Below are 111,333 nucleotides of genomic sequence, written 5' to 3'. Positions count from 1 at the left end.
TGGACCGACGCGCTCCGTACGCTCCATCCCGACGAGGCCATCTACACCTTCTGGGATTATTTTCGAAATGCGTTTGCACGAAATGCCGGGCTGCGCATCGATCATCTGCTGCTCAGCCCGCCGCTTGCCGAACGCCTCGTCGACGCTCAGGTCGACGTTGCGGTACGCGGATGGGAAAAGAGCAGCGATCACGCCCCCGTCTGGATCGAGCTTGCGGATGCGACGACATCCGCGAGGCGCGCAGCGCCCCGTCGGCGCGTGACGCCCGTCCGCGCTTGAGGCGTCGTCAACCAACCTGTGCGACAGACAATGTCCCCGCAGGCAGCGGCTTGATCAGCGACTTCGCCGAGATCGCGGGATTGAGCCAGTCAGCCCACGCGGAGCGTTCAAGAATGACGATCTGCCGATCGTGGTAGGGCTTGATATCGGGCCCCGGCTCCATCGTCAGCATCGTGTAGGCCTCTCCGACATCCTTGGTGTCACGCCAGATTCCAGCGATGCAGAAGATCGCCTCGTCGCGCTTCGTGAAAAGCCATTTGTCCTTCTTCTTCTTTCCCTTTTCCGCCGGATCAGTAAACTCGTAGAACCCATCCGCAACAATGAGACAGCGGTTGCTGGTGAACTCGCGACCATCCGAGCGGAAATTATAGACCGGCCGCTTGTTCTGGCCGGGCCAGCTCCACCGGCGCTGCACCAGGTCGGCTTCGTCGCTCGCGCCTTCGACCGGGCGGATGATCGGACCCATGTCGGTGATTTTAATATCTTCGCGAGCCTCGATGTTCGGCGAGCCTTCGCTGAACCGGATTTTGATCTTGAGATCGGCGAAGTCCTCGACGATCGAGGCGACATCCACCATCAGCCGATAGTCATTGCACATCGCTCCCCCTTTCCTGGCATTGCACTGGCGTGGTGTTCCTATTATGTTCTAAAATGCCATGACCGTGAAGGCCTTCAATTCTGATGCACCACTCGACGAACGCCGCGTCATCGTTCGACGCTCCGGCGACGAGGTCGAGATGGTCGAACTGCCGTGGGGCCTGAAGCCGGGCGAGACCGGCGCACGCCCCTGCACCGTCGTACGCGGCGAGGGGCGAACCTTTCCCAATCATCGTTGCCTCGTCCCGGCCACCGAGTTTCGCCATCGTAGCAATGGTAAAGACTACAGCTTCAGGCTTGCGAATGGTGACTGGTTTTATTTTGCCGGAATTTGGCGGCCGGCGACGCGCGACTGGCCCGAGGCCTATGCGATCATCACCATCGAATCGAACGGCGATATCGCGCCCTATCACGACCGCCAGATGGCGGTGCTACGTCGAAATGAGCGTATGGGCTGGCTCGATGCCATGCGCCCCGAGGCGGACATCTTGTGTCCCCTGCCGGCCGGAAGCTTTCGTGTCTCTCGTTTTCACTACGCCCGCGACCAATCCATGCTCGCGCTTTGACGACGTTGTGCCGTGGCAACGGAGTCGGACATCATCCAGCGCAAGATTATCCATGTGGACATGGACGCCTTTTATGCGTCGGTCGAACAGCGTGACGATCCGCACTTGCGCGGACGACCCGTTGCCGTCGGCGGGTCGGAGGCGCGTGGCGTCGTCGCGGCAGCGAGCTACGAAGCGCGTGCTTTCGGTGTTCGCTCGGCGATGGCATCGATCACGGCCAAGCGCCGGTGTCCCGACCTCATCTTCGTGCCACCAAGATTCGATGTGTACCGTGCGGTGTCGGCGCAGATCCGCGAGATCTTCGCCGAACATACCGATCTGATCGAGCCGCTCTCACTCGACGAAGCCTATCTGGACGTGTCGGAGAACAAGCACGGCATTCCGATCGCGAGCGAAATCGCGACCATCGTCCGCGCGCGCATCAAGGAGGTCACGGGCCTCAATGCCTCCGCCGGCATTTCATATTGCAAATTCCTTGCGAAGATGGCGAGCGACCTCAACAAGCCGAACGGCCAGGCCGTTATCACACCCAGCAAAGGCCCATCTTTCGTCGAGGCGCTCGCGGTGAAGAAATTCCACGGCGTCGGGCCTGCGACGGCGGAGAAGATGGGCCGGCTTGGCATTCACACCGGCGCTGATCTCAAGGCGAAACCGCTGGCCTTCCTGCAGCAACACTTCGGAAAAGCGGGAGGCTGGTACTATCGAATTGCCCGTGGAATCGACAATCGGCCCGTCGAGCCCGATCGGCCGCGCAAATCGATCGGCGCGGAAGACACTTTTCACACCGACCTGTTCGACAGCGCGAGCGTGTATTCTGAAATCAGCGCTCTTGTCGCGAAGGTTTGGCGTCTCTGCGAAGCGAAGCAACTGCGGGCGCGCACGGTGACGCTGAAGGTGAAGTACGCCGACTTCCAGCGGATAACGCGAAGCCGCACCGTCTCGCAGCCGTTTCAAAGCGCGGCGCAAGTCGACGAGCTATCGCGGGCGCTGCTCGATCCCTTGTTCCCGGTCGAGAAGGGAATCCGGCTCGTCGGCGTCACGGTCTCCTCGCTCGAAGACGCGGCCGAAATCTCTGAAGGGCAACTCGCGCTGCTCTAAAGTGCGAAGGCGCGAAAGCGCCGGCTGAAACGCTTCCGGAGGGAGAGCGTGGCCGTTGGCCGCGCGGTCCCGGTTGGGATCGGCAGCCCGCCTGCCGGCCGGGGACGATCTGGATCGGCGATTGCTGCGGAGTGTGACGGCGGCCCATCGCGGGAAGCCGCGGCGTTCCCAGCAGCTTCCGGCGAGGGAAAAGGACGTAGCACACAGGTCGTCTTGCCCGCCGCGAACCAATCCCGCTCTTCAGCGATGGCGTCCTGGCCCTCCTCCGGATCTTCCACGATCAACCCACAAGGGGTCGGCTAGCAAGCTGCCGCCACTGCGGCTGCGCCTTCGCGGTGATCGCGACCGGAGGCGGTCCATCGAGGAGCCATCGAGCGGGAATTGGCCCGCTCCGGATGGAGCCTTCGAGATGTCGCACGATCTTTCACTTGCCCAGAATCACGCGTTCCAGCTTGCCCGCACCCTCATGGTCCCGGTGACGCTCTTCAAATCCGGCGATGCCTATGGTGCCCTCCCCTCCGACGAGCTCGACGACGCCGACGATCTCGAACTGATCCACGAATTCGACCCCTACGAGCGCGGCCCGGCTCACTGAGCCGGTTGCGCTGGCGCCGAGCAGCGCGGTGCCTCGACTATCGGCAGAGCCGATCCCGCAGCGCGCTGCAGAACCAAGAAAGAATGGGCCAGCCATAACGTCGAGCCACGGCCATCTCTCTCTCATTGATGGCCGATCATACCGGCAGTCGGGCCGCGTCAAGGACGCGCGGTTGCCCCCAATTTTCCGCCGCTGCCCGTTGGGCGCCGTCAGAAAATCGGCACCCCCGCGCGCCGGCTCTGCCGGTCGCCTCGCGATCCCTGACCCGTCCCTCCAACACCTGGTGCGTGCCTCCGTCATCGAGACGAAGGAGGTTCATATGGAAGACATTCGTGACATCTACGCCGAAATCGCAGAACTCCGCGCTGAGCTTGCGCATTGCATCCTGACGCGCAGGGAGCGCCGCGAAACGCAGCTGCGGCTTGTTCAGGCGCTCACCGAAGCCGACCATCGGCAGCGCGAAGCGGAGGTGACTTAGGCTCCTTATTGTGTCGGCGCTGGCACCGGGTGTTGCCGCATCCGGAAGGAAGCGCTTCCGTCTCTCGGGTGAAGGCCCCGCCTCTCGGCGGACCCGTCGTCGATTAAGTGTAGAGGTGGCGGGTCAGAGCGACACGCAGGAGCCAGCCTTCGCCATCCGGCCAGCATGTCAGGTGTTGTGGGTGTGGAGTCTGGATTGTCGAGTGGGACGGCCGAGAAATCGTGCGAACCGGACATCGCGCGCCGGGCGGCCGCGGTGCCGCGATATTCGCGCGAAGGCGGGTGGTCGCGGAGCCCTTGCCGGAGACGGTTGCGGTCGGCGCGATCGACGCCGGCCTGAAGGGGCAAGTGCACCGTGATGTTGCCGTCGAATGCGATAACGGTGTCGATATGTGAGCCTGTCATCATTCCCGAGGTGTTTGCGAAAGCCACCCCCAACACGAGCCCGATTGGCCTGGTCTGACCGAAGGACGAGCACGCAAGCGTCCTCTCGATCTTGTCCCCGCAACGTCCTGCGACGACTTTTTTCCGCCGCCTTCGGCTTTGCATCGCGAGACAAAAAAGCCGTCTCCGGCCGCCTTCCACTGCGTTGCAGCCCTTCGGGTGCGGGTCGATCGCCTCCGGCCTCACGACCGCCATCGGGTCGCGATGGGCGCGGCCCTGAAACAAGGGAACGAGACAATGGCTAACATCGGCACCTTCACCTCGAACGGCAACGGCTTCACGGGCACCATCCGCACCCTGACCTTGAACGTCAAAGCTCGGCTGGTCCGCATCGAAAACCCCTCCGACAAGGGCCCGCACTTCCGCATCTTCGCCGCAGCGAATGCCGAGCTCGGCGCCGCTTGGCAGAAGCACTCCGACCAGACGGACCGCGACTACCTCTCGGTCAAGCTCGACGATCCGAGCTTCCCCGCCCCGATCTACGCGACCCTGGTCGAGGTCGAAGGCGAGGAAGGCCTGCAGCTGATCTGGTCTCGGCCGAACCGTGACTGACCCGGGCGACGAGCGGGCCCCGCCGTGAGGCGGGGCCTTCGCCATGCTCGCGTCGCGCCTGGCAGCCGCTAGTTGCGATCTGCAGCGCCAACATCGTGATAGCCACGCCGCCTTTTTGCACGCTCAAGCTGGCCTAGAGCGACGGAGGCTTCCTCGGGCTGGTCGAAGGTCTCCATCATCGACTGGCCGGTGGTTCCGATGCGCCCCCAGTTCCGGATGACCGACGCGCCGCCGAACAGCGTCGGTTGAAGCGCGAGCGCGTAGAAGCGCCGCATGTTTCGGGCCGGCTCGACGCGATGCAGATGGAGCTGTTCAGGAACCTCGTTGGCCATGACGTGAGTCTCGCTTCCTTTAGAAGCGGCGTCCAACGCCTTTCATGAATCAATCTGCGCTGACCGATTCATCAGCCTGATCAGTCAGTCGCACCAGTTTCGACGCGGGCCGCCCCAAGGGCGAGCGAGCCCTTCGGCGATCAATGGCGCGCCAAGCGAGTGGCCAGCCCGCCTTACCACGCGCAGCTTGCAGCCTAAACGGTCTTCGTCCCGGTCCGCGGCGACGAGAGAGAACGGACCGGCATTGAGTAAATCGAGGAGTCTGCGCTTGGCCGCCTCTCCCTTCATCCGCTCTGTCTCGCAGTGCGGCGGGCTCAGTTCGGGAGCATCGATATCCGCTATGCGGATCTTGACCCGCAGATGCCAGAAGGTGTCGCCGTCGACGACGCAGGTCGCGCGCCGCGCTTCGCCGCATATCGAGAACGTCGCCGCAAGGCTGTCCGGATAGGAGGCGGGCAGCGGCCGTTGTGTCGGACTGGCCCGAAAGGGTGGATCCGAGGCGAGCGTCGTCGCCGCAACAAGCAGCATTCCCGCGGCCAGCATCATCTCGGTCTTTATGAAACTTCTCCCTTGATCGATCGAAGCCGGCGATCTCCTCTAGTCTCGGGTCCTTGCTGGAATGTCGATCATGCAGGTCAGACCCTGGAGGCATTCGCCCTTGCGCTTGGCTTGGGCGATCAAGATTTTGGCGAGCCGCCTGCGGCGGACGGCTCTATTCGCTTCGCTCACGGAGCCCGCAGGCGGTCTCCGCCGGGTCCGGTGACGATCCTCTCGCGAGACCATTTAAGCCGAGGTCAAGCCGATGCCCCTTTTCGGCGGCCTTACGGCGCGATCGCCTCCGATCAAGTACGCACCCATCGGGGTCGCGATGCCCGCCGCCCGAGAAGGGCTACGTTTATCGAGGTCGAATGCCGGACAGCCCTTCGGTCATCTGCTCTCGTCCGAACCGCGACTGAGACGCCACGTAGAAGGTCCCGCCGTGAGGCGGGGCCTTCCCAGACAAGTCAGCGACGATGGCCAGCGTTGGATCGGCAAGACACCGACGGATGCGGCCCGTGCCTTAGGCGGCCGGTAGGTTGGTCAAAATCGCCACTGCGCTGGCTTATGCCTGCGCAGGTTCGGGATGAACAAAAGCTCCACCCCCGCCGATTCTTGGCGGTATGGTGGCCAGAGCGGGACAAGGCGGCGGATCGTCGTCGTCATCGCGCCGGCGGCGGGATACGATGCGAGACCATTTTCTCAGCGCGGAGCGGCGACGCCGCTCCGGCGGCATATGCCCCAGCCCAAAGGCTGGGTTCGTCGAAAGCGTGAGGCTGTCGAATGTGTCCAGCGCCTTCAGAGCGCGCAGAATCTCGTCCACCTCGACAATAGAGCCATCCTCTAGCTGACGCAGCGATGGAGAGCCCGGAACTGCGCGGGCGTCAGACGCCCAGGAGGCTAACAGGGCCCGCTTCTCAGCACGGCTCATCTCCGGATCATTTATAACGTCATCAGGCTGCTGGAATATCGGATGTCCAGCGCCGCGGCGTGCTTTATGGCGATCAATGTTTGAAAAGCTGCTATATTCAGTCATCTCCGTTTCTCCGCAATTCGTGACACCCGGATAGATCGGGAGGCAAATCGCAGGGTTTAGGTTTGGTCGACGGGCTCAGGCAGCTTTGCGCTGCGGCTCCGTATCCTGGCTGATCTGCTTCGTCTTGCCGTTGTCTTCCGCCGATGGGGCGCTGCGCGTCGAGCCGATGGCGATCCGGCGAGGCTTCAACTCCTCGGGAATCTCCCGCACCAGATCGACCGACAGCAGGCCATTCTCCAACGTAGCATTGGCGACCTTGACGTGGTCGGCAAGCTTGAACGCTTGTTTGAAATCGCCGATCGCCAACCCTTGGTGAAGAATCTGCCTATTCTCCTGGCTCGGCCTTTTCTGTCCCGTCACGATGAGCTCAGGACCGTCCTGGGTGAGCTCCACCTCATCCGGGCTGAAGCCGGCGATTGCCATGGTGATGCGGTAGTCGTTGTCGCTCTTCTTCTCGATGTTGTAAGGCGGCCAGTCTGAGCGCACGCTGGTATCGAGCATGTCGAGAAGGCGATCGAAGCCCACCGTCGAGCGGTAAAGGGGCCTATAATCGAAGCTTCTCATAGCCATATCCTCCGTAAAGCAACATGGATTACAAGCAGCGTCACAGCGTCTCTGCGACGCCTATTGGTCGGGCCGAAGCCCCGACGCAGAAGGATTTGGGAGAACCAAAAACTCAGTTCAAGAGAGCAAACCGAGATTTTTTGAACGATGTTTACGTTCAAGCAGCCGGATCGATGACGTCGGAGCGGATGCCGTAAACTACACCCTCCGACGGCGAGCCGCCGTCCGAATGGGCTCGACAAACGACACACTCAGCCCCGCCGGGAGCCCGGACGGCCTTGCCGCTTCGCTCATCAAAGCGCCCACCATCTCGAATCAGGCGCCGTCCCAAGGCGCGGCTTTGGGATTGACGTCATTTTACCGCCAGGACGATCTTGCCTTGAATGTGCCCCTTGGCAGCTCGCTCGTGCGCAAGCCGCGCGTCGGCAAGGGCATAGGTGCTATCGAGGACGACCCGGATCGTGCCTGCAGCAAGCAAGCTTCCAATCTCCGCCAGCTGCGCGCCACTCGACCGGACCTGAGTCGCCGAGACCGTGACGCCCAGCTTTTTCGCATCCTCCGCGCCGGTGAAGCCAAGAGGAAAGACAGGAAACAGTGCGCCGCCCGGCTTCAGCGTGCGCAAAAACCGTCCGGTGCCGGGTCCGCCCACGGCGTCGACCACAAGATCGACGTCATGCGCCACGTCCTCGGGAGGCGTCTTGGTGTAGTCGATGAACGCGTCGGCGCCGAGATCGCGCAGAAGCGCCTCGTGCTTGCCCGACGCCACGGCGATGACATGGGCGCCTTTCAGCTTGGCGATCTGCACCGCGAAATGGCCCCTGAACATTAAAGGGGCACAGATATACGGCAGGCGGATCATGGGTTGAACGGGATGGCTCGGAACCCGTTTTTGTCGAGAGCCGGCTTTTCTTCCCAGAGGTAATCGCCGGTCAGGTTCACATGCTCCCATGTGAGAGGCGACAGGCTGGACAGCAGATGATCCGGGATAGCCTGTCCTGCACTGCGCAGGGCATCGATGACGCGGCCGATATAGATTGTGTTCCAGTGAATGATGGCGGTGACAACCAGATTGAGAGCGGATGCCCGGATCGACAGGTTTTCCTGACTGCGATCGCGGAAACGGCCGAGACGATGAAGATTGACTGCCCGAACAAGGCTGTTCCGGCTTTCGCCCTTGTTCAATTCAGCGGTAGTTGTCTTTCGCAATTGCTCGTCGTTGATCCAGTCGAGGGTGAAGAGGGTTCGTTCAATCCGTCCCATCTGGCGCAACGCCTGGGCAAGACCGCTTTGCCTCGTTGTCGCCGACAATCGCTTCAGCATGAGCGAGGCGCTGACGGTGCGCGTGCGTAGCGAGGTCATCAGGCGCAAGATATCATCCCAATGCGTCCGGATCAGATCGGCGTCAATCCGGTCACCCATGACATTCTGAAGAATTCCGTATTGTTTGGCCAGTCCGAAGGCGTAGAGGCATCGCCCGTCGAGATCGGGGATGCGCGGCACGAATGCGAAGCCGAGCGCATGACAGAGGGCGAATACAAGATCGCTGACGCCGCCGCCATCGACGTGGTGTCGGACAATATTAAGGCCAGCGTCGGTTTCCAGCAATGCGTCAAGCACGTGAACGGCTTCACTTGCCGTTGCGGCGATGATTTTGGTATGAAAGGGCGCGTAGCGACCAGAGATTGCGGTGTAGAGCTTGATAATCGGGTTGTTTCCATACCTGCCATTGACGCCGCCTGCGACTTCGCCGCCGTCGCCAAGATGGATATGTTGTCCGTCCGACGAGGAAACAGCGTGCGAGCCGAACACTGTTGAGAACGGGGCAGAGTGTTGAGCCTCAACCAGTTTGGCGAGCGCCAGAGCGAATGTCTCCTCGCGAAAATGCCAGATTGCCATCTGCTGTAGCTGGCGGCGCGTGATGCCGGGACAGGCATGCGCCATCTTCGAGAAGCCGAGATTTGTGGCTTCGGCGATCAGCGCCGCATAGAACACCCGCAGATCGGAAGGTGACCGACCGGTCTGGAGGTGCTCGAATAACGAACTGAAGCCGGTCATCCGGTCGATATCGGCCACAAGGTCCGTCAACCGGATTGGCGGCATGGCTGTCGCCACCCGCCTTGCGAACGCGATTGCGGCTTCGGTTTCCGTGCTTCTGACCGCTGGGACCCGCAATCCTTTTGCGCCGATGCGGGTATCGCCTCGACTAGTTTCCAGGCGACGTGTCGCCTCACGCAGCTTTTGATCCAGAGCGTCGGCCTTCTGGGCGAGATAGGTCTCGACATCGATCGGAATCGCGACCGGAATGCGGGCCTCGGCTTTGATGACGGCAAACGTCTGGTGCGAGATCATGTACTCGTCGAGTGCGCGGTAGGCGCGGGAACCCCTGATCCATATGTCGCCGGCGGCAATCCTGTTTTTCAGCTCGACGATGAGAAAGAGTTCCAGCATCTTCCGGTCGATCACGTCATCAGCGCCGACGATTTCCTTGCGCCATCGCGCATTCGCCAGCAGCAACGCCTTGCGGATCCAGGGCCGATCGTTTGATCTGGCCCCTTTCCTCCAGGCAGTTTCCATCTGCACAATAGCTTCAATGATATGTACGTTTCGGCGGTTTCCTTCAAAGGTGAACGAGGCCAGAAATGCAGCCGCGAACCGCCGGATGCGAGCATATTGAGCCGGCAGGTAGGTGATCAAATCATCCTCGCTGCGAGGCCTTCTCACTGCCTTCGCCGAAGCTGTTGCCTGAATGAGCTCTTCCCAGCTCGCGACAGTGGTCACCGCCTCATCAAGAGAAAGCCCAGCTTCGCGTTGGGCGGTTATGGCTTCGCCAAAATTGACGAAGAAATCGAGTGCGGATGTCGCCGACGATGCGGTTTCGAGGAGTTGCTTGTCACGGGCTGCCTCTGCCTGCCGAAAACTCTTGCCAATCAACGTCTCGAACATGCTGATCGCCGCGTCGGTGAGTGCTATTTCCATTTCCAGAAAAAACGCGGCCAATGTCGCGTGACGGCGGCCTGGCCGCATCTGCTCAAAATTCTGGGCAGTCAGACGACGACCTTCCTGTGCCATCCGACGAACACGGTGAGCCGGGATCGCTTGAAGCACATCATTGGGGACACCGACATGACGCACGGCCTCCAGTCGATCTATCAATCCCCGCATGGCCGTTGCCCCGGCTTTACCGGGAGGTTCTCGCAACCAGGATATGCCGCTCTGTTTTGCGCGTCGTCCCGCGCCGAGCAATGTTTCCATCCGAAGAACAAGGTCCGGCGTCAATCTTCCGGCGACATCGGTATACAGCGCCTCCTCGGCTTCAGTGCAAGCCTGCCCCGCCAACCGTTCGAGCACGGTAATGCCGGGAATAATGATGCGCCTCCGCCGCATCTCGTCAGCCAGTGTTGCAACGACAAATTTGTCTTTCGTCGAAGCGATCGCAATGCCGCGTGCAAATGCAAGCAGATCGGCGCGCAACGGGTGTGACAGTTCAGTGAAGCCATAGTGCTGGCGCAGGATGGCGAGCTGCTCATAGCGGGTTGGTGCTCTCCGTGCAAAAGTGGAAAGTGCCTCTGGCTCGTTCCCGAGTTGTTCGGCCAGAAACGACAGCGCCACAGAAGGGATGACTTCCCCCCGCTGAATCAGGCGGCCGGGATAACGAAGAGCAGAGAGCTGAAGCGCTAATCCCAACCGAGTGTCATCATGGCGTCGAGTTTCGATAAGATGGCGATCATCGTCATCGAGGCACCAATGCCGGATCAGAGTGTCGTCATCAATGGGAAGAGCAAGGAAATTCTGCCGTTCGGCATCCGTCAAAATCATCCGGCGGGGCATGGGTACTCCGTTCGTCACAAAAAGATCGGAGATAACCGTTCATGGAGCTTACATTGCAAGACGGGTTATGTGACAATCTACAGACTTTGGCGCGACCAAATGAAGAATGTCACACAAACGGACGTATAAATGACATTGTTGATCGGATACGCACGGGTCTCGAAAGCTGATGGCAGTCAAGCCCACGACCTGCAGCGCGACGCCCTGATCAGGGCCGGCGTTCTGCCTGACCATATCTATGAGGATGCAGCCTCGGGCCGCCGCGACGACCGACCCGGTCTTGAGGCATGCCTGAAGGCGCTGCGTGTTGGCGACACACTCGTGGTTTGGAAACTGGATCGGCTCGGCCGTGATCTACGTCATCTGGTCAACCTGGTCGGCGATCTAACCAAACGCGCCATTGGTCTGAAGATATTGGCTGGCGAAGGCGCATCGATCGACACCACCACTACCAACGGCCGACTGGTATTCGCCATCTTCGCCGGGCTGGCTGAGTTCGAACGTGAGTTGATCGTCGAACGGACTAAGGCAGGCCTGGCGTCAGCCCGCGCCCGAGGGCGCAACGGCGGCCGCCCCTTCAAGATGACGCCAGCCAAGCTGCGGCTTGCCGCCGCATCCATGGGACAACCGGCAACCAAGGTGCGCGATCTCTGTGCCGAACTCGGAATTACCCGGCAGACGCTCTACCGGTTTGTCGGGCCAGAAGGCGAGTTGAGAGCCGATGGTGAAAAGCTGCTCAGTCGTCGCAAGCGCGAAACCTGAAGTATGCGAGGGGGACAGCTTCGTGCCTTCTCCGGCCGCTCCCGGACCCCTTTCGGACCTTGGTTCGAGAAAGTTGTACGGCAAGCCATGAGCCACTGCGGCCTTTTCCGGCAGAGGGCAGGAACGTCGCGGTGGAGTGGAATTCTGCGCTTTCGATTGGTTGCCGAGGGCGGCTTGGTTGCCACTTTGCGGACATTCGCCACAGGAGAAGCTAGCCAGATCGACTAAGAAACACGAACCCATGACATGGGTTGATGGAGCTGGGCCGCCTTCAGCTGACCGCAGAGCGCATGCGAAAACAGATCGCCTGTACCCACGCTCTTTGACGTCGCATTTAAGCTCCTCACTCAATCATCGAACCGGTTGAGCGACCGCTTAGACCGTGCGAAATACGCGTTCATGACCAACAAAACGCGCATGTAGCCGATTCGAGAGGCGCTGACGTCAGCGAGCGGATACCGTCTCATTGCAGTGAGCGTTCAATAGATGCTGGGCGAAGGCCGGTATAGGCATGCCCGAAATGCCGGTGCGCCAAGCGACAAACAGGTCCTTTCGTAGCGGCGGGTCAGGGAAGGGTAAGGCACGCAGGCTTCCGGCCCGCACCTCGTCCGATACGGCTGACGCCAGAACTAGAGAGATGCCAACTCCAGCCTTTACCGCCTGCTTGACAGCCTCGGTGCTACCCAACTGTAGGGAAACCCGCGGCATTTGAGCGTGATCGCCGAAATATTTCGCAAGCATCCGCCCGGTCCCGGTGCCAGGTTCGCCGCCGAGAAGCTCAAATGCGGATAACTGAACCGGATCAATGTGGTCTTGAGACGCCAATGGATGATCGGGCGGAACGATGACGACGACGGGCTCGCTTCTCCAGCGCTCGACTTGGCAGCCGTCGCGGTTGTCCCACCATTCCAACACGGCCACATCTATTTCGACATTCTCCAGTTTCTCGACGATGGACGGATTGCGGTCAATCACCATATCAAAAGCCGCTGGATCGCGGCCTTCCAGATATGACCGGACATAGGGCTGCAGCAGATAGATTCCGATATTGGAACTGGCACCGATCCGCGTGCGCTCCCCAGAGACCGCGGCGAGTGCACGCTCGTTAACCCTAAGGATGCTCTGGGCATAAGGCAGAAAGTTCATCGCTTCCCGCGTCGGCTCGCACCCCGTTCGGGAGCGATGGAATAGCAGGACACCCAGCTGCTCCTCAAGCTTCTGGATATGTGATGAGGCCGTCGGCTGAGCGATCCGAAGATATTCTGCGGACGCTTGAAAGCTCTTATGCTTCGCCAGGGCCAGAAATGTCCGCACCCATACTAGATTCAGCATTGCCGATCTAAGCCACTTGTCTCGGATTGTTGACGGCATCCATTGGCGGCTTACCCGAAAGGGCCTGCAGGATATTTTCTGCAGCGCGCAGTTCGATTGCCAAGCGAACTTTCTTAACAGCAGAGCCAATATGCGGGCTGAACATCGTGTTTGGGTGACCCAGCAAGCCCGGAGCGATCTCCCGCGGTCTGTCTTCGCGAGCCCAATCCTCCAGCTCGAACACGTCGGCGGCATACCCGCCGAGCTGACCGCTGGTGAGCGCAGTTAGAACAGCAGCTTCGCTCACGACAGAGCCGCGGCATGGATTCACGAGGTATGCGCCTGGTTTCATCAGGGCGAGCGTCCTGTCGTTGATCAGATGGATGGTGTCTGGGGCCAGCGCCAGGGCCAGGATGACGATATCGGATTCGGATAATACCTCCTCCAGGCTGCGCCGAGCAACACTAGGTCGAGCTTCGCCGCCGGGTGCTGGGATCGGCACCCGGTCGTTGTATAGCAGCGTTGCGCCCCAGCCATTCAGCCGTTCGGCGATGGCTTGCCCAATCGCCCCCATTCCGAGAATACCAATGGCGGACCCCGCGATGCCCAGGCCGAAAAACTCCGGCCGCCAACCGGCGAATTTGCCGCAGCGGACCCTGGCATCGGCCTGGATCATCTTGCGGGTGAGGCCGATGGTAAGGCCGATGGCCAACTCAGCCGTCGGCACGGTCAGGAGGTCAGGCACGATGCTCAGCCAGATGCCCCGGGCCGTACAGGCCGCGACATCGAAGTTATCGTAGCCCTTCAAGGCCGCGCCGATGACCTTCATCTGCGGGCAAGCTGCCAGGAAATCGGCGTCGACCCAGTCCGGCATGAAGGCCATCATTGCATCCGCCGTGCCGACACGGCGGCGAATCTCTTCGCGGGGCAGGGTTTCCATAGTTTGATTGGGAGTGACTTCACAATGGTCACAGAGGAGATCCAAGGTTTCCTGATGCACTTTGTGGGTGATGACGACGCGCGGTTTCACGATGGCCGGTCCTTACTTGAATTTCTTCCGCAAATAGCCGCTCAGGCCATCGACGATTGTCACCATTATCAGGATGACGAGTAAAATGGCGCTGACTTCTTGATACAACATGATTCGAAGCGATCCCATCAGCTCAAACCCAATACCGCCTGCGCCAACCATTCCCATTATCGTGGATGCGCGGAAGTTATATTCCCAGCGATAGACGGATACGTCTGCGAACTGCGATGACACTTGTGGCAGGACGGCGTGGAACAACACTTGAACCGGAGTTGCACCTGCGGCGCGCGCAGCCTCTATGGGGGCCTCATCGACATGCTCAATTGCTTCCGCAAAAAACTTGCCGACCATACCGACCGAATGCAGGCCTAATGCCAGAACGCCGGGTAAAGCACCAAAGCCTACGGCAGCAACGAAAATGATGCCCATAATCAGCTCCGGGACCGAGCGAAGAGCGTTTAGCAGGGTACGGGCGACATGAAATACGATCGTGTGCGGCGACGTGTTCCGGGCAGCAAGAAAAGCCAGCGGAAATGACAGAAGCACCGCTATTGCCGTTCCGGCAATACTCATTGCCAAGGTGTCCACCAGCGGCTTGAGCCACGCGCGCGCATTGGTGAAATCCGGCGGCATCGCCTCGCGGGCCAGCGTTAAGATGGCCGGAACCCCGTTTGCCAGGGTCCCGAAATCCAGAAGACCAACATACCAGAATGCAACCAGCACAATAGCGAGTACCGCAGCAACCTGGGCAGACTGCCGGATCCACGCCCGACTGTACTGATCGAGATAATGGTTTGTTGTGTTGATTGTGGTTGCGCCGAGCGTCGTCATCACGTCCTCACATCGCTCCGAAGTCGATTCCAAGCAACTTTCCCATATCGCGGATCACGTCGTAATCATTGTCCGTGATCGGGGCGAAACCGTCCGCCTTGAAGTTCTTCAGAACTGCGGGGTCCTTCAGGTTCACGAAAGTGGTGCGGATCTTGTCCTTCAGCTCCGGCTTCAGGTCGGAGCGCATCGTCCACGGGTATTGGGGATATTCCTTGCTGTAGGCGATGACCTTGACCTTGCCTGCGTCGACGAGCTTTCTCTCAAGAAGAGTTTTCCAGATCACCTCGGAAAGGCCCCCGACTTCCGCATTGCCGTTGGCGACATTCACCGCAACCGCATCGTGGCTGCCGACGAAGTGCTGCTGGTAATCGCGATCATTCACGACACCGGCTTCCGCCATCAACGTCTTCGGAATCAGATGGCTGGAGGTGGAAGCGCGATCGCCGAAAGCGACCTTCTTGCCCTTGATGTCGCTGAGCGAATTCACATTGGCATTCGCGTTGGCAATGACGACAGAGCGGTAAGTCGGCTTGCCGTCGCTGACCATTGCCGCAAACGGCTCGATATCGGCTTTGCCCTTGGCAAGCACGTACGAGAGCGGACCGAAATAGGCTATGTCGATCCGGCCGAAACGCATTGCCTCGATCATCGACGAGTAGTCTGTTGTCACAACCAGATCGACCTTCTTGCCCAGTTCCTTCTCGAGGTAGTCCTTGAGCGGTTGATTGCGCTTGATCAACTCGGACGCATTCTCATCCGGTAACAGTGCGACCTTTAAAGTCTCTGGATTCGGATTGGCGGCGTGGGCTGGCGCTGCCAGCCCCATGGCAAGGGCGGCAGCAATGGCAAATTTCAGCAGGCGGTTCATAGGGACATCTCCATCTCAGGCGTAAACGGTGGCTGGGCGTAGGCGGGGTTACTCGTCCGGCTGGGTGCGATTGGCTCACGGCGGTGCCCGGCGTATATCGCGGCGAAATTGTCGTCATTGAGCTCATCAGGAGCGCCGTCAAACACAACATGTGCACCGGCAAGGCCAATGATCCGGTCTGCAAAGCGCTGCGCGTATTCCAGCTGGTGCAGCGACACGATGGCGGTGATGCCGTCTTCTTTGCACACCTGGCGAAGCAGTTCGAGGATCTTCTCCGAGGTGGCGGGATCGAGGCTGGCGACAGGCTCGTCGGCCAGAATGATGTTGGGCTGCTGCGCCAGCGCGCGGGCAATCCCGACACGCTGCTTCTGGCCGCCAGAGAGCTGATCGACACGCGTCATGGATTTGTCGGCCAGACCGACGCGCTCGAGGCAGTGGAGAGCCAGTTCCAGGTCCGCGCGGGGCAGCGGGAAGAAACTGCGCAAGGTATTGTGATAGCCGAGTCGGCCGGTGAGGACGTTGGCGAGGGCCGTATGTCGCTCGATCAGCTGATGGTGCTGGAAAATGAGTGCCGTTCGGCGCCGGTGCTGGCGGAGTGCGCCGGTCGGGCCAAGGACACCGAAATCCGATGAGACAATCTCGCCGGAGGTAGGTTTAACAAGGAGGTTCAGGGAGCGCAAAAGTGTCGATTTCCCCGCACCCGACAGGCCGAGTAAAACGGAGAACTCGCGCTGGAAGAAATCGAGGGTGGTCGATCTGAGCGCCACCACTCCGCCTGAATAGGTCACACCGACATTTCTGAGCCGCAACACGTATTTGCGGTCGGTCTCGGCATCGCTGGGCTTCATGGATCACCATCTGTAATGTGAATGACGCAGAGATTGCGTTTCGCAATACAGTAGGGCTCGTGGATGACACTTCGATGTCAAGGTCGCGAAGGTTTTGTGACTCTATCCGTCAGTGAAGTGACCCTTCGCCGCGTGCAAGGCGGACGATGCTGCATTGCGGCAAGGTTGTTACATCCGCAAATGTCTCATTTCCGCGTTCAAACCTAGGTGCTTGTGTTGTGAATGGCGTCTCGTTCCGATGGGCGAGACGAACGGCAAAGTTCCACCCTTCTACGACCTTCGACTGTGGCGCGGAAGCCCGTCGCTGTTCGTGATCTGAACTTTCTACCGTATATCTGTGCCCCTTTAATGTTCAGGGGCCGAAATGTCCGACGCCGCCAGCCGCTCCATTGACGAGAACGGTCTTGCCTTCCAACGGTACCGGCACATGCGGATACGGTTGTAGCGGGTTGGGCGCGTCGTGCCCCAGATCGACCAGAAACTGCCACGCGGTGAGCAGCGACATTGGCGCCCCCGCAGCGTGCGCATGGTCGATCCCGGCCGGCTTGATCGCGACTTCGGAAGCCGGCACGCTGACATACTGGGCGTAAGCCCTGCTGTCGCCAGCGAGGCCCGAGGGAAATCGGACCATCGAATAGACCTCGTCACCCACGGAGAAACCTTCGACATCGCCGGCCACGGCCTCGACGACGCCGGAGATGTCGGTCCCGAGGATGAGCGGGAACGACACCCGCGGCTGCCATTCGGGCGGAAGCATCTTGTAGCCCTCACGCAGATACCAGTCGGGTGGATTGAGGCCGACGGCGTGAACCCGGACCAGCACTTCGCCTGGCTTCAACTCAGGCTTCGGGGCATCCTCATAGACCAGCACCTCGGGACTGCCGAACGCGTGCTGCCGGATCGCCTTCATTGTATCGGTCATCATAATCTCCTTTCGCCGTTCGGTGCTCAGACAGCGATATAATTCCAGTCCCGGCATTGATAATCTGCTCCAATGGCGCTTCAATAGTGCCATGAAGGAACAAATGCTTTTGGAGCGGTTGACCGGCCTGATCGCGTTTGCGCGTGCTGGCTCGATGGGTAGCTTCACCGCCGCTGCGCGCTCCCTGTCGATCTCGCCCTCGGCCGTCAGCAAGAGCATCCAACGTCTTGAGCGGCATCTGGGGGTTGCGCTCTTCACCCGCACGACCCGGTCGCTGGCGCTCACGGCGGAGGGTCGCGATCTGCATGAGCGAGCGCTGCGGCTGCTGGGCGAGGCGGAAGCGATCGAGCAGGCGGCGATGAGCGCGCGCTCGGAGCCGTCTGGCACCTTGCGGGTGGCGGCGTCGCTGCCGATCGGACTGCATGTGATCGCGCCCGCTCTGCCTGCGTTCCGAAAGCGTCATCCCAAAGTGACGGTCGATCTCAGACTGACTGACCGGATTGTGGACATCATCGAGGAAGGCATCGACGTCGCAATACGCATCGGCGATCTTGCGGATTCGCGCCTGTTGTCGCGGAGCCTTGCCCCGTATCGACTCTGCTGCTTTGCGTCACCCGCTTACCTTGCGGCGCGCGGCGCGCCACAGCACCCCGACGATCTGGCGGGGCACGACCTCGTCAACCTCCGCTATCAGAACACGGGTCAGAGCTTTTGGTGGCCCTTCCAGATTGGCGGCGAGGAGATCGAATTGGCGCCCACCGCCGGCATCGTCATCGACGTGAGCGATGCGGTCGCCGTCACGCTCGCGGCCGGCGGCGGCATCGGCATCAGCGCGACCTTCATCGCAGCGCCTTATGTCGAGCGCGGCGCGCTTGTCCCTGTGCTTGCCGCCTTTGCGGTCGAGCGACACAACATCACGGCCGTGTGGCCCGAAAGCCGCCGCGCAAATCCTGCCGTGCGTGCTTTCCTGGACCTGTTGCAGGACGTTTTCCAAGAGCGGCTGACGGCCACGGCGAGCCTGTCGGAAGAAGGGCGCCACGCTGCCGGCCCACAGGCGACAGCGAACGGTTCTTAGGGACGAACATCGCGATAGACGCTAACCCCTACTGCGGCCCACATGGGTATACTGCTGGACGGGTAGCCCAGCACTACCGGCTTGGTTATCCACGACTGCGAGGAGCAGGCCGAGCGCCTCGATGGATCCCGGCGCTCGCTTTTTTGCGGCCTGCTCGGGAGCGGTGTTTTGTTCGCAAAGCTGTCAGGCGACCTCCCGTCTCACCTCGGCCTCGTCAAGGCGATGTAACCGAGCCGTCGGGCACACGCGTTGAACGATTTCGCAAAGGTGCTGGTGATGCGTGAGGTAAATCACCTGGCCGACCTGGGCCATTTCCGCGAACAAGCGAAATGCCTCCTCCGCGCGGAAATCATCGAACGTCTCCATGATATCGTCGGCGACGAACGGCACCGAACTGCGAGCGCGGGCAAACTCGTGATAGCCGGCGACGCGTAGCGCGAGGTAAAGCTGGAAGCGCGTGCCTTTCGAAAGCTTATCGGCGGCCTTCGAACCGCCCTCTGCTGAAATCGCAATCAGCGTATCGCCGTCCTTGCCGGGCTGGGCGATGAGGCCGGTATAGGCGCCGCGGCTGATGGTTCGGAACGCCTCCGACGCACGCGCCATCATCGAACTGCGATGGCGCTCGCGATAGCTGGCGAGCGCCTGCTGCGTGGCTGAGATGCCGGCACGTAGTTGCAGATATCGCGTGGCGCCATCCTCAATCTCGAGCAGGGTCGTCCGTCGGCGCTCCTCGATGATGGCGACCCTGGCGTCTCCACCGATCGCCTCGACCCGATCCTCGGCGGCGGACTTCGCCGCGAACAGTTCATGACAACGCTTGTCCTGGTCTTCCGCTCGGGTCGTCAATTCCGTGAGCTCGGCCTCGAGTGCCGGCCTGTCCGCTTGATCGAGCGCCGCCTCCGCACGCTGGATATCCGATGCACGAAGAGCCTCGATGATATCCTTTTCCGCCTCACGAGCTTGGTTCATGAGGTCGGTTCGTCGCTCGATATCGGACAGCTTCCGGGACACCTCCTCCAGAGAGCCAACCGCGAAAAACGCCGTCATCCGCTGCTTCTGTTCGTCATGAACGGCTTGCGATTCTGCAAGCTCACGCTGGCGCGCTTGTGCCTCCCCGGTCCGCTGCGTCAGGCTGGAGCGCTGGTCGCGGGCCGCCGTGGCACTCCGGACCGTTTCGACGACACGCTGGGCCAGCTCCAGGACGGCGTCGGGACCCGGTTCAATCCCGAGAAGCCCCGTGAGTGCCGCAACCTCCTCGCTGAACGCGAGCTGGTCCCGTTCCATCTTGTGGATGCGGTCGAGAAGGGCAGCACGCTTCTCAATGGTCGGGGAAAGCTCAGTGATCGCGGCGAGCACCTCGCGCACTGCGCCGACCGCCGGGGTCTCGGGTCCCTCGCCGAGCCAGCATCCACGGCATTCCGCCGCCCACGCCTCTGCCCAGCCCTTCTCGTCCGATGTGGCACGCTCCGCGGCGCGTTCCCGCGCAACAACATCTCGGCGACGCTCGTCGAGCTCGACTTGGAGACGGCGCAGTTCGGCTTCCCGATCGAGCGAGGTTTGGGCCATCCCGAGCACGGCATCAAAGCTCGCGTCAGGAGCCGGCGCGAGATCCGCACCCGCCATCGCGGTCGTAAGCCGTTCGGAGGCGGCCGCCGCATCACGCTCAGCAGCAGCAATGTCCCGTTCGGCGCTCTGTAATGCGGCACGCGCCTCAAGCGTCTTTTCCCGCCGGCTGATCCACGCCTCAAGCTCCGCAAGCGACAGTGCCTTGGGGAAGCAGGCGGCTATCACGCCGGCCTCTGCGATGACCTCGGCGTCAATTGCCCCTAAGGCCGCATCGGCTTGTTGGGCGAGTTCAACGGCGCGCGTCAGATCCGTCTCCGCGACGGCAAGCGCCTGTTCGGTCTGATGCAGCTTCGCGAGCTCGCCCATGTGCGAGAACCGCCCTGCAGTCACAATGTCGTCGTGGCGCAAGACGGCTTCGAACGTATCTGCAGAAGCTGTGTCGAGCGCCCGACGGTGCGCGGCCCAAGCCTGCTCACGTTGCGAACGTACTTCCGCGGCTTCGTGATCTGAAACAACGCCGGTCGTCGATGCGAAACTGGCCTTCTCGGCTTCGAGACGCCTGACGATCGTGGTCAGGCGTTGCACCTCTGCATCGCAGCGGGACTTTGCCGACACTGCCTCCCCGCGGGTAACCTTCCAATTCTGCAGCGTATCCGGGCTCGGGCAATTCATGGCGACTAATTCATCGCCGGTGCCCTGCCAGGGACGAAGTGCGACGAGTCGGTCATTGAGCGCATCAAGGGCAGCCGCACGATCGCGCTCCGCCAGCCGGCGACGAACATGATGGTCCGCTGAGCGAAGTGCTTCGATCACGACGGCCAGCTCTGCAAAAGCGCGCTTTCGCTCCGCCTGGACCGTAGGGTCAGCACCGCCCTCGGGCAGCTTCGCCGCAACGTCATCCAGCCGGCGCCGCGCCTCGGCAAGCTCGTCGGATGCGTTCCGGCTGGCGGCCTTGATCCCCGAATAAGCTTCGACCAGATCGCGCAGTCTGCCGATGGTCGCGGAGCTCAACACAAGCCGCTTGGGCTCGGTCTCTTCGGGCCGCTCGATGCGCTGAAGAATTCCGGCGATAGCCAAGTCGAGCTCGCGCAACTGCAGGCGTCGCTCAGGAAGATCCTTTTCAGCGGTGACGTACCGTGCGCGCAGGTCGACAAGCCGCTCTACGCGGTCGGCAGTCCGCAAGGCTGTCTCGTCCACGATGACGGCCCGACCCTCGTCGGCAAGTTGGCCTATCTCGTCGGCAACCGCGCTGATTTTGACACCAAGCTCGATCTCCTGCTTTTGGAGCCGCGGCACTTCGGCTACCCACCCCTGCGGTGCCTCCGGAATATCCGCCAAGGGTGCGACCCGTGCTCGAATGCCCCGTAGAGCCGTGAGACGCGGTAATGCGGTGAGATAGCCCCGGATCTCATCGACGCGCCGCTGGACCTCGGCTCGTTCCTTGACCGCTTCATCGTATTGAACGGTTGCCCGGTCCCGGGTGTCCACCAGCCGAGCGTGATCCGTGGCTAGTGTGTCAAACTGCTCGCGCTCAGCTTTGAGTTCGGCGAGGCGCGACTTCAAATCCGCGAGTGCTCCGGACCTAGCCCGGTATTTGTAGAAGCTGTCAGCATCTGCCGTCAGGTCGACCAATCTGTCGCTGAGGTGCGAGAGGCCTGCACTGGCCGAGAACAACAATTGGCCGAGATCCCCCTTGCTTGCAAGGATGCTCTCGCCGCCTTTTTCGAGCGTTTCATCATCGAGCGAGAACATGGTCCGATAGGCATCCCGCTCGATGCCGCCGAGTTCGCCGCGGATCGCGGCTTCTGGAACGCTGCGATCATGGCCGTCGACCAGGCTGTTCTGCGAGCGTTTGAGACGTGCGAACTCCCTTGTCTCCGCTCCGATATCCAGAGCGGCGCCGATGCGCATGGTCGGATAGGGGTGAAGGAAGTTGAATGGGCTCTGCGAACCGATCCCGAACAACAGGTCCAGGAAGGCAGCAAACGCGGTTGATTTTCCCGCTTCGTTTGGTCCGTAGATGATATGCAGGTCCGGCTGTCCATTCACCCGCTCGCCGAAGTCGATTCTGCGATCGGTGAATTTGCCATATCGGGTCAGGTCAAGGCGGCGAAGTCGCATGCATCACGCTCCTTCGCCCGGAGCTTCAAGACGTGCCATGACGCCCTCTGCGCCGTCGCGCGCCAGCTGGGCGACCGCCTCCCGGAAAGACGCCTCGTCCTTGCCGAAAATGTCGCGACATTCCTGCGGCAACTGAGCCCTGATCTCTTCGGCGATGCCTGCAAGTTCATTCTGAAAGGCCGCGGAATCGAGGACGTCGTCTTCGATCAAGCGATGCAGCTCCCTGAGCGGGTCGCCCGATGTCTCGCTCCGCTGTTCTCCGGGACGGCATGCGATTTCGAGCTGCTCGACCCAGCAGCTGCCGATCACCGAAGCCCGGTCATCGGCCTCGGTTTTCAGCAAGTCGCCGTCGCGTCGAATGCGCCATGCCAGCGGCGTCGCACCAGTCACTCGCACGCGAGCGACAAGGTGCTCTGCCCGGGCAGCAGCCCGTTGGTTCTCGAGCGCGCGCGTCACTGCGGACACCAGCTCGCGCCAATCGTCCATTCCCGTGGCATCGACGGACACGCGTTCGAACTGCGCGACACTTGTGACGCGCTCCTCAAGATGGATCGAGCGATCGTCCGAGATGGTGACGAGCGTCACGGATTTCGGCCCGGCTTCGTTGATGTCACGCCCCTGCGGCATGCCGGGCATCACGATCGCGCAGGTGCCTTCGGTCGCCGAGCGCTTGTGAACGTGGCCGAGCGCCCAATAATGAAATCCTGACGCCTGTAGATCGGCCGGGCTGCACGGGGCGTAGAGGTCATGGCCGGGAGCGCCGCCGAGGCTCGTGTGCATGATGCCAATATTGACCGCCCCATCCACGACCGGCCGATAGCGCCCCAGGAGGCTTTCCGGGGCATGAGGTTGAGCAAAGCTCAGGCCATGGACGACGACGGGGACGCGTCCGGGCGCGCGATCGATCGCGATAGCCTCCCCTCGCCCGCCGAAGATCTTCACGGAATCCGGCAGCACCAATTCCTTGGTGATCTTCGACAGCGCGTCGTGGTTGCCGCGGATGATGAAGACACGAATGCCAGCCTGGTCCAGGCGCCGGAGCTGCTCGGCCAGGAAGCGGGCCGTTTTCATCGAGGTCTGATCGCCATCGTAGAGATCGCCGGCGATCAGCAGCGCGTCGACCTGCTCGTCCAGGCACAGATCGATCACCCGGACGAAGGCGCGCCGGGTGGCGTTACCGATCAGCTCAGCCAACTCGGAATGCCGCAGCGCAAGCGAGCGCAGCGGTGAATCGAGATGAATGTCTGCGGCATGGACAAATCGATACGTCACCCTCGCCTACCCCTGCATTTATGGCTTGCTCGCATTGGGTGGACCTTACGCGCCGGTCAATCGGCGTGATATTGAAATCGCCGAGGAACGCCGGGATAACCGCGAAATTCACAGAAACAGGGGGAGAATGATAACTTTGTCTACGCGATAGGCCTCTAAATTTGAACCCGTAGCCAGGCGGGAAGTCTTTGAGATCGCGTTAGATTTCGGGGCAATTGCCGCAATCCTTCTGTACCTATACTCGTGTGACGTCGTATTGACATCCAGAACAAATCGAGAGCTTGGCATGGCGCGCGACAGATGGTACCGCAATATCAAGCTTACAGGCAGATTTGTTATCGTGTTTCGCGATATATGATCCGATGTCTCGGACGCTGCTCCCTACACGCTGCTCGATTGCAGCATGATGTGACGGCCTATGCGACGCGTAGGAGTGCCTGTAAGCCTTCTTTCTTCGGTGCTTCACGTTGAGCCTCACGGATCTTCGCGCCACGCGAACCAGACACGAAGTGGCAGCGCTGCTGCGCTATCGCCCAAGCGCCGTGTCGTTCATCGTCCACGCAACGCCGCCGGCGGCCCGCTACATCACCTTCGATATTGCGAAGCGAAGCGGCGGTGTCCGCACCATCGATGCGCCGAACGACCGTCTGAAAGGGCTGCAACGCAGCCTTTCGAAACTGCTTTATGAATGCCTGCGCGAGATCGAAGCAAAAGATCCTCGCCGCAACAAACTCTCCCATGCGTTTCGTCCCGGCGCTTCGATCATCAGCAACGCTAAGACGCATCACCGGCGTCGCTACGTGCTGAACCTTGACCTGAAGGACTTTTTTCCGGCTTTCAACTTCGGCCGCGTTCGCGGCTTCTTTCTGAAGAGCGAACACTTTCGTCTTGCGGAGCCGGTAGCAACGCTTTTGGCTCAGATCGCATGCAAGGACGGAAAGCTGCCGCAGGGCAGCCCGTGCTCGCCGGTCATCACTGAGTTGATGACGCACTTTCTCGATATCCGGCTGGTGAAGCTGGCGGCGAGGCATAAATGCACTTACACGCGCTACGCGGATGACATCACAATCTCCACGAACCAGCGCGAGTTCCCATCGGCGCTAGCCGAATTGGACGGGGCCGAGTGGAAGCTCGGCGAGGAGCTTGTGTCGCGCATCAATGACGCCGGCTTTGAGGTGAATGACGCCAAGACGCGCATGCAGCTTCGCGGAAGTCGGCAGATGGTGACAGGGCTTACCGTCAACGAGAAGGCCAATGTAGCGCAGACATACTACAAGCGGGTTCGCGCGACAGCGCATCGCTTCCTGACAACGGGGGCATATGAACTCAACGGGGTGGCTTGCAACTCCGTGCCGCGCCTGGAAGGCATGATCAATCACATCTATCATGTGCGCGAGCGGCAGATCGACATTGCGATCGCGAACGAAGGCAACAAAGAGAAGCAGCATAAGCTGCACGCCGAGCGCACGAAGATGAAGAATGAGTGGCCCTCGGCGATCCGCGTCGTCTACTACGAACTCATTTTCTTCAAAAGCTTCATCAACCCGCCGCGGCCGTTGATCATCTGCGAAGGGCCAACCGATCCTGTGTACCTGAAGAGCGCCATCCGGCGGCTTGCTGCCGCGCACCCACTTCTTGCGTCAGTCGTGGGAGGCAAGCCTGAGCTGAGGGTGAATTTTTTCAAGTATTCTGATCAGGCGCGTGACTTCCTTCAGCTGCGAGGGGGCTCCGGCGATTTGCTGCGCTTTCTGATTTCCTGGAAGGACGCCTTTAACCGCTACGAGTTTCGCCCGGCCGAGCATCCGGTCATCGTTCTCATCGACAACGATGATGGGGCGAAAGAGATTTTCAGCTACCTCAACAACAAAAAGAACTATGGCCTAGATATCGCGTGGGACAAGCATGACCTGTTTTTCCATCTCCACGGACCCCTCTATCTGGTGAAGACGCCGGCGCTCGGCGCGAACCTCATGTCTTGCCCCGAGGATTTCTTTGAACCTGCCGTTCTGGCGGAAAAGCTCGACGGCAAATCCTTCAACAAGGAAAACAAGATCAATCCCGCGACCGAGTATGGAAAAGCTGTGTTCGCAACGCGGGTCGTGAGGCCAAGGGCCGGGTCGATCAATTTCGCCGGTTTCACCCCATTGCTCGAACGGATCGAGGCCGTGATCCGGGACTATGCGGCACGAAAGGCCGCGGCGGCGGCTCCAGTGCCAGCGATCGCAGCCGCCGCTCCCACGCCGTGACGTTGCGATGGTGGGCTTTCGCTGGGTGTAGAAGCGATGGGACGATTTCGGAGTCGCGTTAGCTGCATAGCTAGGTTCTCGCGACCGATGAGATCCCAGAATCAGATTGCTGGCACTTGGTAGAGTGAAAAGCCCGCGGGCAGCGAGGCCGATCTCCAATCCATCGCAATAGCTACGCTGTAACGCGCGCGGGTGAGCGCAACATAAAACTTTGCTCGGCTTTGTGCCGCCAGCTTGCTGTCCGGATCGGCAAGCCATTGCTTCATCGGATCCGTTGGCAGGATCACGACGTGGTCGAATCCACGTCCCTTGGATTCTCCAAAGTTCACCGCCTGCGACGACGGGTCGACGCCCCTGCTGGTGACCTTGTCGCGCAGCTGCACGGGTCTGACGGTCGCCAGATAATGATCATAGTCTGCGATCCTCAAGATGAATACGCCAGCGCTGGCCGGCAGAGGGCGATGGCACGAGGCACACTCGCAAGCCTGAGTGGCAGCAAACCCGGGGAATAGCCGTGACGACACCGCACAGATGGCCTCGCTGTTACGGTGCGATCGGTTCAGGCTTACCTCGTCAATCTCGATCTTCAGCTTTTTGGGCAGCGACCGTAAAAAGTCTGCGATGCCGCCGTCGGCATATTTTGCGAAGCGGCGCTCGTTATGGGTCAGGTAGGTCACCTGCCGAGGATCGCCAACCATCAGCAGGCGGACCGGGCTTCGCGCCAGCGCTTCGATGATGTCGAGATCATAGCCAGCGAGGTCCTGGACTTCGTCGATGAAAACGTGAGGGAACACCCGGCTCAGCCTGTCGACGACCGCGCCGCCGCTCTGCTCGTTGCATCGGATCACCAACTTGGACAGCTTGTCCGAGAAGACCTGTCCACGCCGATCAAAAAAGTGGTTTGCGATGTCTCCTTCGGGCCAGGTCACCGCGATGCCCCGGCTGTTGGTGTAGCGAATGGCCGACTGGGCTTGGACCAATGCCATGCCTTTGACCAGAAATTCAAACACAGCACCCTGAAACGGCTTCACGCCATGGGTAATCAAGAGACTGAACCAGGTCATGATCACCACGTTCGACGGAACATGGCCAACGACGTCGAAAAATTTCTGGCGGATCTCCGCCTCGTTGGATTCGGTGTAGGTGGTGATCAGGACCCGCTGGTCCCTAATCTTAAGTGCCTCTTCGACGAGGTAGGTGGTCTTGCCGGAGCCGGCTGCCGCGATGACCAGCCTATTCTGGCCAATCACGGCGCGATCGCCCGGGTAATGTAGTCAGGATAGGTAATCGCCGTTTTCGAACTGAAGATGGCCAGTGCACAATCGGTTTTGTTGGCGCGCATATGAAGGTGGAGTTCATCGTCTGTCTTGGCAGCGGTCCCGAGCATCTTGTTTAAGGCTTCTCGACCGTTCGCCTTCAAGATTTTTGGCTCAAGCGTGTTGTAATTGAAGGGCTTTTCTTTGACCGTCAGCCCACCCGTGTCGACGTCGGGGTCGAAGCAAATCCTGATCGACGGTTGGCCATCGAACGCGGCGTACTTCTTCTGCACTGCAGCGGTGTCGCCGTCGTTGTCGGTCACCACGGCCGCCGGGATTTTCAACGCCAGCGCTAGCTCGAGGAAGCGCAGGAAGGCCGTACCGACCGAGATGACGTCAATCCCGTCCTGAATAGGCAAGCGCCCGCCATTGGCGTCCATGTAGGCCCGCTGGACCACCAGTTCGTCGGAGTCGCCTTCCACCAGGATCGCCTTCTTGGCCAAAGCCAGGCGCAAGGTGTCGTACCCTGCAAGTTTCTTGAAGAAGTCGCTGGCCTGCAGCTCCGAAATCCGGACTACCTTGCCCTCGCGCAGCACGATCAGATGGTCGAGGCCGAGCTTGTTGGCCACGAAGCTGCTGTGGGTCGAGATGATGATCTGCTTCTCGCCGTGCTGGGCAGTTAGGTCAGCGATCAATTCGTTGAGCCGAGCGTGCGACAGATGGTTTTCCGGCTCCTCCAGCAGGATGGCCGTGGCCTCGGCGTTTTTCTTGGTGCTGAGGGCGAGCTTAGTTTTGATCACGCACTGCTCACCCTTGCCGATGTACTGGAAAGGGATGAAGTCGATGTAGGTCATCAGACTGCTTTCCCAGGCGGTCTGGGACGACAGATCGACAGAGATGGAGACGGACTTCTGACTAATTTTCGCGGCCTTAGTAATCCGATCGTTGATCAGCTTCAGGTTCTTGTCCTCGACGAAAGCCTCCTTCAGCTTTCGGTGCGCCTGCGAGATCGAAGCGCGCTCGGTCTCCTCCAGCACGTCACGGATGATCCGCGAGACATAGACGTCGGACCCGTTTTGAAGCCGGGCGCTGGATGAATCAATCAGCGCGGACTTGATCGGAATGTTGCGCGAGGTGATCCCCTTGCGCGCGAACGACCGCATGGTCGCAGCATAGTATTCTACGGGAATGGAGGTCAGCTCCCCGGCCGCCACGATCGCTTCGTAGGGACCCTTGTAATTCTCCTCGTCGAACTCGACGCGATATATCACGCCGCTTGCCTTAATCTTCTCGGAATTCCCGTCGCCCTCGAGCTCGGCCAACTCGCTCGAGTCTCCCGAGAAGAACAGCTCAATGGTGATCGCCGGCGGCGGTAAGGGTGACCCGGTCTTCAGGCTGGCGACGTACTTCTGCTGCGCGGCCAAATTAAAGAGGTAGCTGGTCAGATCGTTTTTGAGCGGGCGGCCGTTTAGCATCCCGGTCAAGCCCAAGTGGATCGCCTCCAGGATCGTGGTCTTTCCGGACTCGTTGCCGCCGACGATGACGTTCAGGGCATCGTTGAGCGCGAGAGAAAACGTCTCCTCATAGCACTTGAAGTTGGTGATCTTTACCTTGGCGATCTTCATGCGCCCTCGATGCTGAGTTCGTGAAACGCCGCACCCGCGAATCGCGACATAGGCGATATTATCACCACTGGCCAATCCGACGGGTCGTTCAATCTAGGCGATCATCCTCATCAACGAGTCCGCCGGGAGCGATGGGAATATCCCCCGCCAACAACTTTTCCTTGCTGAGCAGGCCGGCGTCCTCAAGCGCTTCCATGTCCGGCAGGTCGCGTAGCGTGTTGAAGCCGAAGTGCGACAGGAAGCCGTTGGTCGTCACATAGGTGTAGGGCGCGCCCGGCTGCGGGCTGCGAGGTCCGGCCGCGATGAAGCCGAGGCCGCGCAGGTGGCCGATGGTGTCGCGACTGACCTCCTTGCCGAAGAACTGCGACAGCTCGCTGCGGGTGATCGGCTGGTAGTAGGCGATGCAGGCGAGGATCAGGTTCTCGGCCTGCGACAGGGACTTGTCGGCGCCGCCGCCGATTGCCGTCCGGATGGTATCGCCGAAATTCTTTCGGGTGCGGTATTGCCAGCCGCCGGCGACGGAAACGAGCTCGTAGGGCCGGCCGCGCAGCTCGTCTTGGATGTCGTCAATGATTAGGTCGAGATTGCAATCGCGGCCGACGACGCGCGACAGCACCTCGCGCGTCACCGGCGCCGGCGAGGCGAAGATCACCGCCTCGACGCGGCCCATCCATTCGCGCCAACGCAGTTCAGGCGGCAGGTCCGCGAGGTCGAGGTCGAGATCCGTCTTTGCGCGCGCCCGCCGTCCCATGTCAGAGCCCGTACAATCGGAAGGTCGGCCGGCCGGTCAGCTCGCGGACGGCGCCGAGCGCCACCAGGCGCTCGAACAGGCGGCGCATGCTGCGGTCGCTCGCGGTCTTGCCGGCGCCCGCGGGCTGCGCATCCTCCATTATCAGGATCGCCACCATGGTGTCGGCGTCCTTGCCGCGCAGCTTCGGCGCCGCCGCCAGCAGGCGATCGGCGCGCCGCGCCAGCTCGACATAGAGATCCGCCGCGCTTGCAGCCGCACGCGCATAGGCCTGGGCGCAGGCCCTCGGCCAGGCTTCATCCGCCACGTTGGATTTCACAGCCACGCGCAGATCGCCGCGGCGGATCTGGCTCGCGATCAGCGGCACCGCCATCGGCCATTTCAGGCGCTGGGCGAGCATCATGTCGGCGAGCCACAGGGCAAGCGGCTCGCTTTGCGGCACGAAGCGCAGGCTGGCCGCCGCAATCTCTGCGGCGGCCGCGACGGCATTCCCCTGCCCGGTCATCAGCTTGTCGGCCTGGGCGACGACATCCTCGAGCGCGTCGCTGAAGCGCACCTCGAACAGCGCCGACAACCGCAGGGTCCAGTCTTTCGACGCCATGGCGCTGCGCTCGCCGAGATGCCGCCAGGCTTTCAGGATGCGCCCGCCCGGGCCCGGATCGTCACCGTCGCGGCGCAGATACCAGGCGTCGCGCAGCGCCGCCTCGTCCTCGGTGCGTCCGCCGTGCCGGGCCAGCACCGCGGCGTTCGACAGCGACAGCCGATGCCGCCACAATGATCCCAATGGATGCTCGCTGCGCGCGATCGGATGGATCGCGGCGAGCGCGGCGCCGGCCGAAAACATCGCGTCATCAACGCTCTCGGACGTCACGCCCTGCCGCACCCAGCCCGGAAACGGCGGGAAGGTCGGCGGGGCATCGGGCATGAGTCGCGCGCGTGAGGCCATGATCGAGCCTATCTCCACGCGGCGCTTTTCGCCACCCAAATCGCACAAAACCGCCGCGCCTGTCGGAAAATAAAAACGACCGATAATGTTGCATTATCGGTCGTTTTGCTCTTTATATAAAGAATGGCCCAAAACGTCGAGCAGAAGCCGAGAAATTACGTCGATCGACCCTCCGGACCGTCCCACGGCACGGGGCCAACGGCTGACGTTTCGGCGGCGCGGCCGTCGGCCGAGCTCAAGGACGACCTGCCGGATATCATCGACGTGGTCATGGAGATGGGAAAGATACCGGAGGAGCCGCCGGCGGAAGCCGAAGCCCTCCGCTATGGCTCCGGGCGTTCGTCGTTCGGAAAGCCAAATCGTTGGCTTTCCGCCGGCGATGCCGACCACTCCTCACCCCCTCCCCTTCCGGTCGTGTCGAACCCGCGCCTGCCGGCGCATCTCGACGCGCTCGCCGATCGGGCGCGTGGCTATGTCGAGGCGGCGAGTTCAGCCAACACGCGCCGCGCCTACGCGGCAGACTGGAAGCATTTTACCACCTGGTGCCGCCGGCAGGGCGTCGAGATGTTTCCGCCCGATCCGCAGGTGGTCGGCCTCTACATCACCGCATGTGCGTCCGGAAAGGCAACAGGCGACAAGAAGCCGAACTCCGTGTCGACGATCGAGCGCCGGCTCTCCTCGCTGACGTGGAATTATGCGCAACGCGGCCAGGCGCTGGACAGGAAGGATCGCCACATCGCCACGGTCATGGCCGGCATCCGCAACACCCACGCCTCCCCTCCCCTTCAGAAGGAAGCCATCCTCCCGGAAGACCTGATCGCGATGCTGGAGACCTTCGACCGCGGCACGCTACGCGGTCTGCGCGATCGCGCCATGCTGCTGCTGGGCTTTGCTGGCGGTCTGCGCCGCTCAGAAATCGTCGGTCTCGACGTTGCCAGGGATCAGACCGAGGACGGACGCGGTTGGGTCGAGGTTTTCGACAAGGGCGTTCTGGTGACGCTACGCGGCAAAACCGGCTGGCGCGAGGTTGAGGTCGGTCGCGGCTCGTCTGATGCCACCTGCCCGGTCGTTGCTCTGCAGACTTGGCTGAAACTCGCTCGCATCGCCCATGGCCCCCTGTTCCGGCGCGTCACCGGCCAAGGCAAGGCGGTGGGCTCTGAGCGGCTGAACGACCAGGAGGTGGCACGGCTGGTCAAACGCGTCGCATTGGCCGCTGGCGTCCGGGGCGACCTGTCGGAAGGCGAACGGGAGCAAAAGTTCGCGGGGCATTCGCTGCGCGCTGGCCTCGCGTCCTCGGCCGAGGTCGACGAACGCTACGTGCAGAAACAGCTCGGCCACGCATCCGCCGAGATGACTCGCAAATACCAGCGCCGGCGAGATCGCTTCCGGGTCAATCTCACCAAGGCGAGCGGGCTGTAGGGCCAAAACCCCCTCCCCTTCTGTGCCAGCTGCATCTAGGCATCACATAGGCACGACAGGTAGTTACGAATGAGTTCCATGCCAAAGTCTGATACAGTGGGGCTGATGGAATTTCTAGGAAACGAAGACGAATGAAACGGGCGGGCAACAATCCGAAAAGGCGAGTGGCACCTCAAGATCTATTGTCCGACGGCGCAAAGGAGGAGCTGGCTCTTCGCGCGCGCTATATCGGCAGCGGTCACCACAAACGAAATCCCGCTGACTACGGCCTTGAGCGTACAAATCCACGCCCCACGAAATCACTATGTGATCTTCTTCGAACTGTGCCACTGGCGGAGGCACAGGGACTCTTGCAGCAGGGAATTAACCTCGGAATGGTAAGCGAGCTTGCCTTTGACGGCTTCCCGAAGTTTATCTGGTCCGTGGACATGGAAGGTGAAGTTTATGAGGCCAAGACGGATCCTATGACCACAGGAGTCTATCACGGCTATCGCCTCGAAGAGGAGGACGATATGCGTGACAACGTGAAAGCGATTTGGAAGCAGAGATGCCAGCCAGCTGGACGATAGCGGCGGATTGGGAGTCGCTCGACGTAGGCTCGCCGGAGGAGCGGGCCTGCTTTGCCGCGCTCGGCATCAAGGCCCAAGGCATTTGGTTGACTGAGGGAAACGACGTCCTGGCCAACCGTCTTCGTCAGTCGCCCCTGCTTTCCGCCTATCACCTAGCCGAATGGCTTGCCTGGAACTGGTGGCGGCTGCGTTGGGAGCCTCGTTCCAACGCCTACGACTGGCCGTACGCTCACCGTATGGCAACTATCGGATCTGGGTATATCTGGCCAAATATTACGATATTCTCTGATGGGGAGCGGATCGCACTTATTTCCAAACCTACAACCGAGCGTCCGCAAACTCCGTTCCGATACATCGCTGACCACGCTGGGATCTTGCCCGCGAGCGAATTCGAGTCCGAACTTGATCTTTTCATTGGTCAAGTGATCGAACGGTTGGATTGGGCATCGATATCTGGAAGCAATCTTCAGACGATTTGGGCCAGCGTTTGTGAGGAACGTCGGGTGCCCGAGCTTGCTCGCGCCCGCAAACTCGAAGCCCTACTAGGAAGAGATCCAGACGCCGCCGAAAGCGGGGTCGTAGAACACCTTGTAAAGGACATCGCTGACCTAGGTGCGTCGGCCGTCGAGGAACTCGCAGCGGAACATGGTCAGAGCGGAAAGATCCTTACGGGCAATCATCTCCGCGATGTTGCCACGAGCTACGGCTTTGACGCTGCTCCGAAGGACGTAGCGCGCCTGCCTGCTGAAATTGGCTTACGTATCGGTGGGCAGATACCAGCCTACCGAGTTGGTGCATCGGCGGCTCGTGCGCTGCGCGAACAGGAGCGGTTGGGCGAAAAGCCAATTTCCAGCCGCAAGCTTGCTGAGATCGCAGGCGTTGATCAGGCCGTAATTGACGATCGCCGAGGCTCGCCTGATATTTCTTTTGCGCTGGATGAGGTTCACAAAAATGCGAGCCGAGTGGTGTTGCGCTCCAAATGGCGCTCCGGTCGGCGGTTTGAGCTCGCGCGGCTCCTTGGTGATCGTCTAGCTCGCCCCCCCATTGGACGCCTGTTGCCAGCTACGAAGGCATACACTTATCGCCAGAAGATGCAGAGGTCCTTTGCTGCTGAGTTTCTTAGCCCATTTTCAGCGGTCGATGAGATGCTGGCTGGCGACTACTCCATGGAAAGCCAGCAGGACGTAGCGGAACACTTCGATGTATCTCCTTTGACGATCCAAACTTTGCTGATGAATCATGGCCGCGTTGAAAGAGACGCTTTCGATACGGAGCTCGAATCCGCCGCCGCGGCGTAGCGAAGTGCTTCAGGCTAGATCCTTGGCTCGATGATTTATGACTATCGATAACTGGCCCTTATCGATAGTGTTGGACGTCAGAACGCAAATCAGCGATTCTCGCGCTCCAGAGCCCCGGAAAATCACGCCCGCCGGGCCTCCGATCGACCAGAGGACAGCGCCGCTGCCAGCCCCCTGCCCTCTTCCGGACGCCCGCGGCCGCCGCCGGCGGCCGTCACTCGGTACGCGGCACGCTTTGATGCGGCGCGCTGGTCGCGACCTCGCCCCGGGCGATCGCGACGAAACGGCGCTTGACCTCCGCGAACAGGCCCGGTGTCAGCGCGCCGTGGTAGCCGCTCTCGGTGTCGACGGCGCGCAGGTCCGGCCCGGGCCAGGCGAAGCGGTTGCTCTCGGTCAGCACGATCCACGAGCGTTCGGCGTCGAGCCGCAGACGTCCCTTGACGTCGGCCGGGATCTCGATTGCGTCGGCCGGATTGGTGGGCGGCGTGTGGGTGATCGGCAGGACGCGCACGATCGGCGCGCCCTCCTCCGTCGTCATGACGATCGCCAGCACCAGGCAGGGCCGGTCCTTGTCGCCCTCCTCTCGGCCCTCGCGGTGCTGCCAGTCCCACAAATAGGCGTAGCGAAAAATCCAGCCGACGCGGACTGTTCTCGCCCATGCCTTCCTTGGCGAGGTGCTTGAGAGTCGCGACGTTCGTCGCGCATCATCTGTGGGATCCCGCGCAGCGCGCGATCGACTTGCGCCATGGCATGCCAGCCGACGTCGCTGGCGAGCTGCGCGCCGAGGGCCTGCTGCGAACCGAGGGACCGCACGCGCCGAATACGGTGAGGCGGCGCCTTGCCAGCTGGGGGACGCTGCACCGCTGGAAGGGGATCGACAGTCCGCTCAGCGCGCCGAGCCTTCGTTCGGCCGTGCGTCTGGCTGTCCGCGCTTCTCCGCGGCCGCGCCGCCGTAAAAGCAAGCGCTCGGTAACGCGAGACGGCCTCGATAAGCTGGCCGCAACCTGCGCGACCGATCGGCTCGCCGATACGCGCGATCTCGCGATCCTGCTGCTGGCGTTCGCGTCCGGAGGCCGGAGGCGGAGCGAGGTGGCGCGGTTGCGTGTCGAACAGCTGAGCGACGAACCCGGCGTTCCGCTTGATCCGCTTGATCCGAAGTCGCCGACCTTGCCGTGCGTCTCGATCCAGCTCGGTCGCACGAAGACCGGCGATGCTGACGAGGCGGGCAGAGTGTTCCTGGTCGGCCCGCCCGTCGAGGCGTTACGCGAGTGGCTCGAGCGAGCCGATATCCGGAGAGGCCCGATCTTCCGCGCGATTGACCGTTGGGAGGCTCTTGACGAGCGAGCACTGACGCCGCAGTCCATCAATCTGATCGTCAAGCGACGCTGCGAGATCGCGGAGCTTGATCCCAAGGAGTTCACGGCGCACGGGCTGCGGGCGGGATATCTCACCGAGGCGGCGCGCCAGGGCATCGGCTTGCCGGAAGCGATGCAGCAGTCGCAGCATCGGTCGGTCCAGCAGGCGGCGAGCTACTACAACGAGGCGGAGCGCGCTCAGGGCAGGGCGGCCCGGCTCGGTGTTTGAGTAGCGGCTGATGAAATGAATGGCTTGAGTTGTCCGCGTACAACTCGACGCAGGTCAGCCTCGTCAGGCTTCGGCCCCCTCTGTCTGGCGCGAATATAGGCGGGAGCTCGCACAAACAAGTGCCGGTGTACCGTACGGCGCGGCGTTGAACGCTCCCCGACTCGCGCCGCGCGCGCGTTAAGTTGTCCGCGTACAACCCAGTCACGTGAGGTGCGACAGTTCGTGCAAGGGCAAACATACGCTCTTAAGCGCGCCAAAGCCGAATTCCGCCTTGGTTGAGACCATTCCGTTAACTTCTCATTAACCCATTAATCCTTGCAGCAACGAAAGAATCGGGCATAACTTGGGTTCAACGCTTTTTGGGCCGACCTGCTCAGAAAACCGCAGATGCAGAGAAACCGATGCCCGCTACGCTTCTGCCGAAAGACAATGCGCCTCGCGATCTCAGGTCGTTGATCAACGCCGATGCGGCGGAGCTGTCAATGCGGCTTCGCGCGAGGCAGCTTGAGGACTTTCCCCCGGAGGCGAAAAAGACGTTGCGTCCGTTCTCTCCATCCGAGGCGGCGCGTTTCATCGGAATAGCCGACGGCTATCTCCGTCAGCTCGCCTCTGAAGGGAAGGGGCCCGATCCCCTTCCCAATGGGCGTCGAATGTATTCGCTTGAGGATGTCGAGGCGCTACGCCAATCGCTCGACGCTTCTGGCAAGGGCGGCCGCCGCTACACGCCTCGCCGCAGCGAAAATGAGAAGTTGCAGGTCCTCGCGGTGATGAACTTCAAGGGGGGAAGCGGCAAGACGACGACATCGGCCCATCTGGCCGAATACCTCGCCTTTCGCGGATATCGTGTGCTGGCTATCGATCTGGATCCTCAGGCGAGCCTGACTGCACTCTTCGGACTGCAGCCCGAACTCGACGTCGCGGACAATGACACGATCTATGGCGCCATTCGGTACGACAGCGATCGCCGCGAGATGGCCGAAATTGTGCGGGCTACCTACATTCCCACGCTTCATTTGATCCCCGGTCAACTCGAACTGATGGAGTTCGAGCATGAGACGCCGAAGGCGTTGATGACGCGGCAGGACGGCGGCCAGATGTTCTTCGCTCGCATCGGTGAAGCACTGGCGCAGGTGAGCGATGCCTATGACATCGTCATCATCGATTGCCCGCCGCAACTCGGGTTCCTGACCCTCTCGGCACTCTGCGCCGCGACAGCTGTACTCATCACAGTCCATCCTCAGATGCTGGACGTAATGTCGATGTCTCAGTTCCTGAACATGACCGCTGGCTTGCTCGATGTCGTCGCCAATGCAGGCGCGGCGACTGACTACGACTGGATGCGCTATCTGGTCACGCGATACGAACCGAGCGACGCGCCCCAGACCAAATTGGTGGGCTGGATGCGCTCGATCTTGGGTGAACGAGTTTTGACCCATCCGATGGTCAAGAGCACGGCCATCGCCGATGCCGGATTGACCAAGAACACACTCTACGAGGTCGATCGGAAGGGCTTCTCCCGTCCGACCTATGACCGTGCGATTGAATCTCTCGACCTCGTCAACGGTGAGATCGAGGGTTTAATTAGGCAGGTCTGGAAGAGGGTCTGAGCATGGCTCGGAAGATAAGCTTCGACCACGTGCCCAGCGAGCCACAAGCGTCGCAAGAACCTCCAGCGCGACTGTCGGCCAACCAGGTCCGGCCGCTTCTGGGCCTGGACCGGCCGCTCAAGCAACCGGGCGCGCTCGGTGCGATCTCGCAGAACCTCGGCGGGATCAAGGAGCGAGCGGATAGGGCCGACGAGTTGGAGAGACAGCTGCTCGAGGGGCAGACGATCGTCGAGCTCGATCCGGCCCTCGTCGACGATTCCTTCGTACCGGACCGCATGGAGGCGAGCGCGGCCGATGAGGCGGCGTTCCAAGAGTTGATCCGCGAGCACGGTCAAAATACGCCGATCCTCGTTCGCCCGAGCCCGGAGAATTCAAGCCGCTTTCAGGTAGCCTTCGGGCACCGGCGCCTACGCGCTGCCCGCTCGCTCGGAAGAAAGGTGCGGGCGGTGGTCCGCGCTCTGAGCGACGAAGAGCTGGTGGTCGCCCAAGGCCAAGAGAACAGTGGTCGAACCGACCTAACCTTTATCGAGCGAGCCCGCTTTGCCGCGCGACTCGAAGAGCGCAAGTTTTCGCGCGAGACAATCATGGCGGCGTTGAACGTCGACAAGGCTGCGCTATCGCGACTCATTGCGGTTGCGACCCGCGTCCCCACCGAGGTCGTCGAGGCGATCGGCGCCGCGCCTGGCTATGGCCGCGTTCGATGGCAGGAGTTGACCGATCTCCTTGATGGCGACGGCAATCGACACCGCGCCATCGCGCTTGTGAAGGAGGAAGGGTTCGCTGACCAAGACAGCGACAAGCGGTTCGAAGCACTCGTCGCAGCGTTGCGCACCAAGGCGGCGCGGGCGCGGGCGGAAAGCTGGTCGGCGGCCGACGGCACGCTCGCAGCGAAGGTTATGCGAACCGGCAAGAAGCTCAGTCTGACTTTCGACGACCGCGTAGCCCCGCAATTTGGCGAATTCGTTCGCGAGCACTTGCAAAGGCTCTACGACGAATACCGCGCCGCGTCCGGCGAGGACTGAAGGAACACCCACCCGGAATGAGCCGGCTGGGCAGGTGCAATCTGGCTCAGGAGAAACCTAGGCAAAAGAAAAAGGCCCCCGAAACGTCACCGTCCCGGAAGCCTCTGTCTTAGTTTGGCGACTGATAGAGAATCACTTCCGCGAATCGCAGTCAAGTGTCTCATGCGAGACGGCGCCGTTTTGGCGAGCAGATTTCCTTTGCCCGAACGAGGCAAAGACATGGAACCCTATCAATCAACGACGCCCTTCGGGCGGCGATCGCTGACGCTTGCCCATGTGGCAACACAGATCGTCGCGTCATCCCGGCCGCCTGAGAAGGTCGTGCACAAGTGGAAGATCTTCCAAGCCATCTGCAGGGCACGGCCGAGCCTCGGCGTGACAGAGCGAGCGCTGTCGGTCTTGAACGCGCTCCTCACCTTCCATCCCGAGACGGCGCTGACGGGCGAGGACGACCTTGTCGTTTTCCCCTCGAACCAGCTCCTGTCACTGCGCGCGCACGGCATGCCGGCGTCGACGTTGCGACGCCATCTCGCGGTCCTGGTCGACGCGGGCCTCGTCATCCGGCGGGACAGCCCCAACGGCAAGCGCTACGCGCGCAAAGGCGCGTCCGGCGAGATCGAGCTGGCGTTCGGATTCGACCTCTCGCCGCTTGTTGTCCGCTCGGAGGAATTCGAAAGCCTGGCAGCCGCCGTGGAAGCCGAGGCGCGCGCCGTTAAGCTCGCGCGGGAACGCATCACGCTGTGCCGGCGCGATATCGCCAAGATGATCGCGACCGGTCTCGAGGAGCGCGTGCCGACGCGCAGGGGAGGGCAGGGGCCTGCAGACTGGGCCGAGGTGCACGCCGCCTTCCGCTCGATCGTCGAGGGGGTTCCGCGCACGGCGACGCGCACGCAGCTCGAGGCGGCGGCGGAGGAGCTATCTCAACTGGCTGACGACGTACTCAACCTCCTGGAAAGACATATAAAAACACAGGATATGAGCGCCAATGAGTCCCGAAATGAGCGCCATATACAGAATTCAAATCCAGACCCCTTAATTGATCTTGAACCTGGCTTTCGAGGAAGCCGGGCGGCGAGGGCGGTGCCAGAACCCCAAACGCCGAGGATTACGGAAACGGCCTATCCGCTTGGAATGGTATTAAACGCTTGCCCGGACATCTCCGACTACGCCAAAGGCGGAATTTCGAACTGGCGCGACCTGCTGGCGACCACGGCCGTTGTGCGCTCGATGCTTGGGATCAGTCCCAGCGCCTGGGAGGAGGCGCAAGCCGTCATGGGCGAAATGCAGGCCGCGGTGGTTGTCGCGTGCATTTTGCAGCGCGGCGCGGCAATCCGCTCCGCCGGCGGCTATCTGCGCGGTCTGACCGAACGGGCCAAGGTCGGAGAATTCTCGCTCGGCCCAATCCTGATGTCGCAGATAAACGCGCAACTGCGCACGAAGCGATCCGCATGATGGCGCGGGCGACGTTGGCAGAAGGCAGGCCTCGCCAGTGGTTCGATCGGCCGTCGGCATCCCGCGTCGGCGAGGCCGCTGCCGCTGGGCGGATCTCGGGTATTGCGCTCCCGGCGTTGGCGCGGCGGTCCTGCCGTCGGATCCATCGCAGGGCGGTTCGCCGCTGCCGCTCGATCCGGCCGTGGTTGATTTTCCTGGTCGACCCCGATCCGTGCGGCGCTTCCTTGCTAACCCTCGGTCCTTGATGGGCAGGCATCGACATCCCGGTCTTCCGTACCGCGAGATGGGCACGGCGTGTGGTCCAGGTAGCACGACGACGATTGCTCCTCTCTACAGGTCGGGCGGCGCTCCCGGTTGCATGGCTGGATTCCTATGGCCGTCGCCGGCACGGCGGTCCCTACGCCCGAGAATTTTCCCCTGCCGGATCACCCCGCGAGCGGGGCCCCGACCGGCATTCCTCGCGCACGCGCCAGCGGCGCCAAAATTCACGGCCTGACGGGACGCAGCGCTGCGCTCGCCCTTCGCCCGCGTCTCGCGGGCTTCGGCTCTGTGCCGTCTTCCCGGCCATGACGGATCGCCATCGCAACGGGGCGCAGCCCCACAAGATGGAGAGAGACTATGCGCAACATCGCCGAATTCACCCTCATCGGCCACGTCGGGACCATCAAGCACGTCGGCAAGACAGTCCGTGTTACCGTCTGCGTCAACTATCCCTTCAAGGATAAGGGCGGCGAGTGGAACGACGACCAGCACTGGAACGAGGTCACGATCTTCACCAAGTCGATCCAGGGCTACGTGAACGAGCACGTCAGCAAGGGCGACCTCGTCCACGCGCGGGGCCGCCTGCGGCAGAACAGCTACGAGCGCGACGGCAAGCGGATCTACACCGTCGACCTGATCGCCCTGGAATTTGGCCGCCTCGCCCAGGCCGCTGAGCGCTCAGCCGCATAACCGATCCAGTGGGGAGGCGAAAGCCTCCCCACCTTTTCCATCAATCTTGAGCAGTTGGTCGCCGCATCGAGCGCCGGCGCCGTCAGGAAGGAAGCTTTCGCGATCGCGTCTGACGTGCCAAGGCGCGATCGGCGCGATTTTTCTTGCTGATCGCCGACGTCAACTCGTCGTAATCGACACCGCTCTTCTTGAGCGCGCGCCGTGCGTCCGACACATCGAAGCCGAGCAACTCAAACACGCTCATGTTGAGGCTCGAAGCGATCCTTTCGATCGTACGCAAAGTTGGATTCCCGATGCCGCGGACGATCGTATAGTAGGTCCCGCGCGCCAGCCCGGTCTTCGGCAGGAATGCTTCCATGCCGCCATTTTCGATCTCGAGCTGCTGCAGACGGATGGCCAGCATCTCATTCAGCACCGAATGATCGACTGGCTGAGGCTTGCGAACAGGCGACATGGCGAAAGGGCTTTCGGACAAAACTCCGCATCCGATTCACCATACATTACGTCTGAAGTCTAGTATATTGGACGTTGTCAATCCTACCGTAAATTCTTTGAATATGCGCTTCCCTTCATCGAGCCGATTGAGTTGCCCTCGTGCCGACGGTCCGAGGTCCGCTTCCGCAACAAGGTCAGAGGGTCGACGCCCGCTCGTTCCGCGATGAGTTCAATGTAACTAAGGCTTGGATTCGCTGCTGTCGTCATCAGGTGGAAGTAGCTTGATCTCGGGATCCCTAGGCTTTTCGCGAACTCTCCACGGGTTAGCTGTGCTTCGAGACGCAGTGCTTCGAGCCCCGACTGAAACGCTCCTATGAGCAAACATCCCTTCGCTGCGTGATCTGCTTTGCGTCGGCATGACTTCTCAGCCATGAGCCTTCCCTCCGAACGATGATCCGAACGATACCCATGCCGCCGCAGCCTACATATTGGACGGCCGGCTAACATTCAATATAATGTACTGATCTGATTCAACCAGGAGAAGTGCGTTCAGACAAAGAAAAACCCGGCAGAGCCGGGTCTCTCAAGAGGGTCAGCGGGCTGGCGACGGCAATCGCCAGCGAGGCCTCCAAACGCAAAGGCATCCTAGCTCGCGCGATCCGACAGTTCAAGAGACTCAGCGTTTTCACGCCACGGTCTTTGTTTGCCACGCGCTCTCGCAACGAGAGGACGCGAATGCAGATGCTTGGCTTCAATCCTATCGCCCCTTTTGGATGCGGCGCGCTGTCCCCGGCCGCGCTTCGGATTCAACGCGACGTTCGGCAGTGCCAACCCGGCAAGGCCTGCCACAAATGGAAGACGTTTCGCCACGCATGCGAAGCGAAGGCCGCCCTTGCCCTTTCCGATCGCGCGCTGACCGTCCTGAATGCGTTGCTGAGCTTCCACCCGGACACGGTGCTCACACTCGGGTCCACGGATCTCGTCGTGTTTCCATCAAATCGCGAGCTCTCGCTACGCGCCCACGGCATCCCTGCGTCGACCTTACGTAGGCATATTGCCGCTCTTGTGAAATCGGGTCTTATCCAGCGTCGGGATAGCCCAAATGGCAAACGCTACGCTCGGCGCGCAGCAGGCGGCGACATCGAGCTGGCATTCGGGTTCGACCTCAGCCCGCTCGTGGCGGCTGTCGACGACCTTGCGGAACTCGCCGCTCGCGCTGTCGAGGAGCGACATGTTCTCGATGCGCTGCGCGAGCAGGTCACGCTCGCGCGCCGCGACATCGCAAAGATGCTCGCGCTGGGTGTTGAACGGGGCGTCGATGCCGACTGGCCAGCACTGCACCACGAATTCCTGGGGCTGATCGACGGCCGACCACGCACGCCGTGCCGCGCTGCCCTCGAGCCGCTCGCCGCGGCGCTGGTCGAGCTGTCGGGGCGGATCCTCGAAATTCTTGAGAGTCATATCGAACCCACAAGGCCAATACGCGAACCGTCCGCAAATGCGTCCATAGCAACGAACCCGACGCCGAAAGCCGGCGCCGAAAGCGCCAGCAATGCATTCCAGCCCGACATCGAGCGCGATGTCGCATCAGCAGTCCCTGTCCGGCTCGTCGCCGAGACGTGTCCTGATTTTGTGGACTACGCCCGCCACGGGCTGCGAACGATACGGGACGTGGTGGACGCCGCCGTCATCGTGCGCCCGCTTCTCGGCGTCAGCCCAAGCGCGTGGGAAGAGGCCTGTGCTGCAATGGGGCAGGGGCCGGCGAGCGTCACCTTGGCGCTGATCCTCCAGCGCGGCAACGGCATCAAAAATCCCGGCGGCTACCTCAGGACGCTCGCCCGGCGTGCGGCAGCCGGCCAATTCTCTATCTGGCCTATGCTGATGGCTCTCCGCGGCGCGCAACGTGGAAAGGATCCAGCAGAGATGAAGACACCTGCAGGACCTTCCTTCCCGGACGACAGCGCGTAGCAGCGATTCGTGCTTCGTGACGCCTCTTTCACAATGGCGACTACGAGTCGTCGGCGGGCGGCAATCGACCGAGCCGCTTGAAAAGATCATAGAGGGCGCGGTCGACGATGCGCAGCGGCTGCGTGCGTTGCTCGGCGGCAAGCTGGCGGAGCACCAGGTCGATTGGATCGGGAAGGCGAAGCGCGTAGGGCCGCGACGAGGCGCGTTCGCCATAAGCCTCGAACGGATTGCGCTCGCGATTTCGTGGTGGCCGCTCCCCTCGCTTGGATGAGATAGAATTGGCGGCTTGCGATGGCGATCTGCCTGGCGCCGGCGCCGGCGTAACGGGATCGTCGTAGGCAGGAGTGACGACCACGGGCTGAAGGACAGCTTTTTGAGAGGCCGGCGCGACTGCGCGCTGGGCGCGGAACGCATCGCGGGGAAGGGGAGGCCGGTCAGACTTCTCGCTGGGAGCTCCGTCGCTCATGCGACCGGCTCGCCGGTCGCCGCGCCCTGGCTCGCTGCGAGCAACTCGCGGACGACCTGATCGGCATTGTAGCGGGCCTTGCGCACCGACTCGTCCCTGTCGCTCATCTGGTAAAGCGTTCCGAAGCCGCTTGTCATCGTGCGGTAGGTCACACGCCGGTAGAGCGCCGTCGAGCAGACCGGCACGTGCTCGGAGTCGAGGTAGGCCACGACCTCGCGGAGGGGTCGCGTGTTGCGGTCGAGGCTGTCGTATTCATTGAACAGAACCCGATGCTGGCTCATCGGCAGCTGTGCCGCGGCGGCGTGCTGCTCGAGATTGCGAAGGGTCCGCACGACCTGCGACGCATCGAACGTATGTACCTTGCACGGCAACACGACGAGGTCGGCCCGGAGCGCCGACTGGATCAGTACCTCGCCGTAATAGCCGGGCGTGTCGATCACCACAACGTCGTAACCGGCCAGGCGTTCGACGGCTTGAACCAATGCGGATTCGTCGGGGGCGCGGACCAGATCGACGCCCTGCGGGCTCAACCCCCGCGCGACGGAGGAAGCATGCCACTGGTATGAAGAGCCCTGCGGATCGGCGTCGACGATCGCGGCGGAGTAGCCATGCTTCGCGAACTCACCAGCGAGAATGATCGCAACCGTGGTCTTGCCGCTCCCGCCTTTTGGGTTCGCCACTGCGAATATACTCGGCACCGTCAAGCCCTCCGTCGCTCGCTCTAACAGAAATCAACATACAGTATAATATACATGCGGCTATGCTGCAATTCGTCATTCCGGAAGTACCGGAAAGCCTTGATGCGGTGTTCAGGTGATGCGTTGATACGGCATTGTCGTTCTAGCGAGTTGCCGTAGTGCGTGATGTCGCCAATGCGGTGCTGGCGGAGCGCATTCGTGCGGTAGTGCATTGTTGTCGGAGCAATGCGTTGCAGTGTTGCGCTGTTACGGTAATTCTTCATTGCGGTCTTAACGTGGGCGCTGTGCGCCAAGCGGGCCTTCGGGTTCAAGGGACGGCTGTCCAGGCGCGAGCGCTCTTCATGCGCGAAGTCTTACATACGGTTTAATAGATATTGGTTGACAAGATACCGGTTTGTGGGCCAAACCGGGGGACGGCTGCTGAACGCAGCCGAAGGGCGCTGACGCGCCTTCGTGGTCATCGGGTCGATGCCCACGCCTTGGCTCCGGCCTAACGGCCGCCGAGCCTTGCAAACGGAAGGGAAGGGGAGAGCCGATGGCCCGCTCCGAGAAGGCACCGCGACGCAAGCCGAGGCTTCGGACCGAGCTGTCGGAGCTCGATGAGCAGCGGCTCCAGGAAGCCGTCGCGCTGTTCGGATTGCCCAAGGCCGAGGTCGTGCGCCGGTTGATCCGCGCATCGGTGCAGGCGGGTCCTGCCCTGTCGGCCGAGAATACCCGCGCCGTCGTCCAGCTTGCGAGCCAGGTCCGCATGGTCGGCCGAAACCTCTCGCAGGTCCTCAAGGCCATCCATCGCGGCCAGGCGGTCCGGATCGAAGACACCGAGCCGGTGTGGCGCGGCCTGCACGAGATCGTCTCGGCGATCAACGACGAGCTCACTGAAATCACGATCGCCTATGGGTCCAAGCTGCGACGCGAGGCCCGACTCTCGTTGCCGGCCGAGCTCTCTGGACGGGAGTAGCGATGAACCGGGACGCGCAGATCGCCTGGTGGGTTGAGCTGGTCGAGGCCGCGCGTCGCGCGGTCAGTGATGCCGGCGAGACGCGGCGCCGGCGATCGCTTGGTCTCGACGACGAGTTACGCGCCCGTCGCGGTCGCGTCGCGCCGCTCCCCAAGGCGCCGACCGCGCAGGAGATCATCCGCGGGACGACGATCACCGGCGGCCGGGATGAGGAGCGGACGCGGCTCCTGCCGACCTCGGCCGGCGGTGGCGGAGGCGGAGGAGGGACGTCGGCACCGTCGGGCTCGAAACCCGGTCAGGTCGCGGGAGGCGGCGGTCCTGGCGGGGGAGGCGCGCGCGCGGCGGGGCAGGGCGAGGCGGTCGGCCGGGCTCGTCAGCTGGCGGCCGGCTACCAGCCCGCCGTGATCAAGGTGGTGTCCTATGCCCGTGGAGTCGCCCGCGCGACGGCGACCGGCCAATATGTTCAGCGCGAGGATGTCGCGCTCGAAACGTATGACGGGCGGATCCTCGCCGATCGCCAAGCCGTCGCCGACGAGATCAAGGCCTGGTCGACCAACTTCGCCAAGCGGGCCGAGAGCCACGACGTCGGCGCCGTGCGCTTGTCCCTGCAGGGGGTGGCCGACACGACCGAGGGCAGGGAAACCTACGAGAAGGCGATCGCGGCGGGATTCGAAGGCCACCGGTATGCTTATCGCCTCGACGTCACGCAGAAGGGCGAGCTCGAAGCGCGCATCGTCACAGCAATGGCTGGAGCGGGCAAGGAGCGCTTCCGGGTTCGGGAAGAGCGCGTCGGAGAAGAGGGCAGGGGTTTCACCCGGAAGCGGCTCGATCTGGCGTCGGAAGCGCGCGCGAAGGAGCGGATAACGGTAGCCACCGGCTTGGCGCCGGACGCAATCGCCATCGCTCCGGGCGCCACGAGCCATGGCCGCGACGGCGTTACCTATCGGCTGAATAAGCTGATCGAGAAAGGGCCTGCGATCGACGATCGTGGCCGCGCGATCGCCAATGTCGCCGAGACCAAGACCGCGGCGCGAGAATGGGGAGCCACGCTCCGCTCGCAATCCTCGCGTGATACCATGCATCTGATCGTGTCGGCGAAGGCCGGGACGGACGTTGGCGCGCTGACGCGGGCTGCCCGCGCGTTCTTGCAAGATCGTTTTGCCGATCACAAGTTCATATTCGGCGTCCACACCGACAAGGAGGCCGACGGCCATGTCCACGTCCACGCCGTCGTCGCGGTCAAAAGCGAGTCCGGGCAGAAGCTGCATCCGAGCCGAGAGACCTTCAGCGAATGGCGCCAAGTCTATGCCCAGCATGCGCAGGCGGAAGGTCTCAAGATCGTCGCGACATCCGCACGCGAGCGCGCGTCGTCGCAAAGCTACGGCCCCAAGGACAAGGCGATCGTCGAAGCGGCGGATCGGCCGCGGCCGACACGAGAGGCAAGCGATCGCGCCTATGCCGCGGATCCAGCCAATCGGCGGCTCATCGACAATGCCCGGCAGCGGATCGCGGTCGCGCGGACAAATCCAATTCGCTTACCCCTGAGGGCGCAGGACCTGAAGTTCGTTAACGAGGGCGTTCAGGCCTGGCGGACGATTGTAACCGAGCAGCCGGCGAACGCGCAAGCAAAGGACATGCTCGAGCGCCTGCTCATGGCCCAGACTGTCGGGTCTATCGTGCAGACGATCGGGAAACGCGTGGAGCAGCTGACGAAGGAGAACCCGACCATGGCAGTGACATCGGAGCAGATGGCAAAGGATCTGCGCCTCATGAACGACGCGGTATCGCGAACGAGCGACCTGCTGCAGGGCGAGACGAAACAGCAATTTCGCGAGGCCTCATCGCGATATCTCGAGACGCTCGCAAACCGCGTCGACCTGCAACGAGCTTCAGAACACGGCATCCAGCAGATGACGCGCGCCGAAGTCGAGGCGATCGCCGGTGCCAATGCCGACAGGCTCATCGAGCGGGCGAGCGGAATTCAGCAGCGTGAAGAGCGTGAGGCCGCTGCGGCCGCGAGATTGGCAGATCGCGCGATTGCCGCTGAGCGTCGGGAGGAAGCCACGGCCGGCATCGACCCGACGTCCCAGCGCGAACTCCGCGCCGAGCGGGCGATCGTCGCCGGCGCGCAGAAGTCAGCAGCGCAGGAGACGCGGGAAGCGGCGGCGGCGCGCGAGGCAGCAGCATCGCTCGCGCAACATCCTGCCGACCGCCTGTCGCCGACGCTACTTCAGAGCGATGCGCTCGCGCAGCTGCGTGCCGAACAAGAGCAAATCATTCGTGAGATCGAAGCCAGCGAGGGGGCCCAGGCTCAGTCGACGAAACCACAGCGGATGACGTAGTTATCCAGAAACGTCGGACGGCACGAGACTACCATGTTCTCGCGCCTGGCGCCGCGGCAAGGTCTAAAATTGGCGACGAGATCTGCGAGACGTTCACCTCCGGCCAAAACACGCGATTGTTCCGACTGATCCCCGAGACGACCGCTAAGATGCGCCGGATCCTCGATCCCGGCTGGGTGCTCGAGCTCGAAGCCGGTCGAGAAGCCGGCTGGTGACGGTGCCGGACGAGAGGAGACGGGAGACTATGGAAGCTCCGCCCCGTAGAAAGCCTCCCCCTGGATCTGCTCGCCGTGCTCGTCGAAGATCATGAGTTCGCAGGCCCGGTGCCGCTGTCCGTTCAGATCGGCCTCGTAGATCACGTTGAGCTCTCGTCGGACGGGATCCCATGTCGCGCGGTCGAGTGTGAACGCAAGCGCGGTCAGCTTGTCGAGTGCCGAACGCCAATAGTCGGCGAGGGCGGTTTTCCCTTCAATGCGAGACGAGCCGACATATTTGGCTGCGACCGGACTGAGGAAGACGGCATCGTCGCGGAAATGACTCAGCACCACTTCGAGGTCGCGTCGGTTCCATGCTCTGATCCAGCCCTCGGCGAAAGCCATCATAGCGTCCCGCGTCATAACCACGTGTTGCTGTATAGGCGCCACAGCTTCTGGCTCGTCTCGTTCGCTCATGCGCTAAGCCTCGCGATCCATGCTCCCCAGAACAGGCTCGAGAAGAAAAGTCGCGGCGGCTCGAAGCCGGTCTCGCCGAGCAGGCTTTCGACCGCGGCGTCCGACTCGGGCGGATCGGCGCCCTGCAGGATCTTGCCGCGCTTCGCCTCGACCTCTTCCCGTGACGCGCCCGCCATCCGCCAGCGCTCGCCCCAGGCCTTCAGGAAGGGCGGGTTTTCGGCATAGGCGCCGCGATTGCAGGCGAGAATGAGCGTACCGCCGGGGTGAAGCCGCGCCGCGACCGCGCGCAGCATAGCAAGCTTCGCCTCGCGTCCGCGAAGATGATGGAGAACGCCCATAACGGTCACAGCATCGAAGCGGTTGGCTTCCGGCAGTTCGTCGACATAGCCGGAGTGCCAGGTCGTCAGATGGCTAAGACCGGCGGCCTCGACGGATGCAATGGCCCCGGCCAGCATCGGCGGGGAGGGATCGACCGCAAGGAAGCGCCAGCTCGGCCGAAGCTTGCCGGCGACGAGGATCTCCTGCGCCGTTCCGCCCGCGCCGACGACCAGGATCCGTCGGTCCAGGCTCTCGCCGAGATCCGCCGACAGGAGACAGGCGGCAAGCTCATGGCAGGCGTCGTAGCCGGCGAGCGCGATACGGCTTTGCTCGGCATATTCGCCGGCGCGCGTGCGGTCGAATTTGGCGGCGGATGTGGTCATGATCCTCAGGCTGCCGCAGCTTCGATCAGCGTGATGTCGAGCAGGAATGAGCCGTCCGGCTCGATTGCAAAATGCGCTCGCGTCTCGGTGGATGCCGCCGCTTGAAGCGCCCGGATTGCCTTGACGTTGTCGGCAGGTGTCCGCATCCGCGCCGTCCAGACCGGGAAGTCCATACGCAACTGCCAGCTTCGTGACGAAGTAACGGTGAAACCGACACGATGCAGCGCCGCCATCCATTCGCTCACGCTGTAGTCGCGCACATGCGAGGTGTCGCGCAGCAATTCGACGGCCTGCAGATGGGTATCGAAGAGCGCCGGCCCGGGCGAGCAGGCGTCGATGAAGATGGCCGGAGCGCCGGACTTCAGCACGCGGCGAGCCTGTCGCAGGCCGCCGTCGAAATCCTGCCAGTGATGTGCCGAGTAGCGGCAGGCCAGGAAGTCGAAGGCAGCATCGGGGAAGGGCAGGCGCTCGGCCGGCGCCTCGACGGTCTCGACGTTGGAAAGACCTTTTTCGCGTGCCGTGTCTGCCACCGCGGCCAGCATCTCGCGCGAGAGGTCAGCGGCGGTAACCCGCGCCGCGTGACGCGCCATCAGGTAGGAGACATGGCCGCCGCCCGTGCCGAGGTCGAGCGCATGCCGGGGCCCGTGCTGCGCAACGATGGCGTCGAGCGCCTGGAGATCGGCGCCCTGCGCGTGAACGACACTCTCGACATAAGCCTTGGCGCGTGGCCCGAACTGGGCCTCCACGACGCTATCGTGATATTTTGCCATGAGCGTATCCTGCGAAGTTCGGTCCCCAGCATGCGCACTATTGAAACTGTTACAATATAGAGTTTTATCCTATTATCATTTCCGCCATGCTCGGATCCGACCAACGCCGCCTTCTCGGCGATTTCGTGCGCGCCCATCGCGAGCGCGCCAGACCTGCCGTTGCGGCCGGCCGCCGCCGGACACCCGGCTTGCGGCGCGAGGAGCTCGCAGCGCTCGCAGGCATCAGCATCACCTGGTGCGCATGGATCGAACAAGGACGTCCGGTACAAGCCTCGCCCGAGACACTGGGGCGGCTGGCCGAGGCCTTGTCGCTGACACGGGCGGAGCGCGCCTATCTGTTCGAGCTCGCCGACCGGGTCGATCCCGACGATTCTGCCGGTCTCGCCGAGGCGGCACCGGCGTCGCTGGTCGCTGCGGTCAAGACCTTCGCGCATCCGGCCTATGGTCTCGATCGCCTGTGGAACGCCTGTTGCTGGAACGAGTCCGCCGCCAGTCTGTTCTGCGGCTGGCTCGATGGCGACCATCAGCGCAACCTGCTGCGGTTCGTCTTCATCGAGGACAAAGCCCGCTCGCTGATTCCGCAATGGCAGGATCGCGCGCGCCGGCTTCTGGCGGAATTCCGCGCCGATTTCGGCCACAATTTTCGCGATCCCCGCGTCAAGCAGTTCATCGAGGGGCTCAAGGCGGAGAGCCCGCTCTTTGCGCGGCTGTGGAACGATCAGGACGTTCAGCACCGGATCGGCGGAACGCGAACCTTCGATCATCCAAAGCTTGGGCGCCTCAGCTTCGATCAGCACAGCTTCAGCTCAACGGAACGTCACGACTTCAAGCTGGTGCTGCTGGTGCCGGACCCATCGGCAAGCGGGCGATCGCGATCGTTGGCGAGAAACCCTGGATGAGCGATCGCCCGGTTCATCAGTGGCGCCGATCCGCCGCCGCCTCGATCACGCGATCGCGGCGAGTTCGCTCGCGGGGTAGTCGATGTATCCCTTGATCACGCCCTGTTGGAGGCTGTCCGGATCAGGTGTCGCCAATTACAAACAAGAGGCACTTGAACGCTAGCCAGCGGAAACTACGTGTCTCTGGGCCCACAATTGGGACCAACATGGAGAAAACAGGACACCAGTGTAGGGTTAGATTGAGATGTCTTCCGCCAACGATATCACCCCTGCTTCAGGTTCAATTCGCGACACGTCGGAAGAATGTGCAGCGTCCGCTGTGTCCCTGTGGCAAGCAAGCCTGCACGGTGATCGGGACGCCTTTCAGCGACTACTTAATCCGCACCTTGAGGAACTGCTTGCTGCCGCGGGGCGCGATCTTCGGTATCATTGTGCAATCGGCGACATTAGGCAAGACGAGATCTCCGCCGAGGAGTTGGTGGGCGAAACCCTTCTTCGCGCGTGGCGCGATCGCCATCGTCGGCCCCATTCGCTGGATATTCGGCCCTGGCTGCTCGGTCTCCAATTCCGCGTTCTGACGCGCATCGTTCGGCAGGAGCTCCTACGGCGCGACTTGGCCTCCGTCTCGCTCGAAGCGCCGGCTCCCGCAGAGCCGATCTACGACGATGACGAGTCATTCTGGGAGTGGTATCAGCCGGACGAGACGCTACGATGGGAGGATATCGTAGCCGTCGACGCCACCGCCGGAGTGGAAGAACCAGAACTCTTCGATCGCGGCGTGCCAGGGCTTTCGCCGCTTGCGAGGCAAGTGCTGATCTTCCGCCATGTTCATCGCTTCACAGTCGGGGAGGTCGCATCCAGCCTCGGGTTACCCTCCCGCCGGGTTTCCGAGCTTTGGCTTGAGGGGCACGCTGTCCTGGTAGGCATAAAAAGGGACGACCGCGGCGCGAACTCGGATTGACTGGACTCTGCGCGCGTCAACCCCGAAATTGCGAGATCGTGTCACCGGTGCGGCGCGCGTGAAGGCCGAGGACCGGAGCATCTCCCGGCCTGACTGATACATGGTGGTGCTCGAGCCTTTCGCGTCAGGTGCTGGAAATGTCCGAGAGCGCGGAAGCGGCGGTTTCGACGAGCGGTCCCCGGGCGCCGATCACTCGGATGAAGCTGCGCAGTCCACGCGGTCTTCGATCTCGAAGGCATGCGTCTCGACCCACCGATCGAGTTCACGGATGACGCTGCTCAGCGAGAAACCTAAAGGCGTGAGCGAATATTCAACCCGAGGCGGCACCTCCGAGTAGCTGGTGCGCTCTACCAAGCCGTACTGCTGGAGACGGCGTAGCGCCTGAACGAGCATCTTTTCTGAAATACCGCCGATGCGCCGGCGCAGTTCTGCGGTGCGGTAGGTGCGTTCACTGAGCGCGTGCACGACGAGCAGCGTCCATTTTTCCGCTAGCAGAGCAAGCACCTTCCTTGCCGGACAATCGGCAAGAAACACATCGCAGCGGAGTTCACGGAAAGCAGAGATTTTTTCCATACTTACCTCCGGGTACGTACTTCTTCGGAAGGAGGTATGGGCACATCTCTTCGCGCGCAAGATGCCGCGCCACTTGGGTGCGGCGTCTGACGATAAAGGAGATGCGAGATGAAGTTACTTTCGATCTTGATGGCAGCTGTCTCGGCTTCCATGCTGCCCCTGCCCGCTGCTGCTCAGGAACGGCCTATCGCCATAACGGAGCAGTCCGTCCAGGCACCCGGGTTCTACCGAGTGATGCTCGGCGATTTCAAAGTTACGGTTCTCAGCGACGGAACGACCGCGGTGCCGTTCGGCGACCTACTGCATGGCGCAGATCGCGCCAAGCTGTCAGAGATGTTCCGGCGAGCCGGCGAGCCGATCGATCGCGAGACCTCGATCAACAGCTATCTGATCGATACCGGCGACCATCGCATCTTGATCGAAGCAGGCGCGGGGCGTCTCTTCGGCGACTGCTGCGGCCGCCTTCCCGCGACGCTGAGGGCGGCCGGCTACGGGCCGGAGATGATCGACGCCGTTCTGCTCACGCATGTCCATGGAGATCATTCAGGGGGCCTCACGCTGGATGGTCGCCGGGTCTTCCCAAATGCCGACATCTATCTGGCGAAGGGCGAACTCGACTACTGGCTGAGCGATGCTGCAAAGGCCCGCGCAAAGGCAAGCCAACAGAAAATGTTTGAGGAGGGCCGTGCCGCGCTGACCCCATATCAGGCAGCTGGCCGGCTCCGGACGTTCACCGCGCCGACCACTTTGTTTCCGGGCATCCGCGCCATTGCCGCGCCCGGTCATACGCCGGGCCATAGCTTCTATGAGGTCGAGAGCCGCGGCCACCGTATGCGGGTGATTGGCGACATCATCCACGCGGCCGAGATCCAACTGAGCCGACCCGATATCACTATCGACTTCGACGCGGACGAGAAATTGGCGGCGAAGACCAGAGTGGCCACCCTGGCTGAGCTCGCCAGCAAGCACGAACTAGTTGCAGGCCCGCACATCTCCTTCCCCGGACTAGGGCATATGGTCCAATCCGGGGCTGCCTATGCGTGGATGCCGATTCCCTATTCCACTGCCATTCGCCAAGTCGGGCAATGACATTCGACGCTTCTCCGCGTCGTCGCCACGCGGCCAGCGGCGGCGCGGCATTCTCATCGGACGGTGCCGTCGAGCACGGCGCGGTCTGTGACCGGAGGAGACCGGGGGCGCCGGAGTTCAAATGTCGGCCTCCCACTTCCACCTTAAATCACCGCGCCGGTGCCCGCGCCGGTGGCGGGAGCATAAGCGGTTCCGTGAGTTTGACGATTTGCTTTTGCCCCTCGTCGTCAACGACCTCCATGCTTGTAAGGCCGGTCGGCCCCTCGTCAACGGTCACACTGCGCGGCTTACGGATGAGGTGATCGAGGCCCTCGACGGCGACTTCGAGAATGTCGTCTTTGGGGTCGTAGGTAATACCAACGATTGGCACCCATTTTGTCGCGATCTGGTCACCGAGCGTCAATGCGGCAACCTCGATCTGCGCACGCTTTCCCTCCAATCCCTTTGACACGCGATCGCAGTACGATTGCCATTCGCTTTTCGAAAGTTGATGCACGGCCATTCAAGATCTCCTGTTTTCAGCGGCAACTCGTGCCAAGAACTCTAAAGTCACGACGCGAGCGCCGGTGTGCAACGAGCACGGCTCGATCCCCCGAATCCCAAAGCATGACCTGGAATTCTTCGGCGCAATGCAGGGGCTGCGATCCATAGCGACGATGATGTCGCTGGGACACGCAAGTCCGAGTGGAGCTCTCCCTCTGAATTCCCGGGCATTCTCCGAAAGCGGGGTGGGCTTTCAATATTGTGCCGCGTTTAATTCCGCGATGAACTGACGACCGTCATTGCCTCGGCCGTGTGAATCGGCGAGGCGGGATATTCGGGAGCAGCCATCGCCACATCACCTGGTCGGGGACCGGTCTCGCGTTAACCGCTAAGCCACTTATATCGTGAGGCGACATTCAGACCCGATTGACTCGTCATGGAGTGTTGGATTGAACGAAGATCCGTACAGAGTGCTGGGTGTCGGGAAGAACGCCAGCCAGGACGAGATCCAAAAGGCTTATCGCAAGCTCGCGAAGAAGCTTCATCCGGACCTCAATCCTGGCAACAAGCAGGCCGAGGAGCAGTTCAAGGCAGCATCTGCCGCCTACGACCTGCTGAGTGATTCCGAGAAGCGTGCGCGTTTCGATCGCGGCGAGATCGATGCCTCCGGCCAGGAACGTCCGCGGCAGCGCTACTATCGCGACTATGCGGGCGCGGCCGCCGGGGACCATCCTTATGCGACGGCGGAAGGTTTCTCCGATTTCAGCGATGATAGCGACCTTTTCTCCAGCATTTTCGGTCGGGGTGGACGCTTTAATTTGAAAATGCGTGGCGAGGATGCGCGCTATCGCCTTCCAGTAGAGTTCCTTGAAGCGGTCAACGGAACGGTTCGCCGTGTCACCCTAGCTGATGGCTCAACTGTCGATGTGAGCGTTCCGCCAGGCGCGCGGGAAGGTCAAATGCTAAGGCTCGCGGGCAAAGGGAACCCTGGCGTCGGCGGGGGGCCGCCCGGCGACGCCTTCATCGAGATCATCGTCAATCCCCATCCCTTCTTCACGCGACACGGAGACGACATCCATCTGGAGCTCCCGATTTCGCTAACCGAGGCCGTCCTAGGCGGAAAAATCTCGGTCCCGACCGCTACTGGAGCCGTGACAATGAGCATCCCGAAGGGCTCCAATACGGGCACCATCTTGCGCTTACGCGGGAAGGGCGTTTCGCGCCACGACGGCTCGCGCGGTGACGAATATGTCAAACTCAAAGTCGTACTGCCCGACAAGCCGGACGCAGAGCTCGAACAGTTCGTGCGGGGATGGGCCGTCGGCAAGGCCCAGGACCCGCGAAGCGGGATGGGAGGATGAATGCTGGATTTCAATGAGTTTCTAGTGCGGGTGCAACTTAGTGAGGACGTAATCGAGGCGTGGGTCGCAGAAGGATGGTTGCGCCCCCGACGGACGGGGACAGGACCGGCTTTCTCTGAGATCGATGTTTCGCGTGCTCAGCTGATACAGGACCTTCGGGACGATCTTGGTGTGAACGAAGAAGGCGTCGCGATCATACTTGACCTAATCGACCAGATGCATGGGTTGCGAAAGACGTTGCGCGAATTATGCGGAGCAATTGGGATACAGCAGGCTGATCTGCAGCACCGCATCCTTTCAGAGATGCGCAGCCAGCGGCCGATTCAGCTTAAGGGGCCAGAGCGGTAATGACGGAACGAGCCGCATCGCGAGGCTTCCGGTTGAACGCTTAATCTACATCAGACCTATGTCGCGGGGGTAAGCAATGAAACTGCTTGAAAGGTTTGATATAAATACCGCTGGATGGCGCTTAGCGAGCACCTACGAGAGATTCGAGCAAGTCGTCGTCTTGATCCTGACCGGGTTGATCATTGTCGTGATCGCTTCGGCAGTTTGGCATCTCGCGGCGAAAGTGCTGTTCACCCTCATATTATCGAGTTTTGATCCAACCGATCCCACCGTTTTCCAAACCGTCTTCGGAATGATTCTGACGGTTATCATTGCGCTAGAATTTAAACACTCGATCTTAATAATGGTCCGACGTCAGCAGAGCGTGGTGCAGGTCCGTACCGTAGTCCTGATCGCGATGCTGGCCGTCATTCGGAAGTTTATAATACTCGATATTTCCGCAACCACGGCGGCCCACGTGTTTTCTCTAGCTGCAGCGATCGTCGCGCTTGGTTCCGTGTATTGGCTTGTTCGCGATCAGGATCGGAAAGATGAAGTCGACAAGCAGGAAGCCAGTCCAACCTGATCGGGTCTCCGGTCCCCCGGTGCGGAAGGACATTGCTCCTTCTAAAGGGGCATCCCCCAGAAGCACGCAGGCGTGTGAGAATTGACGGTCGTCAGGGCGGCCCCCTTTCGTCACGGGCAAACTACCGGATGGGCGGCCGGCAGAGGAGGCGACCGCCGCGCAGGTCCAAGACGGGTGCATCGGGAGCTAGCATGTCATCGCCACACAGCAAGGAAGATGAGCTTGTCGCCACTGACGCTATAGACGCTGCAACGTTGCTAGCTGAGAACGCCGCACTTCGAGATCGATTGCTGCGAGCACTAGCAGAAGCTGAAAACGTTCGGCGACGGGCTGAGCGAGAGGCTGAGGAGACGCGCAAGTTTGCGGTTGCGGAGTTCGCGCGAGAGCTGCTGCCTGTCGTAGACAATCTCCAACGCGTAATCGATGCCAAGACGGCCGCACCAAGCGAGCCCGGCGATGCGTTGACGGAGGGCGTGGCCACCACCTTACGGCTCTTTCTCCAAACGCTTGAGCGCTTTGGAATTAAAAAGATTTCGGCTCTCGGGACGCGTTTCGATCCAACCATTCATGAAGCCCTTATGGAAACGGCCGATCGGTCGCATCCGCCAGGAACGGTAACGAACGTCCTGGAGGACGGTTTTACTATTGGCGGACGTCTTCTCCGACCGGCGCGGGTGTCGGTGGCCAAGGAGCAGGCCGATGGCTGACGTCGTGAGCGAAGAGAATTCTGCTGGACCACCGCGCGATCTGGCACCGCCGGAGTCGCTCATCCCAAGTCCGAAAAGACATTGCTTTGTGCCCCAAGGTTGGCCGAACCCCAGAGCGCCTCTGGGCTCAAGAGAGTCCTCCGAAGCAAAGCGCTCTGCAGAGCAAACCACGGAAATGCTGTGGTAACGCTCATATGCGAGATGAAAACGATGTCGAGAACTGTCAGTGTCAACTTGAAGCGTCCGTACCGTATCCTGTGCAACGAGAATAATTACCTGCGTGTTGGGTACAAGATCTTACACGAAGTCACGTCGGGGCGTTTCGACAGACGTCACGCCACCTGCTGGTGAAGTATCATGCTGTCTGTGCTCCAAGGAGCTGCCGTGTCGCTTGTCGTCCTGACGGGAGGATCAGTACCGAATTATAGCGCTGAGCGCTTCTGTCGTGGGATCGCGGAGCTTCTTCACGACCCTGACTACCGGCAGCCATGCATTGCACGCGAGCGTGAGGCATTCGATAGCCTGAAGGGATCATGGTCAAAGTTCGACGCGCGGGATCGCTCCCGTTGCGTCAGCCTTAGCTCGCTGGGTGCCACGCCCAGCTATCTGGAACTGCTCGCCTGTCTCGAGACCGCACAGGAGATCCGGGAACGGGAGGCGCGGGAGCACCTGTTGCAACGCGGTCGTCGTCCTTGACGCGCCGTGGCGCCCGCAACGTCTGCTTCGAGCCGATGGCGACGAATCGCTGGCTCCGCCTTAAGTTTCGATTCACGCGGCCTCTGCGATGCGCGAAACGCCCGGCCCGAGCAGCCGAGACTTTAATCTCGGCTGCCGGTCTCCTTCATGGAACGCCGTTCAACGGTAGCCGGCACGGCTCAAGGCCCAATCGAGTTCACGCAACGATGGTTGGACGAGGACCTGGCCCCCGATCGTGACCGTCGGGCTTCCGATCCGGCCACCCGCGATCCATTCGAGCTGGGTTCTTGCTTCTGGATGGGCCTCCCAGTCGATGAATCGATAGGGTACCCCGGCGCGATCGAGATGCCGGCGCACCATCATTGTAATGCCGCACCATCTGCTGCCGTAAACCGCTACATCTGCGGTCTGTGGCCGCCTAACAACGGGAGAGTACGTCGACGCATACATGGTGAATCCTCCTCAAGCTGCCTTGGGAGTTGCCAGCCGATCCAGCGCGTCGAACAGCTCGTAGATGTCCGGCACGTGCTGGAGTTTGGGTGACACTTGGGAGTGGCGAATGACCCCATTCTCATCGATGACGTATAGGGCTCGTTCAGAGAATCCGTCAGCCTCGCGCCAGACCTTATAACGCCGGGCAACATCCCCTTTCGGATTGAAGTCGGCCAGCAGCGGGAAGGTCAAGCCGCGCACAGCTGACCAGGCCCCGTGGCTGTACAGGCTGTCGACGGAAATCCCGACCACATCGGCGCCACGTTTGCCGAACTCATCGAGCTCGTGCTGATAGAGATCAAGCTGGCGACTGCAGCCTGGGCTCCAGTCGAGCGGATAGAAGGCGAGAACGACACGACGCCCTCTATAATCAGACAAGCGCACGGTCCGACCATTTGCATCAGGGAGCGCGAAGTCGGGCGCTTGTTCTCCCACGGCAAGCGGCGTGCTGAGCGCGTCACCTTCCATCGCGGGTGCGTGCTCATGGAGGTCGACAATGTCCTCGATGGTGGGTCCCGACCGGGATTGGTTCCCGCTGCCTAACGTCTGGACTCGCCAGAGCTCCTGAACCATCCCGTGGAGCAGCGAAAGCGCCTTCCTTTCGGCGCCGTCCGGTAACTTCGGTGCGAGTGCGGCGAAATCGGCTTCGAGCTGCTCAATACGGCTCGGCCGGACATTCAACTGACCAGTGTGGCTGTCCATAGCTAAACCTCTTCAATTAGATCCTTTCCGTTGGTTGACGAAGTGCCGTGGTTGTCCGCCGGCACCACGACATCGATATAAGTGCGGTCCACGGCACATGCCAATGAAGCAGCCCGAGGAAACAACGCAATTTCTGACCAGATGTGACGGCAAGACGTCTTGTACAAGGAGACCGAAGATGACGGAGAAACGCCGGGTCGTATGCCCGAACTGCGACAGTATCAACGCCGTACCGACCGATCGGCCGGCCGAGGCCGCAAAGTGCGGGCGTTGCCACGCCAAGTTATTCCAGGGCCTTCCAATCGATCTAAGTTCCGAGCGATTGGAGAGGCACGTCGCGAATTCAGACATTCCGATTGTGGTAGATTTTTGGGCTCCCTGGTGCGGCCCATGCCGTGCGATGGGGCCAATCTATGCACAGACTACGAAATCGATAGAGCCCAGGGTTCGGTTCGCCAAGGTGAATGTTGACGAAAACCCCCAGGCTGCGGCGCGATATAGCATCCAGGGGATTCCGGCTTTGGTGGCCTTTCGGGAAGGCAAAGTCGTGGCGCGTCAGGCGGGCCTGACAGATGCCCAGGCGCTCCGCGGATGGGTGGAGCGGCTGGCGGCCTGATCGGGTAATAATAGGTGTCAGAAAAGTGACCGTGCCTCTTGAACCGGTAACGGGTTGAACTAAATCACCGAACGCCGGCTGCCACCGTCGGGGCCGGCAGGATCGAGTGGCTGAATCGCCTCATCGATCTGGAATCGATCTTGTATCCATGTTGCTCAAAGGGAGAATGTGGCTATGAGCACTACGTTTGATCTATCTCCGCTGTATCGGTCGAGCGTCGGCTTCGACCGGATGCTTAACAGTCTCGAAAATGCCGGTCGCTTCGCGACAATCGATGCTTGGCCGCCCTACGACATCGTCAAGACAGGTGACGACGATTATCGCATCGAGATGGCGGTGGCTGGATTCACCGAAGACGAGCTGACCGTCACGCAGGAGCAGAACATGCTCATCGTTGCAGGGCAGAAGTCCGGCGAGGACCAGAGCGGACGATATCTGCACCGAGGCATTGCGGCTAGGTCTTTCCAGCGCCGCTTCGAGCTTGCTGACCACGTGAAGGTCGCAGGCGCGAGCCTAGTCAATGGTCTGCTGACGATCAGCCTGCAGCGCGAAATCCCCGAGGAAATGAAGCCGCGCCGCATCGCGATCGCGACCACTGACGGGATGGCGAAGGGTAACCGCGATCAGCCCGAACCTCACAAACTAGCCGCCTAAAGCTTCTGCCAGAGGTGGTTTCTTCACGGCGCTGGACGGTACGTCCGGCGCCAACGGCAGAACTTTGCAAACCAGCTAAGAGAAAGGAGAACAATCATGAGTGTCCGTGACCTTATTCCGTGGGGTCGCAATAACAATCAGACCCCTTCTGTTTATCGTGACGAGGATCGAAATCCGTTCCTTTCGTTGCATCGCGAGGTGAACCGCCTGTTCGACGACGTGTTTCGGGGCTTCGACAGCCGGCTGCCCGCGTTTGGTTCGCTCTCGTCGTTCGCCGGCAGTTGGCCAAGCGTCGAAATCTCCGAAACTGACAAGGAGATCAAGGTGACGGCCGAAATCCCCGGCCTCGAGGAGAACGACGTCGAGGTTCTGATCGATGACGGCGTGCTGACACTGAAAGGCGAGAAGCGTTCCGAGACCGAGGACAAGGAGAAACAGTTCTCCGAACGCTTTTATGGACGTTTCGAGCGCCGCATCCCCCTCGGGGTTGAGGTCGAGGAGGACAAGATCGACGCGCGCTTCAAGAGCGGTGTGCTGAGCATCGTGCTCCCCAAGAGCGCCAAGGCCCAGTCGCAGGTGAAGCGTATCGCGATCAAGAGCTAACGTATATCGCGTCGGTGGCGGGCCAGCGGGCCGCCACCGACGAGATCCTTCGCCAAATTGGGAGGGATAGCAATGACGGAGAATATCAGACACACCTTGAATACTGGATCGGTTGGACCGACGCGGTCACGGTTCACTAACGACAACCGCGCGTCGCCACTATCGATGGGGCGCTCGTTGTTCCCCGAAGACGCGGTCGCGCACATTTACAAGCCGTCCCGCTCGGTGGTGACGTCGGGTACGGCTCGCACGAAGGGCTGGAAGCTGCGCTTCGAGCCGCGGAGCGCGCCTTTCATCGAGCCCCTCATGGGCTGGACGGGCAGTGAGGATACACTGACTCAGGTCGAGCTCAGCTTTCCGACTCTGAAATCAGCGGTTCATTACGCGGAGCGGCAAGGCTTGTCCTATGTCATCGAGAGAGGGCGGCAGGCCCCCCGGCACACGAGCACGCCAGGGGCGCACATGAACCATCCCTTCTCCGACGCGACGCTGGCGAAGCTTGGGCTGTCGCACCTGCAGCGAAAGTACGGACAGGCTATGGAGGACGCCGCGAATCGGAACGATCCTGCGGGTCCGGAAACATGGGCGTCGCCAATGGATGTCTTGGCGGACGCGGCGCTGTCGCTAGAGGCCAAACGATCGATTCTAATGAACTGGGCTTACACCGAGTACTTGATCGATCTGGCGACGAACGAGGGCATGCCCGAGAACAATCGCCCGACGCGACTAGATGAGGTCGAACAGGCGTTGCTTGCGCTCGAATGTCGCGTCGCTGCGGACGATGCCCGCTCGAAACGAAAGGTCGCGTGAGGTGCGGCCATGGACCCATTCGTCATCTTCGATTGCGAGAAGGTCCTGCGGAATCGCTTCGCGCTGACGGTCGTCGCCGCAGCGCGGAGCAGGGCGCTCAAGACGGGGAGCGCCCCTCTGCTCAAGCGGCCCACCACGGACGTCGTCGACCTCGCCCTGCAAGAGATCGCCGCCGGCGTCTTCACGAGGGACGAGCTTGACCTGTGCCAGCTTGACCGCAAGCCCGCGCGGTCGCTGCCGTCGCCGGCCCGCCACCAGCTCCCTGACCGCGCGGTGGGTGCCACTGCAGCGGTTTCTGGTAGCCAGACTTTCATTGATGATCGTCATCGCGGGAGCACTTTTCGGTGGTGCAATTAACGATCTACGGATGATGGATCCAACCAACAAGGAGGAATAACCAATGGTGAAATCGTTGTCGTCAAACGGCCGGCCGGCCCTCGATGTCGTTAGTCTCGTTGCCGGTCTCGGTCTTCTGCTGTCGCCCTGGTATCTCGGCTTCACCTCTGACGCCTATGCCGCCTGGAATGCCTGGATCATCGGCGCAGCAATCTCGGTAATCGCGGTTTCAGCCCTTCTTGCGTTCCACGAGGCCGAGGAGTGGATCAACGGGGTGGCTGGCCTGTGGGCACTCGTGGCGCCATGGGCCCTCGGTTTCTCGGCCCTGACGGGCGCCATGTGGGCCCACGTAATCGCCGGCGTCGTGGTGGCCTTGGCTTCGGGCGCCTGCATTTGGTTTGCCCACAACCGTACTTGGTCCGCTGTATGACGAATTGCCATGCTCGGCCCGGCTCATTCCGGGCCGAGCTTCAGGCGTCCCGTCTGACCGCAAGCGGAAAGGACGAAACCGGTCGTAGAGCTATCATGGGGGTATTCATGAGCAAGAGAGCCACAGTCGTACATCGGTCGATCATTGTTCTCTTTACGATCTTCGTAGCCGCGGTGGGCATTCCCCCCAGCGCCTTTGGACAGGTCGTTCCCGGATTGGCAGGGCAACTTCCTACGCTCGCGCCTTTGCTAGAGCGCGTTACGCCGGCGGTGGTCAATATCTCCGTCATCTCGGAAACGCCGACCGCCTCCAACCCACTCTACAACGATCCATTCTTTCGACGGTATTTTGACCTTCCGGATCAGCCGCCGGCCCAGCAGCGCATGAGCGCAGGGTCGGGCGTGATCGTGGACGCCAGCAAGGGTTATGTCATCACCAATCACCACGTGGTGGATAATGCTGGCCAAATCACGGTGACGCTCAAGGATGGCCGCCGACTCCGTGCAGAGCTTGTCGGATCCGATCAGGCCACGGACATTGCCCTTCTCAAGGTGGAGAGCCGAAACCTCGTATCCTTGGAGATAGCCGACTCCGATCGTCTCAAAGTCGGCGATTACGTTGTCGCCATTGGTAATCCGTTTGGCCTCGGTCAGACGGTGACGTCCGGCATCGTCAGCGCCCTTGGGCGCAGTGGGATTAACAATGAGGGCTATGAGGATTTCATCCAGACGGACGCTTCGATCAATCCGGGAAACTCGGGAGGTGCGCTAATTACGCTCGACGGCAAGCTCGCCGGAATCAACACAGCAATCCTGAGTCCCGCCGGTGGCAACGTTGGCATAGGTTTCGCCGTGCCAAGCAACATGGCGCTGGCTGTGATGAACCAGCTGATCGACCATGGCGAGGTCCGTCGAGGTAGGATAGGGATCGGCATCCAGGATGTAACCCCCGATCTCGCGGAGGCGCTTGGCCTAGGGGACCTGCGCGGAGCGGTGATCAGCAATATTGAGGCGGGGTCGCCGGCCGAACATGCCGGGTTCAAGGTTGGGGATGTCGTGACCGCTGTAGACGGCCGTGCCCTTCACAGCTCCACAGACTTGCGTAACCGGATCGGCCTCACACCAGCCGGCTCGAACGTCAGGCTGTCGGTCGTGCGAAACGACGGTAGGCACGACATCAGTGTGCGGATCGAAGGAGCGCAGCGGGCCTCGTCGCAATTGACGGGAACGCCTTTTGATGGGGCAAGCTTGCGAAACGCCTCCGCCGAGGAGGCGCGGGAGGTTGGCGCAGGAGGGGTTGTCGTGGAGAGCGTCGCTCCGGGAAGCCGGGCCGCGCGCGCTGGTCTGATGCGCGGAGACATGATTTTGGCGATCAATCGCACGCCGGTGACATCGATCAATGATGTCCGTCGCTGGACCGCCGATCGTAAGAGCACCCTCGCCGTCGAACTTGTACGCAACGGCGCGCGTACGCTTCTGATCATCAGGTAATCGGAGCACACTGAATGGAGATGGACAGGAAGACCCAGTTCAATATTTGGTACTGGATCGGCGCGTTCTTTTTACTGATGGCGTTTCAGTACCTTTATGCGACCGCCACTCAAGTTGCTCAAATTCCCTACAGTCAATTCGAGACTTATGTTCGCGATGGCAGGATCGCGGAGGTGGCAGTATCGGACCGGTTTATCCAAGGGCGTTTCAAGGAGCCCGTCGAGGGCCGGTCCTTCTTCATCACTACGCGCGTCGAGCCCGACCTTGCCCGCGAGCTTCAGCAGCACGGTACCGTCGTCAGCGGCCAGATCGAGAGCACATTCCTGCGAGACCTCCTGTCCTGGGTTGTCCCCGTCGTAATCTTCCTTGGCATCTGGATGTTCATGCTCAAACGGGTGGGTGGCGGCATCGGTGGTGGGCTGATGCAGATCGGCAAGTCCAGAGCAAAAATCTATGTCGAGAAGGACACCGGCGTCACCTTCGAGGACGTCGCCGGCGTCGATGAGGCCAAAGATGAACTCAAGGAGATCATCGACTTCCTAAGGGATCCCCGCGGGTACGGCCGGCTTGGCGGACGCATGCCGAAGGGCGTGCTGCTCGTCGGTCCGCCTGGTACGGGTAAAACGCTGCTGGCTAAGGCCGTGGCCGGCGAGGCCGGCGTGCCCTTCTTCTCCATCTCAGGTTCTGAGTTCGTCGAGATGTTCGTCGGCGTAGGCGCAGCGCGGGTGCGCGATCTGTTCGAGCAGGCGCGTGCCAAGGCGCCCGCGATCATTTTTATCGATGAACTCGACGCGCTCGGCCGCGCGCGAGGCCTCGGACCTCTTGTGGGTGGCCACGACGAGAAAGAACAGACGCTTAACCAGTTGCTGGTCGAGCTCGACGGTTTCGACTCGTCGACTGGTCTCGTTCTTTTGGCAGCGACCAACCGCCCGGAAATCCTTGACCCTGCCCTGCTGCGCGCCGGCCGCTTCGACCGCCAGGTCTTGGTCGACCGGCCCGACAAGGCCGGCCGTATCCAGATCCTGAATGTGCACCTGAAGAAAGCCAAGCTCGCGTCCGACGTCGACGCGGATAAGATCGCCGCACTCTCGCCCGGTTTCACCGGAGCCGATCTGGCCAACCTCGTAAATGAGGCGACGCTGCTGGCAACCCGGCGCAAAGCCGATGCAGTGAGCATGGAAGACTTCAACAACGCCGTCGAACGCATCGTTGCAGGGTTGGAGAAGCGCAACCGGCTGCTCAACCCGAGAGAACGCGAGATCGTCGCCTATCACGAGACAGGCCACGCGCTGGTCGCCATGGCGCTGCCTGGGGTCGATCCGGTTCACAAGGTTTCAATAATCCCACGTGGGGTGGGCGCCCTTGGGTACACGATACAGCGCCCGACCGAGGATCGCTTCTTGATGACCCGCGAAGAGTTGGGGAACAAGATGGCGGTCTTGCTTGGCGGAAGGGCTGCCGAGCACATCATCTACGGCCACCTTTCAACGGGCGCCGCCGACGATCTAGCCAAGGTTACTGATATCGCGCGCGCCATCGTCACGCGATACGGCATGACCGAAAGGCTCGGCCACGTGGCCCTTGAAAGGGACCGCCGCTCATTTATTGGAACCGATCAGCCCTACTACGGTCCGGAGGAACGCTCCTACTCTGAGAAGACGGCCGCCGAAATTGACGAAGAAGTGCAGCGCATCGTGGAAGAAGCCTTCGCAAGGACCGTCAGCCTGTTGCAGCAGCGACGCGAGTCATTGGACCGGGTGGCCCGGACGCTGCTCGAAAAAGAGACTCTCGAAGAAAGCGAACTCACCGAGCTAGCGGGACAGACGTCCCCTAGAGAAGGCACTCAAGTACGCACAGTTGGATGCTAAGCGGCGGTTGCACGCGAAAAGTGAGAAGGACCGCGCAGCGAGGGCGGCAAGATCATGCGTGACGGAGGTTGCGTCATAGGGTCGGTTCGGTATCGGTCTATAAAATGGAGGACTTCGTCGATGACCTCGGGCCTCCATGGCTTCTCAATAGCGCCCAAGGCGCACGCAAAATCCCCCGGGATGGCCTCCGGATTAGCGGTCACAAAAACCACAGGCGTTTTCGTCTCCCTAACAACCGCCGATGAAATACTCGCACCCGAAGGCCCGTCACGAAGATTGACATCAACGAACGCCAAGTCGGGCGAAGTTTGCAGCGCCGCTACGAGGGCCTCGGTTGCGTCTGCGGCCGTTCCTACAACCTCGTGCCCGCGTCGCTCGAGCATGGTCTTCAGATCCAACGCGAGAAGCCAGTCGTCTTCAACAACCAGGATGCGCAACGGTTTCATTGCACTTCCTCCACCCGACACTGTCATGGGTCTAAATCGCCGACATAGTGGTCCTTGCCATTCCGGCTATTTAACGGCCGTCATTTCTACTTGGTTCCCCCCGTCGAAGAGACGCGGACGCTTTCGCGATGCGTCGACGCCCGCCCGCAGGGGGCAAGGTGGGTCGCAAGGGACACCTGACGAGGCAAGCCACGGCGTGAGCACCTATGCGAGCGATTGCGACGCTTCATGCGCGGAGAGCGATTTCTGATGGCTGGTCACCCGGGAGATGGTCCCACGCCACGTGTTCTTCGATTGTTCATAGCCGACGGAACCCCGGGTGGGCGAAGGGCGCTCATCAGTCGAAATCGCCTCGCAGCTGCGCTCGACGAGCACAAGTGCCGCATCGAAGTCGTCGACGTTCTAACGAGCCCAGAAGCCGCGGAGAGTGCTGGGGTTCTCGCAACCCCGACGCTTTCGGATGACTCAGCAACACCGCCTCGTCGAATTATTGGTGACTTCAGTAACGTCGACCAGATCATCGCGTTCTTTGGGTGCCCACGAAAGGAAAAACACCGATGACATCCCGCTCGCGTGATGGAGAGGCCGTCGGCGACGCCGCGGGTGGCGTGTTCGATCACGCTGCTTATTCAATATGACGAACAATCTCACGCCCTCCGGATCGACAGGCGAACGCCTGGAGATCGATGACTGCGACAGCCACTTTGGCCTCGCGCCCTCCTCGTTTCGTCTGCTCGTGGAGAACACGGCTGACGGAATACTGCTCGTCGATCCCGACGGAGCCGTGCTCTATGCCAATGCGGCAGCGGCCAGGATTTTCGGCCGACGCAGGCGCGATCTTCTTGACGTGTCGCTCGGCCGTCCCATCGTTGAAGGAGAAGCGACCGAGATCACAGTTAGGCGCCCCAACCTGAGTCCGGCTCAGGTGGAGCTCAGAGTTGTGGAGGTGGAATGGAACAGCGAGCATGCCCTGCTCGCCAATCTGAGGGACGTGTCCTTGCAACGCGCCAATGAACAAAGACTGCGCGAACTTCAAAAACTGGAGGCTCTCGGTAAACTTGCGGCTGGCATAGCTCACGACTTCAGGAATCTGATCATGGTTGTCCAGGCTGGACTTCGGCTGATCGGCTCAAAGATACGAGAGGGCGGCCCACCTGAAGATGTGGCGATGCTCATTCAAGAGATTATGCAGCGCACGCACAACGCCGAGGCGCTCACCGGGCAGCTGCTGACGTTCTCGCGAAAGCAAGTCCTCGCACCAAAGCTCGTCGACATCAACGAGCGAATCTTGTCGATCGCATCCATCCTCGGACCAACCCTCGGTAGGGGGATATCAATTCGGACGGAGCTGGACGACAATGTCGGAACCCTAGAAATTGACTCAGACCAGCTCGACGTCGCCTTGCTTAATCTTGCTGTTAACGCGCGAGATGCGATGGACGGACGCGGCACGCTCTCGATTGCAACTGGCGTTGTGGCCGGCGGAGTCGCCAGCAGTTCACATATGATCCGCATCACGATCACGGATACAGGCGTTGGCATGGACGCCCAAACTAAGGCGAGGGCCTTCGAGCCGTTCTTTACAACGAAGGGCGACGGAAAGGGCACGGGGCTCGGACTCAGCCAAGTGTACGGGTTTGTCGTGCAATCCGGCGGGCAGGTCCGCATTGACAGTGAGCCCGGGGCTGGCACCCGCGTGAATTTGTTCCTGCCGCGGAACCCGCCAGACCCTGACCCGCCTGCGGGCGAGTGAGAGGGAAAGGTTGATGGCGCCGGCACCCGCCAAATATCGTGACTCACGAGGGCTGAGATCAATGAGGAAGCCGCGAGCGGGCGATAACGCTGTCGATCGTCAGTGCAAGTCTCGTGCGAGAATGCTTATCTTTTTCGTTGCCAACCGACCCCGACCGGAACCATGCCGCAGCACCAAACAGAACTTATCACAATGCTGGCGCTCGGAGTCGTGCTTGCCTTCGGCTTCGGACTGGCCGCGCGATTCTTGCGCCTGCCGGCTCTGATCGGCTATTTGCTTGCCGGAATCGCGATTGGTCCGAATACACCCGGCATTGTGGGCAATGTCGAGTTAGCGCGCCAGATGTCGGAACTGGGCGTCATCCTGCTGATGTTCGGCGTGGGGCTGCATTTCTCCCTCAACGATCTTCTCGTCGTGCGTCGGATCGCTGTGCCAGGCGCGATGATCCAGATCGTGACCGCAACTCTCATTGGAACCCTCGTATCGAGGGCATGGGGCTGGAATTGGAGTGCGGGCCTGGTGTTTGGCCTTGCCCTTTCAGTGGCAAGCACGGTGGTGCTGCTGCGTGCGCTGGATGAAGTAAGTCTGCTGGACTCCCCCAATGGCAGGATCGCCGTCGGTTGGCTGGTCGTCGAGGACATCGCCATGGTGTTGGCCTTGGTAGTGCTCCCCGCGTTCGCGGCACCGGTCGGCGCGGACGCCCCGGCAGCGCCTATCGGCGCCGGGACGGCAGGTGTTGGGCTCGCGCTTGGACTCACGCTGATCAAGGTCAGCGCCTTCGTTGCGGTCGTGTTGGTCTTCGGGCGGCGTGCCGTGCCGTGGCTGCTCAGGCAGGCAGCGCGCTCAGGATCGAGGGAACTCTTTACGCTGGCGGTGCTGGCGATAGCACTGGGCATCGCTTACGGGTCGGCGGCGCTGTTCGGCGTCTCCTTTGCACTTGGCGCATTCTTTGCGGGGGTGGTGCTCAGCGAGTCCGAGCTCAGTCACCGGGCCGCAACCGAGTCGCTGCCGCTTCAGGATGCGTTCGCGGTGCTATTCTTTGTTTCGGTCGGGATGCTCTTTGACCCCTCAATCCTTGTGAATGATACGCTGTCGGTGATCGCAGTCGTTCTAGTGATTGTGCTCGGCAAAGCTCTTACCGCTACGGGGATCGTGCTCGCACTCGGCTATCCAATGTCGACCGCTTTGGTCGTATCCGCGGCGTTAGCCCAGATTGGGGAATTTTCTTTTATTCTCGCCGATTTCGGGGTGTCCCTGGGGCTTATGCCGATGGAGGGCCGTGATCTGATCCTCGCCGGAGCGTTGCTCTCGATCACTGTCAATCCATTTGCGTTTGCGGCTGCTAAGCTCATGGCGCCTTTGCTAACCGCACCCACGCCGGGAGGTGGCGAGGGTCGTCACTTCGATCCCTTGTTGGGTCTGCATGTGGAAGATCGTCCCACGGCGCAGGCGGACCACGTTATTGTCGTGGGGGCCGGCCGAGTCGGACGCACGATCGTCGCGGCGTTGCGCAAGGCAGGAACTCCGTATGTTATAATTGAGCGAGATCGGCGACGTGCCGAAAAGGCTCGTGAGGAGGGCGCAGCGGTGAAGCACGGCGATGCTGCGGCCCCGGGCGTCCTTGAGGATGCGGGTGCGGAGCGTGCGCGACTTATCGTCATTGCCGTTCCAGATGGCTACGAAGCGCGGCGCGTGCTCGAGCGCGCTCGTGAGATAGATGCGCTCGCCGAAGTTCTCGTGCGCGCTCACGGCGATGCTGACCGCACGTATCTTCAAGAACGCGGTGCGACCCGGGCAATCTCAGCCGAATACAACGTAGGCTCGGCAATGGCAGAGGCAACGCTCAGCGGCTTGGGCGTCGCGCCGGCGGCAACCTCAACTACCGTCGACGAACTGCAGGAGGCGGAAAGCTCAAATGTTGAAGACTCCGGTACGGATATGCACGGCGCCCCTGAGCTGCGTCCTCATCCAGAATAGAGAAGAGAGATCCTGTGCTTGAGTTCGCTCCCTAAGGCCGAATGATCGTGACGTTTCGGGGACCTTCCAGAGAAATTGCGCCGCGCTCGCGGAGATCCGTAAACGCTCGACAGACTGTCTCGGTCGAGAGTCCGAGCAGATCGGCGATGTCGTAGCGTGTAATGGGCAGAGCTAGATCGTTTTCGCCAGATCGGCCGATCCTATCTCTAAAATGGACCAGGAAAGCTCGCACCCGTTCCGGAGCCGACATTGTGCTCACTACGAAAATTTGCTGCTCCAGCCTTTCAATTGCCGCGAAGGTTCCCAGTCGGATGAGCTTGGCAGTCGCCGGATCAGAGTCCGCGAGAGCCTCAATTGCCGCTCGGGGATAACAGGCAACTATTGTTCCCTCCACAATTGCTTGCACCGAGGAGGCGTGCGCGTCGGATGATGAGAATCCAAAGAAGTCACCTGGGAGGTGAATGTCCGCAATTTGCCGTCGTCCATCACTGCGGATACGATATTTGCGTGTCGCTCCGGAAACGATGCGATACCACCAGTCACAACGATGGTGGTGTTCGAAGATGTCCTGATCACGCTGGAACGTCCTGAGGATGGCGATAGAGTTTAGGTCTCTCGGACTCTTGTTGATCCGTGGCTCGCAGTCCGAGCCGTCAAACCGCGATGAACGTTCCATCGACACCCCTTCAGAACGGAACCGTCCAAGCAATTGGACGACCGTGGTGACGATAGAAAAACGTGCGGGTAAGGAGCTATTTGTGGATTCACCTTATGGGAATTCTCGTAAAGGGAAATGGCCCGCTCAGAGAGTGGACGAGGTGGCGCGTCGTTACTGGGCGGGAGTCACATCTTTCCTTGCACGACCCGTTTGTCAGCGCTTAGAGGTGGATCATCACTTGGCACTACTCCTTTAAGCCAGCGAGAACCGCGAGCTTAATCGCCTCCGCGACGGTTTTCACTCCTAGCCGCCGCAACATGCGGGAACGATGAACTTCAACGGTTCGGACACTTATGCCGAGTTCGTGGGCAATCTCCTTGTGGGCCTGACCGTCGGCGAGCCGGACCAGCACCTGCCGCTCACGCTCGCTTAGCGTTTGCACGCGAGCTGCCGCCTCGTCGCGCTCGTCGGTGACCTCAGAGGATCCTCCCTCCTTTGAATCGGTCAACGTCTTTGACGTACTCGCAACCTCCTTGCCGACGACGCCAATCGCGACCGGTCCAGCCGGGGGAAGATCGAGGCGATAGAAATCGAACAGGAAAGGTCGGCTATCCTTCGACTTGGTGTGGAGCAGCCGTAGCACTCCCGTCCAACGCCCGTCGGAGAGAATCCGATGCCAAACGCCATAACGCAGCTGATCGCGGTCTCCGAGCGCCAGAAAATCGGCAATATGAAGCTCGGACGCCTCACGCAAATCAGCCAACCCGACGTGTTCAAGGCCAGCGTGGTTCACGAAGAGCGGCCGGCCCTGAAGATTCACGATGCCGATGAAATCGGACGATGCGGCGATGAGCCTTGCGAGATATGCGTTTGGAGCAGTTTTCTCGCGCCGTCGCAATTCCAACATGGCTTGGCTTGCGGCCATGCGCTGAAGGAGTGTTTCCACCTCAGTTGGGAAATCTGGCCGATCCGACGCGACTATCACGGTCGCCTCGCCGTGATTGCCGATGGGCGTTGCGTGGACAGTGACCTTGTTGCCGCTGACCGGGCTGACGATCTTTCCCCCGTCCGTAATGGCTGCCAATAGGGAGTTGCGGACAGTCGGAACGAATGGCGGCGGCAGTCGTCCGTTGGGCCCATACACGAGCTCAACGACGACTTGCAGCGTCGCTATCGACATATATACAAAGTCGGCGTTGAGGGTCTTCACAAGGACCGAGGCCAGGCTTTCGACGACCGCGTCCTCCTCCAGGTCCTTCCAGTCCGCTTGCAGAGCGGAGAGGCGAAAGAGGTCGTCGAGCGCGCGGACCAGCTTTTGATTTTCCTCCACAGGCATTTGCGTCTCCGCCGATCAGGGTCTGACAGATCCTGCGGATCGGCTCTTGCCTGCTACAATCAGGATCGGTTTTCGGCTACAGTTGGGTTCGTGTCAGCCGAGTGCAACTAGCCATAGCAGATGCAGCAGGCAGTTGTCAGGCTCGCTCCACGGACTAAATTTGCAGCGGCGGCTAGGTTCTGTCCAGACGGAGCGGTGAGAAGTGTGAACCCGAAAGTGAGACCATGAGGTTGGACACGAACGTGACTGCGAAGAAGCGACCCAGATATACCCTCCTCGATGATCCCGGGTCAGCTGCCGGGAACGAGATCATCGTCACAATTTTCGACTGGCAAGGGAAGGCCCCCATCCGGGCCACCCTCGGATGGATGGCGCATTCTCGAGAAGGCGCTCACATTGGCCCGGACGAGAGCGAGGAGGTCGATGTAGGCCTTGCGCTCGCTCAGGCGCAGCGCCTGCTTCAGCGTTACGGTTTCCAAAGGATCGTGATCGTGCTTGAGCACGAAGACCTATGGGATCCCGCGTGGGGCGATCTCGTCCGCCGCTAACGCCGGGCTAGCGACTATTGGGGCCGGACCGGGAACCTCGAGAGTCAAGCACCGGCGCGGCCCTTTTTGCACGCTGGAACGATCATCCCTTCCGGTGAAACCTTGGGCGGCGACCCCGTCTCGGCCGATGGGCGGTCGGGCTTTTGGTCATGCCCCAGCGCCGACAAATCGCGAAATAACTGACGGTCATCAGTGCCAATCCGGCGGAGAGTCGCCACGATCCCTTCAACGTCAGTAAAGGGAGTTGGCAAATGCTCGCCTATCCAGGAAATGCGGGGCGCACGTTCGATCCATTTCGGCAGATGCGACTCGTGCAACAGGATGTGAAGCGCGTGATGAACAACCTGCGAGCCCCCACAACGTCTGAATTTCCCCCAATCAATATTTGGACCGGCCCCGACGGCGCCGTGATCACTGCGGAGATTCCTGGCGTCGCTGCCGATGACCTCGACATCGCGGTCCATCAGAACACCGTAACCCTTCGTGGAAAACGGGACATCGACCCGGTCGCCGAAGGCGCGGTTGTTCATCGCCAAGAGCGCGTTGCGGGTTCCTTTGCCCGCAGCCTCGTCCTTCCGTTCCGCGTCGATGGGGAGAAGGCCGCCGCAGCGTTCCGGAACGGGCTGCTTCGGCTCGAGCTCCCTCGCCCCGACGCTGATCGCCCTCGCAAAATCGCTATAAGCCGGACTTGAAGGAGACCCGTCATGGCCGCTCAGGACACCAGCATAAGCGAGGCCGCCGAAGCCACACGAGATGCGCCGGTCTTCGTCCCTCCAGCAGATATAATCGAGGACCAGTCCAGCCTGTTGATGGTTTTAGACCTCCCCGGCGCCGATCCCGAAAGCCTCGATGTGACGCTCGACAAGCGGCTCTTGCGGATCGCGGCGCGCTCGGTGCCGAGCCGCCCCGAAGGCTACACACTGCAGCACGCCGAGTATTGGGATGGCAATTACGAGCGGAGTTTTGTCATCTCAGAGCCAGTCGACGTGGCAAAAATCGAAGCGATTTTCAAAGACGGCGTTCTGCGGCTGACGCTGCCAAAGGCGACGCCGGCGCCGGCTGCCAAGATTTCCGTCAAGGCGGCGTGAGGCGACGATGAAAATCACCGACCTCATTCCTTGGAGCGGCACCGGGCGGGACGTGGGTCCGCAAACGGGACCGGTGGACCCGCTTCGTGCGCTGCAGCAGGACATTGACCACGCATTTGAGCAATTCTGGAGGGTGCTGCCATCGCCATTTCCGGAGTTCGCACCCTCCGCACCCGATTCCGTCCGGCTGGATGTCAGCGATAGCGACAAGGCGATAACGGTCACCGCTGAATTGCCTGGCCTCTCTGAGGATGACATCGAGCTTTCGATCAGTGAGGGCTCTCTGACGATCCGCGGCGAAAGGAGTACCGACCGAAAAACTGAAGACGGAGGACTCATCGTTCGCGAGCGAACATACGGCTCCTTCCAACGCACCCTGCAGCTTCCAGACAGTGTCGATGCCGACGCGGCAAGCGCGACATTCAAGAACGGTATATTGACCATCAAGGTCCCGAAAACGGCTGAGTCCATCGCCAGTATTCAACGCATCCCTGTGCAGGCGGGTTAATATCGCCGCTCCGAGCCCCACCCGCCTTGCCTGCCCGCCATCCTCCCCCGGGGTGGCGGGCACTTTTGTGACCGCACGAGCTCATCATTGGCCGGCGGTGATCCCGGTGAAATTCCGGATTCCGCTCCTGCCTGGTTTGCCGGATGAAGATCGAGATCGACGACATTGGAAATGACCGGCCGGATCGTGCCGCCCATAGCGGAGGTGTCATGCCAACATGTGCCATTGGCACGGATAACGACGGCACCGTTACCTCCGCCACGGAGCGACCAGCGGGGCGGCGCATCGTCGAGTGATGAAGGCGAAATGCTCATGGGTCACGAGCCGTAATTTAAGCTGAGACATTATCTCGGTCTGTTGCGGATTGATCGCCAAGACGCTATCCAGCCGGTGTCGGAAAAGGCAGACTTGGTTTGGTAAGCCCAAGTCCTTTCGGTAACGAAAGCTCTGGTCTTTGGCCTCGTGTCGGAGATCCCCACGACGAGCATGGGACGCTCCCCGGCGTCCCGATTGTTCGTCCGTGAGGTCGCTCATTCGAGGAACGCTCCGGTCGAACGTGATCGACACAGGAGCGTTTCATGCCCAATTCCCAACCCATCTACGAAGTCGTAATCGCCGGCGGCGGCCCGGTCGGGCTCTTCCTTGCCTGCGAGTTGCGTCTCGCAGGCGTCTCCGTCCTTGTCCTGGAGCAGGCTGCCGATCCGCTGTCTCCTTTGAAGGCATTGCCGTTCGGAATGCGCGGTCTGTCCGCGCCGACCCTTGAGGTCCTCGATCGCCGCGGCCTGCTCGACGACGTCAGGGAGGCGAGCCAAGCGAACAATGCCTCGGGCGCCACCAAGGCCTTCGCGCATTGGATGCAGCAGCAGCGCCGGCCTGCCGGCCATTTCGCCGGCATCCAGTTCTTTTACGAGGACATCGACGTCTCGCGGTGGCCGTACCGGCTGCCAAGTCTGGCCGGGGTCAATCTAGCCGTGGACATGCAGTCCCTGGAAACCGTCCTCGCTGCCCGGGCGACCGCAATGGGGGCGGAGATCCAGCGTGGCGTCGGCGTCGAAGCTTTCGAGCAGACCGACAACACCGTGATCGTCCGCGCTGGCGGCCAGACCTTCCGCTCGCGATGGCTAGTGGGCTGCGATGGCGGGCGCAGCGCCGTGCGCAAGGCTGGCGGCTTCGAATTCGCCGGCACCGATCCCGAATTCACCGGCTACTCGGTCGAGGTGGAACTGGCAAACCCGGAGACGCTCCGCGTCGGACGCACCTATACCCGGACGGGCATGTACACCTACGCGCAGCCCGGCACGATCGCGATGGTCGACTTCGATCGCGGCGCCTTCCACCGCACACAGCCGATCACGATGGAGCACGTGCAGGTTGTTTTGCGCCGGATCTCCGGCGCCGACGTCACCTTGACCACCCTCCGGCTCGCGACCACATGGACGGACCGAGCCCGCCAGGCGACGGCCTACCGCAACGGACGGGTGATGCTTGCCGGCGACGCCGCGCACACGCATTCGCCGCTGGGCGGTCAGGGTCTCAATCTAGGCCTCGGCGACGCAACAAACCTGGGCTGGAAGCTGGCGGCCACCATCCATGGGCGCGCCCCGGCCGGATTGCTCGATAGCTATTTCGCTGAACGCCATCCCGAGGGCGCGCGGATTCTCGACTGGTCCCGCGCTCAGGTCGCGCTTATGCGCCCTACGCCGAGCACCCGAGCGCTCGAATCTATCATCCGCGATCTCATCGGAACGCGTGACGGCGCGACCTACTTCGCCGAAAAGGTATGGGGCCTGTCGCTGCGCTACGATCTCGGCGGCGGTCACCCTTTGGTGGGCCGGAGCGCTCCCGATTTTACGCTGATTGATGGAACGAGGGTCGGGAAACTCCTGCAGGACGGCCGTGGCCTGCTGCTGGATTTTGCTCCAGGCGCGCCGCTGCGGCCGCTGGCCGACCGCTGGCAGAGGCGGTTCAACTATATTTCGGGGGACGCCGAGAACCGGCTGGGATTACGCGCCATCCTCATCCGTCCCGATGGTATGGTTGCCTCAGCGATTGAGAGCGCCGCAGACGATCAAGGCGTTCGCCAGGCGGCCGAGCGCTGGTTTGGTGAGCCTGACGGGCCGCCTAGCTAAGTCGTGCTGCGCGGCATGGCGAAGATGCGATCGAGTTCAACCAGATCTGCCGGGGCAAGTCGCAGATCGAGCGCGTCGCGGTTCTCCCTCACATGCCGTACGTTTCCTGCTTTCGGAATCGCGACAATTCCGTCCTGTCTCAAGACCCAGGCGAGGGCCAGCTGGGCGCGGCTACAGCCGTACCGCTCTGCCGCGCGGGCAAGCCGCCCGTCCCTAGCGAGATGACCTCCGCAGATGGGAGAATGTGCCATGATCGGAACACCCCGCTCCCTGCACCATGGAAGAAGGTCGCACTCGATGTCTCGCCGGCACAGATTGTAGGCGATCTGATTTACCTGCACCAATTTTCCCACGGGAATGGCCGCGAGGTCCTTCAAATCGCGGATGAGGAAATTTCCGACACCCCAATAGCGTATTTTTCCGGCGCTTCTGAGTGCCTCAAAGCCGTCGAGCGTTTCGGCGAGAGGGACGTTGCCTCGCCAATGCAGCAGAAAAAGATCAATACGGTCCGTACGAAGTCTTCTCAGGCTGCGTTCGCAAGACGTAACGACACCGAGGCGGGAAGCGTGGTGCGGATGAACCTTGCTCACAATGAACACCTTCTCGCGCTGCCCGTCGATCGCCTCCGCCACCACCTGCTCTGCTCCACCGTCCGCATAAGACTCCGCGGTGTCGATTAGCGTCATCCCGAGATCGATGCCCGTCTTCAGAATGTCGTACCGCTGACACACGCGATACACGCCCCTGTCACCGCGGAGAGCTATCAGAACAGCGCGGGTTGCCAGCCGGCTTGAGTGGACAAGCGAGCGCTGGAGGGGATTTCGAACGGCGCGGCGTCCCTGATTGCGGCGCCCGTCACCAGGAAAGAGCAGAGCATGCTGACGGATCGTCACGTCGCCGAATATCAGACCAAAGGTTTTGCCGTCGCCGAGGGGCTCTTTACCGAACAGGAGATCGGCGAGCTGCGGCGTGTCACTGACGAGTTGATCGTCGAAGCGTCAGCGCTGACAAGCCCGACGCCGACCTTCGAGCTCGAGCCGTCCCACGCTCCGGAACAACCCGCCGTTCGCCGCATCGAGATGCCACACAGGCACTTCGACTTCTTCAGGGAGTTCGTACGACATCCCGCCCTTATCGATAGTCTGCAGAAGCTGATCGGCCCGGACGTTCGAGTGCACAACTCCAAAATCAACCTGAAGCCGGGCCGGATCGGTTCGCCCGTCGAGTGGCACCAGGATTGGTGCTTTTATCCGCACACCAACGACGCGTTCCTGACGGTAGGCGTGTTCCTGGACGATATCACCAGTGTTAACGGGCCCCTGCTGTGCCTGCCAGGCTCGCACCAGGGCAAGATCTACGATCACCACAACCCCGATACCGGGTACTTCTGCAGCGCGGTCGACCTGGATGCCGATCCCGTGAACGCCACCGGCGCCGAGGAATGCGTTGGTCCCGCAGGGACCGTGTCGTTCCACCATGTCCGCACCATGCACGCCTCCGGACCGAACATGTCCGCCCAGGCCCGCCGGTTGTTGTTGATTGGATATGCCGCTGCTGACGCGTGGCCGCTGTTGGGCGTGAGGAACTGGGACCAGTATGAAGCGGACATGGTTTGCGGACGATCTACCCGCAACCCGAGGATGGTCGCACTGCCGTGCCCCGTGCCCTTTCCGATGCCGCCCGAAGCGCAAGAACGGTTCAGCCTGTTCGACAACCAGAAGCGGGCGCGGCGCTTGCTTTACGATCGTCCCGCCGAGGTGAATTGAGCTCGCGATCATTGGGTGCGACGGCGCACGTTTGATTCTGGCCGATCTGTGTGCGTCCGCCCCGTTTCCAGAAACGGCATCGATGAACGAAACCCGGTCCGTGCGGCGCTGGTCGGCGGCGGAGCGCTGTACATCGGGTTCGCGAGCGAAGGCATCAATCTACTGACCCTTAAGTCAGTCCCTGTTCGATCTAGCAATGTGTGGAGACGTTATGAGCATTAACAGACGCAAGTTCCTGGCGACCACCGCGGCGGCGGCGGCGGCCACTTCAGTTTTTCGGCCAGCCATCGCGCAGACCAAGAAACTTCGATTCGCGGTGGGACCGCTTCTGCCCAACCCCGAGGACACGAAGAAGGCGTTCGGGCCGGTATTTGCCCATATTGCAAAAGAGCTCGGTGCAGATTTCGAGCTCTCGGCGACCACCGATTGGGCCGGGATGGCAGTTGCCATGGGCGGCGGTCAGCTCGATCTGGCATGGATGGGGCCGTGGGGCTACATCATTGCCAACAACGCGACCGGTTGTCAGGCGGTCGCCACCGCCAAATATGATGAAAAGCCGACTTATCAGGCCATCATCATTGCGCGGCCCGATCTCAAGGTGACGAAATTCCCCGACGATACGAAGGACAAATCGATTTCCTTTGCCGACGTCGGCTCCACATCCGGCTGGTTGATCCCGACCTTCTACGCAAAGGAAGTCTGGAAAATCGATCCCAAGGCCTTCTGGAAGTACAGCGACGGGGCCACACACGGGGCCAACGAGATCGCTGTCTCGTCTGGCCAGGTGGACATGGCTACCGACTTCGACCGCAACCGCAATGCCATGATCGCATCCGGCCGGGTCAAGGAGGACTCAAACAAGATCATCTGGACATCGGACCCGCTGCCCAACGATGCCATCGCGGTACCCGCCAACGCTTCCGCCGAGATGTCGAGCAAGGTGCAGGCCATCCTGACCGCGATCACGGTCGAGCAGGCAAAGTTGCTGCTGCCGAACCGGTACACCGGCTTTGTCGCGGCGACCCATGCCTCCTACAGGTCGATCGAGAATGCCGGCATCTCCGTCGGCAAGATCAAGGCAAAGGTGTGAGATGAACGCTACGGGAGCGAGACGTCTCCTCGAGGGCTCGATCGCTGGTCACGGCGGGATGAAATCCGCTGCAGAAGCCCTTGCCAAGCTCGAAGCTGCGCAACGCACATTCAGCGTTGCGCGAGTAAAAGGCTGGTTGCTCGTAGCGATTATCGTTGCTTTCTATCTGGTCGCCGCCGAACTCGCGCAGCTGGACCTCGGCAAGCTCGCCACGGGTCTCCCAAGACTTTGGGATTGGCTGTCGCGAGCCTGGCCGCCGAAGTTCGAGGAACTGCCGGTGTTCCTTTGGCGAACGGCGGAAACGGTCGCCATGGCCGCGATTGGCACAACGCTCGCCACGCTGATCGGGTTGCCTTTTGCGATCCTGGCAAGCCGCAATATCACGCCCTTTCCGTTGCTGTATTTCCCGACGAGGTGGTTTCTGAACGCGCTGCGTGGAATCGATTCCTTCGTGTTTGCGCTGTTGTTCGTGGCCGCGGTCGGGCTCGGGCCGTTCGCAGGTGTGCTCGGCATAACCCTCCACACGGCCGGCACGGCCGCCAAGTTCTTCGCCGATCAGATCGAAAGCGCGGACCTCGGTCCTCACAATGCGATCCGCGCAACCGGTGCGGGGCGACTTACCGCACTCACATACGGGCTCCTGCCGGATATTCTGCCGCTTCTACTCTCAACCTCGCTGTTCTGGCTGGAGTTCAACGTCCGCGCCTCCACTGTGTTGGGCGTCGTCGGCGCAGGCGGCATCGGCCAGGAGCTGAAGAACAGCATGGACCTTCTCGACTTCTCCCGGCTTTTCACAATCATAGCCGTCATCCTCATTGTCGTGACAGCGCTGGACTGGCTGTCGGGGTGGCTGCGCAAGAGGCTTGTTTGACCAATGGGTGACGCCGTGGACACGACATCTGCCAATGGGCGCACGTTAGGCTCGCAGCCGGACATTGTCGGCAAGCCGCCGGTGCTCACCGTCGAGGACTTCTCGAAGAGCTTCGGGGCGCGGTCGGCGGTGGAGAATGTGAGCTTTTCGTTGATGGAGCATGAATTCGTTGCGGTTCTGGGACCGAGCGGCGCCGGTAAAACCACGCTGTTTCGCTGTATCACCGGTTCGGCCAAATCGGACGCGGGGCGCATTCGCTTCGGCGGCACCGAGATCGAGCGGCTGACGCCCCGCGAGCTGCGACAAATCGCGGTCGTCTTCCAGCAATTCAATCTGGTGCGCCGGCTCACGGCTCTCGACAACGTGCTGGCCGGGCGGCTCGGTTATTTACCGACCTGGCGCGGCGTATTCCGCCGCTTCGAGCGCGCGGACAAGCTCAGGGCGTTCGAATGCCTGGAGCGTGTCGGCATGCTCGATCACGCGCTCCAGCGCGCCGACACGCTCTCCGGCGGGCAGCAGCAGCGGGTCGCGATCGCGCGCGCGCTCGCCCAGGAGCCACGGTTGATCGTCGCCGACGAGCCGGTTGCAAGTCTCGACCCCAGTTCGGCCGCCGGGGTCATGCAACTTCTCAAGGACATCGCGCGGGACGAAGGCGTTGCCGTGATCTGCAGCCTGCATCAGGTCGGCTATGCTCGCACATTCACCGATCGCGTCATCGGTCTTGCGCGTGGCCGCGTTGTCGTCGATGCGCCGACGCAGAGCTTGGACGAGGCTGCGTATGACGCGCTTTACGGTTCCGCGGACCTGCGATCGAACACTGCTACGACCGGGCACTCCGGGATGCCGGACCACCATTCGACCGTGGAAAAAGACCGCAGGGCGGCCCTTCGTTTGGGGGATCCAGATCCGGTCTTGGTTTCCGATGGCGTTTGAGCCCGTCCGTCGGTTAGCCCCGTCGCGCAGGTAAGGATCGAAATTACCTGCGAGCACTTTGGAGTTTGCCTCCATCGGCGCAGCTTGCGCCTGACCCATTCATTACGCTAGCAAGAAAACGCAACTGGTCTAAGCCAATCGTGTCGTCACAATTCTATTTGACCTGTTTTTTGTGACGGTGGCGCGATTGTCGCATATCTGCAACAAGCAATACACATGCCTGTCACCGCATCGGACTAACATCGCCAAAACTCAATCAGGTGACGGCGTGTCGCAACTCAACATCGTTCAACTCACGAAATCGTTCGGCGCAACACAGGTTCTGCATGCGGTCGATTTGAGAGTGGAGCGCGGGGAATTTATCACCCTCCTCGGCCCCTCCGGCTGTGGCAAGACAACGCTGTTACGCATTATCGCCGGGCTGGAAACGCCCGATCAGGGCGATGTGCTGGCGGATGACATTTCGATCCTTGGTACGGACGCCAAGGACCGAAATCTTGCCATGGTTTTCCAGAACTACGCGCTCTATCCGCATTTGACTGTCGCTCAGAATATCGGCCTGCCGCTAACGATGCGGCGGCTCACGCGGTTGCAGCGGATGGCCGGACGCTTCGGCATCAGCAGGACTGCGAGAGAGGTGCGAAGGCAAATCGGCGCCGACGTCGGGCGGGTGGCCGACAGCCTCCAGATCGGCAACCTGCTGAACCGCCTTCCTTCGCAATTGTCGGGCGGTCAGCGCCAGCGGGTCGCCCTCGGCCGCGCGATGGTGAGAAACCCGCGGATGTTGATTTCCGGCGAGAAGTGACCCTGGATTTCCACTGAGAAGTGACCCGGGGTGATGGTGGTCTTGGGTCAGGTTGCGGTCAAGTTTCGGGGCTTCTCCTTTGAGGGTTTGGGTGGTTTGGTCGAGCTGGCTCTGAAGCGGAAGCTGTCGTTTCCGGTCTCCAGGATATGGCAGTGGTGCGTGAGCCGGTCGAGCAAGGCCGTGGTCATCTTGGCATCGCCGAAGACCGTGGCCCATTCGGAGAAGCTGAGATTGGTGGTGATGATGACGCTGGTGCGCTCATAGAGCTTGCTCAGCAGGTGGAAGAGCAAGGCGCCGCCGGAGGCGCTGAACGGCAGATAGCCGAGTTCATCGAGGATGACGAGATCGGTGTGGACGAGGCGGCCGGCGATCTGTCCAGCTTTGCCCTGGGCCTTTTCCTGTTCGAGGGCGTTGACGAGCTCGACGGTGGAGAAGAAGCGGACCCGCTTGTGATGATGCTCGATGGCGTGGACTCCGAGAGCCGTGGCGATGTGGGTTTTGCCGGTACCCGGACCGCCGATCAGGACGACGTTGTGTGCGTCGTCGAGGAACTCGCAGCGATGGAGCTGGCGGACGAGCGCCTCGTTGACCTCGCTACTGGCGAAGTCGAAGCCGGCGAGGTCGCGATAGGCCGGGAAGCGCGCGGTCTTGAGCTGGTAGGTGGTCGATCGCACCTCCCGTTCGGCGGTCTCGGCCTTCAAGAGTTGTGCGAGGATCGGCATGGCGGTCTCGAAGGCCGGTGATCCCTGTTCCGTTAGCTCCGTGATGGCCTGGGCCATGCCATGCATCTTGAGGCTGCGCAGCATGATGACGATGGCTCCACTGGCTGGATTATGACGCATGGCGCGCCTCCCTGGCTCGGCGCAGGGCGTCATAGCGCTCGACGTTGGCCTGAGGCTCAGTGGTCAGCGTGAGGGCGGGGGGAGCCGGGATCGTTGGCGTGCTCAGCGGCGTACCGTCGATCAGCCGGTGCAGCAGGTTGATGATGTGGGTCTTGGTCGGCACGCCGGCCTGAAGGGCGAGCTCTACGGCCGTGAGCACGACCTGCTCATCGTGCTGGAGGACCAAGGACAGAATCTCGACCATCTCGCGGTCACCGCCTGGCCGCTTGAGCAAGTGCTGCTGCAGGGATCGAAACGCGGGCGGCATCTCAGCGAACGGCGCGCCGTTGCGCAGGGCACCGGGCTTGCGCTGGACGACGGCCAGATAATGCCGCCAGTCATAGACGGTCCGGCTCAGACGATCATGAGAGCGAGCGAACACTCGGCGATGCTCGCAGATTGCTTGCCCTTCAGCGACGAGGACGATCCGGTCGGGATAGACCCGCAGGCTCACCGGACGGTTGGCGAAGGAGGCCGGCACGCTGTAGCGATTGCGCTCCAGATGAACGAGGCAGGTCGGGGAAACGCGTTTGGCGTGCTCGACGAAGCCGTCGAACGGCCGCGGCACCGCCATCAGGTGCCGGATCTCCTCGCTCCAGACATCGGCGATCGAGCCGGGCTGCGAGCCGTGCCCGGTCTGTGACCACAACTCCCGGCACCGGGTCTCCAACCAGTCGTTCAGAGCTTCCAGGGAGGGAACGTTCGGCAGGGGTTGCCAGAGCCGATGACGGGCATCCTGTACGTTCTTCTCAATCTGCCCTTTCTCCCAGCCGGAAGCGGGGTTGCAGAACTCCGCCTCGAACAGGAAGTGGCTCACCATGGCCGAGAAGCGGATGTTGACCTGGCGTTCCTTGCCGCGGCCGACCTTGTCGACGGCCGTCTTCATGTTGTCGTAGATGCCCCGCCGTGGCACGCCGCCCAACACCCGGAAGGCGTGGTTATGGGCATCAAACAGCATCTCGTGGGTCTGGAGCAGGTAGGCTCGAAGCGTGAAGGCCCGACTGTAGGACAGCTTGACATGGGCGACCTGGAGCTTGGTGCGCTCGCCGGCAATGATCGCCCAATCCTCCGACCAGTCGAATTGGAACGCCTCGCCCGGCACAAAGGCCAGCGGCACGAAAGTACCGCGGCCGCTGGTCTGTTGCTCACGCAACCGGGCAGCCTTCCAGTCCCGGGCAAAGGCCGCGACCCGATTGTACGACCCCTCATAGCCGAGGGTCACCAGATCAGCGTGCAGCTGTTTGATCGTACGCTTGTGCTTGCGCGACTTGCCGCTCTCGACCCGCAGCATCGCTGCGAGCTTATCGGCATAGGGATCGAGTTTGCTCGACCGCTCGGGAAGATGAAACCGGGGTTCGACGCTGTCCGCCCGCAGGTACTTGCGCACGGTGTTCCTCGAAAGGCCGGTGCGGCGGGAGATATCCCGGATCGAGAGGTGATCCCGGTAATGCCAGCGTCGGATGACGCTCAATAACTCCATGTCGATCACTCCGCTGTCCCCCGCGATGCCGCGTGAGACGTGGTGAAAACATGGGTCACTTCTCGATGGAAAAATCCGTGCCTGCCGGGTCAACTCTCAGTGGAAATCAACACATTACTCATAGGATGTGCTGTCGCGTCTTTGCATTGGTAGCAATAGCGGGCGTCGGGAGTACCTCCGTCCCCGCGGCGTCGTGGGTTCACGCCGGAGGGTTGCATCAATGAAATGCAGGTCTGCCATACGGGTTGAGGCGCGGTGAGATGACCACTCTTGATGACGAAGAAATTCTCGAGACCCGAAGGGTGCGCGAGGTGGCGGGTGTGTTTCACAAATCGGATGTCCTTGAGGACACGATTGAATCCCTTTTGCTCGCGGGCTTCGACCGGTCAGACGTGGATATCATGGGTGAAGTTGAAGCCGTCAGACGCCGTCTCGGCCAGCTCTATATTCCACCAGAGGAGCTTGCCGATGTGCCGGGAACACCGCGCCGTGCATTCGTCGCGCGAGATGACCTCGCATTGGCGACCGCAGGTGTCGCTGGAATTCTTTTCTATGTCGGCGCGGCGGCCACAGTCATGTCTATCGTCGCTTCCGGAGGAAGCCTTGCGGTTATAGCAGCGGCTGCGATGGCCGCCGGGACGGTTGGAGCAGGTGTCGGCGCCGCAGCGGTGCGGCTGCTCGGAAAAAAGCAGGCGGAGGAACTCGATCTCCAGCTGATGTCAGGGGGAATTGTGCTCTGGGTGCGCGTACGAACGGCGGAAAAGGAAGCGGAAGCGCAGGAAATCCTAGCAAAGTTTGGCGCTGAAGCGATTCGTGTTCATGAGATAGATATCGCGAAGCGCCTCGAGGACGTTCCGCTTGCGAATGTCCACCCGGACCCCTGGCTCGAAAAGGACGTGCGGGGTTAGGAGACCGGCTCCCGAAGCGCCAAAGCGCGGACCTGTTCATGGCGCAGAGGACACATCCGCCAGACTGGAACGATGCGTTCCCGCCGAATAGGAGAGGCAGCAATCGGCCGGTTGTCAGCTGTCAGTTCCCGCGGTGCGAGCGCATTTTGCCGTTGGCCCGTGAAAGCACGCCGTCGCCGTCGACCCGACTATTGTCCCTGCATGGCAAGAGTGCCGCAAGACTGACGTCCGTCAACGTCGATGGTCTCGGGTGAGATCATAATTCTCAGCACGGATTAGACCGAGGTTCTCGAGCTACGGAGACATAGTATGGCAGGCAAGGTGATTGGTATTGACCTGGGTACGACCAATTCCTGTGTGGCAATCATGGAGGGCTCGCAGACCAAGGTCATCGAAAATGCCGAGGGTGGTCGCACCACGCCCTCCGTTGTAGCCTTTTCGAAGGAGGGTGAGATCCTCGTAGGGCAGCCGGCCAAGCGGCAGGCCGTCACAAATCCCGAAAACACCATCTTTGCGATCAAACGCCTGATCGGCCGTCGCTACGACGACCCCATGGTCGAGAAGGACAAGAAGCTGGTTCCATATAAGATCGTTCGGGCGGATAACGGCGATGCCTGGGTGGAGGTGCAGGGAAAGAAGTATAGCCCCAGCCAGATCAGTTCTTACATACTCGTGAAAATGAAGGAGACCGCCGAAGCATATCTCGGCGAAAAGGTCGAGAAGGCAGTCATCACCGTTCCCGCATATTTCAATGATAGCCAGCGCCAAGCAACCAAGGACGCTGGCAAGATCGCCGGACTCGATGTTCTGCGCATCATTAACGAACCGACGGCCGCTGCGCTCGCGTATGGTCTCGACAAAAAGAAATCAGGCACGATTGCGGTTTACGATCTCGGGGGCGGTACGTTCGATATCTCGCTGCTGGAGATCGGCGACGGCGTGTTCGAAGTGAAAGCCACCAACGGCGATACGTTTCTCGGCGGCGAAGATTTCGACCAGCGGATCATTGATTGGCTCGCGAGCGAATTCAAGAAGGATCAGGGAATTGATCTGCGCAACGACCGTCTTGCGCTTCAGCGTCTACGTGAAGCGGCGGAGAAGGCAAAGATCGAACTCTCATCGGCCCTGGAAACCACAATTAGCCTGCCGTTCGTCACGGCTGATCAAAACGGCCCAAAGCATCTTGAGATCAAGCTCCGGCGGGCCAAGCTGGAAGAGTTGGTCGATGAGCTGATTCAGCGCACCGAAAAGCCATGTCGGGACGCAATGAAGGATGCGAAAATCAAGGCCGAGAAGATCGATGAGGTCGTGCTCGTGGGCGGTATGACCCGCATGCCGAAGGTCCAGGAGACAGTGGCCGATATCTTCGGCAAGGAGCCGCACAAGGGCGTGAATCCCGACGAGGTGGTCGCGATCGGCGCCGCCGTTCAGGCCGGCGTGCTGCAGGGCGATGTCAAGGATGTGCTGCTTCTCGACGTGACCCCGCTGTCGCTTGGCATCGAAACGTTGGGGGGTGTGTTCACGCGTCTCATCGAACGCAACACCACCATTCCGGCTAAGAAAAGCCAGATCTTCTCCACCGCCGAGGACAACCAGACTGCGGTCACGATCCGTGTCTTCCAGGGCGAGCGCGAAATGGCAGCCGACAACAAGCTGCTTGGCCAGTTCGATCTCGTCGGGCTCCCCCCGGCGCCTCGCGGCCTCCCGCAAGTCGAGGTCACTTTCGACATCGACGCCAACGGAATTGTCAACGTCTCGGCTAAGGATAAGGCGACTGGCAAAGAACAACAGATTCGCATCCAAGCGTCCGGCGGTCTGTCACAGGCTGACATTGAACGCATGGTCAAGGAGGCAGAGGCGAACGCGGAAAGCGATAAGAAGAGGCGGGTCCTGGTTGAGGCGAAGAATCTGGCGGAAGCCGAGATTGCCGCGAGCCAGAAAGTCCTAGATGACTCCAGGGACAAGACCCCCGCCGCCGATGCGAGCGCGCTTGAGAAAGCGATTGAAGACCTGAAGTCTGCGGTCGGCGCGGACTCGGTCGCGGATATCGAAGCCAAGACGAAGGCGCTGCGGACGGCGACATCGAACCTCGGAGCGAAGGTCCACGACAGCGCCGCCGGCGGCCCAGGTGCAGAGGGCAAGTCCAGCGATGAGGTCATCGATGCTGACTTTGAGGAAGTCGACGATGAACAGGGCAAACGCCCGCGACAGTCGGGCAGCGAAACGCCATAGAGGCATGCGCATCCGCTCCGGTACTTCTCCTGCTAGTTCCGACGAGGGCGCCCACGGAGGGCCCGCGAGCTCGCTCGACGCGTTGACGCGCCGCGGCCGCCGCTTGGGATAGTTGGTCCTTGCGATTTGCGCGGCCATGGAATCAGAACACGTCTACGGAGACGGAGTCGTGCCTAACGATCCAAGTTAAGGGTCTGGAGATAGGCGCAAAACATGTCCGCCATGGCCTGTGCGAACTCTTCGATCCACCGCCGTTTGAGGCCTTTCCGAAAAGCTTTTTCCAGCTGCGGTCAGCTACGCGATCGCCCAACCAGATCACGTGGATGTCGGCGACATCGTGATCTGACCAACGGTGCCCAACTGACTGCACATGGACGTGGTCCAGGTGACGGCTTGGGGCTCCGCGCGGCATAGCCCCTCACCCTCGATCCGCCGTGTCAAGCGACGAACCGCTCAAACCACTCGAGCATCAGCTTGGGGTTGGTGGGCAGGTAGTTGTAGCCGTCGAAGCGCCGGTTCGTGCCGTCGATCCAAATCAGGTCCTTCTGGTCGGTCGGCATGGCGTCAAAAATCGCCTGCACATCAGCGGGCGTCGTCAGCGTGTCGTCGCGGACCTGAAGGAGCAGCGTCGGGATATCTACCGCGGATGCGTACTGCGGCATGTCCATGTCCTTCAGCTCCATGCTGGTCGCACGGCGCAGAGCGTCGGCGACCTCCGGCAGGGCGTCCGGCATGCCCATGTGGCCCAGGATCGTGCGGTAGAAGGAGCTGAGCGAGATCGGCTGTGGCGCGACGATGGCCCGGACGCCGTCGAACTCCTCGCGATGCTTCTCGATGCGATCCGCGCCCAGAAAGCCGTAGCGGCCAGCGTTGATAGCCCGGAATCGGCGTCGGCATAAAAATCAGCAGTCCGACGCAGCCAAGCGGAATAGCCCGCGCCTAGACATGAGCAAAGGAGAACTCGGCCTTGCAAATGCGCCACGCCCTGTTGCCCATCCTTGTAGGAATGTCCGCCATGAGCAGCATCGCCGAAGCCGCGCCTCGTAACCAGGTCGTCGGCACATGGCGTATGGTTGCGGCAGAAATTGAAAGGGATGGCAAAGTCGTACCCGCCTACGGGCAGCGGCCAAGTAGAATGCTGATTTTCGCGCCGGACATGCACTACGTCGAGGTGCTGACTGATGGCGATCTGCCTCGTTTCGCGTCCAACCTGCGTGGCCAAGGTACTGATGAAGAAAACCGCACCGCAATGGCGACGAGCATCGGCATGTTTGGCTCATATACGGTCGATGAGAACGGTGATTTCGGCGGCGATCGCGTTGAAGGTTCGACGTTCCCAAATTGGGTCGGAAGTGTACGAACGCAGAAGGACATACGCATCGTGGTCAACGGAGACCAGATGACAAACTACTTCACCCGTCCAGATGGTACAAAGATCACCATCATTTTTGAGCGCGCAAAATAGCGAATGGTTGACAAGACAAACGCGGATTGGACGACCCCGAGCTGCAACAGGGCGCGAGCCGCTCCTATGCACGCGATTCAGAGTAGTGCCGCTTCTTCGCGTCCAGACGTAGATGCCCCCGATGACTTTCGCAGCTTCAGTCCGAGCGTGATGAGGACGACCCCAAGGATCGCGGCATAGATGCCGAGCAGCCAGCCCAGTGCGAGGAAGGTCTCAAACGGCCGCGTTACCAGAAGCCAAATGACGAGTATGCTGAGCGCGACGGAAAGAAGGCCGCTGATAAACAGCCAGACCTCGCCCTTAATCTCGTTTCTCAAGCGAATGGCCGCAGCTATTTCAAACACACCGGAGAGCATCGACCAGAACGCAATGCTCACCCATAGAAACGTTGCAAGCACCAGCGTGGCGACAAACGGCGATACCACCACGATAATGCCGGTCAAGACGCCAAGCGCGCCGCTGAAGGCAAGCCATCCCCATCGTTCCTCCTTACGGATCCGTCGAATGGCGGAGACGAGTTCGAACGCGCCGTCGACGAAGGAGTACGCACCGAATACGAGCGTCAGCGCGAGCAGAGAGTCTGCCGGCATTACGAAAGCGATTACGGCGATGATTAAAGCCAAAGCTCCGCGGAGTACAAAGACCCACCAGTTTTTTTGCAACGTGCAGATCAGAACTCCTGTTGCAGGCAGGGGAGGCGTGTCTTGGTTCATGTCGATTTCCTTTTTTGGATCGTCCTGAGGTTTCCCGGTGGGTTTAGCCAAGACTCTGCGCGGGGTTGCCCCATCCGCGGGGAGTGGGAGTCGCTTGGCCGGCCGTATTGCCGCTAGTTCCAGAGTACATCCCGCGGATGGGCCCGCTCGGTCCTCGCATGCAGCTCCGCCACCTCCTCCGCTTCGAGCAGTGTTTGCCGCTCGAAGCTATTGGGAGGTCTCATTCCACCCGGAGCCAGAGTCCGAGCGAAGTGCTGCTCAAGCTGCGGGCGGCCGAGCCGTGTACGAATTTGCGGACGGGTGGAGGCGTCCCGGTCTGCCGAGCCGACGTTGCATCAAAACAGGTCTGAGACCTGCTTCTTGATCCTGTCGAACCAGCCCTTGCCGCTCTTCCCACCACTTGACTTCTGTTCGATCTCTTTGATCTGCTCGAATATCGGCTCGAAGTCCGCCTTCTTGCCGTAACCCAAAGCCTCCGCCATTCTGATCTGCTTCCGGGCTTCGTCGAGTTGCGCGGCGAGCGATTTGTTGCCCTCTTCCGAGCGCTTATCGTCTTCCGCGAGCTTTTCAGCATCTTTTAAAAGAACCTGCGCGCGCAGTACGGGCAGTGGCACGGCCACCTCCGTAATGACCAGCGTGTTCAGCGCCGCCTGAAGGGTGTCTTTTGCTTCATCCACCTTGCTCTTGGCGATGAGGCCGGCCGCGGACTTGATCGCCGTAGGATAGGCAGCGAGTGGCAAATTCGTGGTCTGGAACACCACCTCGCTGGCGAGGTTACTGACCAACGGGCGTGCCTTTTGAACTTCTCCGTCGCCGAGCAGTCTCCGCGCCTCCTTGATCGCGTCTTTTACGGCATTGGGATCCGCGTATAGATCGCGGATGACGACCCCGGTGTCCACCGGCGCTAGTGCGAGCTTGGGGTCCCGCGCCAGGATAAGTTCGAGCTTCCCGGTAGCGACTTCAAGCGCCTCGAGGGCCTCTTGTGTCTTCTTGTCGCCGAGCAGCGCCAATGCCTTCTTCGTTTGGTCGAGCGCTGTCTCGGCGTCGACGACGATCTTCTTGCGTTCTTCGTCTGCCCGTTTGGCGACGTCAGCATCCACTTCGGGTTGTGCTGACTTCGCCGTCGGCGATTGCTCCTGCGCCGGGTTCGCCTGAGACTGAGACTGTTCCTGCCCACGGGCTGGAACCCCATGTGCGGCGACCAGGCTCAACGCCGCCGCGGAAAGCAGTATACTTTTAAGATTGGTTGTCATTGATGATCTCCCTTGTTGCAGCGTGGTTGAATCAGCGCGGGCTCACGGTTGCACCGGCAATCGCTACGGATCTGCACATCGGCCTCAACCTGATGCGTCAGGTCCAGCTCACGGGCCCTTTCTCTTGGCGGGCAAGCGCCGCGGAGCTGTCGGCAGACAAAGAGCATTGATGGCAACTCCGCCTCCGACCGACACTGACAATCGACAGTTTTTCGCGAGATACGGCGCTCGAAGCGCGGACGGCTGTTTCCGAAGGACCGCTCACGCGGCGTGACAGGGGCGCCCCACGGGTTGCAGCCAGCCTGCCCATGAAGGTCGGACGTTTGTTTTCCTGCCAAGTGGCGGTTCGTCGCGTGAGCAGCTTCGTGCTGAATCGGCGTCCACATCGAAAACTGACGCCTGTCAGCGCGCGCCACCATGCCCGGCGTAGCGTGGTTACGCCGTAAGTTGCGGAGGACCGACCAGGGGCCGCGCAGCGCGGCCATGCTCAATTGGCAGAAGGAAATAGAACAATGAGATCTGACAGTGACATCAAGCGCGACGTGGAATTCGAGCTGAAGTGGGACCCCGACATCGACGCCACCGACATCGGCGTTGCGGTCAAGTCCGGCGTCGTGACGCTCACGGGTTTTGTCCGCAGCTATCTGCAAAAGTACGAGGCAGAGCGAGCGGCAAAGCGTGTGTCCGGCGTCCTCGGCCTGGCGAACGACATCGAAGTACGGCTGCCCTCCGAAAGCCAGCGCACCGATCCCGAGCTCGCGCGCGAAGCCGTCGCCGCGATCAAGACCGAGCTTCCTTACGCGCACGAAAACGTCAAGGTGTTGGTGAAAACCGGCTGGGCGACGCTGGAAGGCTCCGTCGAATGGGATTACCAGCGCACACGCGCCGAACGCGCGGTCCGGGCCCTGAAAGGCATAAAGGGCATCTCAAACCTGATCACGCTGAAGCCGCGCGTCGCCCCGGCCGAAATCAAATCGAAAATCGAGGACGCCTTCAAGCGCAGCGCCGAGATCGACGCCAATCGGATCGTTGTGACGGCCAGCGGGGGGGAGGTCACGCTCACCGGCACGGTTCGCTCTTGGGCCGAGCGCCAAGAAGCCGAGCGGGCCGCATGGCGGGCACCAGGGGTCACGAAGGTCGATAACCGTATCACCATCGCTCCTTAAACCGGCGCACATGAGACAGCGGAGGGCGGAAGTGTGCACTCTGCTCTCCGCTTTATCGAAAGGTTTCGCGTCAAGGGGAAAGCGACCAATCGTGACTCTGTGAACAGCCAGGCAAACGCGACAGAAATCCTAAGCTAGAAGCCATTCTTGCGAACGCATTTCCCCGGTGAGACAGGGGCGAACGTGCGCAATACCGAACAAGAGGCGGCTCTACCGCAAGCATATAGTTTCCAATCAACCCGAGTTAGTTGTCTCGACGCGAGCTCGCACGTCGTATCCCATCCGATCATCCGAAACCCAACTCTACCGACGACCTCCGAACGGAACGCTGGGAGCTATCGCCAAGGGAGATGCACAAAATTTGGAGGAGCGCAGGTGCCGGACCGATTCTACCAAACAGTGGGTTTCATTGAAGCCGTCGAGAAAGCGCAGAGCGCGATCGAAGTGGAAGAGTGTCTGCTCGCATTTGCTGCAAGTTTCGGCTTCACATCTGTTTTTGGCGGTATTGTTCCGTTGCGCCCCGTTCCGCTGGACGAAATGCCTTCACGCATCTTGTTTCAGCGGTTTCCAGAGGGGTGGGCGGAGCGATACAACGACAACGGCTATGTACTTCGTGATCCCATCGTCTCTCGATTGATATATGATCGGGCACCCTTTGCGTGGGCTGACGCCTATAAAACCGATCGTGAAAGACAGAACGTCAAACTCATTAGTGGAGAGGCGTCCGAGTTCGGGCTCCGGGACGGCTACGTCGTGCCGATTCCCACGATCGAAGGTGACGTCGCCGCGGTGTCTTTCGGTGGCCCGGCGTACGCTGTGGAGCCAAGTGAGGTTGCGGCGCTTAATTTCGCCGCAAGCTACGCGGTCGGGAGCTATCTGCATCACAGAATCGCACGCAGGCGACTGTCTGCAGCCTTGACGCCGCGAGAGTCGGACTGTCTCGTGTGGGCGGGTGAAGGAAAAACGGATTGGGAGATTTCGGTTATTCTAGGCATCTCCCGCGCAACGGTTTTGAAGCACGTTGCCGCCGCGCGGGAGAAGCTCGGAGCGGTAAACAAGGCGCACGCCATTGCGACGGCGATCAGAATCAAACTCCTCGCGTAAGCTCATGGCAGCGTCTGAGAATTGATAAGACGCACGGCTCAGCGAAATGAATTTAGCGACGTAAGGGAGCTTTTGAGACTGTAGCTGCGCGGGCTCTTAGAAGCATCTAGCGTCCCTCGCGGCGCGCTCTCTAGCCGCCTCAAAGCCTCAGCGCTCTTCTCCGAACTCACTATGTAGATCTTTAAGGGTCTGCTCTGCCTGGCGAAGTCTGGGTCCAGGTGCGTCTACTACGATATTGATCATTGCCGCGAAATCGTCAGCCTCGTCCCGCCTCGCCGCAGCAAGGATATCCCGCACATTGCAGGTCTCTCCTGAGGGAGCGGGGGGGCCAGCGCCGAGCTCGAGAGCCTTGCGGGGCTGCGGCGCCGGCGCCGGCGCCGTGGTCAGAACAAGGGGCGCACGGGCTTCCTTTGCGGCGGCGCTGGGCCTCTTCGCCTTCGGCGCACTGGTTTGAGCCGGCCGGCGGGGCGAGACTTTGCCAGATCGCGCCGGTGCGCGGGCAGCGGCCGCCTCCGTTGGCTCCAGATGTGACGTGTCGGGACCGGGGTTAATCGCTCCCTGAAGGGATTCATCCTGCCAGACCCGCAATCTGGGCAGAGGCGGCGGGACGCTTCTCGCGCGCTCGTAATAGCCGCGATATGGCTTGTCCAAGTAGTGCCTGATCTTGGTCAGCTCGAACGACGGAGAATTTTTTACCATCAAGATGGAAAGGCGCGCCGACATTTCCCGTAGCTCGAGCGGGCTGCGCAGGGGGCGCGGTGTGTAGTGCGGCGACCAGACTCGGGGCGCGAAGATGCCCTGGCCCGGCCGCTGGATCGGCGTCTTATAGACCTGCGTGGTCTCACCAAGCATTTCGGAAACGAAGTCCGAAGTCTCAAGATCGTTGATCTGGATGAACAGCTTGATCTGCGAGCCAGAGACTGTGGTGATGCGGGTGTTCTTGCCGTAAAGCTCGTCGAGCTGCGCGAGGTCCTGCATGACGATTGCCATCCGGAAGCCATATCCGGCGCTGATCGTGATCTTGGAAATCAGCGAATCCATTCGGCCGACGTGATAGAACTCGTCGAGCATCAGCAGAACCTGATGCGGCTCGTCGTCGCCGGGAATCTTGACCATTAGAAGGTCGTGGATTTGCTGGAACAAGATGCGAATGAGCGGCCGGAAGATTGAAAGCTCGGCGATCGTGCATCCGATGAAGATTGTCATCGGCGTGCGCCGCAGCTCCCGGATGTCGAAGTCCGAGGTTTCCGTCGCGGCCGAGATGAGACCGTTGTTCCAAAGGCTCATCGCCATGTTGACGTTGAAGACCGCGCTGTTGCGCGTCTCCGGCTCGAGCGCGATGTATTGATTGAAGCTGTCGACCACCCATGTCGGCAGATTTTGTCGCTCGGTGCGGACGATGGCCCGCAGCACCGTCGAGATGTCCTTCCCGGTGGTCGTCATACGGGCCACCGTGCGCATGTGCTGAGCGCCCTCGATCAGCGGCGAGGAAAGCACATAGCCGATCAGGGCGGAGAGCAAGAGCCGACCGGCGCCGGCCCAAGTGTCGTCGGCCTTTTCTGGAATGACGAAGGAGGCGACCACGAGACAGTCGGTAGCCATGCGCTCGTCGCGGCGCACGAAGTCGAGAGGATTGTAGCGGTGTGTGTCGTTCGATCCCGGCGAGAACATGAAAACCTTATTGCCCATCGCCGTGCGATGGTTGGCGAGGGCCTCGAAGTTCTCGCGCTTCGGGTCGAAGAAGACTGCCGAACCTTGCCACACATAACCATTGGGCAGGACGAAGCCCGTCCCTTTGCCGGACCGCGATGGTCCGACCACGAGGATATGCGCAGGTTCGTCGGAACGGATGGTGACACCACTGAGCAATCCGAGGACGATTCCACGTTTGCTGGTCAAACCCCGCTTCGCCGCTTCCATCAGATTGCCGAAGCGAGCCGCGCCGTACGGCATCTGTCGACGGTTGATGTAGGCGAAGAGCGCGCCGGCCAGGCCAAGGGCGACCACTGCGGCGGCGGCGTATCCGGCACGGATGAGTGCCTCGGCGCGCGTCGGCGGATAGACCAGCCGCTCATAAAAATGACGCCATGCCACCAGGAAAAAGTCGGCGGAGCGGTCGGCATTCTGCATCGCGAACAGCGCCCAGCGGCTGGCGCCCTCGCTCGGGAACCGGTGGGGCGCCCAGCGCAGCGCGACCACCACCTCATACGCCAGGCTCCACAACAAGCAGAACGCCAGAAGCACGAGCAGCCCGATGCCGATGCGGAATGCGATGATGCGGCTCATCGGTCATACCTCGCGGCGTGCTCGCGTCGCCAGTCGGGCATGCGCGAGAAATAGATCTCGGATGTGCCGCGCCAGCCGCCAACCTTGGTTTGTTGAACCACGATCGGAAGAACGGACTTGATGTACGCGATGATCTCGTCACGCCGCAGACCAAGCCCGGCCTGCATCACCATCAGCGCCAGCTGTTCGAAGGCGCCGGCCGAACTGTCCGCATGGACCGTCGTGATGCTGCCGGGATGTCCCGTATTGATCGCGCGCAGAAACGAATAGGCTTCGGCGCCGCGGATCTCGCCGAGAAAAATGCGGTCCGGACGCAGCCGCATGGAAGCCTGCAGGAGCATTTCGACCGTAACTCGGGCTTCGCCCTGGTCCCCCTTCGAGGCCACCAAGGGAAGGAAGTTCTTCTGGATCGGATTGACCTCACGCGTGTCCTCGATCGTGATGATGCGCTCGTCGGCCGGCACTTCCTTGAGTATCGCGTTCAGGAACGTCGTCTTTCCGGAGCTTGTCCCTCCCGAAAGCAGGATCGAATATCGACTGACAACGGCCAGCTTGATAAAGTCCTCGATGCGGCCCGCGTCGAGATGCTCGCACAGGCGGCGATCGACGTCGGACAAGGCGCCCTCTTCGGTCATCGCGACCTTGTCGAACGATCCCATGCGGCGATAATCGTCGAGCCGCATCTCCTTGATGACCTGCTTGCGGATGGCAAACGCACCGCCCGAGGTCGTCGCTGGGGGAATGACGCCTTGGAAGCGCTCCCCCGTTGGCAAGGCCGCGGACAGAAGCGGATGTTCTTCGTTGACGCTTTGCCCCGAATGACCCGCGACGCGCTCGGCCAAGTGGCGGATCGCGTGTTCGCTGAGCGCTGGCACCTCGTGCCTTTCCATCGCCGATTGTCCAAACCGTTCGACCCAGACTTCCCCAGGCCCATTGGCGCAGATCTCGACGACCTGATCGTCCTCGAGCCAAGGTCGGATCGGCTCCAGCGCGCGATCAATGAAGACCGTCAGGCTTCGCGCCACTACGCTCACGCTTCAGCTCCCTGAGGGCTTCCTTGACCGGATCGGGATACAGTGCCGAGAAATCGAGATCGCGCCGCACGAACACGATGATCCGCGTTCCCTGGTCGAGGTAAATCGTCGGTGGAATGTTGATCGAGTTGCGCAGGGCCTCCTGAGCGATGTTGGTCAGAGTTTGGGAAATGTTCTGTGCGGCGATCTGACGGGCCTGCAGGGAAAGCTGGTTCTGGTTCACGCCGGTTTGGGTCTGCGTCACGACGCCGGTCACGGGGTCGGTGGTCGTGATGACCGTGCCGTTGCCATAGCCGTCGGTGTTTTGTCCGTATGCGCTGAGGAATTGTGCTCCCCCGCCGACCAGCGACAGCACGATCGCCGAGCCGAAGCGCTCGAGATAATGATTGTCGACGAAGCCAGCGTTGCCGGCACGGCCGAGCTCGTCGGCGCCGTTCGAACCGAGTTGCACCGACACGCCGTCGGACCGCAACATCCGGGTCCAGACGATGAAGACCCGGGTCTGGCCCTGGGCGATGCCGGACCGATACTCGCCGATCAGGCGGCTGCCCGACGGAATAAGCACGCGTCGGCCGTCGAACGACCAGACATTCTCGGTCACGACAGCTCGCACCATGCCGGGCAGATCGCTCTCTACGGCCGTTTCCAGCACGCCGCGGATCAGCGTGCCCTGCGCCACCAGCGCGTCGATGCGGTCGTTCTTTGATGCGCGGGCCACTTCGACCCCTGCGGCGGAGACCGATGCGAGGAAGCGCCTATTGGGATCGTCTTCGTTGCCTGCCGCACCACGAGGTCCGTCCTCGCCATTCGTAGCGGCGGCCGCCGAGGCGTTGTCAGCGATCACCTGTGGCGCGCGCAGCCGCTCCCAGCGCCGTCGCTCTTCCTCCTGGCGTTGCCGCTCGAGCTCCGCGAGCCGCCGCGCCTCGTCATCGTTGGGCGGTGCCGCGACAAGGGGCGGTTCCGGTGCCGGCGGCGGCGGCAACGCCAGGGGCGGTGCGACCGGAGGAGCAGGCGGAGCGGGTTCGGGCGGCGCCGGCGGCACGACGATCGTGCCCTGATCGGTTTGGGGACGGGGCGTCGAAAGCGACGGCGCCGGAAACTGGGTGGTCGTGAATTCTTCTTTGTCCGGCGTCGTCAAAGTGGGAGTCCGGCGGGCCAGCGATCCGTAGATGAGCCAGGCGGCAATCGCCAGCGCCCCAAGCGGTATGGCGATCTTCAAGAAACCGCCGAGAGCGGTTCGCCCCCGGGCGACAGAGCTGGCGGCGGCCGCCTCGAGCTCCAGTGAACGATAATCGTCGGCCGTCGGCATGCGCGCTCAACCTCCCGAGGCGGTGGCCGTGCCCACGCGCTGCGGCGCGTAAGGCTCAAGGCCTGTCGGCTCATGCACGTTGGTCAGACGGCGGTTGAAGATGCAGGTCGATTCCTGGCCGTTGCGCAGGGTCCATTGCGCGGAGACCTTGTCGACGACGACATAGGGTCCCTCTGTCCGGAAATTGACGAGGCTCTCATTGCGATCCGCGTCGACGATGAAGATCGCCGGTGTCTCGCCCTCGAACCGAAACCAGGTCTTGGTGCCGTCGTCGAAGACGGCGACCGGCTTGTTGGTGGAAGACCCCTTGTAGCCGTAGTTGCTGTTGGCGTTCGCGATGTTGAGCGCTTTCAAGTTCGGATTGGCGGCGCGCTCCTTGGCTTCGGCAAGCAGCCGGGCGCTGGCTTCGTCATCCGGGAAGCGAAACCGCACGGCGTAGATCTGATTCGATGGCGGGCGCGTGTTCGAGCGCAGCAGGAACGAGTAGACTCGCTTGTCGGTCACCACGTTGAGATTGGATTGCGCGTTCTTCTCCACGGGTTTGATGAAGATGATGTCGCCTTTTCGGTTCGGCTCGACGCGCCAGGCAATGGAATCGCCGAGCGCCAACGTCTCGATCTTTTCGTCAGGCTGCAGCTGGATCATCGTCGACGTGCCGTAGGTGGCGTCGATTGCGGTGACGTTGTCCCGGTTGTAGACGACGTCGCGCACACGCGGGTCGAGGCGGCCGGGGCGCGGCGTCGATTCGGCAAGCGCCGCGCCCGTCGACAGTAAGAGGGTAAGAAGCGCAACAGCGGACGGCCGCATCATGGCTGCTGCCCCACGCTGCGCGGAGATGGCGCCGATTCCTGGTCACGCCGATATTCGAGCACCTGGAAGCCCAGCGGATTGTCGAAACGCCATTCGTTGCGCATGGGCGCGGACGTGTAACGGAAGCGCACCAGAGAAACCCAGTGCCGAGTCACGATGTTGGTGGCCGACTTTTCGTCGGTGGAGAAGCGGACCAGAGCGGTGCGGTTGTTCGGAAAGGTCACCGACTTGATGGTGACGCTGACCTCGGTGTTCGTCCCGTAGATCTTCACCGGGTTATTGGGATTGGCGGGCGAGTAAATCTCGGTGAGTTCGCGCGCCGCGTCTCCGGCGGCGAGGAGTTGGGCGAGATCAAAATTATCCTTCAGCGCCTTCGGATCGTAGGTCTCGCGCGCTTTGATGTAGCGCACGACATTGAACATCGTGACCGCCTCGTCCTGCGTCAGCGGTCCCTCCGCGGTCGGTCGCTTGACCTCGACGAACCCCGTCGTTTTGTCGACGACGACCATATAAGGCTCGTAGGTCTTGAGTGGCACGAGGAGCGCCAGCACGGCGAGCGCGGTGACGGCAACCATGGTCATCACGGTGGCGACGATCCAGGCTAGCGCGCGCGAGTTGCGGTTGCGCCGGGCGATATCATGCTCCCAAGTTGCGCCGTCGGCATAATAGCGCGGATCAACCCGGTCGGACTGGGTCGTGGTATCCGTCACGGTCTTCCTCCCCCGCTCTGCGCGGGCGGTACGCCGGAGTTGCGGAGTTGGTCGGCGAGCCGACGGAACTCTGCGGACTGCGTCCAGCTCGCGGCGCGGAGGCCGACGCGCGCTCTCTGCCGCGCGGCCAGCTCCTCCCGCCGCGCCATCGAAGCGGGGTTGAACGGATTGCGGAAGGCGAGGCGCGCTCGGTTGGCGGCCGCCCCCATCCGGTAGCCGGAGGCCGTGGCCAGGACCGCGCCGAGCCGGGGCGCGAAGATCGGGACGCCACCTGCGATAGCGGCCGCCATGTTATTGATCTGGCTCAGCAGGAGGATGCCGATGATGGCGAGCAGCACCACCGGTCCGATTGTTGCCCATGTGGCAGACTTGCTGTTGGCGACGCCGTTCAGCGTGTCGATCGATTGCTGGATCAGCGAGACATAGAAGGCGAGGAAGGCGTATACGAGCACCTGCACAAGGAAATACTGCGCGAGTGAGCTCATCCAGCCGCTGAAGAACCGCGACGTGACGCCGAACAGAAGCAGGATGATGAATAGCGGCGCCAGGGCAAGCAGAAGCCACATGAACATCTTCGACAACACGATCAGGAAGATGGCGAAACCGATCAGGATCGCCATGACAACGTAGAAAACGGCGGCGAAGATGTAGGGTCCCCAATTGGTAATGCCGGCATTCTGTAGAAACGCCTCGGTCGCGCTATTGGTCGTGTCCCACATGTTCTGCAAGGCCGACTGGACGGCGTTGACCGAGGTGAGATTGGCCGAGGTGCCGGTATTGTTGGCGGAAGTGACGGCGCTCAGCAGCGCGTTGCCGATGGCGGAAGGACCGTCATTCAGGATCGTATACACGAAGGTTTGGAATTCTCCCCAGCGGGTCGCCAGGACATAGATCATCATCGCGCGAAAGAGCCGGAAGGCATAATCCGTCGGGCCGCCGCTGGCCGTGCCCTGCCAGATCCCGACGCCCCAGAAGATTACGTAAAGCGTCAGGAGCAGACCGGCGACGCCGGTTGTCCCGCCCGATGTCGCCGCGTTCGCGAGGGCCTGATATGCCGTCGAAACGTAATTCTGGCCAAGCTGGTCGACGGATTGCAGTAGCGAAGTGATATTGAAATTGTTGGCCATCGCGCTCCTCAGATCGGCCGCATCGGGCCGCAGGCGTCAACGGCCTCAACCGCGGCTCGAGCGGGCGGCGCGGGAGGGAGCTGCGCATAGGCCAGCGGCGCGCCGCCCTCGTCGGGTGAACACGGCGCTTTCAGCGGCTTATAGGCACAGCCGCCGAGCGCGAGCGTGAGTAGTACGCTGGCCATGAGGAGCGATACCGATCTCACTGCGGCGGCGCCTTGGGTTGCGTGAATGTCATGGCCCGCGAGGCGGATTCCGCGGCATCGTTCCGGTTGGGGGACGTTTCAGCGGTGCTCGTCGCCGGCCATGAGGATGGACGGAGCGCGTAGCGTCCGACCGCGACGCCCACGGCGAGCGCAACCACGGCTGTCGCGATGACAATGGCCTTCGACATGGGGGTCCCCCAGATGTTGTGTTGCGCCGTCCCGCGCGGCGTGCGCGAAAGCTTTTCGCGGCTCGCCGCCCGCTCCGCTACTGAGTGAATTTCATGGCGCGCGCCGCGGCCGACTCCGCCGCGATGCGATCGAGATTGGCCTGGTTCGCCGCAGCGGCTGCATTGTTCGCAACCCCGTTCAGTTCATTGATCGTCAGGCCGGTCTGAACCTGCACCTGGGTATTCTGATCGATGCTGCCTTTCAGATCCTGCGCCTGGCCGATCTGCTGGCCGCCCTGCTTGAAAGCGCTCGATCGCTGCTGCACCGCGCTCTGTGTCGAGTTGATGAGCCCCGAGAGCGTAGCGGCGACGTTCACGGAACTCTTGTAAGCCGTGTCCACGGGGTGGCTCTGGCCGCTGGTGAGACCGGTGATCGTCTGTACGAGCTGCAGGCCATTGATCAGAGTCGACACGATGTTCTGCGAATTCGAGCCCATGCCGGCGAAAGACAGCGCCCCGCCCGAGATCACCGATCCGAGGGAGGGCGCCTGCGCCATGGAGAAGCCGCCGCCGAGGGCCATTTGTGCGAGCGTTCCTTGCGCCTGGGACGAGCGATCGCCCGTCACCGCTTGCAGCGTCTTCTGGGTGAACTGCATGATCTGCTGATCGGCGGTCAGGATCTTCTGGGTGCTGGTTGCGATCTCCTGGGCCTTTTGCAGGTTGGCGTTGTCGATGACCGGGACTTGCGCCAACGCTGGCGACAATTGGGCGGTCACGATGACGGCGATGAGGGCAAGGATGGTGCGCATGAAAATCCTCCCTAGCGCGTGTCGTTGTTGATCGCGGCCAGCGCCGCGGCGACGTCGGCCACGGTCAAGCCGGGCCCGGTCGAAGCGCTGTCGTTCGTCGGTGTGCCTTGCGCCTGTGCGAGGTAAAAGATGACGTTGCCGTCGGTGTCGACGTAGCGGGCGCTGACGCATCCAGGGTCGGGGTTCGTGCCCGGCGGTGTGGTCGAGCATCCCGTCGGCGTCCGGCAAGGGTCAGTCGGCGAGCCGGTCCCGATCATGCCCGCGGGACAGACCGGACCGGAGGCGGGCCGTCCCCCCATCACCGTCGCCGCCCGCATGCCCCCGGCCGCCCGGCTCATGTCGCTCGTTCTGGCGAGGTTGAGCGCGTTCAGGGCGGTGACCCAAAGGTTCGTCGAATCAATGACGCCGTTCCAGGCAAGGTTGTTCTGCAGCCGCGCCGCGCTGTTCATGTCCATCGCCGCCATCACGGTCGAGCCGGTGCCGACCTGCTGGCCCGCGACCTGAAACCCTGACTGCGCGGCGCCAAGCGTCGAGCGACTGGCATCGAGACCGGCAACGACATTGCCGCTCGATTGAAACAATGTCTGGCTGTTCAGCGCGCCGCCTTGCGCCCCAGGATCGGGAGCGGCGGGCATGTCCGGCGCATAGGAGCGAAGGGCCTGGCTTCCGGCGCCCGCCTGCGGCTTAACGGTCGGATCGGTGACGTTGGCCTTCTTGCCCGTGGTCACCGCGCATTTGACGCCGCTATTGGCGTCCTTGCGCTGCGTCGTCACCGGTACGAGTTTGACCGTCGTGCTGGCTGTCAACGAATGTTGGCTGAGCTGTGCTGCGTCGTCGACCGGGATGGCCGCGTGCGCCTGGGTGGCCAAAGCCGCCGCCGCGACAATGATCAGGATGGTCTTCATGAAGGGTCTCTCCCCAGGAAGATCGGCAGCCACACCGCTGGATCGTCGCCAACGCGCGCGCGCAGCGCGTCGAGCTCGGCCACGGTCTCGGTCCGACCGGACAGCACCTTGATGAGGTCAGGCATGCTCGACAGGTTCAGCCGGGCCACGACGCTGTCCCGGCCGTGCTTGATCAGGAAGGACCGACTTTCGGGGACGGTGCTGCGAATCCAGTCGACCTCGCGGCCCGAAAGGCGGAAAGCCTGACGATAGCTCTCGTCGTCGGCTTTGGGATTCGGAAAGAAGATGTTGGTGCTGGTCTGCTCGATCAGCGTGTTGGACGCGCGTGAGCGGACGATATCGGCCGCAGATTGCGTGCCGAAGCCGATGATGCCGTTCTGCTTGCGGATCGTCTTCAGCTTATCGCGTATGAAGAAGGCAAAGACCTCGTCGTCGAGCAGCCGCCAGCCTTCATCAAGAAAGATCATCACCGGATCGCCCGTGAGCAACTCCTCGGTGCGGTGGAAGATGTACATGAGCGCGGCGGTGCGAATGACGGGATCGTCGAGGACGCGCGTCATGTCGAAGCCGAAGATGCTCGAAATCGAGAACTGGTCCTCATCGTTGTTGAACAGCCAGCCCCGCTGATCCGGCCGCATCCAGCTTTCCAAGCGCGCGAGGAGATCCCCCTCCCCCGCCCGGATGCGACCGCGCAGCAAGGTCGAGAACGCCTTCAGCGTCCGCCCGTCCGGACCCGCTGAAAGCGCCGCTGCGATTGCGTTTCGGATCACCTGCTCTTCGGAAGCGCTGAGATCGCCGCCCTTGGCCGGACGCAGCATGAAGGCGAACAGCTGGTACAGAAACTCGCGGTTCGCTGCCGAGTCGGGCAGCGACAGCGGATTGAACCCGGTGGGCTCGCCGGGAATGAGCGCTTCATATTGACCGCCGAGAGCGCGAATAAAGATCTCAGCGCCACGATCCTTGTCGACGAAGACGAGTTTGGGGCGCGGCTGGATGCGCTGCGTCTGCGCCGCGATGAACGATAGAAACACGGTCTTGCCCGACCCGGTCGGCCCGACGACGGTGAAGTTGCCGATGTCACGAACGTGGTGATTGTAATAGTAGGCCGTCTGCGACGTTGTCTCGAAGACCGAGATTGCGGGGCCCCAGTGGTTGCCGTCGGGGCGCCCGCTCGGATAGTTGTGCAGCGAGGCGAAGCCGGCGAAGTTTTTCGACGAGATCACAGCCTTGCGGGCGATATAGGCGAAATTGCCCGGCAGCTGCGACCAGAACGCCGGTTCGCAATTGAGGTCTTCGCGCACCCAGATCACCGACCGATCCGTCAGCGCGGCACCGGCCGCTGTCACGGCCGCGCCTACCTCGGCGAGATCGCGGCCGAGGCACATCACCGTCATGTGGTGCTCGCCATAGATCGCCTCGGAAGCCATCAATTCGTCCCGGGCCTCGTCAAGATGCTCCGCGACGATCGAACCGGCCTCGTCGGACATATCGACTTGCCGCGACACGCGATCGATCTGCTTGGCGGCGACCGGCCGATCGACGATGGCGAAGGTCTGGGTGGCGATAAATTCGTGCGGCACCCGCAGGAGATTGTCGAACGAACCGGGACCACTTTGCGCCGGATATTCGCGGATCGAAATCATCGCGCCGAAGCGCGTGTCGTCGCGGCTGGCGCCGCGGATCTCGATGGCGTTGCGGCCGAAGAAGAGACGCTTCGTCGAGAGCGCGTCCGCAAGGTCCATGCGGGGCAGATGCATCGGCCGCGGTAGGCCGCCGTTCACGATCTGCACGAGGAATTCCAGCGGCTCGGAGAACCAGATGCCGTCGCGCCGGACCACGCCGAGTTGCCGCGCGCCATAGGCGGCCAGGTTCTCGCGAACCGCCGTCGCGGCATCGCGCAGCTCGTTGAGGGCGGTCTGAATGGCCACCGACTCGCCGGCCTCGTCCTTGCGGCCGAGAGCCTTCGTCATCAGGACGTCGAAGGTTCCGGCCTGGCCCTGGAGCGGACGGCGCACGATCGTGAGATAGATGTCGTTGACGAACATTCGACGCTTCGACAGGGAGGCGTCGTAGCGCTCGTCGATCTCGCGGCACAACGCGTTGTCGAAGGTCGACGCGATCCGTGGTTGCACCTCGCGCCGGACGATGTGCGCGGCGAGCGCGAAGCGCGAGTTGGCGAGTGTGCGGACGATGTCGTTGCGGCCGAGCAGACGGGCGTTGACCTCGCTCATGTCGGATGTCTCGAACGAGTAGCCGTCGAGCTTCAACACCGTGAGGAGCAGGCCGTCTCGCGTCTTGAGGATGTGATCGTCGACGTGGCGGGTATAGGGAATGTGCGACGCCACCGGTCGCTCACGGCGGGACACGGCGCCGAAGGTGAGCTCGTCGAGAAGGGCGCGGGCGACCATGGCAGCCTCACGGGGCGTAGCTGTCGGCGCCCCAGAAGGAGCGCGAGCGGGGCGGACATCTTGTCGAGCGGACGAACAGGATCTCGAAGATACGGTCGTCGCGAAGAGTCATCACGTAGCCGAACAGATGGAGCGGAATCGCGACCAGCAGCATGAAGAGATTGTGGGTGACAAGGAAGCACACGCTCGAGACCACGCCGTTGAACATGAAGTACATATACGGCACGCCCATCAGCGTCGGCGCGCGAGTGAGGGCTTTGACCAGCGGGGTGATAAGCGGATCATCGAGCTCGGCTTCGGTCATTGGCCGACCGCCGACTGGAAGAATTGGACGATTTGCGCCGAGCCGAACACCAGAACGATGCCGAAAATGACGCTACCGGCGATGCCCCACGTCAGACGGCCGGACCAGGCGAACAGACCGCACGCGATGACGGCCAGTGTCGCCAGCGCGGTGGCGATCGGGCCTGTCAAAGCCTGAACCAACTGCGTGAGCGTGGATTGCACGGGTTGCAGCGTCCCGCCCGACTGTGCCGCGGCGTCGACGACGCTGAGCGCCACAAGGCTCAGAGCGAGGGGCGTGCGCGAAATCCATCGAGTCATCTAGTCCTCCCTGTCAATCGACGTGCATGACGAAACCATCGTTCCAATGCCTTCCGGCTTGGGGACGCGCCGCATCGGGCCGCGTGGCGAGTTCGACGACGTCAGGCTGGGCGGACGCGAGAGCGCCAGCGCCGCGAGGATCCGGCCAGCTGTAGAAATCGTTGATGACTTGGGCGACGAACCGAACGGTCTCGGGATAGGGAGGAACACCACGGCTCTTGGCGACGGCTTCCTCGCCGGCGTTGTAGGCCGCGAGGATAAAGAACGGGTTCTTGTATTTGTCTTGGAGGCTGCGCAGGAAGCGGATGCCGCCGCGCACGTTATCGGCGGGGCTGCAGAGGTCGACGTTGAAGCGCTGCGCGGTCTGCGGAAGCAGCTGCATCAGGCCGAACGCCCCCTTTCCGGAGAGCGCCATCGAGTTGTACTGGCTTTCGCTCTTCGCCACCGACTGAGCGAATTCGGGCGAGAACTTCTCCTCTGTGGCGATGCGTGCCACCAGCGCTCGCGCCTCGTCGGGCGCCATCGCCTTCGCGCCGCCGCACGGCCGCGCCGCTTCATTCGCGTCGAGGCGGAATCGCGGCGTGTCCAGTGGAATGACGCGGCCGGAGGCATCGACGGTCGCGAGGTGCGAAACGTTCGCTGCGTCCTGAGCGTTTGCGCCGGCGCAGGCCACCATCATCCCCAATCCGATCGCCGCGATTCGCTTCGACATGCCCCTAGGCTCTCCACTTTTCAATAGACAATATATTAGATGTTGTTACCTTGGCAACAGGTTAGTGAATGACGTCCCCAGCTCGATCCGGAGGGATGGAATGAAACGCTGCTCAGTCCTGCTGGCCGGCCTCAGCCTCGGCCTCGTGCAACCCGCCCCACCTGCGGCGGCGCAGGACGCTTCGTTCGGGTGCAAGGTCTTGCTGTGCGCGGCGGCCAGCAATCCGGGATGGTCCAGCATCCCCTACTGCGTGCCGGTCATGCAGGAACTGTTTCGCCGGCTCGCCCGCGGCGGCGGCTGGCCAACCTGTTCTGAAGGGCATGCCAGCGGCCCGGGCTATGAGCCTTACGAAGCCTGTCCGGTAGGCCTAACACCGGTCGCAGGCTTGCCGGGCGGAGAAACATCGCCATCCGCCAACGGAGAGCTGTGCGCCGATCTGTCCAAGCCCGAGCGCATGTGCTCAGGAAGCGATGGCGGTTGCACGACGACCTATCCGACGACGCCGCGCCAGCGCCGCAGCGAGCCCTACTACGTCGACATCAGCTCGGCCAACGGCGTGCAGCGCTTCTATTTCTCGCTGCAGGGCTACTAGAATGGGCCGGGCATGGCTGATGGCCGCGATTCTGGCCCTGCCACTCACCGCAACAAGGGTAACGGCGCAATCCGCGTCGCCCTGGTTTCCAGTTCCAGCGGACGCCATCTATCTGACAGGCGACAGCTGGTCGGCCGGCGACGTGACCTATCGTCTTTATGGCGTCCAGGCCTGCCTGCGTGACACGAGCTTCACCAACGGCCACGGCCTCAAACGCGACTGCGGCGAGGCTTCGCTCGCCATGCTTGTCGCACTGGTTCGCGATCTCAGACCGCAGTGCTACGACGCGGCCGAATCGCCGCAGCTGCGAACCGTCTTCGTGTTCTGCCTAGCCAGCCCGAGCAAGGGCGCCGCGGCGGGCTCACGCATCGATCTCGGCACAGCTCTGATTTCAACCGGCTTCGCCTTCGCCGCGCTCAAACCGGACGGCCAGCCGGTTCACGCGCCGTACTTCGTGGCCCAGCTTGTCGCCCAGAGATCCAAGGCGGGATTGTGGGCGTTCGCCGACCTCCCCGATCCGAACGCGATCATTCTGCGCGCCCTGCGGCAGGCTTCGCCTGCTCCCGCGTCCGGGATGCCAGGAGCAAACCCAGCGACCCCATAGGACTCAACGTCAGCACGAGGAGCGACCATGCGAACCACAAATCTCTTCATCGTCCGTGGCTTTGTCGGGCAGGCGCCGAAGGCGTTTAACAAATCCGCCAAGATCCACATCGCGACCGACCGCGGGTGGACTGACGCCAAGGGCGAGCGGCACGAGGAGACCGACTGGGTAACGGTCAGCGTCCTCAATGAAAAAGCCGCGGCCTGGGTCATCGCCAATGTCGCGAAAGGCGATCCGGTCTATGCCGAATGCCGCATCGCCGACGGCTCCTACAAGAAGGACGGCGAGACGATCTACACGACCGACATCATCGCCAACGTCTTCCACAAGCTCGATCTCGGTGCGCGCGACGATGCCGCGGCGTGACACCGTGTTTCTCGCCATCTCGCTCCTGGCGGCCGCGACGACAACCAAGGCTGGCGCGCAGCCGGCCGATCGGAACGAGGGCATTTACGCGCCGCAGCTGCCGCTTCAATCGCCGCCGCTGCGGGTCGAGGTCATCAATGGGGTGCGGTTCCGCGATATCGAGACGGGCGCGGCCTACCGGCTCTACGGCATTGATACCTGCGCGCCGGAGCAGACCGCGCGCTTGGGCAGGCAGCCCTGGCCGTGCGGCACGATGGCGACATCGTGGCTCGTCACGGCGACCCTCAACGCCTGGCTCGCCTGCAGGACATTGCGGGACGAGGCGTCAGAGCACCTGGTGCGGTGCGCCACGGCGGGCCATCCCGACATCGCTGCCGATATGTTGCGCGCCGGCATCGCCGTAGCGCTCCCCGGAACGGACAGGGACCCGGCGATCCGTGCCTACGTCCAAGCCGAGCAGGACGCGCGCAAAGCCTATCGGGGGCTCTGGTCGAGTACATTCCAGATGCCCTGGGAGTGGCGTGCCAAACGCCCGGCCGCGCCGCCGCTCGCCCGGTTCGAGGCAACGCCATGAGCCGTACCGCCGTCGTTCTCTCTCTTCCCATCATGCTCGTGCTGTCAGCCTGCGCCGCGCCGCAGCCATGGCCGGTGACGGACTATGGGCCGCCCGCGCGCGAACCGATGTACACCCCCGCCGCCGTCAAGCCCGGCCGTCTGGAATATGCCCCCGATCGGTCGACGTTTGCCCCCATCCTTACCGAGCGTTTTCCCTATCCGACCCAGCCGGAGGCGAACGCGGCCTATCGTCGGCTTCTCGCCGGCTCTGCCCGGGAAGGCAACTTCCCCGCATCGGTGTGGCTGTTCGGGTGCAAGCCGGGCGCGCTGGACGAACAAACCGCCCGTGTGATCCGCTACCGCGGTCCCGTCGTCCATTGCGCGACGGATTTTCTGGACGGCAGTGGCCGTCGCCTTCGCCGCGAAGCGGTAAATTTTTATTACTACGGCGACGTCTGGAACATGCAGCCCGTCTACCCGCCGCGCAGCGTGGTGCCATGGCGCAATCGGGAGCGTTCGCCGAAGGATTTCTGGCGGTGGCTGCCCGGCCGCGACCGCTACGAATAGCAGGCGGCACAATGCGCGCGGCAAGGCAGTTGAGTCATTATATTAGATGTTGTATTAAAGGCACATCGCCGGCCTTTCGCAGCTCTGCCATTTTTGTCCTGGCGATGGGGATCGCAGGGATGATGAACACCCAAGCCCGCGCGCAAACGGTGACGCCCGATCCGGGGACGTGGCGACCGATGGCATATGCGGATCTTCAGCTGCCCTCTCGCGCGACCGCCACCTACACCGACATCTGGAAGGACGCGATCGAACGCAACAACCAAGGCTATCGGCAGCGTGGGGATCATCGCTTCGCGGGCGGCAATGCGCCCGTCACCGAAGCCCATTTCGTCATCTGGAGCCGCGGTCGTTCCGTTGTCCTCAGTATCCTCAACACGGCGATTGGATGCACGATCAAGACCGCAGTGCCGCAGGCGCGCGCGACGGTGAAGCTCTGCCCCATGCGGATTGCGATTTACGAGGGGATCCAGGTGCGCACTCTCGAGGGCGGCCGCGCTTGCTTCCTTGAGCTTGAGCCAGGCGCATCGCCCGATCCGACGGTGTCCGCGGCCTATGCATCCTACGACGTTCCGAACCGGACGTTGAAGACGGGCATGATCGTCAACCATAACGCTGTCGACGGCTGCTCGCTGGATGTGCCGCTGAACCGCCGCGACGCTGATTGAGGAGAACAATAGAAATGCACTTTCGGATGATCTGTCTGCTTGCTGCGACCGCCCTTGTCGGCGCGGTGCCAGCAGCCGCGGCCGACGCGGCTTTCAGCTACAAGACCTCGTATCGCAACGTGACCCAGGACCCCGACAAGGTCTGGACGGGTGATGCGCTCGCGGCCGGCTCGTCCGGCACCGTGACCATTCACGAATATGAATTGCGCACGCCGCGCGGCGACTTCTTGATCTCGCAGATTTGGAACGACGACTGCACATCCGGCACCTGCCCTACCCGCCTTGTGCGCGTCGCCCCCCATCAGCAGCCGACCGTCCTGGTCGACGATATGATGCATCAGATCGTGCCTCCTGATGATCCGCGCTTCGCCGCGATGGCCGCCGACAAGGCGCAGGCGGCGTTCGCACAGCGTCCCTTCGCGTTGACCGACGACGGGAAGACGCTCGTCAACGGCGATTTCACCTTTGCGATTCCGGAGGGCAAGCCATGACAGCGCGCGCTGTTCGCGGCATCCTGGCCGATGCGGGTCTCCTGCTGTGTCTGTCGGGGGCGGCAGCGTTCGCCGGAGAATCAGCCGCCAATCTTACTGCGGCGGGCATCCCGTCGAACTGTGCGGATTTCGCTGCGAAAGTGTCCAGCAGCGAAGGAAATTTCGGCACCACAAATCAGTTCGGCTGCCTCGGAGCATTCCAATTTTGCCCCGGCACCTTCGAACGCTATTACAGCGGCAGCGCGCAAAGCTTTCTCGACGATCCCTCCGCCCAGGTCGCCGCCTGGACCCGGTACGAACAGAATGAGTGGTCGAAGGCGCAGAGTAACGGCATGACCTCGCTGATCGGACAGCAGGTATGTTACGGCGGCCACTGCGCCACGATCGACCAATCTTCCATCCTCATGGCCTGCCAGTTCGGCTGCGGCCAGCGCGGGAAGCTCGCGAACTACGCTGCGAGCGGCGACTGCAATGCCCGCAACGTCAAGGATGGCAACGGGGTAAGCGTGTGCAGCTACCTCATCCGCGGCGCCGGATATGACGCCTCCTGCTTTACCGGAGACCAGTCGGCGGTTTGCCAGCAGACGCCGACCGGGCCGGGCGATTTTCCGACCTCGACCGGTATAGCCGCCAATCCGCCACCGCCATCGACAGCGTCGATCATCGTCAATCCGACAGACGTCTAGGTACCGCCCAGATCAGTTTTTCTCGGAAGGGTCGCGGATGATCCAGGGAGCAAAATAATTGAGTTCCTCCTCGGTCGAGGAACAGAGATCTCCGCCACGATAATGAGCATGAACCATGGCCCAAAACACAACCTCGTCGGAGCGCCCGGCGAACAAAGCTTTTTGCAAGGTGCGACCGATCAGCGTCACCGCCCGCGAATGTTCATATCGGGCGTGAAGTTCGTGAGCGATGATCTTGGTATCCGCAGTTCTTATCATAGAATAACTCCATGCTGATACGGACCATCACGCAACTGACGGCCAGTTAGACATCGGCAGCACCGACTCGTTGGAGCCTCGTGCGGCCCGGATTGTTTCAAGGGTCTCGCGGTTGAAGGACATGCGCAGGGCAATAACTTCGTCGCGGCCAATACGCTGGGGAAAACCGAGTGATCGGACGAAGAACCGCAATTGCATCGCGATTAACATCAACCGCCAGTCGATCGCGACCGTGACTGTGTCAACCTGATGCTCAATGCCCCATTCGACGACGCCTTGGGCGAGTTCGAGAAAGGGACTGTCACCGCGCGGTCGGTGTTCGCGATAGCTACGCGCAACGCTGAAGCGTGTCCACTCGAACACATGTTCGCCGCGTGGCGGCGTGTGCCGGCACAGATCCGTCAACACATCGCTCAATAAATGCGGGCGAGTGGTTGGTAACAGCCGCTGATAGCCGACGATCTCCTCGTCGCGCAGACAGATGTGATGGATTGCATGCCGATCGTCGAATCGATCGCGCTCGCGACCGCCCGGCTGGCGCAGTTCCTCCCAGCCCTTTTCTTCGACAAAAATTGAATGCCGAAACCGAAAGGCGCGGTCCATCAATGTCTCGTATCGACCGACGTCCGAGCCTGGAATGACCATCAGCATGAAATGCACCTCGACCAGATGACAGAGCCGAGTTGGTCATGTCCATCGCCAGCGCGGTATGGGCACAAAGGTCCATTGCAATCAGACTAGCGCGCGCATTGTCTGTTCTTGGAGATATTTCAATAAATGAAAAAACGAAACGCCTATTAGTACGGCGACTCTTCGGCGGACTTAGCTCAGGTGCGATCGCGGCGACACTATCATCGCTATAAAGGTCGCCAGGTCATCTGCCTTTGTTCTTGATCCGCTTCTGGTCGTGCTAAGATTTCGACCATGAAACCCGCCGAATAAACACGGCGCTAGCCAATAACGCTACGCCGGGGCATCACAAAGCCAGATTTTGCACCACGGCCCCGTTCTTTGCGCCAATCAATTCTTTCGTCTTCGCGGAACCGCTCCACAAGACGCGTGAAGAGGAAGCGAGGTTTTTGCCCCTGACGGCATGTAGCCCAGTTCGTCGCAGCGTTCCCGAAAAGTCATCCGCCGCCGCTCCTTTTGCGCCTCGGCCAATTCGCACTGGATGCCGTGCTCTTCGTCGGTGAGACCCTCGGGGCGGCAGACCGAGCAGGTGCCGAGGTGAAAAACCCGTTCCCACTCCACCAACGCCTGCACATAGGCGCGATGAGCCTCAATCGTGCGCGATTCAAGAGAAGTGCGCCCTCGCGCCTTGGCCCTGATCACTCGATCCTCCGTGGGGAGGTGCCTGCGGTACGCCCCCGCAAACGAACCCTCTCTGACTCTTGGTGATCGGGGAGTTCGAAACCGTGCTAGAC

Annotated in this window: 115 protein-coding genes and 3 pseudogenes (1 of these 118 only partly in view); 61 read left to right on the top strand and 57 right to left on the bottom strand. The window is 61.7% G+C overall.

The genetic code is table 11. The features are described from left to right. A protein-coding gene (gene xth / locus AC1Q67_RS24155; protein WP_006023677.1) for an exodeoxyribonuclease III crosses the window boundary here: on the top strand, positions 1-279 show its 3' portion. Its footprint begins 552 nt before the window's first position; the window shows 279 of its 831 coding nt (coding positions 553-831); its start codon lies off the left edge, out of view; it ends in the stop codon at positions 277-279. 7 nt (positions 280-286) lie between these two features. Here xth and AC1Q67_RS24150 read toward each other — a convergent pair whose 3' ends face one another. After that, a complete protein-coding gene (locus tag AC1Q67_RS24150; RefSeq protein WP_006023676.1) occupies positions 287-877 on the bottom strand; it encodes an SOS response-associated peptidase family protein in 591 nt (196 codons plus the stop codon). A 58-nt stretch (positions 878-935) separates the two neighbouring features. Here AC1Q67_RS24150 and AC1Q67_RS24145 point away from each other — a divergent pair, with 58 nt between their 5' ends. From AC1Q67_RS24145 to AC1Q67_RS24125, 5 genes are all read left to right on the top strand, one after another. Beyond that, a complete protein-coding gene (locus tag AC1Q67_RS24145) occupies positions 936-1,442 on the top strand; it encodes an SOS response-associated peptidase family protein (RefSeq protein WP_024921644.1) in 507 nt (168 codons plus the stop codon). Between the two features lie 12 nt (positions 1,443-1,454). Continuing rightward, entirely contained in the window at positions 1,455-2,540 is a 1,086-nt protein-coding gene (gene dinB, locus AC1Q67_RS24140) for a DNA polymerase IV (protein WP_006023674.1), read from the top strand. A gap of 409 nt (positions 2,541-2,949) precedes the next feature. Next, on the top strand, positions 2,950-3,135 hold the full coding sequence (locus AC1Q67_RS24135; RefSeq protein ID WP_006023673.1) for a hypothetical protein: 186 nt from the start codon (positions 2,950-2,952) through the stop codon (positions 3,133-3,135). Positions 3,136-3,454: 319 nt separating this feature from the next. Continuing rightward, entirely contained in the window at positions 3,455-3,613 is a 159-nt protein-coding gene (locus AC1Q67_RS24130; RefSeq protein WP_006023672.1) for a hypothetical protein, read from the top strand. Between the two features lie 680 nt (positions 3,614-4,293). Then, positions 4,294-4,608: a DUF736 domain-containing protein gene (locus AC1Q67_RS24125; protein ID WP_006023671.1), complete on the top strand. Its 315-nt coding sequence runs from the start codon at positions 4,294-4,296 to the stop codon at positions 4,606-4,608. 68 nt (positions 4,609-4,676) lie between these two features. Here AC1Q67_RS24125 and AC1Q67_RS24120 read toward each other — a convergent pair whose 3' ends face one another. The 6 genes and pseudogenes from AC1Q67_RS24120 to AC1Q67_RS24095 all read right to left on the bottom strand — a co-directional run bounded on the left by AC1Q67_RS24120 (position 4,677) and on the right by AC1Q67_RS24095 (position 10,905). After that, positions 4,677-4,940: a WGR domain-containing protein gene (locus AC1Q67_RS24120; protein ID WP_188098627.1), complete on the bottom strand. Its 264-nt coding sequence runs from the start codon at positions 4,938-4,940 to the stop codon at positions 4,677-4,679. Between the two features lie 84 nt (positions 4,941-5,024). Next, the gene (locus AC1Q67_RS24115; RefSeq protein WP_006023669.1) at positions 5,025-5,486 is read right to left on the bottom strand and encodes a thermonuclease family protein; all 462 of its coding nucleotides are present in this window, start codon (positions 5,484-5,486) and stop codon (positions 5,025-5,027) included. Positions 5,487-6,042: 556 nt separating this feature from the next. Continuing rightward, positions 6,043-6,513, bottom strand: a complete 471-nt coding sequence (locus tag AC1Q67_RS24110; RefSeq protein WP_006023667.1) for a hypothetical protein — start codon at positions 6,511-6,513, stop codon at positions 6,043-6,045. 75 nt (positions 6,514-6,588) lie between these two features. Then, entirely contained in the window at positions 6,589-7,077 is a 489-nt protein-coding gene (locus AC1Q67_RS24105) for an Hsp20 family protein (protein WP_006023665.1), read from the bottom strand. Between the two features lie 352 nt (positions 7,078-7,429). Then, positions 7,430-7,894 (bottom strand): annotated as a pseudogene (locus tag AC1Q67_RS24100) (zinc-binding dehydrogenase); the annotation flags it as partial. Positions 7,895-7,932: 38 nt separating this feature from the next. Continuing rightward, on the bottom strand, positions 7,933-10,905 hold the full coding sequence (locus AC1Q67_RS24095; RefSeq protein WP_492237667.1) for a Tn3 family transposase: 2,973 nt from the start codon (positions 10,903-10,905) through the stop codon (positions 7,933-7,935). Between the two features lie 135 nt (positions 10,906-11,040). On the opposite strand from AC1Q67_RS24095, the gene AC1Q67_RS24090 reads away from it, so the two are divergent. Further along, entirely contained in the window at positions 11,041-11,667 is a 627-nt protein-coding gene (locus tag AC1Q67_RS24090) for a recombinase family protein (RefSeq protein WP_024342673.1), read from the top strand. A 444-nt stretch (positions 11,668-12,111) separates the two neighbouring features. On the opposite strand, the gene AC1Q67_RS24085 is transcribed toward AC1Q67_RS24090, so the two are convergent. The 6 genes and pseudogenes from AC1Q67_RS24085 to AC1Q67_RS24060 all read right to left on the bottom strand — a co-directional run. Continuing rightward, on the bottom strand, positions 12,112-12,999 hold the full coding sequence (locus tag AC1Q67_RS24085; RefSeq protein WP_006023683.1) for a LysR family transcriptional regulator: 888 nt from the start codon (positions 12,997-12,999) through the stop codon (positions 12,112-12,114). 7 nt (positions 13,000-13,006) lie between these two features. After that, on the bottom strand, positions 13,007-14,008 hold the full coding sequence (locus AC1Q67_RS24080) for a phosphonate dehydrogenase (RefSeq protein WP_006023684.1): 1,002 nt from the start codon (positions 14,006-14,008) through the stop codon (positions 13,007-13,009). A 12-nt stretch (positions 14,009-14,020) separates the two neighbouring features. Continuing rightward, positions 14,021-14,839, bottom strand: coding sequence for a phosphonate ABC transporter, permease protein PhnE (phnE, locus tag AC1Q67_RS24075; RefSeq protein ID WP_006023685.1), 819 nt, complete (start codon positions 14,837-14,839; stop codon positions 14,021-14,023). Positions 14,840-14,846: 7 nt separating this feature from the next. Continuing rightward, positions 14,847-15,707 (bottom strand): phosphate/phosphite/phosphonate ABC transporter substrate-binding protein, encoded by an 861-nt coding sequence (gene phnD / locus AC1Q67_RS24070; protein ID WP_006023686.1) that lies wholly within the window; start codon positions 15,705-15,707, stop codon positions 14,847-14,849. Further along, a complete protein-coding gene (gene phnC, locus AC1Q67_RS24065) occupies positions 15,704-16,555 on the bottom strand; it encodes a phosphonate ABC transporter ATP-binding protein (RefSeq protein ID WP_006023687.1) in 852 nt (283 codons plus the stop codon). Before phnC (AC1Q67_RS24065) ends, phnD begins: the two co-directional genes overlap by 4 nt. A gap of 361 nt (positions 16,556-16,916) precedes the next feature. Beyond that, positions 16,917-17,480 (bottom strand): annotated as a pseudogene (locus AC1Q67_RS24060) (NADP-dependent oxidoreductase); the annotation flags it as partial. A gap of 88 nt (positions 17,481-17,568) precedes the next feature. Between AC1Q67_RS24060 and AC1Q67_RS24055 the strand changes: the two are divergent. Continuing rightward, positions 17,569-18,552, top strand: coding sequence for a LysR family transcriptional regulator (locus AC1Q67_RS24055; RefSeq protein WP_024921668.1), 984 nt, complete (start codon positions 17,569-17,571; stop codon positions 18,550-18,552). A gap of 183 nt (positions 18,553-18,735) precedes the next feature. Here AC1Q67_RS24055 and AC1Q67_RS24050 read toward each other — a convergent pair whose 3' ends face one another. Together AC1Q67_RS24050 and AC1Q67_RS24045 are read right to left on the bottom strand one after the other, a co-directional pair. Continuing rightward, positions 18,736-22,239, bottom strand: a complete 3,504-nt coding sequence (locus AC1Q67_RS24050) for an ATP-binding protein (protein WP_006023662.1) — start codon at positions 22,237-22,239, stop codon at positions 18,736-18,738. A 3-nt stretch (positions 22,240-22,242) separates the two neighbouring features. Further along, the gene (locus tag AC1Q67_RS24045; protein WP_006023661.1) at positions 22,243-23,511 is read right to left on the bottom strand and encodes a metallophosphoesterase family protein; all 1,269 of its coding nucleotides are present in this window, start codon (positions 23,509-23,511) and stop codon (positions 22,243-22,245) included. Between the two features lie 509 nt (positions 23,512-24,020). Between AC1Q67_RS24045 and AC1Q67_RS24040 the strand changes: the two genes are divergently transcribed. Then, complete coding sequence (locus AC1Q67_RS24040; RefSeq protein ID WP_006023660.1) at positions 24,021-25,757, top strand: retron Ec67 family RNA-directed DNA polymerase/endonuclease; 1,737 nt, start codon at positions 24,021-24,023, stop codon at positions 25,755-25,757. A 101-nt stretch (positions 25,758-25,858) separates the two neighbouring features. On the opposite strand, the gene AC1Q67_RS24035 is transcribed toward AC1Q67_RS24040, so the two are convergent. The 4 genes from AC1Q67_RS24035 to AC1Q67_RS24020 all read right to left on the bottom strand — a co-directional run bounded on the left by AC1Q67_RS24035 (position 25,859) and on the right by AC1Q67_RS24020 (position 30,332). Next, entirely contained in the window at positions 25,859-27,007 is a 1,149-nt protein-coding gene (locus AC1Q67_RS24035) for a UvrD-helicase domain-containing protein (protein WP_006023659.1), read from the bottom strand. Beyond that, positions 27,004-28,638 (bottom strand): ATP-dependent nuclease, encoded by a 1,635-nt coding sequence (locus tag AC1Q67_RS24030; RefSeq protein ID WP_006023658.1) that lies wholly within the window; start codon positions 28,636-28,638, stop codon positions 27,004-27,006. The genes AC1Q67_RS24035 and AC1Q67_RS24030 overlap by 4 nt, the downstream gene beginning before the upstream one ends. A gap of 88 nt (positions 28,639-28,726) precedes the next feature. Next, positions 28,727-29,389 (bottom strand): SMC-Scp complex subunit ScpB, encoded by a 663-nt coding sequence (gene scpB, locus AC1Q67_RS24025; protein ID WP_006023657.1) that lies wholly within the window; start codon positions 29,387-29,389, stop codon positions 28,727-28,729. 1 nt (position 29,390) lies between these two features. Continuing rightward, on the bottom strand, positions 29,391-30,332 hold the full coding sequence (locus tag AC1Q67_RS24020) for a DUF1403 family protein (RefSeq protein ID WP_006023656.1): 942 nt from the start codon (positions 30,330-30,332) through the stop codon (positions 29,391-29,393). Between the two features lie 123 nt (positions 30,333-30,455). Between AC1Q67_RS24020 and AC1Q67_RS24015 the strand changes: the two genes are divergently transcribed. The 3 genes from AC1Q67_RS24015 to AC1Q67_RS24005 all read left to right on the top strand — a co-directional run bounded on the left by AC1Q67_RS24015 (position 30,456) and on the right by AC1Q67_RS24005 (position 33,618). Beyond that, positions 30,456-31,751, top strand: coding sequence for a site-specific integrase (locus AC1Q67_RS24015; RefSeq protein WP_006023655.1), 1,296 nt, complete (start codon positions 30,456-30,458; stop codon positions 31,749-31,751). A 131-nt stretch (positions 31,752-31,882) separates the two neighbouring features. Next, positions 31,883-32,320, top strand: coding sequence for a hypothetical protein (locus AC1Q67_RS24010; RefSeq protein WP_006023654.1), 438 nt, complete (start codon positions 31,883-31,885; stop codon positions 32,318-32,320). Beyond that, the gene (locus tag AC1Q67_RS24005; RefSeq protein WP_006023653.1) at positions 32,299-33,618 is read left to right on the top strand and encodes a hypothetical protein; all 1,320 of its coding nucleotides are present in this window, start codon (positions 32,299-32,301) and stop codon (positions 33,616-33,618) included. The genes AC1Q67_RS24010 and AC1Q67_RS24005 overlap by 22 nt, the downstream gene beginning before the upstream one ends. A 214-nt stretch (positions 33,619-33,832) precedes the next feature. On the opposite strand, the gene AC1Q67_RS24000 is transcribed toward AC1Q67_RS24005, so the two are convergent. Next, positions 33,833-34,231, bottom strand: a complete 399-nt coding sequence (locus AC1Q67_RS24000) for a hypothetical protein (RefSeq protein ID WP_006023652.1) — start codon at positions 34,229-34,231, stop codon at positions 33,833-33,835. A 41-nt stretch (positions 34,232-34,272) separates the two neighbouring features. Between AC1Q67_RS24000 and AC1Q67_RS23995 the strand changes: the two are divergent. The 5 genes and pseudogenes from AC1Q67_RS23995 to AC1Q67_RS23975 all read left to right on the top strand — a co-directional run. After that, a pseudogene (locus tag AC1Q67_RS23995) lies at positions 34,273-35,202 on the top strand (site-specific integrase); the annotation flags it as partial. A gap of 401 nt (positions 35,203-35,603) precedes the next feature. Beyond that, a complete protein-coding gene (gene repA, locus AC1Q67_RS23990; protein ID WP_006023650.1) occupies positions 35,604-36,809 on the top strand; it encodes a plasmid partitioning protein RepA in 1,206 nt (401 codons plus the stop codon). 2 nt (positions 36,810-36,811) lie between these two features. Continuing rightward, positions 36,812-37,831 (top strand): plasmid partitioning protein RepB, encoded by a 1,020-nt coding sequence (repB, locus tag AC1Q67_RS23985; protein ID WP_006023649.1) that lies wholly within the window; start codon positions 36,812-36,814, stop codon positions 37,829-37,831. 219 nt (positions 37,832-38,050) lie between these two features. After that, the gene (gene repC / locus AC1Q67_RS23980) at positions 38,051-39,283 is read left to right on the top strand and encodes a plasmid replication protein RepC (RefSeq protein ID WP_492237661.1); all 1,233 of its coding nucleotides are present in this window, start codon (positions 38,051-38,053) and stop codon (positions 39,281-39,283) included. Positions 39,284-39,901: 618 nt separating this feature from the next. Further along, positions 39,902-40,234 (top strand): single-stranded DNA-binding protein, encoded by a 333-nt coding sequence (locus AC1Q67_RS23975; RefSeq protein WP_006023645.1) that lies wholly within the window; start codon positions 39,902-39,904, stop codon positions 40,232-40,234. An 82-nt stretch (positions 40,235-40,316) separates the two neighbouring features. Here AC1Q67_RS23975 and AC1Q67_RS23970 read toward each other — a convergent pair whose 3' ends face one another. Both AC1Q67_RS23970 and AC1Q67_RS23965 read right to left on the bottom strand, forming a co-directional pair. After that, the gene (locus AC1Q67_RS23970) at positions 40,317-40,688 is read right to left on the bottom strand and encodes a transcriptional regulator (protein WP_024921879.1); all 372 of its coding nucleotides are present in this window, start codon (positions 40,686-40,688) and stop codon (positions 40,317-40,319) included. Between the two features lie 83 nt (positions 40,689-40,771). Continuing rightward, positions 40,772-41,101, bottom strand: coding sequence for a helix-turn-helix domain-containing protein (locus AC1Q67_RS23965; protein ID WP_006023643.1), 330 nt, complete (start codon positions 41,099-41,101; stop codon positions 40,772-40,774). Between the two features lie 303 nt (positions 41,102-41,404). Between AC1Q67_RS23965 and repC (AC1Q67_RS23960) the strand changes: the two genes are divergently transcribed. Further along, complete coding sequence (gene repC / locus AC1Q67_RS23960) at positions 41,405-42,637, top strand: plasmid replication protein RepC (protein ID WP_006023642.1); 1,233 nt, start codon at positions 41,405-41,407, stop codon at positions 42,635-42,637. 40 nt (positions 42,638-42,677) lie between these two features. Here repC (AC1Q67_RS23960) and AC1Q67_RS23955 read toward each other — a convergent pair whose 3' ends face one another. Further along, positions 42,678-43,103: a hypothetical protein gene (locus AC1Q67_RS23955; protein ID WP_006023641.1), complete on the bottom strand. Its 426-nt coding sequence runs from the start codon at positions 43,101-43,103 to the stop codon at positions 42,678-42,680. Beyond that, entirely contained in the window at positions 43,100-43,801 is a 702-nt protein-coding gene (locus tag AC1Q67_RS23950) for an AAA family ATPase (protein WP_006023640.1), read from the bottom strand. Before AC1Q67_RS23950 ends, AC1Q67_RS23955 begins: the two co-directional genes overlap by 4 nt. Before the next feature lie 535 nt (positions 43,802-44,336). Between AC1Q67_RS23950 and AC1Q67_RS23945 the strand changes: the two genes are divergently transcribed. Together AC1Q67_RS23945 and AC1Q67_RS23940 are read left to right on the top strand one after the other, a co-directional pair. Next, positions 44,337-44,759 carry a hypothetical protein gene (locus AC1Q67_RS23945; RefSeq protein ID WP_006023639.1) on the top strand — a complete coding sequence of 141 codons (423 nt, stop codon included), beginning with the start codon at positions 44,337-44,339 and terminating at the stop codon, positions 44,757-44,759. A gap of 2 nt (positions 44,760-44,761) precedes the next feature. Next, the gene (locus AC1Q67_RS23940; RefSeq protein ID WP_006023638.1) at positions 44,762-47,101 is read left to right on the top strand and encodes a relaxase/mobilization nuclease domain-containing protein; all 2,340 of its coding nucleotides are present in this window, start codon (positions 44,762-44,764) and stop codon (positions 47,099-47,101) included. A 242-nt stretch (positions 47,102-47,343) separates the two neighbouring features. Here AC1Q67_RS23940 and AC1Q67_RS23935 read toward each other — a convergent pair whose 3' ends face one another. The 3 genes from AC1Q67_RS23935 to AC1Q67_RS23925 form a co-directional block, all read right to left on the bottom strand. Next, positions 47,344-47,700 carry a nuclear transport factor 2 family protein gene (locus AC1Q67_RS23935; RefSeq protein ID WP_024927759.1) on the bottom strand — a complete coding sequence of 119 codons (357 nt, stop codon included), beginning with the start codon at positions 47,698-47,700 and terminating at the stop codon, positions 47,344-47,346. A gap of 68 nt (positions 47,701-47,768) precedes the next feature. Continuing rightward, positions 47,769-48,473, bottom strand: coding sequence for a class I SAM-dependent methyltransferase (locus AC1Q67_RS23930; protein ID WP_006023636.1), 705 nt, complete (start codon positions 48,471-48,473; stop codon positions 47,769-47,771). Positions 48,474-48,478: 5 nt separating this feature from the next. Then, positions 48,479-49,243 (bottom strand): class I SAM-dependent methyltransferase, encoded by a 765-nt coding sequence (locus tag AC1Q67_RS23925; RefSeq protein WP_006023635.1) that lies wholly within the window; start codon positions 49,241-49,243, stop codon positions 48,479-48,481. 86 nt (positions 49,244-49,329) lie between these two features. On the opposite strand from AC1Q67_RS23925, the gene AC1Q67_RS23920 reads away from it, so the two are divergent. Beyond that, positions 49,330-50,142: a helix-turn-helix transcriptional regulator gene (locus AC1Q67_RS23920; protein WP_006023634.1), complete on the top strand. Its 813-nt coding sequence runs from the start codon at positions 49,330-49,332 to the stop codon at positions 50,140-50,142. A gap of 244 nt (positions 50,143-50,386) precedes the next feature. Next, positions 50,387-51,103, top strand: coding sequence for an RNA polymerase sigma factor (locus AC1Q67_RS23915; protein ID WP_152544231.1), 717 nt, complete (start codon positions 50,387-50,389; stop codon positions 51,101-51,103). Between the two features lie 189 nt (positions 51,104-51,292). On the opposite strand, the gene AC1Q67_RS23910 is transcribed toward AC1Q67_RS23915, so the two are convergent. Continuing rightward, positions 51,293-51,676 (bottom strand): winged helix-turn-helix transcriptional regulator, encoded by a 384-nt coding sequence (locus AC1Q67_RS23910; protein WP_006023631.1) that lies wholly within the window; start codon positions 51,674-51,676, stop codon positions 51,293-51,295. 108 nt (positions 51,677-51,784) lie between these two features. Between AC1Q67_RS23910 and AC1Q67_RS23905 the strand changes: the two genes are divergently transcribed. Beyond that, positions 51,785-52,765 carry an MBL fold metallo-hydrolase gene (locus tag AC1Q67_RS23905; protein ID WP_006023630.1) on the top strand — a complete coding sequence of 327 codons (981 nt, stop codon included), beginning with the start codon at positions 51,785-51,787 and terminating at the stop codon, positions 52,763-52,765. A 148-nt stretch (positions 52,766-52,913) separates the two neighbouring features. On the opposite strand, the gene AC1Q67_RS23900 is transcribed toward AC1Q67_RS23905, so the two are convergent. Next, positions 52,914-53,267, bottom strand: a complete 354-nt coding sequence (locus AC1Q67_RS23900; RefSeq protein WP_006023629.1) for a DUF5335 domain-containing protein — start codon at positions 53,265-53,267, stop codon at positions 52,914-52,916. A 430-nt stretch (positions 53,268-53,697) separates the two neighbouring features. Here AC1Q67_RS23900 and AC1Q67_RS23895 point away from each other — a divergent pair, with 430 nt between their 5' ends. The 4 genes from AC1Q67_RS23895 to AC1Q67_RS23880 all read left to right on the top strand — a co-directional run bounded on the left by AC1Q67_RS23895 (position 53,698) and on the right by AC1Q67_RS23880 (position 56,229). After that, positions 53,698-54,609 carry a DnaJ C-terminal domain-containing protein gene (locus AC1Q67_RS23895; protein ID WP_006023628.1) on the top strand — a complete coding sequence of 304 codons (912 nt, stop codon included), beginning with the start codon at positions 53,698-53,700 and terminating at the stop codon, positions 54,607-54,609. Continuing rightward, the gene (locus AC1Q67_RS23890) at positions 54,610-54,957 is read left to right on the top strand and encodes a chaperone modulator CbpM (RefSeq protein WP_006023627.1); all 348 of its coding nucleotides are present in this window, start codon (positions 54,610-54,612) and stop codon (positions 54,955-54,957) included. A 76-nt stretch (positions 54,958-55,033) separates the two neighbouring features. Next, positions 55,034-55,522 (top strand): phosphate-starvation-inducible PsiE family protein, encoded by a 489-nt coding sequence (locus tag AC1Q67_RS23885; protein ID WP_006023626.1) that lies wholly within the window; start codon positions 55,034-55,036, stop codon positions 55,520-55,522. 191 nt (positions 55,523-55,713) lie between these two features. Continuing rightward, positions 55,714-56,229, top strand: a complete 516-nt coding sequence (locus AC1Q67_RS23880) for a nucleotide exchange factor GrpE (protein ID WP_006023625.1) — start codon at positions 55,714-55,716, stop codon at positions 56,227-56,229. An 855-nt stretch (positions 56,230-57,084) separates the two neighbouring features. Here the strand turns inward: AC1Q67_RS23880 and AC1Q67_RS23875 are convergent. Together AC1Q67_RS23875 and AC1Q67_RS23870 are read right to left on the bottom strand one after the other, a co-directional pair. Further along, positions 57,085-57,375 (bottom strand): glutaredoxin family protein, encoded by a 291-nt coding sequence (locus AC1Q67_RS23875; protein WP_006023622.1) that lies wholly within the window; start codon positions 57,373-57,375, stop codon positions 57,085-57,087. Between the two features lie 12 nt (positions 57,376-57,387). Beyond that, positions 57,388-58,119: a peroxiredoxin gene (locus tag AC1Q67_RS23870; protein WP_006023621.1), complete on the bottom strand. Its 732-nt coding sequence runs from the start codon at positions 58,117-58,119 to the stop codon at positions 57,388-57,390. Between the two features lie 97 nt (positions 58,120-58,216). Between AC1Q67_RS23870 and trxC the strand changes: the two genes are divergently transcribed. From trxC to ftsH, 8 genes are all read left to right on the top strand, one after another. Then, entirely contained in the window at positions 58,217-58,735 is a 519-nt protein-coding gene (trxC, locus tag AC1Q67_RS23865) for a thioredoxin TrxC (protein ID WP_343299494.1), read from the top strand. A gap of 174 nt (positions 58,736-58,909) precedes the next feature. Beyond that, a complete protein-coding gene (locus AC1Q67_RS23860; RefSeq protein WP_006023619.1) occupies positions 58,910-59,389 on the top strand; it encodes an Hsp20 family protein in 480 nt (159 codons plus the stop codon). A gap of 96 nt (positions 59,390-59,485) precedes the next feature. Further along, complete coding sequence (locus AC1Q67_RS23855; RefSeq protein ID WP_006023618.1) at positions 59,486-59,992, top strand: Hsp20/alpha crystallin family protein; 507 nt, start codon at positions 59,486-59,488, stop codon at positions 59,990-59,992. Between the two features lie 72 nt (positions 59,993-60,064). Further along, complete coding sequence (locus AC1Q67_RS23850; RefSeq protein WP_006023617.1) at positions 60,065-60,802, top strand: NADH dehydrogenase ubiquinone Fe-S protein 4; 738 nt, start codon at positions 60,065-60,067, stop codon at positions 60,800-60,802. A gap of 9 nt (positions 60,803-60,811) precedes the next feature. Next, positions 60,812-61,159: a DNA-directed RNA polymerase subunit omega gene (locus tag AC1Q67_RS23845; protein WP_024921871.1), complete on the top strand. Its 348-nt coding sequence runs from the start codon at positions 60,812-60,814 to the stop codon at positions 61,157-61,159. Between the two features lie 43 nt (positions 61,160-61,202). Continuing rightward, entirely contained in the window at positions 61,203-61,568 is a 366-nt protein-coding gene (locus tag AC1Q67_RS23840) for an SPW repeat protein (RefSeq protein WP_006023747.1), read from the top strand. 107 nt (positions 61,569-61,675) lie between these two features. Next, the gene (locus AC1Q67_RS23835) at positions 61,676-63,058 is read left to right on the top strand and encodes a DegQ family serine endoprotease (RefSeq protein ID WP_024921870.1); all 1,383 of its coding nucleotides are present in this window, start codon (positions 61,676-61,678) and stop codon (positions 63,056-63,058) included. Between the two features lie 14 nt (positions 63,059-63,072). Beyond that, a complete protein-coding gene (gene ftsH, locus AC1Q67_RS23830; RefSeq protein ID WP_006023745.1) occupies positions 63,073-64,926 on the top strand; it encodes an ATP-dependent zinc metalloprotease FtsH in 1,854 nt (617 codons plus the stop codon). Here the strand turns inward: ftsH and AC1Q67_RS23825 are convergent. Beyond that, positions 64,923-65,372 (bottom strand): response regulator, encoded by a 450-nt coding sequence (locus AC1Q67_RS23825; RefSeq protein WP_006023744.1) that lies wholly within the window; start codon positions 65,370-65,372, stop codon positions 64,923-64,925. The two genes, ftsH and AC1Q67_RS23825, sit on opposite strands and share 4 nt — an antisense overlap. Positions 65,373-65,600: 228 nt before the next feature. Here AC1Q67_RS23825 and AC1Q67_RS23820 point away from each other — a divergent pair, with 228 nt between their 5' ends. From AC1Q67_RS23820 to AC1Q67_RS23810, 3 genes are all read left to right on the top strand, one after another. Continuing rightward, on the top strand, positions 65,601-65,933 hold the full coding sequence (locus AC1Q67_RS23820; protein WP_343299495.1) for a circadian clock KaiB family protein: 333 nt from the start codon (positions 65,601-65,603) through the stop codon (positions 65,931-65,933). 73 nt (positions 65,934-66,006) lie between these two features. After that, the gene (locus AC1Q67_RS23815) at positions 66,007-67,125 is read left to right on the top strand and encodes a two-component system sensor histidine kinase NtrB (RefSeq protein WP_006023743.1); all 1,119 of its coding nucleotides are present in this window, start codon (positions 66,007-66,009) and stop codon (positions 67,123-67,125) included. A gap of 162 nt (positions 67,126-67,287) precedes the next feature. Further along, entirely contained in the window at positions 67,288-69,102 is a 1,815-nt protein-coding gene (locus AC1Q67_RS23810; protein ID WP_188098591.1) for a cation:proton antiporter domain-containing protein, read from the top strand. A gap of 31 nt (positions 69,103-69,133) precedes the next feature. On the opposite strand, the gene AC1Q67_RS23805 is transcribed toward AC1Q67_RS23810, so the two are convergent. Both AC1Q67_RS23805 and AC1Q67_RS23800 read right to left on the bottom strand, forming a co-directional pair. Then, entirely contained in the window at positions 69,134-69,778 is a 645-nt protein-coding gene (locus tag AC1Q67_RS23805; protein ID WP_048758131.1) for a helix-turn-helix domain-containing protein, read from the bottom strand. Positions 69,779-70,004: 226 nt separating this feature from the next. Continuing rightward, positions 70,005-71,096, bottom strand: coding sequence for a LuxR C-terminal-related transcriptional regulator (locus AC1Q67_RS23800; RefSeq protein ID WP_024922106.1), 1,092 nt, complete (start codon positions 71,094-71,096; stop codon positions 70,005-70,007). A 368-nt stretch (positions 71,097-71,464) separates the two neighbouring features. Between AC1Q67_RS23800 and AC1Q67_RS23795 the strand changes: the two genes are divergently transcribed. From AC1Q67_RS23795 to AC1Q67_RS23775, 5 genes are all read left to right on the top strand, one after another. Beyond that, positions 71,465-71,644, top strand: a complete 180-nt coding sequence (locus AC1Q67_RS23795; protein WP_244434543.1) for a hypothetical protein — start codon at positions 71,465-71,467, stop codon at positions 71,642-71,644. A 410-nt stretch (positions 71,645-72,054) separates the two neighbouring features. Next, complete coding sequence (locus AC1Q67_RS23790) at positions 72,055-72,336, top strand: Hsp20/alpha crystallin family protein (protein WP_245264420.1); 282 nt, start codon at positions 72,055-72,057, stop codon at positions 72,334-72,336. 12 nt (positions 72,337-72,348) lie between these two features. Then, positions 72,349-72,732 (top strand): Hsp20/alpha crystallin family protein, encoded by a 384-nt coding sequence (locus AC1Q67_RS23785; RefSeq protein ID WP_006023740.1) that lies wholly within the window; start codon positions 72,349-72,351, stop codon positions 72,730-72,732. A gap of 7 nt (positions 72,733-72,739) precedes the next feature. Then, positions 72,740-73,240, top strand: a complete 501-nt coding sequence (locus tag AC1Q67_RS23780; protein ID WP_006023739.1) for an Hsp20/alpha crystallin family protein — start codon at positions 72,740-72,742, stop codon at positions 73,238-73,240. A 578-nt stretch (positions 73,241-73,818) separates the two neighbouring features. Next, a complete protein-coding gene (locus AC1Q67_RS23775; RefSeq protein ID WP_006023738.1) occupies positions 73,819-75,369 on the top strand; it encodes an FAD-dependent monooxygenase in 1,551 nt (516 codons plus the stop codon). On the opposite strand, the gene AC1Q67_RS23770 is transcribed toward AC1Q67_RS23775, so the two are convergent. Then, a complete protein-coding gene (locus AC1Q67_RS23770; protein ID WP_492237649.1) occupies positions 75,366-76,100 on the bottom strand; it encodes an aldo/keto reductase in 735 nt (244 codons plus the stop codon). The two genes, AC1Q67_RS23775 and AC1Q67_RS23770, sit on opposite strands and share 4 nt — an antisense overlap. Positions 76,101-76,163: 63 nt before the next feature. Here AC1Q67_RS23770 and AC1Q67_RS23765 point away from each other — a divergent pair, with 63 nt between their 5' ends. The 5 genes from AC1Q67_RS23765 to AC1Q67_RS23745 all read left to right on the top strand — a co-directional run bounded on the left by AC1Q67_RS23765 (position 76,164) and on the right by AC1Q67_RS23745 (position 80,834). After that, complete coding sequence (locus AC1Q67_RS23765; RefSeq protein WP_051472558.1) at positions 76,164-77,135, top strand: phytanoyl-CoA dioxygenase family protein; 972 nt, start codon at positions 76,164-76,166, stop codon at positions 77,133-77,135. A gap of 211 nt (positions 77,136-77,346) precedes the next feature. Next, the gene (locus tag AC1Q67_RS23760; protein ID WP_024922082.1) at positions 77,347-78,225 is read left to right on the top strand and encodes a phosphate/phosphite/phosphonate ABC transporter substrate-binding protein; all 879 of its coding nucleotides are present in this window, start codon (positions 77,347-77,349) and stop codon (positions 78,223-78,225) included. 58 nt (positions 78,226-78,283) lie between these two features. Then, complete coding sequence (gene phnE / locus AC1Q67_RS23755; protein ID WP_024922083.1) at positions 78,284-79,096, top strand: phosphonate ABC transporter, permease protein PhnE; 813 nt, start codon at positions 78,284-78,286, stop codon at positions 79,094-79,096. 81 nt (positions 79,097-79,177) lie between these two features. Next, positions 79,178-80,029 (top strand): phosphonate ABC transporter ATP-binding protein, encoded by an 852-nt coding sequence (phnC, locus tag AC1Q67_RS23750; protein WP_024922084.1) that lies wholly within the window; start codon positions 79,178-79,180, stop codon positions 80,027-80,029. 268 nt (positions 80,030-80,297) lie between these two features. After that, on the top strand, positions 80,298-80,834 hold the full coding sequence (locus tag AC1Q67_RS23745; protein WP_024922085.1) for an ABC transporter ATP-binding protein: 537 nt from the start codon (positions 80,298-80,300) through the stop codon (positions 80,832-80,834). A gap of 47 nt (positions 80,835-80,881) precedes the next feature. Here AC1Q67_RS23745 and istB read toward each other — a convergent pair whose 3' ends face one another. After that, positions 80,882-81,676: an IS21-like element helper ATPase IstB gene (istB, locus tag AC1Q67_RS23740; RefSeq protein ID WP_006023736.1), complete on the bottom strand. Its 795-nt coding sequence runs from the start codon at positions 81,674-81,676 to the stop codon at positions 80,882-80,884. Further along, a complete protein-coding gene (istA, locus tag AC1Q67_RS23735; RefSeq protein WP_006023735.1) occupies positions 81,666-83,195 on the bottom strand; it encodes an IS21 family transposase in 1,530 nt (509 codons plus the stop codon). The genes istB and istA overlap by 11 nt, the downstream gene beginning before the upstream one ends. 260 nt (positions 83,196-83,455) lie before the next feature. On the opposite strand from istA, the gene AC1Q67_RS23730 reads away from it, so the two are divergent. Next, a complete protein-coding gene (locus tag AC1Q67_RS23730; RefSeq protein ID WP_006023734.1) occupies positions 83,456-84,103 on the top strand; it encodes a hypothetical protein in 648 nt (215 codons plus the stop codon). Between the two features lie 309 nt (positions 84,104-84,412). Then, the gene (gene dnaK / locus AC1Q67_RS23725) at positions 84,413-86,335 is read left to right on the top strand and encodes a molecular chaperone DnaK (protein ID WP_006023733.1); all 1,923 of its coding nucleotides are present in this window, start codon (positions 84,413-84,415) and stop codon (positions 86,333-86,335) included. A 437-nt stretch (positions 86,336-86,772) separates the two neighbouring features. On the opposite strand, the gene AC1Q67_RS23720 is transcribed toward dnaK, so the two are convergent. Continuing rightward, positions 86,773-87,069 carry an alpha/beta fold hydrolase gene (locus AC1Q67_RS23720; RefSeq protein WP_152544215.1) on the bottom strand — a complete coding sequence of 99 codons (297 nt, stop codon included), beginning with the start codon at positions 87,067-87,069 and terminating at the stop codon, positions 86,773-86,775. 281 nt (positions 87,070-87,350) lie between these two features. On the opposite strand from AC1Q67_RS23720, the gene AC1Q67_RS23715 reads away from it, so the two are divergent. Beyond that, positions 87,351-87,800, top strand: coding sequence for a lipocalin-like domain-containing protein (locus AC1Q67_RS23715; RefSeq protein ID WP_244434411.1), 450 nt, complete (start codon positions 87,351-87,353; stop codon positions 87,798-87,800). 77 nt (positions 87,801-87,877) lie between these two features. Here AC1Q67_RS23715 and AC1Q67_RS23710 read toward each other — a convergent pair whose 3' ends face one another. Next, positions 87,878-88,513, bottom strand: coding sequence for an HdeD family acid-resistance protein (locus tag AC1Q67_RS23710; RefSeq protein WP_006023730.1), 636 nt, complete (start codon positions 88,511-88,513; stop codon positions 87,878-87,880). Between the two features lie 335 nt (positions 88,514-88,848). Beyond that, positions 88,849-89,766 (bottom strand): YfdX family protein, encoded by a 918-nt coding sequence (locus tag AC1Q67_RS23705; RefSeq protein ID WP_006023729.1) that lies wholly within the window; start codon positions 89,764-89,766, stop codon positions 88,849-88,851. A 512-nt stretch (positions 89,767-90,278) separates the two neighbouring features. Here AC1Q67_RS23705 and AC1Q67_RS23700 point away from each other — a divergent pair. Continuing rightward, positions 90,279-90,932 (top strand): BON domain-containing protein, encoded by a 654-nt coding sequence (locus AC1Q67_RS23700; protein WP_006023728.1) that lies wholly within the window; start codon positions 90,279-90,281, stop codon positions 90,930-90,932. 375 nt (positions 90,933-91,307) lie between these two features. Beyond that, a complete protein-coding gene (locus AC1Q67_RS23695; protein ID WP_006023727.1) occupies positions 91,308-92,036 on the top strand; it encodes a helix-turn-helix transcriptional regulator in 729 nt (242 codons plus the stop codon). A 147-nt stretch (positions 92,037-92,183) separates the two neighbouring features. Here the strand turns inward: AC1Q67_RS23695 and AC1Q67_RS23690 are convergent, their stop codons facing one another. The 14 genes from AC1Q67_RS23690 to AC1Q67_RS23625 form a co-directional block, all read right to left on the bottom strand. Next, on the bottom strand, positions 92,184-94,322 hold the full coding sequence (locus AC1Q67_RS23690) for a type IV secretory system conjugative DNA transfer family protein (protein ID WP_006023726.1): 2,139 nt from the start codon (positions 94,320-94,322) through the stop codon (positions 92,184-92,186). After that, entirely contained in the window at positions 94,319-95,356 is a 1,038-nt protein-coding gene (gene virB11, locus AC1Q67_RS23685; RefSeq protein ID WP_006023725.1) for a P-type DNA transfer ATPase VirB11, read from the bottom strand. The genes AC1Q67_RS23690 and virB11 overlap by 4 nt, the downstream gene beginning before the upstream one ends. Beyond that, positions 95,319-96,665 (bottom strand): type IV secretion system protein VirB10, encoded by a 1,347-nt coding sequence (gene virB10 / locus AC1Q67_RS23680; protein ID WP_006023724.1) that lies wholly within the window; start codon positions 96,663-96,665, stop codon positions 95,319-95,321. The genes virB11 and virB10 overlap by 38 nt, the downstream gene beginning before the upstream one ends. Positions 96,666-96,671: 6 nt before the next feature. Further along, the gene (gene virB9 / locus AC1Q67_RS23675) at positions 96,672-97,475 is read right to left on the bottom strand and encodes a P-type conjugative transfer protein VirB9 (RefSeq protein WP_006023723.1); all 804 of its coding nucleotides are present in this window, start codon (positions 97,473-97,475) and stop codon (positions 96,672-96,674) included. After that, positions 97,472-98,185 (bottom strand): VirB8 family type IV secretion system protein, encoded by a 714-nt coding sequence (locus AC1Q67_RS23670; protein ID WP_006023722.1) that lies wholly within the window; start codon positions 98,183-98,185, stop codon positions 97,472-97,474. The genes virB9 and AC1Q67_RS23670 overlap by 4 nt, the downstream gene beginning before the upstream one ends. Beyond that, positions 98,182-99,312, bottom strand: coding sequence for a TrbL/VirB6 family protein (locus AC1Q67_RS23665; protein ID WP_006023721.1), 1,131 nt, complete (start codon positions 99,310-99,312; stop codon positions 98,182-98,184). The genes AC1Q67_RS23670 and AC1Q67_RS23665 overlap by 4 nt, the downstream gene beginning before the upstream one ends. A gap of 8 nt (positions 99,313-99,320) precedes the next feature. Further along, the gene (locus AC1Q67_RS23660; RefSeq protein WP_024921632.1) at positions 99,321-99,497 is read right to left on the bottom strand and encodes a hypothetical protein; all 177 of its coding nucleotides are present in this window, start codon (positions 99,495-99,497) and stop codon (positions 99,321-99,323) included. 17 nt (positions 99,498-99,514) lie between these two features. Then, on the bottom strand, positions 99,515-99,706 hold the full coding sequence (locus tag AC1Q67_RS23655) for a hypothetical protein (RefSeq protein WP_006023720.1): 192 nt from the start codon (positions 99,704-99,706) through the stop codon (positions 99,515-99,517). Between the two features lie 77 nt (positions 99,707-99,783). After that, positions 99,784-100,494 (bottom strand): type IV secretion system protein, encoded by a 711-nt coding sequence (locus tag AC1Q67_RS23650; protein WP_006023719.1) that lies wholly within the window; start codon positions 100,492-100,494, stop codon positions 99,784-99,786. An 11-nt stretch (positions 100,495-100,505) separates the two neighbouring features. After that, complete coding sequence (locus AC1Q67_RS23645; protein WP_006023718.1) at positions 100,506-101,399, bottom strand: hypothetical protein; 894 nt, start codon at positions 101,397-101,399, stop codon at positions 100,506-100,508. After that, positions 101,396-103,807 (bottom strand): VirB4 family type IV secretion/conjugal transfer ATPase, encoded by a 2,412-nt coding sequence (locus AC1Q67_RS23640; protein ID WP_006023717.1) that lies wholly within the window; start codon positions 103,805-103,807, stop codon positions 101,396-101,398. Before AC1Q67_RS23640 ends, AC1Q67_RS23645 begins: the two co-directional genes overlap by 4 nt. Before the next feature lie 7 nt (positions 103,808-103,814). Next, positions 103,815-104,111, bottom strand: a complete 297-nt coding sequence (locus tag AC1Q67_RS23635) for a VirB3 family type IV secretion system protein (RefSeq protein WP_006023716.1) — start codon at positions 104,109-104,111, stop codon at positions 103,815-103,817. Then, on the bottom strand, positions 104,108-104,410 hold the full coding sequence (locus AC1Q67_RS23630; protein ID WP_006023715.1) for a TrbC/VirB2 family type IV secretion system protein: 303 nt from the start codon (positions 104,408-104,410) through the stop codon (positions 104,108-104,110). The genes AC1Q67_RS23635 and AC1Q67_RS23630 overlap by 4 nt, the downstream gene beginning before the upstream one ends. Before the next feature lie 13 nt (positions 104,411-104,423). After that, positions 104,424-105,089: a lytic transglycosylase domain-containing protein gene (locus AC1Q67_RS23625; protein ID WP_244434412.1), complete on the bottom strand. Its 666-nt coding sequence runs from the start codon at positions 105,087-105,089 to the stop codon at positions 104,424-104,426. 133 nt (positions 105,090-105,222) lie between these two features. Between AC1Q67_RS23625 and AC1Q67_RS23620 the strand changes: the two genes are divergently transcribed. From AC1Q67_RS23620 to AC1Q67_RS23585, 8 genes are read left to right on the top strand one after another with little or no spacing between them, the layout of a single operon-like run. Then, positions 105,223-105,714 (top strand): hypothetical protein, encoded by a 492-nt coding sequence (locus AC1Q67_RS23620; RefSeq protein ID WP_006023713.1) that lies wholly within the window; start codon positions 105,223-105,225, stop codon positions 105,712-105,714. Position 105,715: 1 nt separating this feature from the next. Further along, on the top strand, positions 105,716-106,318 hold the full coding sequence (locus tag AC1Q67_RS23615) for a thermonuclease family protein (protein WP_006023712.1): 603 nt from the start codon (positions 105,716-105,718) through the stop codon (positions 106,316-106,318). A gap of 27 nt (positions 106,319-106,345) precedes the next feature. Beyond that, positions 106,346-106,684, top strand: a complete 339-nt coding sequence (locus AC1Q67_RS23610) for a single-stranded DNA-binding protein (RefSeq protein ID WP_006023711.1) — start codon at positions 106,346-106,348, stop codon at positions 106,682-106,684. Between the two features lie 4 nt (positions 106,685-106,688). After that, entirely contained in the window at positions 106,689-107,258 is a 570-nt protein-coding gene (locus AC1Q67_RS23605) for a thermonuclease family protein (protein WP_244434414.1), read from the top strand. Beyond that, positions 107,255-107,806, top strand: coding sequence for a hypothetical protein (locus AC1Q67_RS23600; RefSeq protein ID WP_006023709.1), 552 nt, complete (start codon positions 107,255-107,257; stop codon positions 107,804-107,806). The genes AC1Q67_RS23605 and AC1Q67_RS23600 overlap by 4 nt, the downstream gene beginning before the upstream one ends. An 11-nt stretch (positions 107,807-107,817) precedes the next feature. Continuing rightward, positions 107,818-108,474, top strand: a complete 657-nt coding sequence (locus AC1Q67_RS23595) for a hypothetical protein (RefSeq protein ID WP_006023708.1) — start codon at positions 107,818-107,820, stop codon at positions 108,472-108,474. A gap of 14 nt (positions 108,475-108,488) precedes the next feature. Continuing rightward, on the top strand, positions 108,489-108,965 hold the full coding sequence (locus tag AC1Q67_RS23590) for a hypothetical protein (protein WP_006023707.1): 477 nt from the start codon (positions 108,489-108,491) through the stop codon (positions 108,963-108,965). Continuing rightward, positions 108,962-109,651, top strand: a complete 690-nt coding sequence (locus tag AC1Q67_RS23585) for a hypothetical protein (RefSeq protein ID WP_006023706.1) — start codon at positions 108,962-108,964, stop codon at positions 109,649-109,651. The genes AC1Q67_RS23590 and AC1Q67_RS23585 overlap by 4 nt, the downstream gene beginning before the upstream one ends. Before the next feature lie 12 nt (positions 109,652-109,663). Here the strand turns inward: AC1Q67_RS23585 and AC1Q67_RS23580 are convergent, their stop codons facing one another. The 3 genes from AC1Q67_RS23580 to AC1Q67_RS23570 form a co-directional block, all read right to left on the bottom strand. Further along, on the bottom strand, positions 109,664-109,909 hold the full coding sequence (locus AC1Q67_RS23580) for a hypothetical protein (protein WP_006023705.1): 246 nt from the start codon (positions 109,907-109,909) through the stop codon (positions 109,664-109,666). Positions 109,910-109,936: 27 nt separating this feature from the next. Then, complete coding sequence (locus AC1Q67_RS23575; RefSeq protein ID WP_006023704.1) at positions 109,937-110,560, bottom strand: acyl-homoserine-lactone synthase; 624 nt, start codon at positions 110,558-110,560, stop codon at positions 109,937-109,939. A gap of 369 nt (positions 110,561-110,929) precedes the next feature. Beyond that, positions 110,930-111,241, bottom strand: a complete 312-nt coding sequence (locus AC1Q67_RS23570; RefSeq protein ID WP_081758552.1) for a transcriptional repressor TraM — start codon at positions 111,239-111,241, stop codon at positions 110,930-110,932. Positions 111,242-111,333 lie beyond the last annotated feature (92 nt).

Source organism: Afipia sp. GW823-FHT06G09 (assembly GCF_058794875.1).
The sequence above is the reverse complement of the archived record's forward strand: the minus strand, read 5'-3'. Positions and strand labels throughout refer to the sequence as shown.

Coding starts and splice junctions, on each gene's coding strand:
- AC1Q67_RS24020 (WP_006023656.1), bottom strand. CDS start 30,332: ATGGCCTCACGCGCGCGACTCATGCCCGATGCCCCGCCGACCTTCCCG.
- AC1Q67_RS23710 (WP_006023730.1), bottom strand. CDS start 88,513: ATGAACCAAGACACGCCTCCCCTGCCTGCAACAGGAGTTCTGATCTGC.
- AC1Q67_RS23720 (WP_152544215.1), bottom strand. CDS start 87,069: ATGCCGGACGCCCTGCCGGAGGTCGCCGACGCTCTGCGCCGTGCGACC.
- AC1Q67_RS23975 (WP_006023645.1), top strand. CDS start 39,902: ATGCGCAACATCGCCGAATTCACCCTCATCGGCCACGTCGGGACCATC.
- AC1Q67_RS23655 (WP_006023720.1), bottom strand. CDS start 99,706: ATGTCGAAGGCCATTGTCATCGCGACAGCCGTGGTTGCGCTCGCCGTG.
- AC1Q67_RS23615 (WP_006023712.1), top strand. CDS start 105,716: ATGGGCCGGGCATGGCTGATGGCCGCGATTCTGGCCCTGCCACTCACC.
- AC1Q67_RS23885 (WP_006023626.1), top strand. CDS start 55,034: ATGAAACTGCTTGAAAGGTTTGATATAAATACCGCTGGATGGCGCTTA.
- AC1Q67_RS23825 (WP_006023744.1), bottom strand. CDS start 65,372: ATGAAACCGTTGCGCATCCTGGTTGTTGAAGACGACTGGCTTCTCGCG.
- AC1Q67_RS23665 (WP_006023721.1), bottom strand. CDS start 99,312: ATGGCCAACAATTTCAATATCACTTCGCTACTGCAATCCGTCGACCAG.
- AC1Q67_RS24105 (WP_006023665.1), bottom strand. CDS start 7,077: ATGAGAAGCTTCGATTATAGGCCCCTTTACCGCTCGACGGTGGGCTTC.
- AC1Q67_RS23905 (WP_006023630.1), top strand. CDS start 51,785: ATGAAGTTACTTTCGATCTTGATGGCAGCTGTCTCGGCTTCCATGCTG.
- AC1Q67_RS23935 (WP_024927759.1), bottom strand. CDS start 47,700: ATGGCTTTCGCCGAGGGCTGGATCAGAGCATGGAACCGACGCGACCTC.
- AC1Q67_RS23915 (WP_152544231.1), top strand. CDS start 50,387: ATGTCTTCCGCCAACGATATCACCCCTGCTTCAGGTTCAATTCGCGAC.
- AC1Q67_RS24130 (WP_006023672.1), top strand. CDS start 3,455: ATGGAAGACATTCGTGACATCTACGCCGAAATCGCAGAACTCCGCGCT.
- AC1Q67_RS23820 (WP_343299495.1), top strand. CDS start 65,601: ATGCGCGGAGAGCGATTTCTGATGGCTGGTCACCCGGGAGATGGTCCC.
- AC1Q67_RS23610 (WP_006023711.1), top strand. CDS start 106,346: ATGCGAACCACAAATCTCTTCATCGTCCGTGGCTTTGTCGGGCAGGCG.
- AC1Q67_RS24115 (WP_006023669.1), bottom strand. CDS start 5,486: ATGATGCTGGCCGCGGGAATGCTGCTTGTTGCGGCGACGACGCTCGCC.
- AC1Q67_RS23590 (WP_006023707.1), top strand. CDS start 108,489: ATGCACTTTCGGATGATCTGTCTGCTTGCTGCGACCGCCCTTGTCGGC.
- AC1Q67_RS24110 (WP_006023667.1), bottom strand. CDS start 6,513: ATGACTGAATATAGCAGCTTTTCAAACATTGATCGCCATAAAGCACGC.
- scpB (WP_006023657.1), bottom strand. CDS start 29,389: ATGGGACGGCGGGCGCGCGCAAAGACGGATCTCGACCTCGACCTCGCG.
- AC1Q67_RS23700 (WP_006023728.1), top strand. CDS start 90,279: ATGAGATCTGACAGTGACATCAAGCGCGACGTGGAATTCGAGCTGAAG.
- AC1Q67_RS23730 (WP_006023734.1), top strand. CDS start 83,456: ATGACCACTCTTGATGACGAAGAAATTCTCGAGACCCGAAGGGTGCGC.
- AC1Q67_RS23815 (WP_006023743.1), top strand. CDS start 66,007: ATGACGAACAATCTCACGCCCTCCGGATCGACAGGCGAACGCCTGGAG.
- AC1Q67_RS23910 (WP_006023631.1), bottom strand. CDS start 51,676: ATGGAAAAAATCTCTGCTTTCCGTGAACTCCGCTGCGATGTGTTTCTT.
- AC1Q67_RS23965 (WP_006023643.1), bottom strand. CDS start 41,101: ATGGCTGAGAAGTCATGCCGACGCAAAGCAGATCACGCAGCGAAGGGA.
- AC1Q67_RS23715 (WP_244434411.1), top strand. CDS start 87,351: ATGAGCAGCATCGCCGAAGCCGCGCCTCGTAACCAGGTCGTCGGCACA.
- AC1Q67_RS24125 (WP_006023671.1), top strand. CDS start 4,294: ATGGCTAACATCGGCACCTTCACCTCGAACGGCAACGGCTTCACGGGC.
- AC1Q67_RS23780 (WP_006023739.1), top strand. CDS start 72,740: ATGAAAATCACCGACCTCATTCCTTGGAGCGGCACCGGGCGGGACGTG.
- AC1Q67_RS23635 (WP_006023716.1), bottom strand. CDS start 104,111: ATGACCGAAGCCGAGCTCGATGATCCGCTTATCACCCCGCTGGTCAAA.
- AC1Q67_RS23625 (WP_244434412.1), bottom strand. CDS start 105,089: ATGATGGTGGCCTGCGCCGGCGCAAACGCTCAGGACGCAGCGAACGTT.
- AC1Q67_RS24085 (WP_006023683.1), bottom strand. CDS start 12,999: ATGCTGAATCTAGTATGGGTGCGGACATTTCTGGCCCTGGCGAAGCAT.
- AC1Q67_RS24050 (WP_006023662.1), bottom strand. CDS start 22,239: ATGCGACTTCGCCGCCTTGACCTGACCCGATATGGCAAATTCACCGAT.
- AC1Q67_RS23650 (WP_006023719.1), bottom strand. CDS start 100,494: ATGCGCACCATCCTTGCCCTCATCGCCGTCATCGTGACCGCCCAATTG.
- AC1Q67_RS23920 (WP_006023634.1), top strand. CDS start 49,330: ATGCTCGGATCCGACCAACGCCGCCTTCTCGGCGATTTCGTGCGCGCC.
- AC1Q67_RS23580 (WP_006023705.1), bottom strand. CDS start 109,909: ATGATAAGAACTGCGGATACCAAGATCATCGCTCACGAACTTCACGCC.
- AC1Q67_RS23845 (WP_024921871.1), top strand. CDS start 60,812: ATGGACCCATTCGTCATCTTCGATTGCGAGAAGGTCCTGCGGAATCGC.
- AC1Q67_RS23880 (WP_006023625.1), top strand. CDS start 55,714: ATGTCATCGCCACACAGCAAGGAAGATGAGCTTGTCGCCACTGACGCT.
- AC1Q67_RS23630 (WP_006023715.1), bottom strand. CDS start 104,410: ATGACTCGATGGATTTCGCGCACGCCCCTCGCTCTGAGCCTTGTGGCG.
- AC1Q67_RS23930 (WP_006023636.1), bottom strand. CDS start 48,473: ATGACCACATCCGCCGCCAAATTCGACCGCACGCGCGCCGGCGAATAT.
- istB (WP_006023736.1), bottom strand. CDS start 81,676: ATGCGTCATAATCCAGCCAGTGGAGCCATCGTCATCATGCTGCGCAGC.
- AC1Q67_RS23855 (WP_006023618.1), top strand. CDS start 59,486: ATGAGTGTCCGTGACCTTATTCCGTGGGGTCGCAATAACAATCAGACC.
- AC1Q67_RS24145 (WP_024921644.1), top strand. CDS start 936: ATGACCGTGAAGGCCTTCAATTCTGATGCACCACTCGACGAACGCCGC.
- phnD (WP_006023686.1), bottom strand. CDS start 15,707: ATGAACCGCCTGCTGAAATTTGCCATTGCTGCCGCCCTTGCCATGGGG.
- AC1Q67_RS23575 (WP_006023704.1), bottom strand. CDS start 110,560: ATGCTGATGGTCATTCCAGGCTCGGACGTCGGTCGATACGAGACATTG.
- AC1Q67_RS23940 (WP_006023638.1), top strand. CDS start 44,762: ATGAACCGGGACGCGCAGATCGCCTGGTGGGTTGAGCTGGTCGAGGCC.
- AC1Q67_RS23890 (WP_006023627.1), top strand. CDS start 54,610: ATGCTGGATTTCAATGAGTTTCTAGTGCGGGTGCAACTTAGTGAGGAC.
- phnE (WP_006023685.1), bottom strand. CDS start 14,839: ATGACGACGCTCGGCGCAACCACAATCAACACAACAAACCATTATCTC.
- AC1Q67_RS23705 (WP_006023729.1), bottom strand. CDS start 89,766: ATGACAACCAATCTTAAAAGTATACTGCTTTCCGCGGCGGCGTTGAGC.
- trxC (WP_343299494.1), top strand. CDS start 58,217: ATGCCAATGAAGCAGCCCGAGGAAACAACGCAATTTCTGACCAGATGT.
- AC1Q67_RS23840 (WP_006023747.1), top strand. CDS start 61,203: ATGGTGAAATCGTTGTCGTCAAACGGCCGGCCGGCCCTCGATGTCGTT.
- repC (WP_492237661.1), top strand. CDS start 38,051: ATGGAACCCTATCAATCAACGACGCCCTTCGGGCGGCGATCGCTGACG.
- AC1Q67_RS23785 (WP_006023740.1), top strand. CDS start 72,349: ATGGCCGCTCAGGACACCAGCATAAGCGAGGCCGCCGAAGCCACACGA.
- AC1Q67_RS24120 (WP_188098627.1), bottom strand. CDS start 4,940: ATGGCCAACGAGGTTCCTGAACAGCTCCATCTGCATCGCGTCGAGCCG.
- repA (WP_006023650.1), top strand. CDS start 35,604: ATGCCCGCTACGCTTCTGCCGAAAGACAATGCGCCTCGCGATCTCAGG.
- repB (WP_006023649.1), top strand. CDS start 36,812: ATGGCTCGGAAGATAAGCTTCGACCACGTGCCCAGCGAGCCACAAGCG.
- AC1Q67_RS23870 (WP_006023621.1), bottom strand. CDS start 58,119: ATGGACAGCCACACTGGTCAGTTGAATGTCCGGCCGAGCCGTATTGAG.
- AC1Q67_RS23805 (WP_048758131.1), bottom strand. CDS start 69,778: ATGGAACGTTCATCGCGGTTTGACGGCTCGGACTGCGAGCCACGGATC.
- AC1Q67_RS23955 (WP_006023641.1), bottom strand. CDS start 43,103: ATGAGCGACGGAGCTCCCAGCGAGAAGTCTGACCGGCCTCCCCTTCCC.
- AC1Q67_RS23645 (WP_006023718.1), bottom strand. CDS start 101,399: ATGAAGACCATCCTGATCATTGTCGCGGCGGCGGCTTTGGCCACCCAG.
- AC1Q67_RS23795 (WP_244434543.1), top strand. CDS start 71,465: ATGGCGCATTCTCGAGAAGGCGCTCACATTGGCCCGGACGAGAGCGAG.
- AC1Q67_RS24055 (WP_024921668.1), top strand. CDS start 17,569: ATGAAGGAACAAATGCTTTTGGAGCGGTTGACCGGCCTGATCGCGTTT.
- AC1Q67_RS24010 (WP_006023654.1), top strand. CDS start 31,883: ATGAAACGGGCGGGCAACAATCCGAAAAGGCGAGTGGCACCTCAAGAT.
- AC1Q67_RS23875 (WP_006023622.1), bottom strand. CDS start 57,375: ATGTATGCGTCGACGTACTCTCCCGTTGTTAGGCGGCCACAGACCGCA.
- phnC (WP_006023687.1), bottom strand. CDS start 16,555: ATGAAGCCCAGCGATGCCGAGACCGACCGCAAATACGTGTTGCGGCTC.
- AC1Q67_RS23970 (WP_024921879.1), bottom strand. CDS start 40,688: ATGTCGCCTGTTCGCAAGCCTCAGCCAGTCGATCATTCGGTGCTGAAT.
- AC1Q67_RS23775 (WP_006023738.1), top strand. CDS start 73,819: ATGCCCAATTCCCAACCCATCTACGAAGTCGTAATCGCCGGCGGCGGC.
- phnE (WP_024922083.1), top strand. CDS start 78,284: ATGAAATCCGCTGCAGAAGCCCTTGCCAAGCTCGAAGCTGCGCAACGC.
- repC (WP_006023642.1), top strand. CDS start 41,405: ATGCAGATGCTTGGCTTCAATCCTATCGCCCCTTTTGGATGCGGCGCG.
- AC1Q67_RS23860 (WP_006023619.1), top strand. CDS start 58,910: ATGAGCACTACGTTTGATCTATCTCCGCTGTATCGGTCGAGCGTCGGC.
- AC1Q67_RS23900 (WP_006023629.1), bottom strand. CDS start 53,267: ATGGCCGTGCATCAACTTTCGAAAAGCGAATGGCAATCGTACTGCGAT.
- AC1Q67_RS23620 (WP_006023713.1), top strand. CDS start 105,223: ATGAAACGCTGCTCAGTCCTGCTGGCCGGCCTCAGCCTCGGCCTCGTG.
- AC1Q67_RS23800 (WP_024922106.1), bottom strand. CDS start 71,096: ATGCCTGTGGAGGAAAATCAAAAGCTGGTCCGCGCGCTCGACGACCTC.
- AC1Q67_RS23945 (WP_006023639.1), top strand. CDS start 44,337: ATGGCCCGCTCCGAGAAGGCACCGCGACGCAAGCCGAGGCTTCGGACC.
- AC1Q67_RS24005 (WP_006023653.1), top strand. CDS start 32,299: ATGCCAGCCAGCTGGACGATAGCGGCGGATTGGGAGTCGCTCGACGTA.
- virB9 (WP_006023723.1), bottom strand. CDS start 97,475: ATGATGCGGCCGTCCGCTGTTGCGCTTCTTACCCTCTTACTGTCGACG.
- AC1Q67_RS23640 (WP_006023717.1), bottom strand. CDS start 103,807: ATGGTCGCCCGCGCCCTTCTCGACGAGCTCACCTTCGGCGCCGTGTCC.
- ftsH (WP_006023745.1), top strand. CDS start 63,073: ATGGAGATGGACAGGAAGACCCAGTTCAATATTTGGTACTGGATCGGC.
- AC1Q67_RS23925 (WP_006023635.1), bottom strand. CDS start 49,243: ATGGCAAAATATCACGATAGCGTCGTGGAGGCCCAGTTCGGGCCACGC.
- AC1Q67_RS24135 (WP_006023673.1), top strand. CDS start 2,950: ATGTCGCACGATCTTTCACTTGCCCAGAATCACGCGTTCCAGCTTGCC.
- AC1Q67_RS23585 (WP_006023706.1), top strand. CDS start 108,962: ATGACAGCGCGCGCTGTTCGCGGCATCCTGGCCGATGCGGGTCTCCTG.
- AC1Q67_RS24015 (WP_006023655.1), top strand. CDS start 30,456: ATGGCCCAAAACGTCGAGCAGAAGCCGAGAAATTACGTCGATCGACCC.
- AC1Q67_RS23850 (WP_006023617.1), top strand. CDS start 60,065: ATGACGGAGAATATCAGACACACCTTGAATACTGGATCGGTTGGACCG.
- istA (WP_006023735.1), bottom strand. CDS start 83,195: ATGGAGTTATTGAGCGTCATCCGACGCTGGCATTACCGGGATCACCTC.
- AC1Q67_RS24030 (WP_006023658.1), bottom strand. CDS start 28,638: ATGAAGATCGCCAAGGTAAAGATCACCAACTTCAAGTGCTATGAGGAG.
- AC1Q67_RS24095 (WP_492237667.1), bottom strand. CDS start 10,905: ATGCCCCGCCGGATGATTTTGACGGATGCCGAACGGCAGAATTTCCTT.
- AC1Q67_RS23810 (WP_188098591.1), top strand. CDS start 67,288: ATGCCGCAGCACCAAACAGAACTTATCACAATGCTGGCGCTCGGAGTC.
- AC1Q67_RS24150 (WP_006023676.1), bottom strand. CDS start 877: ATGTGCAATGACTATCGGCTGATGGTGGATGTCGCCTCGATCGTCGAG.
- AC1Q67_RS23760 (WP_024922082.1), top strand. CDS start 77,347: ATGAGCATTAACAGACGCAAGTTCCTGGCGACCACCGCGGCGGCGGCG.
- virB10 (WP_006023724.1), bottom strand. CDS start 96,665: ATGCCGACGGCCGACGATTATCGTTCACTGGAGCTCGAGGCGGCCGCC.
- AC1Q67_RS23600 (WP_006023709.1), top strand. CDS start 107,255: ATGAGCCGTACCGCCGTCGTTCTCTCTCTTCCCATCATGCTCGTGCTG.
- dnaK (WP_006023733.1), top strand. CDS start 84,413: ATGGCAGGCAAGGTGATTGGTATTGACCTGGGTACGACCAATTCCTGT.
- AC1Q67_RS23595 (WP_006023708.1), top strand. CDS start 107,818: ATGCGCGCGGCAAGGCAGTTGAGTCATTATATTAGATGTTGTATTAAA.
- AC1Q67_RS23835 (WP_024921870.1), top strand. CDS start 61,676: ATGAGCAAGAGAGCCACAGTCGTACATCGGTCGATCATTGTTCTCTTT.
- AC1Q67_RS23690 (WP_006023726.1), bottom strand. CDS start 94,322: ATGAGCCGCATCATCGCATTCCGCATCGGCATCGGGCTGCTCGTGCTT.
- AC1Q67_RS23660 (WP_024921632.1), bottom strand. CDS start 99,497: ATGGCCAGCGTACTACTCACGCTCGCGCTCGGCGGCTGTGCCTATAAG.